A 112,955-nucleotide genomic window follows, 5' to 3' on the forward strand; every position below is an offset into this window, starting at 1 on the left:
GCGGAAGGCGTACTCGGTGTCATTGGAACGGGTCTTCAGATTGCCCGCCGGGATCACCAGGCGCTCGCCGGGAAAACGTGCCGACAGCGCGGCACGGCGGGCGGCGGTCTGCGAGGCCTGCGCGATGGGCTCCAGGTCGCGCAGCTCGGTGTCGGCCCAGCCCGTCGTCATGTTCTCGGCGAGCTCGTCGGACACGCCCGGGTACAGGCCGTTCTTACGCTGCTTGATCGGCTGCTCTTCTTCTTCCGGGGTCTCCGGGGGGAGCTCCTCGGCCACGTCTGCCTCCTGGGCCTGTCGGCCTTTCCTGATACGACACTGGACCTCCCCTGGCTTTGGCCGGGGGCGTCCTCACCATCGTATGTGTGAGCGGAAGACGGCCAGGTGTCCTGTGGAAAACGCGTGAGGAATCAGTCAAAACGGGCAGCGAGCAACACCACGTCCTCACCGGTGTCGGCCTCGTCGAGACCCTCGGGCAGCACGGTGCGCAGCACATGCTCGGCGATCGCTCCCGGGTCGTCGCGCAGCGACTTCGGCACGCTCGCGGCCGCCGCGTGCAGCCGGGCGAAAGCCCGGTCCATCGGGTCACCGGTACGCCGCAGCAGCCCGTCCGTGTAGAGCAGCACCGTTTCTCCGGGTTCGGGTGAGAGCTCCACGCTCGGCGCCTCCCAGCAGGCGAGCATCCCCAGCGGCGCGGACAGGGACGTCTCGACGAACTCGGTACGCCGCTCCCCGACCACCAGCGGCGGTGTGTGCCCGGCGCCGGCCAGCACGATCTTCCTGGCGGCAGGCTCCGCGTACGCGAAGAGCGCGGTCGCGGTACGGGCCGGTTCCGTCAGCCGCAGCAGCAGCTCCAGATCGGACAGTACGGCGACGGGGTCCTCGCCCTCCATCACCGCGTACGCCCGAAGGGAGGCCCGCAGCCTTCCCATGGCGGCCATCGCGCTGGGGCCGGAGCCGCTGACCGATCCGACCGCGAGGCCCAGCGCTCCCTCGGGCAGCGGCAGCGCGTCGTACCAGTCGCCGCCGCCCGCAGTGGTGCGGTGTCTGACGGCGAGCTGGACGCCGGGCACCCGGGGCAGCCGGCTGGGCAGCAGTTCCTCGGCGACGGTCGCGACCGTCGCGCGTGCCTGCTCCAGCTCGACGAGCCGGGCCAGATGCTCGGTGGCGTAGCGCATGTAGAGCCCGGCCAGATGGCACTGGCGCTCCACCGGGGTGGCGGGCTCGTCGTACATCCACACGGCGGCGCCGAGCGTTCCGGCCGCTTCGGAGGCGAGCGGCACGGTGTAACTGGCGGCGTAGCCGAGGCGGACGACCACTTCGCGGTGGCGGGAGTCGAGCGTCTCGTCGCCGAGCAGATCGGGCTGGGCGACAGCCTCGGGAGGTCCGTCCGGGCCGGGCCGTCCGTCCGGGAGGCGGCCGTCGAGGATCCGCCCGTAGACGGTCGCGGTGCGCGGCACCGTCTCGATGTGGCCAAGTTCGGCATGGGTGAACCCGAGGCCCTTGGTGAGGGCGGGACCGCGGTCCGGCTCGAAACAGTCGGCCCGTGAGGCGGCCGAGGCGGGTTCGAGGACGACCAGGCCGCGCCGGGCGCCGACGAGGGCGGCACCGGCGCGCAGCAGTTCATGGAGGGCGTCGTCGAGCGAAGCGGTCCGGACCAGGCGCTCGGTGAGTTCGTGGAGGGTGGTCAGGTCGGAGACCCAGCCTGCGAGCCGGTCCTGAATCACCGCTCCGGGAGGCGCCGGTGCGGCGGGGATGGCGGGCAGGGTGGCGGCAGTGTGCGTGGGGTTGGGAACCGTTGAATCGATTCCAGCCACTTTCGGCAGGTGAGAGGGGCTCATGGCAGCCGGCTTTCCGACTGGTGCGTTTTGCTCAATAGCATCGCAAACCCCCATGTCATTCTGCGCCGCTATCAATGCATCCACATGTACACGCACAAGTAAGGGGATGTCCAGCATTGGACCAGTGGGATCGGTGGTGTCTAGGTGACCTTGAACTTGGCCGAAAAATGCACCCCCTGGCGGTCAATTGAGGTCGACTGAGGGCTGTTCGGCAGGGGGGATCCTCCCAGGGCGAAGCCCGAGGGGGAGTCATTCCAAGCGGGATGGGTACCTAAACGGTGATGGCCAGGGGCAGTTGAGACCGCCCCGGAACCTGGCGACGGGCCCGGGCGTCATAACAGCCGGAGGCCGCGCCTCATCCCCGCGCGGCGGGGAAAAGTTCAGCGGGACTGCAAGCGCCAGGCGCGCGCCACCCCTCGCCACGCGTTTAATGGACTACAGCCCACGTTCGGCCCCCGGGCGGCGATCCTGCCGCAGGCGAAGCGGCGGGCCGCCCATGCCACCGGCAAGGGGCGGCGATGCGCCGACTTGTACGCACAGTGAAGAGCTGCACACAAGTTGTGTTGTGGTGGACCTCGGCGTTCAACGGAAAGGAACGAGCGCTCATGCGCGAGATCCTCGGAAGGCGACGCAGGCTCCGGTTCCGGCGCAAGAGGGGGCCTGTCCAGCTCGACGCGGCGCTCACCTGCGCCGCCGGGTGGCAATGGCCCGTACTCCCCGGTGTGGGACTGAAAGCGGCCGGAAGTCGCGGTGACCGCGGGCGCGGCTGCGCCTGCCCCGACCCCGAGTGCGTCGTACCCGGCGCGCACCCCTTCGACCCCGGAATCCTCGCGGCGACGACGGATGAGCGCATGGTGCGCTGGTGGTGGACCAACCGGCCCACCGCTCCGATCATGCTGGCCACCGGAGGGCGTGCGCCCTGCGCCGTCAGCCTGCCGGCAGTCGCCGGGGCGCGAGCCCTGTCGGCACTGGACCGGATGGGCATGCGGCTCGGCCCGGTCGTGGCCACGCCCACCCGCTGGTCGCTGCTTGTGGCTCCGTACACCCTCGAACGGCTCGGTGAACTTCTCTTCGTCAAGGACTGCGTGCCCAGTTCACTGCGCTTCCACGGAGAGGGCGGCTATCTCGTGCTGCCGCCTTCCGAGATCGGGACGGGGCAGGTGCGCTGGGAACGCGCGCCGCTGCCCGGCTCCGCGGCTCCGTGGCTGCCGGATGTGGAGGCGGTGGTGGACGCGCTGGTCGAGGCGAGCACCAGCGCACCGGACGGCGGCAGCCGTCTCGCTTACTGACCGACTCACTGACCGCGCGTGCTGCCAGCGCGCGTACTGACACCGTGCAGCAGTGACAACGTGCACTGATCCGGGCCGGCTCCGTCACTCGTACGGGTAGGAGCCGGCCCGAGTTGTACGGGCATTGGGCGCGCGGCGTCCCGGGCGCCCGCATTCCGTCGCTATCTTCGGCCCACCGTCAACAATTTCCCGCGTAGTCGGCAGGTGGACCCATGAATTTCCGCATGATCGGGCTCTGCGCTGTCGTGGTGTTCGCGGCGCTGCTGCCGCTTGCCGCGTTCGCCGGGCCGAGTGACGGAATCTGGCCGGGATCCGGCGCTGCGCCCCTGGACGAGGCGAAGCCGAAAACCGATGCCCGGCCCGGCCTGCTGCCCGGGCTCGGCTCCGCCGAAGGGCGCGGCGACGGGGCAGGCGCCTCCGGCCCCGCCGAGCCCTCGGGTGTGACCGGCGCCACTGCCCCGCAGACTTCGGCCCGATGTGGGCCGGAACTCACCTCTCCCGACGGGGTCGAGGCTCAGACCTGCGTACTGAGAGAGGGGCGCGACACCTGGGCGCGTACCTACTACCGCAATGCGACGGGCGAGGAATTGAGCTCCGTACTCACTCTGATGGGGCCCGGAGGGCGCACTTTGCAGACCAACTGTGAGGTCGAGGCGGGCGACGAACCGGATGTCTGTGATACGCCCCGTGAGCTCTCGCGAGGGCCTGTTGCGGATTATTCGGCGGTGGCGGAGTTCGCTACTGCGGACGAGGCGGGCGAAGGGCCGCTGCTGCTGCGATCCGGGAGCAACTCCGCTGCTCCGGCTGGCCGTTGAGGAATGAGCCATTCCGCGGAAATGGAAGCGCCCGGTCGCTGGCGACGGGGGATGCACCAGCGACCGGGCTTCTAGAACGGTAACAAGAGATCGGCGGTTCGCAAATTCGATCTCGGGTATTCGGACAGGGATTTACTTGCCCGTAGGGCGAGTTGTGACTGGAGTCACGCCCCCTGCCTTCGGCGGGGGGACCCCCAATCGGTTCGACGAAAGCGTCACTCTCAGCTCAGGGTGACTTGGCGGTTGGTGAGCCCGCCGCGCGCCCGGCGCTCCTCGGCGGTCAGCGGAGCGTCCGTCCGAAGAGCCTTGGCCAGCCGCTCGGCGAGCTCGGCCGCGGGCTTCTCGCACTCCTCGGCGCCCATCCCGCTCGGCAGGTCCCACACGGGGACCATCAGGCCGTGCGCGCGGAAGGAGCCGACCAGCCGCGTGCCCTCGCCGAGGGAGGAGGTGCCTGCGGCGTGCAGCCGGGCGAGCGCGTCGAGGAGCTGCTCCTCGGGGTGCGGCATGACCCAGCGCAGATGGTTCTTCTCCGGGGTCTCGCACCAGTAGGCGGCGTCGGCGGCGGAGAGCTTCACGGTCGGGATCGCCGCGGCGTTCGCGCGCTCCAGCGATGCGGCGACCTCGGGGGTGGCGTTCTCCGCGGAGTCCGGGACCCAGAACTCGAAGCCGGAGTGGACGACCGGCTCGAAGGGGGCGCTCTCGTCGAGGAGGTCCTGAAGGCGGGGCCCGTCGGCGGGCACCCGCTCGGCGGCGACCGGGGTGCCGGGCTCGGCGCTCAGCGCACGCCGGAGCGTGTCGGCCAGATCGCGGCTCAGATCGCCCGACGACGTGTCGTTCTGCAGGCCGAGCAGCACGGAGCCGTCGTCGCGGCGCAGCGCGGGCCAGGCCATCGGCAGTACGGTCGCGAGGGTCACCGAGGGCACGCCCTCGGGCCGTCCGCCCTTCAGGGTCAGCTCTACGGTCGCGGCGGGCACCAGCTCGCGCAGAGCTACCCAGTCGCACTCGCCGGGCAGGCCCTCGAAGGGACGCTGGACCAGCTCGGTCACGGCGTGCGCGGCGGCCCGGCCGTGACAGGCCTTGTAGCGGCGGCCCGATCCGCACGGGCAGGGCTCGCGGGCCCCGACGACCGGAATCTCCCCGCTTTCGATCTGGGGCTTGGCGGCCTTCGTCTGGGGGCGCTTCTTGGCCATGTGTGGCTCTCTCCCGACTGCGGTGGTGCTGTGTCGGGCGCGAGCCTAGTCCTCTGTCGCCGCCACGGGGGAGCAGCGGCTCACATGCGCGGCCTGGTGTGCCGAACCGGTGGTGCCGGTTCCGCTCCCCGTGTCCCACTCCCCGTTCCGGTCCTTCGCCCCGCTTTCCGCTCCCCGCTTCGGTCGGGCTTGGGCCGCGGCTTCAGTCGAGGTCGTCGTACGAGTCCGCGAAGTCGAAGCCGGGGCCGGCGACGCGCGTAGCGAAATCCTCGCGGCGGTGCCCTTCGGTGACGATGACCCACACGGTGACCTCACCGGCCGCGCTGTCCCGGACACCCCAGTCCTGGGCGAGCGCGCTGATGATGTTGAGCCCGCGGCCACCACGCGCCGTGACCGAAGGCGTGGCCGGAACCGGTCGGGTCGGACCGCCTCCGTCCGTCACTTCCACCGTGAGTCGGCCCACCGCGTCGACCCGCCATTCCGCGCGGATGTCGCTGTCGCCCACCTCGGCGTGGCCCAGCGGCCTGCCATGACGGCATGCGTTGCTGAGAAGCTCGGAAAGGATAAGAACTGCATCGTCGACGACCGTTTCGGACATACCGCTGCGTCGCAATTGCTCCCGCATACGGTGTCTCGCCTCACCCACGCCCGCAGGGCCATGGGATACGGCCATGCTCGACGACGTGGGCACCTCCTGTGCCACCACCAACGCCACCCCCGAGACCTCCTTTGCCCCACGCCACGGTGTGAATGCCCCAATGGACTGGACCGGAAACCGGCCAACGGCAGGCCAGTGACGCACTCGTAACGATCGAATACGGACCGAACGCGCCGGTGCACTCCCTGTCATCAGAGTGAGCGACGACCCAACTGGGACAGCACCTGTTTGGGGCGATTGGTGATGATTGCCTCGACGCCCAGCCGGGCACAGAGCTCCACGTCCTCCGGCTCATTGACCGTCCAGACATGGACGGGATGGCCCGCGCGGTGCAGCCGGTCGATGTAGCCGGGGTGGTTGCGTACGATCCGCATCCCCGGTCCCGCGATCCGCGCGCCGGCCGGCAGCCGTCCGTCGCGCAGCCGCGGGGTCACGAACTGCATCAGATAGACGGTGGGCAGATTCGGCGAGGCCGCGGAGACGCGGTGCAGCGAGCGGGCCGAGAAGCTCATGATCCGTACGGGGGAGTCGTCGGCCGTGGCCGGATCGGCCAGCCCGAAGCGGCCGAGCAGCTGGATCAGCCGCTCCTCCACCTGGTCCGCCCAGCGGGTGGGGTGCTTGGTCTCGATCGCCAGCTCGATACGACGCCCGGAGTCGGCCACCAGCTCCAGCAGCCGCTCCAGGGTCAGTACGGACGTGAAGGACGGGTCTCCCCAGTCGGGGCTCTCCTCGCTGTCCTTCCAGGACCCGAAGTCGAGGGCGGCGAGATCCGCGAGCTCCAGGGCGGAGACGGCGCCCCGGCCGTTGGACGTGCGGTTGATGCGCCGGTCGTGGACACAGACGAGATGGCCGTCCGCGGTGAGCCGTACATCGCACTCGAGGGCGTCCGCGCCGTCCTCGATGGCCTTCTTGTACGCGGCGAGGGTGTGCTCGGGCGCGTCCTCGGAGGCGCCTCGGTGGGCGACGACCTGGATGTTGTGCTGTCGTGCTTGAGTCACCGCGTCATGGTGTCACCGCAACGGGGTAGGCGGGTGTCGGGGGCCGTCATGTGTCACTCGCAGGTCCGTCCGAAGGGCGTGCGGTATCTGTCCGGCGGCCCTGGAGATGCGTCCGTTTTGCTGGACGTAAAGGATTACGTAGATACGCACAGGTCCCGCTTACAGTGGCCTGACGGGCTGTGGGAAAAGCTGTCCGCAGACACTTGCATGGCGCCGACGTGGAATCTGAGGAGAAACAGCTGTGAGCACCGAGAACGAGGGCAACGAGGGCACTGCGGTACCGGCCGCCCCGTCCGTACCTCCTGTGCCGGCCGCTGCTCCCGCGGGCATGCCCGCGTCCACCGAGGGAGCCGGGGCGGACCGGGCGCCTCACACGGACGGGGCCACCCGGACCATCGAGCCGGCAGCGGCCGCGGTCGAGGAGCCCGGGCACTCCCCCCAGCCCGAGCCCACCACCGCGCCGCTGCCCGGTCCCGTACCCGCCGCCGCACCGACCGGGGCCCAGCCGCAGGGAGCCGGCTGGCCGACGCCCCCGCCCGCACTGCCCTCGTACGGGGGCGGTTCCTACGGGGGCGGCTCCCACGGGGGCGGCGACAGCGGTGGCGGCCCGGTCTGGGGAGCCCCCGCGCAGGTCTCGGAGCCCCCGCGCAAGCGTTCCGGCGGCCTGGTCGCCGCGGTGCTCGTGGCCGCGCTCGTCGCGGGCGGTGTCGGCGGCGGCATCGGCTACTGGGCCGCCGAGCACAACGACGACGGCATCGACTCGACCACGGTCTCCGCGGCCGACACCCCCAAGGACTTCAAGCGCGAGCCGGGCACGGTCGCCGCGGTCGCGGCCAAGGCGCTGCCGAGCGTGGTCACCATCGAGGCGAAGGCAGGCGGCGCCGACGTCGGCGAGAGCAGTGAGACCGAGGGCGGCACGGGCACAGGCTTCGTGTATGACAAGGAAGGCCACATCCTCACCAACAACCATGTGGTGGCCTCCGCGGCCGACGGCGGCACACTGTCCGCGACGTTCTCCAACGGCAAGAAGTACGACGCCGAAGTGATCGGCCGGGCGCAGGGCTACGACGTCGCCGTACTGAAGCTGAAGAACGCGCCCTCGGGGCTGAACCCGCTGGCCCTCGGCGACTCCGAGCAGGTCGCCGTCGGCGACTCGACCATCGCGATCGGCGCGCCCTTCGGCCTGTCGAACACCGTCACCACCGGCATCATCAGCGCGAAGAACCGCCCGGTCGCCTCCGGCGACGGCTCCAGCGGCAAGAACTCGTACATGAGCGCCCTGCAGACCGACGCCTCGATCAACCCGGGCAACTCCGGCGGCCCACTGCTCGATGCGCGCGGCGCGGTCATCGGCATCAACTCCGCGATCCAGTCGGCGGGCAGCGGCCTCGGCCAGACGCAGGCGGGCTCGATCGGCCTCGGCTTCGCCATCCCGATCAACCAGGCGAAGAACGTCGCAGTACAGCTGATCAAGACGGGCAAGCCGGTCTACCCGGTGATCGGCGCCACGGTCGACATGTCGGGCAAGGACTCCGGCGCCAAGATCGCCACCCAGAGCACGGGCGGTACCCCGCCGGTCTCCCCGAACGGCCCGGCGGCGAAGGCGGGCCTCAAGGCGGGCGACGTCATCACCCAGTTCAACGGCAAGCCGGTGGAGAGCGGCCCGACGCTGATCAGCGAAATCTGGAACCACAAGCCGGGCGACAAGGTGACGCTCACGTACGAGCGCGACGGCAAGGAACACACGGCGGAGGTCGTCCTGGGCAAGCGCACGGGCGACAGCTGACCGGCGGCGCTCTTTCGGCACGGGAGAACTCTGTACGGAGAGAGCGCGGTGCGGGAGAACTCGTTACGGGAGAACACTGCTGCGACGCACGACGCGGGGCCGGTAGTCTGTAGCCCGCTCCGCCGCAGGTGGCCGGGGCGTGGGTGGGTTGCCCGAGCGGCCTAAGGGAACGGTCTTGAAAACCGTCGTGGCAGCGATGTCACCGTGGGTTCAAATCCCACACCCACCGCAGGTGAACGGCCCCTGACCAGGTAACTCGGTCAGGGGCCGTTCTCATGAGCTCTGCCCTCTAGCGACCACCGTTCCCCGCTGTTACCCGACCGAACGGGCACGGGAGGGGCACGGCACTCTAGGCGCGATCGCGCCGCGAACGTATCTGCCGGTAGACGTTCGCGGAGACGATCAGGCTCACATAGGGCATCGCCGGGCCGCCGGGCCTGAACGGGTTCTCCATGATCGCCTTCTCCGCCTCTGGGGACCGGAGCTGTACCGCACCGCCGGGGATGTCGCGCTCGCGCAGGATCTGGCGGCGAATCATGTCCCGCGCCAGGCAGGCGTCGCACCCGCCTTTCGCCATGCGCACGCCTCAACTCATCACCTCCACAAAGTAGTTGACAGGTGATCGAGGGCGACGCTTTGATCTAGCACTCGTAACGACCCGACACCTACAGGGGGAACGCTTGATGAAGCGCAGCACGGTAGCAAAGACCGGTATGGCTCTCGCGGCGAGCGTCATCATCGTCGGGGGCACGGCGGGCTCGGCCTCCGCAAGCGGAAGCAATGTGACTATCTCCCGGACCTGGGGCACGGCGACCTTTACGACCTACGGCGACGAGTTGAAGGTGAAGGACCAGTCCGCGGACGGCTACAGCGTGCAGGCCAAGATCCAGCGCTGGCAGAAGGTCAACATCGACGCGTGGAGCTGGGTGGACCACCGGACCGGCTGCTACGACACGACCACCAAGAACGACACAACCGACGGCTACTCGATCTGCGACTACGACCTGACCGAGAACGACACGGTCCGGGTCTGCATCGTCCGCTCGAAGGACGGCGTCCGCTACGGCGACTGGGTCTGCAGCGCCGAGACGCAGGCCTGATTCCTGCCGCCCTTCGCGCCCCCGGCCCGCCCTTGCCGCGTGCGGCCGCGGGCGCGCTGGGCGCGCAGGACACATGGCTCAACGGGCGCAGGAGCGGAGCAGACCGGCGAGGGTCAGGAACCAGGCTGCCACCGCGCTCCAGAGAAGGGCACGCCCGACCGTGTCGAGCCAGGGGATGTCCGTGGCGGTGGAGACCGAGAGGGTGGCGACGGCGGTAATGCCCATGGGAAAGACCGTGGACCAGCGACGGATGTCGTAGTGCAGGCGGGGGCGGGCCAGTTCGGCGGTGAGGAGGACGGCGTGCCAGGCGAGGGCGAGGGCGAGCAGGACCAGGGTGGTGGTGCGGAGCGCTTCGTGGGCGGACCCGGTCCAGAGTGGGGAGAGGATCAGCTTTGAGCCGGCCAGGGACGAGATCGCGAGCGCGCCGGATGCGATCCACTGGTCTCCGGCACCGCGCCAGGTCTGCCGGAAGTCGTAGCGGGTGAGGGCTTCGAGGTAGAGCGCGAGGCCCAGGCAGAAAAGGACGAGCGCCGCCCACGTCAGCCAGTCGCCCGCGCCGGCCAGGACGAGGGTGCCGGAGAGGACGGCGAGAGACTGCGTCGCGACGCACACCAGGAACACGGACCCGGGCATCGGGCGCTTCCAGTGCCGGGCGACGGCGGTCAGCAGACCGGGCCAGAGTGCGGAGGCCAGCGCGAGCAGAGCGGCGGCGAGATGATGAAGGCCGGCGAGTGAACTCCGGGTGCCGAGAAGGGCGGTGGCGGCGACGGCGGTCAGCGCGGGCGGTGTGTCTGCCTCGGCGAACCAGCGCGGCCGGTCCCGGACCAGTCGGAAGCCGACGTCGAGGGCGAGCACCAGCCAGAGCGCCCCGGCCAGCGCGAAGGCCACCGCCGACAGGACGGTGTAGCCGATCAGTAGCAGGCCGACCGACAGGGCGCCGGTGGCCAGGACCGCGCCCCCGGCCGCGGGGGGAACCACGGGCGGGGAGAAAGGAGATGTGCGGGGACGGGCGGTCACGTCTCGCAGTCTTCCGCCCGCACAGTTCCTCGCGCCCTTGGACACGCGTGCCTACCCTGCGGGGGAGCGACGACTGCTCGTATTGGGCGCGGATGACCCGCGTTGAGCTGACCTGCGCGCTCGCTGCCGAGGCGTTGCTGGAACAGTTTGGGGCCATAAGGCCCGAGTGCCCGCCGACGACCGGTGGTGTGCACGACTCCACCGACGAGCCGCGGGCCGGTGAGGACTGGGACTTCCCCGAGTTGCAGCGCGACCTCCGCGGCCTGGGTGTCACAGTCCCAGGGAAATGGCCCATCGGGTGAGTTCGGCGGTGCTGTTGATGTTGAGCTTGGCCCGGATACGGCGGAGATAGGTGTCGACCGTGTGCTTGGAGAGCCCCATCTGACGGGCCGCTTGCAGGTAGGTGCACCCTGAGGCGATATGGCGAAGGGTCTCCAGCTCACGCGGGGCCAGCACAGGTGCGGGGGCTTCCGTATGCAGCGTGGTGGGTGCGAAACGCATGGGATTTCCTCCGACGAATCGGCTCGGTCATCACTGCTCACACCCTCGGAAGCAGTGGATAAATGCCTAAATGCTGCATTTTGTCCGCTTTCGAAAAGGCTGACTGCGTGACTTCATGACCGTGTCCGCCGACTGTCACAGGGGTGTCACAGGCCACCTCCACAGGCGCGCCACCGGAGCGATCAGCGTGGTCCCGGCCGGCGGGGCCCGGCGGTGAAAGCCGCCGGGGCGGCACTGTTCCTGAGCGGCCCGTCGCGTCATGAGACAGGCAGGGGCAGGGCTCGTCGTGACGGCGCCGGGTTGGTACTCCGTGCCCCTGAGGATCATGCTTGTCAGGAGGGCCCGGCCGTGCATGTTCCCGAAGGCGAGATGAGCGCCGATGGAGCGAATTCCTACCCCTCCCGGTGACCAGGCGCAGGCGGACGCCCTGCCGGAGTCGGCCTACACGGCCACGGCCACCGTCGACGAGCAAGGCATCGTGACGGGGTGGAGTGAGGGAGCCCGGCGGCTGCTGGGCTACGCACCCTCGGAGATCGTGGGCCACCGGGCCGCGCGGCTGCTCTGCGATGACATCGATGATGGAGCGCTGCGGGATGCCGCTGGGCGGGAGAGGTGGAGCGGCACCGTGGCGCTGCGGCACCGGGACGGTCACCGGCTCGAGCGGCGACTGCTCGTGCACCGCCCCAGGCCGGACGGCCCGGTCGCCGAGTGGCTGGTGGTGTCCGCCGTGGCGGGCCGGCCGCGCACGCCCGGGGACGAGGCGCTGGGGGAATGGGCCTTTCGCCAGTCCCCCAGCCTCCTGGCGGTCTTCGATGCGGACCTGCGGCTGGTGCGGGCCAACGCCGGCATGGAGCGTGCGCTGTCCCTCACCGAGGACCAGATGCGCGGGCTGCGCCTGCCGGACCTCGCGCCGCATCCTGTGAGCGATCAGGCCGAGGCGAAGATGCGCCTGGCGCTGGACAGCGGCGAGGTGCAGCACGCAGAGGCCTCCATCCGCCCGACGGGTGTCAGCGCGGAGCACGGCTGGTCGACCACGCTGGCTCCGCTGAAAGACCCCGACGGCCGGGTGCGCGGCGTGTGCCTGTCGGCGTACGACACGCTGCAGGAGCACCTCGCCCGGCAGCGAATGCTCCTGCTGAACGAGGCCGGAGCCCGCATCGGCACCACCCCGGACGTTCAGCGCACCGCGCAGGAACTGGCCGACGTCGCCGTCCCCCGCCTCGCGGACTTCGCCGCCGTCGACCTGCTGGATGCCGTCCAGCGCGGTGGCGAGGTGCCCCCCGTCCCGGCGGCCGGTCCCCTCACCATGGACCGCACCGCTGTGCGGTCGGTCCTCGACGACGACGTCTCCCCCTTCGGGGCGGGAGAGCCCTCCCGCTACCCTGCGTCGTCACCGGTGGCCCAGTGCCTGGCCCAGGGCCATGGCGCCCTGTACGAAGTGAGCGACCCGGCCGTCGCCCGGTGGGCGGCCCAGGACCCCCGAGCCGCCGCCTGGATCCGCGAGGCGGGAACCCACTCGGTGATGGTGGTGCCGATGCGGGCGCACGGCAGCACGCTCGGCGTGGCCCTCTTCAGCCGTCACCAGCGCCCGGAGCCTTTCGAACCGGACGATCTGTGGCTGGCCGAGGAACTCACGGCCAGAGCGGCCGTCAGCATCCACAGCGTCCGCCACCGCCCCCGGGAACGCACCACGACCATGACCCTGCAGCGCAGCCTGCTCCCGCAGACGCTGCCCGATCAGGGGGCCTTGGATGTCGCCACCCGCTACCTGCCCGCCGACAGCCGGGCCGGCGTGGGCGGCGACTGGTTCGATGTGATCCCGCTGTCCGGTATGCGGGTGGCCCTCGTCGTGGGCGATGTGGTCGGCCACGGCATCCGTGCCTCCGCCACCATGGGCAGGCTGCGCACCGCGGTGCGCACCCTGGCCGACGTCGACCTGCCGCCCGACGAACTGCTCACCCATCTCGACGACCTCGTCATCCACCTGTCCGCCGACGAGGGCGGCACGGAAGGCGCCGCCGAGAGCGCCGGAGGCATCGGCACCACTTGCCTGTACGCGGTCTACGACCCGGTCTCCCGCCGCTGCACCCTCGCCCGGGCCGGCCACCCCCCGCCCGCGGTGGTCACCCCGGACGGCGCTGTCCGCTTCCTCGACGTCCCGGCCGGACCACCCCTGGGCCTGGGCGGCCTGCCGTTCGAGACCTTCGAGACCGAACTGCCCGAGGGCAGCCTGATCGCCCTCTACACCGACGGTGTGCTCGAAGTCCGCGACCACGACATCGATGACGCCCTGGACAAGATGTTCGCCGCCCTCGCCCGCCCCGCCAAGACGCTGGACATGGTCTGCGAGAGGATCCTCACCTCCATGCTGACCCACAGCCCCGACGACGACATCGCCCTGCTCATCGCCCGCACCCGGGCTCTTGACGCCGACCGGGTCGCCACCTGGGACCTGGCCTTCGACCCCGCCATCGTCGCCCAGGCACGTCAGTACGCCACCGACCAACTGACCACCTGGCAGCTGGACGACGCCGCGTTCATCACCGAACTCGTCGTCAGCGAACTCGTCACCAACGCCATCCGCTACGGCCTGCCGCCCATCCAACTGCGCCTGATCCACGAGAACAGCACCCTCATCTGTGAGGTGTTCGACTCCAGCAGCACCGCCCCGCACATGCGCCGCGCCCGGACCTTCGACGAAGGAGGACGAGGCCTCCTGCTGGTCGGCCAGCTCGCCCAACGCTGGGGCACGCGGCACGCCCCCACCGGAAAAACAGTCTGGGCCGAACAGTTCCTCACCAACGATTGAAGCCCCCGGGCCCCAGACCCTCGAGGCGACGGGGTGAAGGCTGTGAAGCCTCCACCCCGTCGCGTCTGGCGTCGCGGCCCGGGCGTCAGGAACCCGTCCGGTCCATCGGCGAGGGCTGGTCGACGGGCGTCACCGCCGTTACCGCCATCGCTACCCGTGCCCTACACGGCCGGGGCCGGGACCACCGGCACAGGGACAACCGGGGCCGGCTTGGCGGGGAGCTGCTGAACAGGCGGCTCCACCGGGGGCGGGGCCGGCTTCGCGGGATCCGGCTTGGCGGGGAGCTGCTGAACAGGCGGTTCCACCGGGGGCGGGGCCGGCTTGGCGGGGTCCGGCTTGGCGGGGTCCGGCTTCGCGGGGTCCGGCTTGGCAGGGTCCGGCTTCGCGGGGTCCGGCTTGGCAGGGTCCGGCTTCGCGGGGTCCGGCTTCGGCTTCGCGGGCTCCGGCTTGGTCTTCTCGACCTCGTGCTCGTCCTTCCAGTGATCCTTGTCCTTGGTATTCCAGTGGTCCTTGTGGTGCTTCTCCCAGTAGTCGTAGTCGTTGTAGGTGTCCCAGAAGTACCACTTGTGGTGGTACTTCACCACGTAGTAGCACTTGTAGTGCTCGTCCCAGTAGAACTTGTGGTGCTTGCTCCAGCAGAAGTGCTTCTTGTTCTTCTTGTGCTTGTTGTGCTTGTTGTGGTGCTTGCTCCAGCAGTAGTTCTTGTGGTGCTTGTCCTTATGCCCCGGGGTCATGGTCCCGACCGACGTGCCGGACGTCGGGGCCGCAGTTGCGGCGGTGGCCGGCAGGATGACGCCTCCGGCGACCACAACGGCAGACGCCACAGCCGTAGCGAAGCTGAGCCGACGCTTGGGATTGGTGCCCTTACGCTTGCGGATAATGCGAGTCACGATTCCTCCTGATGGTGAAAGGCACTTTCACGTGCCCCGGGGCCTCGTTTTCCTTCCGGTGTTTCCGGTGAGGCCCGCACTTCAAGTAGGCCCGCATCGTCCAAACGGGTCATGTTCCGAGGGCTCGGGACTTGACGGATTCAAAGACGCCAGGTAAAGGCGCAGAGGTAATACGCCGGCGCCGCCTCCGCTCCTGCAGAAAGCGACCTCTCGCCCGCAGCAGCACCGTCAGGCAAACCACCGCCGAAGTCCTACTCGCCGTGATTTCGCGATGTCGCGCGGGCTCAGCCCTGATTGAAAGCGCGGTTCTTGCGCAGCCCGGGCCGAGGCCTGGGGCGCAGCCAGGACAGGTGACGGACGGTCAACCAGCCCTGGTCGGCAAATGAACTGCCTTGTACCGCAGGCCAGATACGTGTTGAGACGGTCCCAGAGGCCCGCCGAGCTTCTGGTGTGCGACGACTCGCAGGGTCACGGCGCCGATGGCTCCGACCGCCGCCGCGGTCCTGACAGGTCATCCATTTCGCCCCGGCGGCGCAGGCGGCAAGGCAGTCGCCTGATCGGGCGGACAAGTCCCAGGGGGCGTGCCTCGGGCGTCGCCGTGGAGCTCGTCGTCGGGCTCCTCCTCCTGGTCGGTGGCCCGGTAGTGGAACGCGTCCGGCCACCAGTCGTCGTCCAGCCAGTCGTCGTCCTTACCCGCCGAGCAGCAGCTCGGCGGCGGCCGCCTCGGTCGCCCGGGACTCCATCGCGGCGGTGTGGTACGGCTCGAGGTCCAGGGCGGCGACCAGCCCGAGGATCTCGCGCCGGATCCGGGCCCGGCGCCGCCACCGGAGGCCGATGGCCCCGTACACGGCGGCGGCCACGGTGAACACCGATGCGGCAAGGACGAGTTGGAGCACGCCCCGAGGCTACGGCCGCGGGCGCCGGAGCCGACATGGGATTTTCGGCACGCCGGCATGATCCGCCGTACCTCTGGGGTCACGGTGTATCGAGACTTGCGAGTGCGTGCCGGATCGCCGCAAGAGCTTCCTCGTGGGTGGCGTTGAGCTGCTGGGCGGCAGCCGCGAAACTGCTTGCGTGTTCCGCGAGCTTCGCTTTGACGTCGGTGGTGGCCGCCGGGGCGACGACCTGGGTGCCGGAACCTCGGCGGCTCTTGACGAGGCCCGCAGTCTCCAATTCGCGGTACGCCCGCACAACGGTGTTGTTGGCGAGCCCGAGGTCGGAGGCGAGCTGGCGCACGGACGGCAGTTTTTCCCCCTGACGCAGTCGGCCGACTGAGATCAAATCGGCTAGCTGCGAGCGGAGTTGCTCGTACGGGGGGACAGGGGAAGCGTGGTTGACGCTGATGCTGATGCCGTTGAATGTCATGGCCGCGCCTTGCCGTAGGCCTGCGGCAGCAACAGGACGCACAGACAGTGACCCGCCGTCAGCGCAGAGGCGAGGGCAGTGGCTACCAGTCCCCACGAGGCCACCTGCATCATCCCTCCCGCACAGGGCGAGCTCAGCGCAACGACGCCCATCGTCGACGAGACAGCGAAAAGAGGGGCGGTCACCAGCACTCCCCATGCGCCGACTGCCGCCCGGACGCTCGTGCGGCGTTGGTCGTCGCTCCCGAAGCGCGCGGTGACACGGCGCAGGAACAGTGCGCAGGCGACGGTACCGAGGGCGAGACCGCCGAGGGCCGGCCAGGCGTAGTACGGGCCGGGCCAGGGCGAGAGCAGATGGGTGCCCGCCGGGCACGTGACGGACAGAGCATGACCTGAACGGCCGTCATTGTCCGCCGAAGCCGTTGTGGCGGCAACGATCTGGAGGACCAGCAAGACAACAGCCTGGGTGGCCAGTGCGGCAGTCAGGATTCGGGGCAGTTGGTCACGGATCCGGCGCGGAGCCACCTCGGCCACTCGCAGTCGGCCAGGACTCGGGCGCGCGATCACATCTGCCGTGAACGCGCCAGCCATGGCGCACAGGCCGAACACGGGGAATCCGTACAGCAGGTCCACATCAGGCTCGGGGCTGAAGGAGATCAGCGCGTTGACAGCCAGACCGGTTGCCGCACCGGCCCATCGCACGGGGGTATCGAGCCTCGCCCGCCACGTGCCTGCCGTTCCTGCGGCAGAAGACATGCCGCCCCCTTCCCTCCCGCAAGGTGTATTAACTACCTGACACAATTGCCTGCGGGCGGAAGTGTGTCAAGTGATTGACACACTTGGCTGCAGTGCCGGGGCGCGCGTGGTGGCCAACTCGGCGCGTATGTGCTGGACATCGCGACTGCCGCAGGCTCGCGACGGACGGGCTCCAGTGACGCGACCATGATCAGCTGGGGTGACGGGCGCCCCGGTGCCGGAGCTCGGCGCTGGGTCGTTGGTTCCGGCGAGGTTCAGGAACTCTCGACGAAGCGGACGGACCAGGCGTAGCCGCTCAAGCCGTCGTGCGGGACCCGCCGGACTTCTCTGACCTCGCAGCCGTCGTGGGCGTACTTGCGGGCGAACCGGTCGAGGCGCTGCTCGTCGGTGAGATCCTCCATGGACAGCGGTGCTCCGACGACGAGGTCTTCGTGAAGGACTGTCTGCGGCGAGGCATCGTCCGAGCAGGCCGGGCAGTGATGCGTTCTGGGTAGGGCCATGGGATCAGTGTCCTCCTCATCCGGACGCCAGGACGTGATCCCCGGCCGCCTTCGTGTATCCGGGCAGCTCGCCGCAGCTACCGGTGCGTGCCGCCTACGGAGGGTGGGAGCGAGCGCTGTACGTCGTCGACTACACCGTGGACTATGTGCCCCTCCGGTTCGTCTGCGAGACAAAGGCGGCGGAAGCTACGCCGCCGAGTCGGTTCCCGGCTACGTCAACCCGGCCGTGCTGGGCTCCGTGCTGGCCGCCGCCGGATGCGCCGGTGCCGCGGCCCTCGATTCGAAGCGCCGCGCCGGGGGAGACCGGGCCGTGTGATGCGGGAGGGCCTCGGCCCCCGGCTCGCCACGGTGCTCAACTGCCTCCCGCGCCGCTGTCGAAGTGCTGTCCCTTCTCACAGAGCCACCCTCGACAGGCAATCCGGGCGGAACGGACTTACGGTCGAGCAGTAGACGCTGCACCGGGATGCGGAGCACCACCTTCCGCCCGTTGATCCTCGTTCGACACCAACAGGAGACGACCCTGCCATGGCCACAGCATCTGAAACCCCGGTACTGGACACCCTCGCCGCGATGACGGTCGACTCGGTTGAGCGGTGCGGGCTGCCCCCGGACACGTTCATGCTCACCCGCATCGCGGCCCTCGCCGCCTCGGACGCTCCGCCGATTTCCTACGTCGCCAACATCGACCCCGCTCTCCAGGCGGGTATGACCGCCGACCAGCTGCAGGACGTACTGGTCGCCATCGCCCCCATCGTGGGTACAGCCCGTGTCATGACGGCAGCGGGCAACATCGCCCAAGCACTCGGTATCGCGATCGCCGTCGCCGACGCCGAGGCCCAGGGCTGAACGCACAAGACGTCGCCCGAAGTCTGGAGCACTCACCGCAGGTTGTGTGACGAATCGGCCCGGACCGGTCAACGAAGCCGGTCCGGGCCGTTCGCATGTCCCGTCCTGCCGCGATTCACGGCTGGTCCGGTTCGAAGCCGGCGAGCATCTGCTCGAGGCCTGCTGGTCCGGGCCGACGACAGGGTTCGCGCCCCCGGCGCACGCGGGAGCCCGGCGGCGGGACCCGCTCACGGGACCTGTTCAGCGGCGGCGCCCCGAGGTGAGCCGTTCCGCCGAGGCGATCGTCGCGCGGGCCTCCCGTTCGGACAGGCCCGCCTGGACCGCCGCCTCGGTGAGGGCGTCCGCGAGCTCGTCGCCGAAGCCGTTCTCGTAGGCGCGGCAGGCCGCCCAGAACAGGCGGGTGTTGCGCTGGCCCTCGTGCGCGGCGAGGACGAACTGGACCAGGCCGTTGCCCTGCGCCGGGCGGGCCGGGCCGGCCTGTGTGGCGTGGTGGGGGCGTGCGGGGGGTGTCACGAGGCGCAGGAGTGCGCGGGGGCAGGGCGCGGGGGACAGCTCGGCCGTGCCGGGGGCCAGGCGGTAGGCGCCGTGGGCGCTGACCGAGCCGGGACCGACGAGATAGCCGCCCGCGCCGCGTACGTCGATGCCGGGGGCGAGCCTGCTCGCGGAGTTCGGGACGACGATGTCGGGCGGGCCGGTCAGCCAGAGGTGGCGGCCGCCGCTCGGGGTCAGCACGGTGACCGTCTCGGGGATGGTGAAGAGGTGGCGCAGGGCCAGGTCCTGGAGCGCGGCGACGGAGTCGGTCGAGGACTTGGTGTCGAGGTCGATGCCGATCAGATGGTGCGGCGGGCGTCCGCAGGCGATGCCGTAGCCGGTGGCCCAGGGGGCGGCGGCGAAGAGGGCGCGGACGCCTGCGGGGTCGGTGGTGGCGTCGTGGACGCCGTGGCCGGGGAGGCCGCATTCGCCGCGGCAGAGGACCGGCTCGGCCTCGCCCCGGTGGGGGGAGCGCAGGGCGGGGAGCTTGCTGGGGGACAGGGGAATGACGGGGAGCCCGCGCTCCGCGGCGGAGAGAGCGTGGGCGAGGGCCAGGGTGGCGTTCTGCCGGTCGGTGGTGGCCATGCCTCTATGTTCGTACAGGTGTTCGAAGAAGGGAAGGGGGGACCGCCATGGCGGGCGCGGGGGAGATCGGCCGAAAATATGCCGTACCGCTCCCTCCCTGCCTTGCCCGGGTTTCGGAGTGCGCGCGGGCCTGAGCTGGGGTTCTGAGGGTGTGAAGGGGGTTTATCGACATATCCTCACGCTTGAGGGGGAATTGGGGTGTCCGGGGTGGTTCGCCGGGGATTCCGTGGGCAACTCTGATCTCGCGACGTCGTGATCACGATCCCGGGCGGTCGGCCAACTGCCCTGAACAAGCCGTAGTCAAGCCGTAGTTCCGCAGTTCCAGTTCATGGAGGAAATGACATGGCATGCATCCGTACCGCCCGAGCTGTCGCCGCCGTCGCTGCCCTGCCCCTCGCTGCCGCACTCTTCTCGGGTGTCGCCCAGGCCGACAACGGCACCTTCGCGGACGACGGATCGAACGCGGCAGTGGCCTCGGTCATCGGCAGCGGAGTCGCCGGCGACAACTGGGGAAATTCGACCACCACCCACCAGGTGGCGAACGGAGCCGGAGCGTCCAATCAGAACCACACAGCAAGCGTGAGCGGCTCCGGCTTCACGGCGATCGACCAGTCCCATGCGGTGGTGAACTTCACGGAACTGTGGTGGTGACCGGCCCGATGGGGGGTTCGACCAAGGGGTGAACGACAGCCTGCGCGGCGGTACTTCGGTGCCGTCGCGCAGGCTGCTGTGCGCACGGAGGCATTCGTGCCGGCGGCCGGGACTGCGGCTGACCTTGACAGGGCACACGTATCTGACGGACAGTCAGAAACCCTGATCCGTACGCCCGGGAGGCGGCCGCCGTGCACCTCGCCCCGACGGAGCGGCAGCAGCAGCTGCGCGCCGAACTTCGCTCGTACTTCCGAGAACTGATGCCGGACGGACCGCCGCCCGCCGCCGACGAACCGGGCCGCAGGCGGCTGCTGCGACGCATCGGGGCGGACGGGATGCTCGGTCTCGGCTGGCCCGTGGAGTACGGAGGCCAGGGGCGCGGCCCCGACGAGCAGTTCGTCTTCTTCGACGAGGCGTACCGCGCCGGTGCGCCCGTCTCCATGGTGACCCTGAACACCGTCGGTCCGACCCTGATGAAGTACGGAACCGAACAGCAGAAGTCCTTCTTCCTGCCGCGCATCCTCAGCGGCGATCTCGTCTTCGCGATCGGCTACAGCGAGCCGGAGGCCGGGACGGACCTTGCCTCGCTGCGTACGCGTGCCGTCCGGGACGGCGACTCCTGGGTCGTCGACGGACAGAAGGTCTTCACCAGCAACGCCCAGAACGCCGACTGGATCTGGCTCGCCTGCCGTACGGACCCGCAGGCGCCCAAGCACAAGGGCATCTCGATCATCCTGGTGCCGACCATCGCCCCGGGCTTCTCGTGGACGCCGATCGAGACGGTGGGCGGCCTGGCCACGACGTCGACGTACTACGACGGGATACGGGTACCCGCCGTGAACCTCGTCGGCGAGGAGAACGGCGGCTGGGGACTGATCACCAACCAGCTCAACCACGAGCGGGTGGCGCTCGCGGCGATCGGAATGCAGGCCGAGGATTTCTACGCGGCGGTGCTGGAGCGGGCCCGCACACCCGATCCAGTGACGGGCGAGCGCCGGATTGACGTGCCGTGGGTCCAATTCAGAGCGGCCGAGGTACATGCCAGGATCGCGGCAACGCGCCTGCTCAACTGGCGTTTGGTGGGGGATGTGGGGGCGGGCCGACTGGCCCCCGGCGACGCGAGTGGCGTGAAGTTCGCGGGAACTGAATCCGCGGTCGAGGCGTATCGCATGTGCCAGGAAATCACGGGGGAAGCGGGGATGATCCGGGCCGGATCGCCCGGCTCGCTCGACATCGGTGCCGGGGAGCGTCCGCTGGGCGACGGGGAGCTGGAGCGGATGAACAGGGCGGCGCAGATCAACACCTTCGGGGGCGGGGTGAGCGAGGTGCAGCGGGAGATCGTCGCCACGATGCGACTCGGCATGAGGAGGGGGAAGCGGTGACGGACCTGTATGAGCGGTTGAAGGCGTACGAGGGGCGGGCGGCCACCACCTCGGGCGTCGGCAAGGACCTGGTCAACGAACCGATGATCAGGCACTGGTGCGAGGCGATGGGGGACACCAACCCCGCCTACAGCGGTCCGGACGCCATAGCGCCGCCGACGATGCTGCAGGCCTGGACGATGGGCGGTCTCTCGGGCCACACGGACCGGTCGCCGGTGCACGACGAGCTGTTCGGACTGCTCGACGAGGCGGGCTACACCTCGGTCGTCGCGACCGACTGCGAGCAGGAGTATTTGCGGCCGCTCAGGCCCGGGGACCGGATCACCTTCGACGCGGTGATCGAGTCGGTCTCGGAGCTCAAGACGACGAAGCTGGGGGCGGGCCACTTCGTCACGACACGCATGGACGTGCGAGCTGACGGCGAACCGGCCGGGACGCATCGCTTCCGGATCCTCAAGTACGCACCGGCCCGGCGGAAACCGAAGCCCGCCACGGTCAGACGGCCGCGGCCGGTGATCAACCGGGACAACGCCGGATTCTGGGAGGGGGTGGCCGCACACAAACTGCTCATCCAGCGGTGCGGCGGGTGCGGGACGCTGCGCATGCCCTGGCTGCCGGGATGCGGGGCGTGCGGCTCGGCGGAATGGGACACGGTCGAGGCGGGCGGCGCCGGGACGGTCTACTCGTACGTGGTGATGCACCACCCGCCCTTCCCGGCCTTCGACCCGCCGTACGCGGTGGGGCTGATCGAGCTGGCCGAGGGCGTTCGCATGGTCAGCAATGTGGTCGGCGTGCCGTACGACAAGGTGCGGATCGGGATGCCGGTACGGCTCGAATTCCTGCGGGTGGACGAGGAGTTGGAGCTGCCGGTCTTCAGTGGCGCGCACGGGGGTGCGGGCTGATGGACTTCACGCCCACGCAGGATCAGAGCACCGCCCGGGACCTGGCGGCGCGGATATTCGGTGATCTCTCCACGCATGATCGGCTGGTCGCCGCCGGGACAGGTACGGACGCGGAGTTGTGGAAGGCGCTGTGCGCGGCAGGCCTTCCGGGGGCCGCCGAGGACATAGGTCTGCTCGGTCTTGTGCTGCTTCTGGAGGAGCAGGGACGGACCACCGCTCAGGTGCCGTTCGCCGCGACCTGCGTCTACGGAGTGCTGGCGGTGGCGGCGCACGGCACGGACGAGCAGCGGGCCCGGCTGCTGCCTGCGCTGGGCGAGGGCACGGCGGTGGCGACCGGGGCGTTCCCGGCACGCGGCGGCGTGCAGGTCCTGGCGCCGAACCGGCTGAGCGGCTCGGTGCCGCTCGTGCCCTGGCTGCGGGATGCCACGCACGTACTGGTTCCGGACGCCGGCCGGGCGCTGTGGCTCGTACGAACCGCGGATGCGCAGGTGACGGACGTGGAGACCACGGCGCCCTGGTCGGCGGGGCGGCTCGTGCTGTCCGGCGCCCCGGGCGAGCGGCTGGGCGGGCCGGGTGCGTACGAGTCCGTGCTCGCCCTGGGCCGTACCGCATTCGCGGGACTGCAGGCCGGGGTGTGCGCGGGCTCGCTCGCCCGGGCCGTCGAACACACCTCGGTCCGCGAGCAGTTCGGGCGTCCGCTCTCCACCAACCAGGGCGTGCTGCTGCGCGCCGCGGACGCGTACATGGACACCGAGGCGATACGGGTCACGGCCTACGAGGCCGCCTGGAGGCTGGACGAGGGGCTCGACGCGGCCGCCGAAGTGCTGACCGCCGCGTGGTGGGCCTCCGAGGCCGGCCGGCGCGTCGTCCACGCCGGGCAGCATCTGCACGGCGGGACCGGTGCCGACCTGGACCATCCGGTCCACCGCCACTTCCTGTGGGGCCGCCAGCTGGACGCCTACCTCGGCTGCGGTCCGGAACTCCTGGCCGAACTCGGCCAGTTGCTCGCGCAGGAGCCCGTAACCGCACAGGAGCCCGTGACAACCGCAGAGGAGCCCGTACTCACAAAGGAGCCCGTACGTGAAAGCCGGTGACGAACTCCCGCCGCTCACCATCCCCATCACCCGCACCCTGATCGTCGCCGGAGCCGTTGCCTCGCGCGACTACCAGGACGTGCATCACGACACGGAGCTCGCGAAGGAGAGGGGATCCCCGGACATCTTCATGAACATCCTGACGACCAACGGCCTGGTCGGGCGGTACATCACCGACTGCCTCGGGGAGCGTGCCGTGCTCCGCAAGGTCGCGATCCGCCTCGGCGCCCCCAACTACCCGGGAGACACGATGGTGTTGAGCGGCACGGTCACCTCCGTCGAGGGCGGCACCGCCGAAGTGCGGGTCGTCGGCGCCAACGGCATCGGCAACCACGTCACCGGCACGGTTACCGTGAGCCTCGCACCGAGCCCGGAGGGAGCCCTATGAGCATCCGCAGCCGGGACACGCTCGGGAGCAGGGCGGCCGTCGTGGGCATAGGGGCGACCGAGTTCTCCAAGGACTCCGGCCGCAGCGAACTGAAGCTGGCCGTCGAGGCGGTGCGTGCCGCACTCGACGACGCCGGCCTCTCCCCCGCCGACGTCGACGGCCTGGTGACCTTCACCATGGACACCAGCCCGGAGATCACCGTCGCACAGGCGGCGGGCATCGGCGAGCTGTCCTTCTTCTCCCGTATTCACTACGGAGGCGGCGCGGCCTGCGCCACCGTGCAGCAGGCGGCCCTCGCCGTCGCCTCCGGGATCGCCGAAGTCGTCGTCTGCTACCGGGCGTTCAACGAACGGTCCGGTCGGCGCTTCGGCTCGGGGGTGCAGCACCGCGAGCCGTCCGCCGAAGGCACGGCGCTCGGCTGGAACCTCCCCTTCGGGCTGCTCACCCCCGCCTCGTGGGTGGCCATGGCCGCGCAGCGCTATCTGCATACGTACGGGCTGACGCCCGACGCGTTCGGCCATGTCGCCGTCACCGACCGCCGTCACGCGGCGAACAACCCCGCCGCGTACTTCTACGGGAAGCCGATCACGCTCGCCGACCATGCAGCGTCGCGCTGGATCGTCGAGCCGTTGCGTCTCCTGGACTGCTGCCAGGAGACCGACGGCGGCCAGGCGATCGTCGTCACCAGCGCCGAGCGGGCCCGTGATCTGCGGCAGCCGCCGGCGGTGATCGTCGCGGCCGCGCAGGGTGCGGGACGTGCTCAGGAGCAGATGACCAGCTTCTCCCGCGACGATCTCACCGGGCTGCCCGAGATGGGAGTTGTGGCCCGGCAGCTGTGGGCGACGTCCGGGCTCGCCCCCGGCGATATCGACGTCGGTATCATCTATGACCATTTCACCCCATTTGTTCTGATGCAGTTGGAGGAGTTCGGGTTCTGCAAACCCGGCGAGGCAGCGGAGTTCGTGGCCGGGGACGCGCTGCCGCTCAACACCCATGGCGGGCAGCTCGGCGAGGCGTATCTGCACGGGATGAACGGCATCGCGGAGGCGGTCAGACAGCTGCGCGGCACGTCGGTGAACCAGATACCGGGCGCGGCGAGGGTGTTGGTCACCGCGGGCACCGGCGTACCCACATCCGGGCTCGTCCTGGGTGCGGACGGCTGACGGACGGCCGCGGGACGGCTTGCGGCGGCTCACTGCTGCTCACGGCGGCTTACGGACCCATGCGAAGCCGCAGCTGCCCGTATCCCACCGTCGGGGTGTCCTCCACCTTCAGGAGGTGGGGGCAGCACCCCCCGTACAACCTGAGGCGGACACCGCTTCGCGACCTGGGGCCGATCCGCGACCGTAGTGCCCGCTCCTAGCGTGGAGCTATGACCACGCCAGTCTGCACAAGCGCTTCGAAGGCCGCCGCACCGGCAGCCTCGTACACGCCGAACGCGCGCTATGCGACCTACTCATCGTTTTCGTCGTACGTACGGGCGCGGGGGCCCGTGCTGCTGCGAACAGCCCGCTCGCTCACCGCGAACCCGAGCGACGCCGAGGACCTGCTGCAGACCGCGCTCACGAAGACATATGTCGCGTGGGAGCGGATCGAGGACCACCGGGCGCTCGACGGCTATGTGCGCCGCGCACTGCTCAACACCCGCACCTCGCAGTGGCGCAAGCGCAAGGTCGACGAGTTCGCGTGCGACGAGCTGCCCGAGCCCGAGACCGTGCCCACGCCCGATCCCGCCGAGCAGCAGGTGCTGCACGACGCGATGTGGCGCGCCGTGATGAAGCTGCCGGACCGGCAGCGGGCGATGGTGGTGCTGCGGTACTACGAGGATCTCAGCGAGGCCCAGACGGCCGAGGTGCTCGGGGTTTCCGTCGGCACCGTCAAGAGCGCGGTGTCGCGGGCGCTCGGCAAGCTCCGAGAGGACCCGGAGCTGGCGCCCGTACGCTGACCGGCCGCTGTCCGGCTGCCGGCCCGGCTCCGCCCACGGACCCGTCCTGCCGACCCCTAACGCTTGCCGCGCCCGCACCCCTCCCGTCTCGCGTGTTTCCGCAGTCCCTGCTGTTTCCGCACTGATCTTCCGGCGCCGATTGATTACCTCCGGGTAGTGACATACCAATCGGTATGTGCGCAGAATCTTCCCACCCTTACTGCCACGTAGCGCTAGCGCCCACCGGGAGGACGCCGTGCTGAGCACCATGCAGGACGTACCGCTGACTGTGAGCCGCATCCTTCAGCATGGGATGACGATCCACGGAAAGTCACAGATCACCACCTGGACAGGAGAGGCCGAGCCGCAGCGCCGCAGCTTCGCGGAGGTCGGCGAGCGGGCGAGCCGCCTGGCCAACGCCCTGCGCGACGAGCTCGGAGTCGACGGCGACCAGCGCGTCGCCACCCTGATGTGGAACAACGCGGAGCATGTCGAGGCCTACTTCGCGATTCCCTCCATGGGCGCCGTACTGCACACCCTGAATCTCCGCCTGCCCGCGGAGCAGCTGGTGTGGATCGTCAACCACGCGGCCGACCGGGCCGTCATCGTCAACGGCTCCCTGCTGCCGCTCCTCGCGCCGCTTCTGCCGCACCTGCCGACGATCGAGCACATCGTCGTCTCCGGGCCCGGGGACCGTTCGCTGCTCGACGGAGTACAGGCGCGGGTGCACGAGTACGAGGAGCTGATCGCCGGCCGTCCGAGCACGTACGACTGGCCGCAGCTCGACGAGCGCACCGCCGCCGCCATGTGTTACACCTCGGGCACCACCGGCGACCCCAAGGGTGTCGTCTACTCCCACCGCTCCATCTACCTGCACTCCATGCAGGTCAACATGACCGAGTCGATGGGGCTGACGGACCGGGACACGACCCTCGTCGTGGTCCCGCAGTTCCACGTCAACGCCTGGGGCCTGCCGCACGCCACGTTCATGACCGGCATCAACATGCTGATGCCCGACCGTTTCCTGCAGCCCGCCCCGCTCGCCGAGATGATCGAGCGCGAGAAGCCCTCGCACGCCGCCGCCGTCCCCACCATCTGGCAGGGCCTGCTCGCCGAGGTCACCGCCAACCCGCGGGACCTGAGCTCGATGACGCAGGTCACCATCGGCGGCGCGGCCTGCCCGCCGTCCCTGATGGAGGCGTACGACAAGCTGGGTGTGCGGCTCTGCCACGCCTGGGGCATGACGGAGACCTCGCCGCTCGGCACGATGGCTCACCCCCCGGCCGGGCTCAGCGCGGAGGAGGAGTGGCCCTACCGCATCACCCAGGGCCGTTTCCCGGCGGGTGTCGAGGGGCGGCTGGTCGGTCCCGGCGGCGAGATCCTGGCCTGGGACGGCGAGTCGGCCGGTGAGCTGGAGGTGCGCGGCAGCTGGATCGCGGGCGCGTACTACGGCGGTGCGGGCGGCGAGGACTTCAGGCCCGAGGACAAGTTCAGCGAGGACGGCTGGCTGAAGACCGGCGATGTCGGTGTGATCAGCGCCGACGGCTTCCTGACGCTGACCGACCGGGCGAAGGACGTGATCAAGTCCGGCGGCGAGTGGATCTCCAGCGTCGATCTGGAGAACGCGCTGATGGCGCACCCGGAGGTCGCCGAGGCGGCCGTGGTCGCGGTCCCGGACGCCAAGTGGGGCGAGCGGCCGCTGGCGACCGTAGTGCTCAAGGAGGGTTCGACCGCGGACTACGAGTCGCTGAAGGCCTTCCTCGCCGAGAAGGTCGCGAAGTGGCAGGTGCCCGAGCGCTGGGCGGTGATCCCGGCCGTTCCGAAGACGAGCGTCGGCAAGTTCGACAAGAAGGTGATCCGCAAGCAGTACGCGGACGGCGAGCTGGACGTCACGGAGCTGTAGCCGGGCGGAGCCGCAGGAGCTGTAGTTGACGCACGAAGGGGCGGCGGACCACAACCGCCGCCCCTTTCGTGCTAGTTCGTACCGATCTTCGCCAGCAGATCGACGATGCGCGCCTGCACCTCGCTGCTCGTGGAGCGTTCGGCCAGGAAGAGCACCGTCTCTCCCGACGAGAGCCGTGGCAGCTCCGCGCGGTCGAGGCCCGCCGAGGTGTAGACGACCAGCGGGGTGCGGTTCAGCTGCCCGTTCGCCCGCAGCCAGTCGATGATCCCGGCCCTGCGGCGGCGTACCTGCATCAGGTCCATCACCACCAGGTTCGGCCGCATCTGGGAGGCGAGCGTGACCGCGTCCGTGTCCGCCCCGGCGCGCGCGACCTGCATACCGCGACGCTCCAGCGTCGCCGACAGCGCGAGCGCGATCTCCTCGTGCTCCTCGATCAACAGCACGCGCGGAGGGTGCTGTTCGCTGTCGCGCGGTGCCAGCGCCTTGAGCAGTACGGCAGGATCCGCGCCGTACGCGGCCTCCCGCGTCGCCTGCCCCAGCCCCGCCGTCACCAGCACCGGAACCTCCGCCGCCACCGCGGCCTGCCGCAGCGACTGCAGGGCCGTCCGGGTGATCGGGCCGGTCAGCGGGTCGACGAAGAGCGCCGCCGGGAAGGCCGCGATCTGCGCGTCGACCTCCTCGCGCGAGTGCACGACCACCGGGCGGTAGCCGCGGTCGCTCAGCGCCTGCTGGGTGGAGACGTCGGGCGCGGGCCAGACGAGGAGACGGCGCGGGTTGTCCAGCGGCTCCGGGGGCAGTTCGTCGTCGACGGGCTGCGGCTGCGGCCGGTTGGCCACCTCGACCGCGCCGCCCGGGCCGTCCAGCGGCTCGGGGCCCTCCGCGCCCTCGTCGGGGGCGCCGATCGCGTACGCACGGCCCTCGGTCCGCTCGGCCGGCATCAGCGAACCGGTCTGACCCGGGCCCTGCGGGTGCTGACGGGCGGATGATTCGGACCGCTCGCCGTCCGGAGGCGTGGCCAGTTTGCGGCGACGGCCGGAACCGAGTGTCTGGTTCTGCTTCTCGGCGATCTGCTGCGAGAACGGCACGCCCTGCCCCAGCGTGCGCACACTGAAGGCCCGTCCCTGTGAGGCGTCGGCGGGAACCGGAGCCGGAACCGGGGCCTCGGCGGGCAGCGGCTGCGCGGCGCGCAAGGCGGTGGGACCGTCGACGGACACGGGCAGCGGCATCGATACGGAACCGGCGGCCGTGACCGTCTGGCCAGGGCTCAGGGCCGGGCTTTGCGCGGGCGTCGGCGCGGACGGCTGCGCGGCCTCGTCGACGGCCGCCGCGTGGTGCCCGGTCGAGTCGTCGGAGACGAGGGCCGCGAGGCTGCTGCCCGCGGTGCCGTTCTCGGCCCAGTCCTGCTGTACGGCGGGCTGGGCGACGGGCTGCACCGCAGACGGCTCGGGTGTCTCCTCGGGCAGAGGCTGAGCCCCCTGGCGTGCCCGGCGCCGGCCCGTCGGCTCCGGATGCTGCTGCGGCGGCGTGTGGTGCTGGGTGCCCGGCTCGGTGCCCACCGCGTCGTGCCGGCCCGGCAGCGAGGCATCGGCCTCACCCGCCGACGGCGGAACCCGGTCGGCCTCGGCAGGCGGAAGCGCGAACGCCGTGCGCACCGCCTCCACCTCGGCCGGCGCGGCCGCCAGCGCCCGCCTGGCGCGTCGCCCGGCGGTCGGAGCAGGGGCGGCAGCGGGGGCCGCGGTCGCAGCCGCGGGCAGCTGGGGCATCCCGCCGTCGGGGCGCAGCGCGCGCCGCCCGGAGGGGCCCGTTCCCTGCGGGTCGACGGGCACGCCCTGGGGAGGCACCGTCTGGCCGAGCGCCGCGCGCCCGGTCGAGGCCGCGCCCTCCGCGGCCGTCACCACCGAACCCTCGGAGGGCCGGGGGGCCGCTCCCGCGGCGACCGCGACAGCCTGCTCGGCGGGGCTCGGCCGCCCGCGACGCCGCCCGGTACCTCCGCTCCCCGAGCCACTCCCCTCGCCCGATTCCTGGGCGGGGGTCTGCTCCTGCTGCGACTCTCCCGCATGCCCCCTGCGGCGGCCGGTCGGCTGCGTGACCGCCTGGTTCTCCGCGGCCACGGGGCTCTCCAGGAAGGCATCCGTGGAGGCCCGCCGCGCGCGCCGCCGCCCGCCCCCGCCGGTCGTGGCAGGCGGGGCCTTCTGTTCCGGCACGGCGAGCGCACCGGCCTCGTGATCCGGTGCCGGGGGAGCCTTCACCGTCCCCGAGCCCTCGCCCAGCGGCACCTCCAGGACGTACGCGCTGCCGCTCATCCCCGGCACCTCGTGCGTCTGCAGCACCCCGCCGTGGGCCCGTACGATCCCGCGCACCATCGGCTCGTGCACCGGGTCTCCCCCAGCGAACGGCCCGCGCACCTCGATCCGTACGACATCACCGCGCTGCGCCGCCGCCACGACGACCGTCGAGTCCACATAGCCGCCGCCCGGAACCACCCGGGCCTTGCCGGTCGAGTCGACCCCGGCCACGTCCGCGACGAGATGCGCGAGCGCCGTCGCCAGACGCCCCGCGTCCACCTCGGCCTCTATCGGCGGCGAGTGCACCGCGAACTGCGCCCGCCCCGGACCGATCAGCTCGATCGCGCCCTCGACACCGGCCGCAACGACGCCGTCGAGCAGCACCTTGGCCTTGTGCAGCTCTTCCGTGCCCGTGTCGAGCCGCTGATAGCTCAGGACATTGTCGACAAGCGTCGTCATCCGGGCATATCCGGCGGCCAGATGATGCAGGATCTGGTTGGCCTCGGGCCACAGCTGCCCGGCCGGATCGGCGGCCAGCGTGCCCAGTTGGGCGCGCAGTTCCTCCAGCGGCCCGCGCAGCGACTCACCCAGTACGGCGGTCAGCTGGGCATGCCGGGCGGCCAGCTCCTCGAACCGGTCGCTCCGCTCCTCGATCTCGGCGGCGTAGCGCTCCGCCTTGTCCGCGAGTTCCGCAGTCAGCCGCTCGGTCGTCTCCGCGACCTCGGCCGTCAGTCGCTCGGTCGTCTGTGCCAGCTCCGCGGCGTGCTGCTCCGCCTGCTCCTCGTAGGGGCGCCGGTCGGTGAAGGTCATCACCGCACCGACGAGCTGGTCCCCGTCCCGTACCGGCGCGGTCGTCAGATCGACCGACACCTTCGAACCGTTCTTCGTCCACAGCACCTGCCCGCGCACTCGGTGCTTGCGACCGGACTTGAGGGTGTCCGCGAGCGGCGACCCCTCGTACGGGAAGGGCTCGCCGTCCGCGCGCGAGTGCAGGATCAGCGGATGCAGCTCCTGGCCGCCGAGATCGCTCGCCCGGAACCCGAGGATCTGCGCGGCGGCCGGATTGACCAGGACGACGCGCCCATCCGTGTCCGTACCGACGACACCCTCGGACGCGGCCCGCAGGATCATCTCGGTCTGCCGCTGCGAACGCGCGAGCTCCGCCTCGGTGTCCATGGTCCCCGACAGATCACGCACGACGAGCATCAGCAGCTCGTCACCGGTGTAGCCGCCGCCGTACGAGTCGTACGCCTCGCGCCCGTCCTCGAGGCTCGCGCTGGTGACCTCGACCGGGAACTCACTGCCGTCCGTACGCCGCGCGATCATCCGGGCGGGCTTGGTGCGGCCCCGCTCGTCGGCCGCCTCGGGCCGGCGCATGGAGCCCGGAATCAGCCGGGAGTCGAAGGAGGGCAGCAGATCGAGCAGCCCGCGCCCGACGAGTGCGGTGCCCGCGCTCTCGAAGAGTTCGAGGGCGATGGTGTTGGCGTTGACGACTGTGCCATTGCAGTTGACGAGCACGAGCCCGTCCGGGAGCGCGTCGAGTATGGCTGCGAGGCGAGCAGCGCCTCGGGATGGCCTGCTGCTCACGACGACGGTTCCTCCCTGACCTACTGCATGGTGCGGACGGCCGGTCCCATCCTGCCCCTCGGGCTTCAGCCTGTCACTGGTGGGAGTCTAAAGGCAGCGGAAGTGCGGGAGGCGGCGGATGAGGGGGAGCTCTCACCAAGGTTGTGTGCACACGGCCTACGCCCTGGGCCTATGACCTGGTGTTCGGCAGTACGGGCTCCATGGTGTGCCATCGCGAGATTTCGCAGCCGTTGGTCCGGCTGAAGGTGGCGTCCACCTGCCGGCCCTGCCAGGTGCCGGTGATGCGCGCGGTCTCGTCACCACCCATCTGCTCCGTACACATCTGGTCCTGCGGCACCGGCGCGAACGGGTCCTTCCCCTCCAGCGCCAACTCGTCCAGCCGGTCGCAGGCGTCCTGCGCCGCCGGGTGGTCCCCGCCCGTGGGCCCGCACCGAAGTTCGTACATCCCGTCGGTCCGCGCGGTGTCGGACACGGTCACGGTCAGCACGTCCTCGGCCGGCGCGGACAGCAGCGGCAACGGCAGCCGAAGGGACGAGGCCCCGGCGGCGGGGACGGCGGCGGCCAGCGCGGCGGCGGAGGCGGTTGCGATGAGGAGGATGCGGCGCAGCATGAAAACTCCTGGAGCTCGAGAGTCACGGTTCCGTCCGGGGCGGAGCCCCGGCATCTTTAACGCTCCGTGGGCCGCGGCGTTGCGCAACCGGAGAAGCGCTTTGCTCTGTGGCCCGCGTGCCTAGTACCGTGGACAGCGATTGGTGACACCCCACCGGGCTGTGTCATCATCTGCACGCACCACTCGCGCCCGCGCGGGTGAGCTGGAGGCGTCGCCTAGTCCGGTCTATGGCGCCGCACTGCTAATGCGGTTTGGGTTTTAAAGCCCATCGAGGGTTCAAATCCCTCCGCCTCCGCCAGTTGATCACCGAAGCCCCGTCCTGATGGCCGGGGCTTCGGTCGTTCACGGCCGCTTCGCGGGGGTGCTTGAGAGGCGTTTCTGCAGCGTTTTCGCAGGTCAGGTGGGGTGTGCTTAACGGATTTCACCTGGCGGCGCGGGTCATGTAATGTTGTTCCCGCAACGCCGACCGGGCAGAAAAGCCCGGGACGCACAAGCACTCGTAGCTTAACGGATAGAGCATCTGACTACGGATCAGAAGGTTGCAGGTTCGAATCCTGCCGAGTGCACATCAGGCCAGAGGCCCTGTCGAGAGATCGACAGGGCCTCTGGTTTTTGCGTTGACGGCGGTGGTTGACGGCAACCGCCTCCAGATCGCGGCGATTACTCCGATCGTGCCGTCATCGTCGTCCGGCCGGTTGCCGTCCATGCCTGCCGGCGCATCACTCACGCGGTCGAAGGCAGCCCGTTGGGTGTCCAGCCGGACGAAGATATAGACGTCCATGGTCACGCGGATCGATGCGCTCGGAGCCCTCGTGACCGACCTGATCGCCGGGCCAGGGATCGGCGCCTACGACAACAGCCACTTCTGGCCGCTCCTGCCGTGCTTCATCCTGATCACCGCCGCCGTCTCCCTCGCAGCCGCAGCCTTCCAGCGCCTCGTCGGCCCCGTGGGCACTCTCCTGGTGGCGATCCTGTTCATCATCGTGGGCGGGGCCGCGGCCGGCGGGGTCGGGCTCTTCCTACTGCCCTCCTACTGGCAGCACATCGGCGCCCTCTTCCCGCCCCAGCACGCCGTCACACTGCTGCGCAACGTCATCTACTTCGACGGCAACAACATCACCACGCCGCTCATCGTCCTCGGCCTGTACGCGCTGGTGGGGGGCTTCATCATCGGCTACCTGGGCCGGTGGCGACCGGTCAAGACGGTCGGCGGGACAGCCCCCTCCCACAGGGCGGGTTCCACTACCGAACCATCCTCCGGGCCGAGACCCGTCGTGCGGGCCCTCGCCGCCTTGGCGATCGCCGGAGTGATGCAGTGCCTGTTCACCGCGAACTACATCAGCTCCGGGCACGAGCCCGTTGCGACCGACCTCCCGATCGGTGCCACAGGCCACTCCCCGATCCTGACCGCGGCCCAGAAGAACCTGTCCCTCAAGGTCAGCCTGTATCCCGACGAATCCGCCGTGAAAGACGCGATCGACCAGGCCAAGATCTATGGCGCACTCATCCCCGGACCGACGTCGACCACTCTGCTCGTCGTCCCCACCCTCAGTGACGTCGCGCCTCTCGACCTGGCGGGGAACTTCGAGGTCGCCGCCAAGAAGCTCGGACAACCGCTCCACGTCCAGCAGTACGCGCCCCATCCGCTGGCGAAGAAGGACCCCTTCGGCCTCGTCGAGTCGCTGATGCTGATCCCGCTGCTCGTCGGCGGATACATGGGCGCGACGATGCTCAGAGCAACGACCGGGACCTCGGTCGGACGCTGGCGCCTGCCCGCACTCGCAGGGTTCGCCATCGTCGCCGGCCTGCTGGTCAACGTCGTCGTCTGCTTCTGGCTGAAGGGCTACCCCGCCGAGAAGTTCTGGCTCGTCTGGCCGATCCTGTCCCTGGTCATCGCCGCGGTCGCCGTCGTCGCCGCCGTCCTGCAAAAGCTCCTCGGAGCCGCCGGAACCCTCGTGACCGTCATCGTGGTCATGCTCTTCGGCAACCCCTCATCCGGCGGAGCGAACGGGGTTCCTTACCTACCGGCGTTCTGGCGCGCCATCGGACCGTACTTGCCACCCCGCAACGCCTACATCCTGCTCCGCAACTCGATCTACTTCGACGGTCACGGAACCACGCAGGCCCTCATCGTCCTGCTGCTCTACCTGGTCATCCCCGCAGCAGCCCTCCTCCTGCTCTACAGGTTCCGTACACCGGACACCCACGTGACCCCGGAGACCGAGGCCGAAGCGACCGCATTGACTGTCCCTGTCGGCGGCCTGCCGTAGTCCAGCCGGTCAAACAAACGCGAGTGGACCAGCTACAGCACCGATCGTGCCCGCGTCGAGGGGGCAACCCGTAGTTCGCTGCCTCACGGCCGAGCGCCTCGGAGTTCGGTCTCCCGGTAGTGGTTGCCGGGTGCCGGGTCCACCCGCCAGAAGCATTCCGTCGCCGCCTTGAACTGACGATGCGTCGGATGTAGCCCCGTGTGCTTCAGCGCCCATACCTCCACCGGCAACCGCTCGCCGCGCCAAGCAGCACGCGCTGCTGCAACTAGTCTGACCGGGTCGAGCCAGAGGCCGAGGGAGGCGTGCGGAGTGCGGGAACTCGCGATCATCGAGGCGCCCTCCGTCCTCGGGCTGCGGCCGACCGGGGTCGAGGAGCTGCCGCGGGCGCTGCTCGGGGCCGGGCTGGTGGAGGGGCTGGGGGCCGTGCGGGGTGGGCGGGTTGAGGCGCCGGCGTACGAGGCGGGGCGCGATCCCGAGAGCGGGGTGCTCAATTCGGGTGGTATCGCGCGGTACTCCAGCGCCCTCGCCGACACCGTGGGCGGCGTCCTTGACCGTGGGCTGTTTCCTGTCGTCCTCGGCGGGGACTGCAGCATCCTGCTCGGCAATCTCCTCGCGCTCCGGCGACGGGGGCGGTACGGACTGCTGTTCCTCGACGGGCACACCGACTTCTATCAGCCGTCCGCGGAGCCGGCCGGCGAGGTGGCGTCGATGGAGCTCGCGCTGGCGACGGGCCGCGGACCGCGGGTCCTTGCCGACCTTGAAGGGCTGGGGCCGTTGGTGCGGGACGAGGATGTCGTCGCTCTCGGGTTCCGGGATGCCGGCGAGTCCGCGGAGGCCGGGATGCAGGCGCTGCCGCCGCAGTTGGGCGCGGTGGATCTCGACGGTGTGCGGGCTGTCGGGGCCGCGGCGGCGGCGCGGGGGGCCGTCGGGCGGCTCGGGGAGTACTGGGTGCACCTCGATGTGGATGTGCTGGACGACGCGGTCATGCCCGCCGTCGACTACCGGCTTCCCGGCGGGCTGAGCTGGGCCGAGCTGGAGAGCGTGCTGCGCACCGCGCTCGGGGACGAGCGGGCCGTCGGCTTCGATGTCACGATCTTCAATCCCCGTCTCGATCCCGACGGGAGCATCGCCGTGAGGCTCGTCGAGTGCCTGCGCCGGGGGCTGTCCGCGCGCTCCGGCCGGGGCTGAGCCGGGCCGTGCCGGGGCCGTGCCAGGTCTGGGACGGGGCCGGGCCCAGGGCCGCGCAGGCCTGAGCCGATTGCGGGCGATGTCCGTGGGCTCGGGTAACGTCCCCGTTTTCGGCCGGAGGTGTGTGTATGGCGTGGCGCTGCGCGGGGCTCAGCTGGCCGCGGGGGACGCGGATTCCCGTGCTCGCGTGGGAAGGCGGGCGGGTCAGTCCGCTGACCGTCGGGAAGGAGCTCGGCTTCCGTGCCGAGGGCGAGCGATCCTGCGTAGGAGCGCGGGGCAATCCCTGTCCGCTCGGGGCCGTCGTGGCGGGCCGGGCCACCCAGGCGCGGTGTGCTGAATGCGCGCGGCTGGACCGGGCGCACTCGGTGGCCGCCGACACCATCGCGGACGACCCCCGGACCTACCGCGTGTATCTCGCCTGGTTCGGTCCCCAGATGGTCAAGGTCGGCATCACCGCCGAGGAGCGCGGGCCCGCGCGGCTGCTGGAGCAGGGGGCCGTCGTCTTCAGCTGGCTGGGGCGCGGGCCGCTGATGGCCGCGCGCAGGACCGAGGAGCTGCTGCGCAGTGCGCTGGGGGTGCCGGACCGGATTCCGTACGCCGCCAAGCGCGCCGTGCGGGCCGCCATGCCCGGGGCGGCCGAGCGGGCCGCGGAGATCGGGGAGCTGCACCGCCGCGCGGTGGCGCTCGCCGGGTGGGCCGAGTCGCTGGAGCGGCTGGACTTCGAGGCGGTCGACCATGCCGAGGTGTTCGGGCTCGATGCTCTGCCCGCCGCGACCGCGGTGGTGCGCGAGCTGGCCGACGGAGGGGTCGTCGCCGGGCGCGTGGTGGCGGCGGCCGGGCCCGATCTGCATCTGGGGACCGCGGACGACGGGCTTGTCGTGCTCGATACCCGGCTGATGACGGGCTGGTCGCTCCTCGGCGCCGGGCCGGGGGAGGGCGTGACGGTGCCCGTCCTGGACGTCGCCGGCGGGGCCGTTCAGGACGGGCTCTTCTGACCGGATGGTCAAGTCTTGGATCCCCTTTGGATCCCTTACAGCAATGAGGCTGGACACCTCCCCGACCCGGAACGGAGGCTGGGCGTCATGAGCATGGAGAACATCAGACCTGTCGCAGGGCATGAACCGCCTTATTACACAGTGGTCTTCACCTCCGTCCGTACCGACCGCCCCGAGGGATACGGCGAGACCGCCGAGCGGATGAACGAACTGGTGCGGGAGGTGCCCGGGTTTCTCGGGTACGAGTCGGCCAGGACTCCCGGCGGGCTCGCGATCACCGTCGGCTACTTCAGGGACGAGGAAGCCATCGCCGCCTGGCAGCGGAATCTGGAGCACCAGGCCGCGCAGAAGCGCGGACGCGCCCAGTGGTACGAGAGCTACAGCGTGCATATCGGCAAGGTGGAGCGGAGTTACGGCTTTGAGCGAGAGTGACGACGTCCGGATGTTCTGGCAGCGGCTCGGGCTGCCCGGACTCGTGGACGTACACACCCACTTCATGCCCGAACAGGTCCTCAGGAAGGTGTGGGCGTACTTCGATGCCGTCGGCCCGCTGACCGGCATGGAATGGCCCATCACCTACCGGCACGAGGAAGAGGAACGCGTCGCGCTGCTGCGGGAGTTCGGGGTGCGCTCGTTCACCTCGATGCTCTATCCGCACAAGGCGGGCATGGCCGCGTGGCTGAACGGCTGGGCCGCGGACTTCGCCGAGCGCACCCCCGGCTGTCTGCACACCGCCACCCTCTTCCCGGAGGAGGGCGTCGAGCGGTACGTGCGCGAGGCGGTCGAGCGCGGGGCGCGGGTCTTCAAGGCGCACCTCCAGGTGGGGGCGTACGACCCCAACGACTCGCTGCTCGAGCCCGTCTGGGGACTGCTCGCCGAGGCCGGAATCCCGGTGGTGACGCACTGCGGCTCCGGGCCCGTGCCCGGCAAGCACACCGGGCCCGAGCCGATGGGACGCCTGCTCGCGCGACATCCGCGGCTGCGGCTGGTCGTCGCCCACATGGGGATGCCGGAGTACACCGACTTCCTCGATCTCGCGGAGCGCTACCGGGAGGTGCGGCTGGACACGACGATGGCGTTCACGGACTTCAGTGAGCGCCTCAGCCCCTTCCCGGCAGGGGAGCGGGCCCGGCTGGCGGCGCTGGCGGACCGGGTGCTGCTCGGGACCGACTTCCCCAACATTCCGTATCCGTACGTCCATCAACTGCGGGCGCTGGAACGGCTGGATCTCGGGGACGACTGGTTGCGCGCGGTGTGCCACGACAACGGCGCGGCTCTCTTCGGCCTCACCTAGGCCATGTTTTAGAACTCCCGCCTGGCCCGCGACGCCTGGCACGCACACTCGCTGCGTTGTCGGAGTCATCCAAGTACGTCCAGTACGAGGATGATCCTCCGCCTTGCGATTGCACGCACCAGACGCCGCGAGCCCCGCCCTACGGGCGGACGGCGCTAGTTCTAAAACACGGCCTAGGCCCCGCCCAGCGTTTTCTCAGGGAATTCACAGCCAGGTGCAAGGACCCTCTCAGGGCGGGGCCGCAGGGTGACCAGCATGACCGCGACCTCGCCCCAGGGGCGTACCGAAATGCTCAGGCCGGACGGCAGCCCCGTCCGGGTGCTCGTCGTGGACGACGAGGCGGCGCTGAGCGAGCTGCTGTCGATGGCCCTGCGCTACGAGGGCTGGGAGGTGCGCAGCGCCGGGGACGGCGCGGGCGCTGTGCGTTCCGCGCGCGACTTCCGGCCCGACGCGGTGGTGCTTGACGTGATGCTGCCCGACATGGACGGGCTCGCCGTCCTGGGGCGGCTGCGGCGAGAACTGCCCGAGGTGCCGGTGCTCTTCCTCACCGCCAGGGACGCGGTCGAGGACCGGATCGCGGGACTGACGGCGGGCGGCGACGACTATGTGACCAAGCCCTTCTCGCTGGAGGAGGTGGTGGCCAGGCTGCGCGGTCTGATCCGCAGGTCCGGGGCAGCGACCGTGCGCAGTGAGTCGCTGCTCGCGGTCGGGGATCTGACCCTCGACGAGGACAGCCACGAGGTCAGCCGGGGCGGCGCGTCGATCCATCTGACGGCGACCGAGTTCGAGCTGCTGCGCTTTTTGATGCGCAATCCGCGGCGGGTGCTCAGCAAGGCGCAGATCCTGGACCGGGTGTGGTCGTACGACTTCGGCGGGCAGGCCAATGTCGTCGAGCTGTATGTCTCGTACTTGCGCAAGAAGATCGACGCGGGACGTCCGCCGATGATCCACACCCGGCGCGGGGCCGGATATCTGATCAAGCCGGGCGAATAGTGCGCGGCGCACGTGGACGGCGGCGCAGATGGTCGCTGCGGACCCGGCTCGTGGTCTCGGCGGTGGCGCTGATCGCGGTGGTGTCGGCGGTGATCGGTACGGTCACGACGATCGCCTACCGCACGTATCTGTACGGGCAGTTGGACACCCAGCTGGACACCGTCGGCATGCGTGCCGCCGGCCCGCCGGGCCCGGTCGAGGACCGGCCCTTCTCCGGACTTCCGGACAGGGATCCGCTCGACTTCGTCACCGGCGGCGGTACGCCGGTGGGCACCGTCGGCGCACAGCTCACCCCGAGCGGCACGGTTCTCGACGCCGCGGCGAGCACCGAGCGGGCGACGGACGCGCTGGGGCCGAGCCGGAGCCCGCTCACCGCGGCACAGTCCAAGACTCTGGCCAAGGTCCCGCGCGACGGCCGTCCGCACACCCTGGAACTGCCCGGCCGGGGCGACTACCGGGTCGAGTACCGCACCGGGGTCCGCGGCTCCTACCTCGTCGGGATCCCGACGAAAGACGTACAGGACGCGCTCGGCACGCTGGTCCTGGTCGAGGTCTCCGTCACCGGCGCCGGGCTGATCGCCGCAGGTATCGCGGGCGCCGCCCTGGTCGGGGTCGCGCTGCAGCCGCTGCGGCGGGTCGCCGCGACCGCGACCCGCGTCTCCGAACTGCCGCTCCACAGCGGCGAGGTGGCCCTGCACGAGCGCGTCCCGGACGCCGAGGCCGATCCGCAGACCGAGGTCGGTCAGGTGGGAGCGGCGCTCAACCGGATGCTGGGGCACGTCGGTTCGGCGCTCGCGGTGCGGCAGGAGAGCGAGACGCGGGTGCGGCAGTTCGTCGCGGATGCCAGCCATGAACTGCGGACGCCGCTGGCGTCGATCCGCGGCTACGCCGAGCTGACCCGGCGCGGACGCGAGGACGTCGGCGCGGACACCCGGCACGCGCTGGGGCGCATCGAGGCCGAGGCGACGCGGATGACGGGCCTGGTGGAGGATCTGCTGCTGCTGGCACGTCTCGACGCCGGACGCCCGCTCTCCTGCGAGAGCACTGATCTCTCGCCGCTGGTCGTGGACGCGGTGGGTGATGCGCAGGCGGCGGGACACGACCACAAGTGGCGTCTGGAGCTCCCGGTGGAACCGGCGACGGTCCTGGGCGACAGCGCCCGCCTGCACCAGGTGCTGGTCAATCTCCTCGCGAACGCCCGTACCCACACACCACCCGGTACGACGGTCACCGCACGCGTGCGACGCGAGGGCAGCCAGGCCGTCGTGCTGGAGGTCGAGGACGACGGCCCCGGAGTTCCGCCCGACCTGCTGCCGCACATCTTCGAACGGTTCGCGCGCGGCGACGCCTCCAGATCCCGGCACGCCGGATCCACCGGCCTCGGCCTGGCGATCGTGCAGGCGGTCGTCACCGCACACGGCGGCACGGTCAGCGTGCGCTCCGAAGCGGGGCGCACGGTCTTCGCCGTGGCAATGCCCGCAGCGCACGACTCACAGACGAGCCACAGGCACATCACACAGGCGTGACAGCGCGGCCGCCGAGTGTCGTGCCATGCGAACCGATACCCCAAGGGGGACTCTTCCGGCCCGGGAGCATCTGCTCGCCCACACCGCGGGCCGGCCCGTACTCGACGTCGTGATCCCGGTCCACAACGAGGAGAAAGACCTCGAACGGTGCGTGCGCAGACTGCACGACCACCTCGTTCGGACCTTCCCGTACAGCTTCAGGATCACCGTCGCCGACAACGCGAGCACCGACGCCACGCCCCAGGTGGCGACCTGGCTCGCCCACTCCATCCCCGAGGTGGAGGCCTGCCGGCTGGAGGAGAAGGGCCGGGGCCGGGCACTGCGCACCGTGTGGTCGCACTCCGACGCCCCCGTACTCGCCTATATGGACGTCGATCTGTCCACCGACCTCAACGCCCTGCTGCCGCTGGTCGCACCGCTGATCTCCGGGCACTCGGACCTCGCGATCGGGTCCCGGCTCGCGCGCTCGTCGCGCGTGGTGCGCGGGCCGAAGCGGGAGTTCATCTCGCGCGCCTACAACCTGATTCTGCGCGGATCGCTCGCGGCGCGGTTCTCGGACGCCCAGTGCGGATTCAAGGCGATACGGCGCGAGGTCGCCGAGCGGCTGCTGCCGATGGTCGAGGACACCGGCTGGTTCTTCGACACAGAGCTGCTGGTGCTGGCCGAGCGGGCCGGGCTGCGGATTCACGAGGTGCCGGTGGACTGGGTCGACGACCCGGACTCGACGGTGCACATCGTGAGCACGGCGACCGAGGACCTCAAGGGCGTCTGGCGCGTGGGGCGTGCGCTGGCGGTCGGCGGGCTGCCGCTGGACCGCCTCGCGCGGCCCTTCGGCGACGATCCGCGCGACCGGCAGCTGAGCGGGGTTCCGGGTGGTCTCGCCCGGCAGCTGGTCGGTTTCTGTGTGGTCGGCGCGCTGTCCACGCTGCTGTATCTGCTGCTGTATTCGCTCTTCAGGGCGGGGGTCGGGCCCCAGGTCTCCAATGCGGGCGCGCTGTTGCTCTCGGCCGTCGCGAACACGGCCGCCAACCGGCGGCTCACCTTCGGGATCCAGGGCCGGGAGCGGGCCGTACGCCATCAGGCGCAGGGTCTGGTCGTGTTCGGCATCGGGCTCGCGCTGACCAGCGGCTCGCTGGCCGCGCTGGACGCGGCCGCCACAAAGCCGTCCCACGGCACCGAGCTCGCGGTCCTGATCGCGGCGAACCTCGCGGCCACGATGCTGCGCTTCCTGCTCTTCCGGGCGTGGGTCTTCCCGGACCGGCGCGACGACCACGCCCCGGCCGACCGCCACGTCCCTGCCGACGACGAGCGGCCCGCCTCCGAACTTCCGTACACCGTAAGGAACTCACGATGACGACGACTCTTCCCCACGACGGGCTCGCGGTGGCGCAGGGCCCCGGGCACGCCCCCAGCGCGCCGGGCGCCCGTATCTGGCGCGGTCGCGCCGACGACGCCGCCTGGGTGCGCCCCGCCTTTCTTGGACTTCTGCTGCTCACCGCACTGCTCTACCTCTACAACCTGAGCGCGTCCGGCTACGCCAACTCCTTCTACTCCGCCGCCGTCCAGGCGGGCAGCGAGAGCTGGAAGGCCTTCTTCTTCGGCTCGTCCGACGCCGCGAACTCCATCACCGTCGACAAGCCCCCGGCCGCGCTCTGGCCGATGGCCCTGTCCGTACGGCTCTTCGGGCTCGGCTCCTGGCAGATCCTCGTCCCCGAGGTGCTGATGGGGGTCGCGACGGTCGGTGTGCTGTACGGCGCCGTACGCAGGCGCTTCTCCCCCGCCGCGGGTCTGATCGCGGGCGCCGCGATGGCCGTGACACCCGTCGCCGCGCTGATGTTCCGCTTCAACAACCCGGACGCGCTGCTCGCGCTGCTGATGACGGTGACGGTGTACTGCGTGCTGCGTGCCCTCGAAGGCGCGCGCACGAAGTGGCTGGTCTGGGCGGGTGTGGCGGTCGGCTTCGCCTTCCTGACGAAGACGCTGCAGGCCTTCTTGATCCTGCCGCCGCTGGCCCTGATCTACGCCGTGTGCGCACCGACGACCCTGCGGCGGCGGCTCGGCCAACTGGCGCTGGCCGGACTCGCGATGGTTGTCTCGGCCGGCTGGTGGGTGGCGATCGTCGAGCTGTGGCCCGCGTCCTCGCGTCCGTACATCGGCGGCTCGCAGAACAACAGCTTCCTGGAGGTGACCTTCGGCTACAACGGCCTCGGCCGGATCAACGGCAACGAGACCGGAAGCGTCGGTGGCGGCGGCGGGGGCCGTGGCGGCGGCTGGGGCGAGACGGGCATCGACCGGATGTTCGCCGGGAACATCGGCGGCCAGATCTCCTGGCTGCTGCCCGCCGCGCTGCTGCTGCTCGTTGCGGGACTCGTTGTCACTTGGCGGGCCAAGCGCACGGACGCCGCCCGCGGCGCGTTCCTGGTCTGGGGGAGTTCGCTGCTGATGACCGCGGGGATCTTCAGCTTCATGGCCGGGATCTTCCACGAGTACTACACGGTGGCGCTGGCGCCGTACATCGCCGCGCTCGTCGGCATGGGCGCGACGGTCCTGTGGGAGGAGCGGCGTTCGTACGCGGCCTCGGCGGCGCTGGGCGGCGCGGTCGCGGTGACGGCGTACTGGTCGTACACACTGCTCGGCCGGAGCACGGACTATCTGCCGTGGCTGCGGTGGGCTGTGCTGATCGGTGGTCTGGTGGCCGCGGCCGGGCTGCTGCTCGCCGGCAGGATCGGCCGCCAACTCGTGCTCGGCGCTGCGGCTTTGGGTCTTGCGGCCTCGCTGGCCGGGCCCGTCGCGTACTCCCTCACGACGGTGAGCGAGGCCCACGCGGGCTCGATCGTGACGGCGGGACCTGCGGTGGCCGGTGGCCGCGGCGGTCCGGGTGGCCCGGGCGGTGGCGGTCCCGGTGGGCGGCTCGGCGGTGACGGCGCGCGGATGCAGCCGCCCGGGCAGCTGGGTCAGGGTCAGGGGCAGGGCCAGGGTGCCGGGCAGCAGGGTGGCGGCATGCCGGGCGCCGGTATGGGCCAGCCCCCGACGGGCGGGCAGATGGGCCAGGGCCAAGCCCCTCAAGGTCAGGGGCAGATGCCCGGCGGCTTCCCCGGCGTCGGGCAGGGCGAGCGCGGCGCCGGTGGCGGTGGCATGGGCGGTCTCCTCAACGGCGCGAACGTCAACGCCGAGGTCGAGGCCAAGCTGAAGGAGAACGCCGGCGACTACACCTGGATCGCCGCGGCCATCGGCTCCCAGAACGCCGCCAGCTATCAACTCGCCACCGAGAAGCCGGTGATGGCGATCGGCGGCTTCAACGGAAGCGACCCGTCGCCGAGCCTCGCGCAGTTCAAGCAGTACGTCGCGGACGGGAAGATCCACTACTTCATCTCCGGCGGCCAGGGCGGCGGGCCCGGCGGCAGCGGCAGCTCCGGGATCACGACGTGGGTGGAGGCGACGTTCACCAAGGTCACCGTGGACGGCACGACGCTCTACGACCTGACCGACGAGAAATAGCGCTATACAGCGTATGAGGATCTTTGTACGGTGTACGACGAATCTCGTACACCGTACAAGGAGCGTGTATGACGGCAACGACCGCCGAGACCGACCTGGCCCCCGCCGGCCGCCATCCGCAGCGCTGGCTGATCCTCGGCGTCATCTGCCTCGCCCAGCTCACCGTGCTGCTCGACAACACCGTCCTCAGCGTCGCCATCCCCTCCCTCACCCGGGAGCTCGACGCCTCCACGGCCGACATCCAATGGATGATCAACGCGTACTCGCTCGTCCAGTCGGGGCTCCTGCTCACCGCGGGCAACGCCTCCGACCGCTACGGCCGCAAGAAAATGCTGGTCGCGGGGCTCGCGCTGTTCGGCCTCGGCTCGCTCGCCGCCGGACTCGCGCAGACCGCGACCGGGCTGATTGCCGCGCGTGCGGGCATGGGCGTCGGCGGCGCGCTGCTGATGACCACCACCCTCGCGGTCGTCGTCCAGATCTTCGACGACACCGAGCGCGTCAAAGCCATCGGCCTCTGGTCCACCGTCAATTCCCTCGGTTTCGCGGCCGGTCCGCTCATCGGCGGGGTCATGCTCGACCACTTCTGGTGGGGCGCGATCTTCCTGGTCAACATCCCGGTGGCGGCGATCGGGCTGGTCGCGGTCCTCGCACTCGTACCGGAGTCCAAGGCTGTGTTTTCCCGGGGGACAACCCCCGGACCCCCGGTGCAGGGCGACCGGCCGGACCTGCTCGGTGCGCTGCTGTCCACCATCGGCATGACGGCCGTGGTGTACGCGATCATCTCCGGGCCCGAGCACGGCTGGACGTCCACGCAGGTCCTCGCCTCCGCGGCGGGCGGAGTTCTCGTCCTGGCCGTCTTCGTCCTCTGGGAGCTGCGGATCCCGTATCCGATGCTGGACATGCACTTCTTCCGCAACCAGCGCTTCATCGGCGCGGTCGCGGGCGCGATCCTTGTGGCCTTCGGCATGGGCGGCTCGTTGTTCCTGCTCACCCAGCACCTCCAGTTCGTGCTGGGGTACGGGCCGCTGGACGCGGGTCTGCGTACGGCGCCGCTCGCACTGACCGTCATCGCCCTCAACCTGACCGGCGTAGGCGCCCGGCTGCTGCCGAAGCTCGGCACCCCCGGGACCATCGCCACCGGGATGACCCTGGTCGCCGCCGGGCTCGCGGCGATCGCGGTACTCGGTGGCGACGGATACGGCGGCACGCTCCTCGGGCTCGTCGTCATGGGCGCGGGCGTCGCGCTCTCCATGCCCGCCATGGCGAACGCCATCATGAGCGCGATTCCGCCCGAGAAGGCGGGGGTGGGGGCCGGCGTGAACGGCACCCTCGCCGAGTTCGGCAACGGCCTCGGGGTCGCCGTCCTGGGTGCCGTGCTGAACTCCCGCTTCGCCGCGCTCGCAGCGACCGTCGCGGGCGCGGCCTCCCTCCCGGCAGCCCTCGCCGCGGCTGACGGCCCCGCCGAACGCGGCCGCATCTCCGACGCCTTCGCCTCGGGCCTCCAGACGAGTCAGCTGGTCGGCGCGGTCGCCGTACTCGCCGGCGGGCTGCTCGCCGCGATGCTGCTGCGGCGGGCCGGGCGGGAAGACTCACCCAGGCCAGCGGCATAGCATCGGAGTCGGGGGGCGAACCGAGGAGGATGCGCGATGGTGAGTGCGGCCGACCGCGCCAAGGGGCCCGCGCGGACCAGCGTGTGGCTGGACGGCAAGACGGACCGGGACCGTGGCCGCAAACCGGGCACCCGCGACCAGCCTGCCGGTCTCGACCGCGACAAGATCATCGAAGCGACGGTCCGGCTCCTCGACACCGAGGGCGCGTCCAAGTTCTCGATGCGCCGCCTGGCCGCGGAGCTGAACGTCACGGCGATGTCGGTCTACTGGTACGTCGACACCAAGGACGACCTGCTGGAGCTGGCACTCGACTCGGTCTTCGGCACGCTGCGACTGCCGGAGGTGACCGCGACGGGGGACTGGCGCGAGCGCTTGCGCGAACTGGCCACCGGCTACCGCGCGTTGCTGGTCCGCCACCCCTGGGTGTCACCGCTGATCGGTACGTTCCTGAACATCGGCCCGAACGCGATGGCGTTCTCACTGGCGGTCCAGCAGGTGATGCGCAACACGGGCCTGCCGCCGCACGGGCAGATGGGAGCGCTCGCGGCGGTGTTCCAGTTCGTGTACGGGTTCGGCACGGTCGAGGGGCACTTCATTCAGAGGTGCGCGACGGCGGGGATGAGCCAGGACGAGTACTTCCGCCAGGCGATGGGGACGGTGAGCGAACAGCCGGAGTTCAGGGAGATGGTGGAGAGGGCGTCGGAGCTGATGGAGGCGCGGGGCGGGGACACGGTGGAGGAAATGAGGGAGAGGGACTTCGGGTTCGCGCTGGAGCTTCTGATGGCGGGCATCGAAGCGATGGTTGCTCGCGCGTAGGGGTTCGGCGCGGGGTGCCGTGGCTCGGGCCTTGGCGTCCGCGGTGCGGGCCGGCGCGGGGTGCGGGTTCCGGGTCCCCTCCGGGATCGACTCCTCGGCGTCGGCGGCGATGAGGGTTCGTCAGGGCACCCGGTGTTGGCCGCCAATCGGGGGGTTCGCCCGCGAGACCCCCCACCGGCCGCAACCACCAACGCCCCTGGCCCAGGGTGCCCACGACCCCTGGAAACGCGGGGACGACCCTGCACGGCCCCTCCCCACTGGACGGGCTGCGGTGCGCGGGGGTTCGCCCGCGGGACCACCACCGGCCGCAACCACCAACGCCCCCTGGCCCACGCTCACCACGACCGCTGGAAACGCGGGGACGACCCTGCACCGCCCCTCCCCACCGGAAGGGCTGCGGGTTCGCCCGCGAAGCCACCCACCGGGCTGCAACCACCAACGCCCCTGGCCCACCCTACGGACGGGCCGATTGGTCGCGGCGGCGCGAAGCTGCCGCAACGGGGTGCGGGGCGTGAGCCCCGCGTCTATTGTTCCGCGGCGGAGCCGCTGGAGCACCGGGGTGTGGGGGCGTCAGCTCCCACGTACCCCCGGGGTCCGGGGCGGAGCCCCGCTTACGGGAAGGGGCGGGGTGGGGGCACCCCCCGCACCGTCAGCCCCCGCTGAGCCTCGCCGGAAACCCGCCCCTCGCCACCGGCCCCCACCGCTCCACCGTCACCCGGATGATCGACTTGCCCTGCTTCACCATCGCCTCCCGGTACTCGTCCCAGTCCGGGTGCTCCCCCGCGATGTTCCGGTAGTACTCCACCAGCGGTTCCACCGAGTCCGGTGCGTCCAGTACCTCCGCCGTGCCATCGATCTGGACCCAGGGGCCGTTCCAGTCGTCCGACAGGACGATCACGCTGACCCGCGGGTCGCGCCGCGCGTTGCGGGTCTTGGCGCGTTCCGGATACGTGGAGATGACGAGACGGCCCGCATCGTCGACCCCGCACGTCAGCGGGGACCCCTGCGGCGTGCCGTCCGCGCGGGTTGTGAGGAGGATGGCCCGGTGCCTGGGGCGTACGAAGTCCAGCAACTCGTCCAGTTCCACCGCGGTGTTGGTGGCGATGTTGGGTGCCATGCGCCGCAGCCTATTCCCGTACGGAGGTCCCGGCGACGACCGTCGCGACAGGGGACTCGGCCGCCACCGCCGACTCCTTCGCGTGACTCTTCAGTGCGACCTCCTTGATGAACAGCGTCACCAGGAAGGCCAGCAGCGCGAACGGCGCCGCGTAGAGGAAGACATCGGCGACACCGTGTCCGTACGCGCTCTCCATCACCGTGCGGATCGGCGCGGGCAGCCTGTCCAGGTCGGGAATGCCGCCGCCCGCCGTGCCCCCGTGGCCCAGCGCCGCGCCCTGCGGGCCGAGTTCGGCCAGTCCGTCCTTGACGTAGCGCGTGACCCGGTTGGCCATGACCGCGCCCAGCGCGGAGACCCCGACCGCACCGCCCAGCGAACGGAAGAAGGTGACGACCGAGCTCGCCGCGCCGAGGTCTTCCGGGGAGACCTGGTTCTGCGTGCAGAGCACCAGGTTCTGCATCATCATGCCGAGGCCGAGACCCAGCACCGCCATGAAGATCGCGATGTGCCAGTACTCGGTGTCGTACCGCATGGTGCCGAGCAGTCCGAGGCCCGCCGTCACCAGCACCGCGCCGCTGACCAGCCAGGCCTTCCAGCGGCCCGTCTTGGTGATGACCTGGCCCGAGACCGTCGACGAGAGGAACAGGCCGCCGATCATCGGGATGGTCATGACGCCGGACATGGTCGGCGACTTGTCGCGCGCCAGCTGGAAGTACTGGCTGAAGAAGACGGTGCCCGCGAACATCGCGACGCCGACGAAGAGCGAGGCCAGCGAGGCCAGCGTGATGGTGCGGTTGCGGAACAGCCGCAGCGGGATGATCGGCTCGCTCGCCCTCGACTCCACCAGGAGGAAGATCGCGCCGAGCGCGACCGAGCCGCCGACCATCGCGTACGTCTGCCAGGAGACCCAGTCGTACCTGTCACCCGCGAAGGTCACCCAGACCAGCAGCAGCGAGACCGCCGCGCTGATGAAGAACGCTCCGGACCAGTCGACCTTGACCTGACGCTTCACGACCGGGAGCTTCAGGGTCTTCTGCAGGACGATCAGCGCGATGACCGCGAACGGCACACCGACGTAGAAGCACCAGCGCCAGCCGAGCCAGTCGGTGTCGGTGATGACACCGCCGAGCAGCGGGCCGCCGACGGTGGCGACGGCGAAGGTCGCGCCGAGGTAGCCGCTGTAACGCCCGCGCTCGCGCGGGGAGATCATCGCGGCCATCACGATCTGCGCGAGGGCGGAGAGACCGCCGACGCCGATGCCCTGGACGACCCGGCAGGCGATGAGCATCCCGGCACTCTGGGAGAGTCCGGCGACCACCGAGCCCAGGACATAGATGACCAGGGCTATCTGGACCAGCAGCTTCTTGGAGAAGAGGTCGGCGAGCTTGCCCCACAGCGGGGTCGTCGCGGTCATCGCGAGCAGCGAGGCCGTGACCACCCAGGTGTAGGCGCTCTGGCCGCCGCCGAGGTCGGTGATGATCTCCGGCAGGGCGTTGGAGACGATCGTGGACGACAGGATGGCGACGAACATGCCGAGCAGCAGCCCGGACAGCGCCTCCATGATCTGCCGGTGGGTCATCGGCGCGCCCTCGGAGACCTGACCTCCGCGATTGGCGTCGCCGCCCCGCACACCGGCCGGCGTGGTTGTAGCCATGAACTTCCTTACGTCTCAAGCGGGTGTACGGGTGGGGTGGTGGGCCCGGCAGTCGGCGAAGCTGTCGCGGAGCCGGGCGAGCATGACGATCAGCTGTCCGACGTCTTCGCCGGACCAGTCCTTGAGGTTCTGGGCGAACATCTCGGTCGTCCGCCGGGCGAGCTCGTCGAGCATGACCAGTCCCGCGGGGGTGAGCCGCAGGATCCGGGAGCGCTTGTCCCCCGGGTCGGTGAGCCGTTCGATCCAGTCGCGCTCCGCCGCGTGGGCGACATGGCGGCTGGTGACCGACATGTCGACGGCGAGCAGCTCGGCCAGCCGGCTCATCCGCATCTCGCCGTGCCGGTCCAGCAGGGTGAGCACGGCGGCCGAACCGGACGGGCACTCGGCGGGCAGCATCCGCGCGAGGCCGCGTTTCACGGCGCCGATGGCGCTGAGCTGACGGGCCAGTTCCGCGTACTGACTCTGTGCGGCCATGGCCGTCCCTCCCCGCGCCTTGTTGCTTAGGGCAACCATAAAAGCTGTTGGTTGCCGCAGGCAAACTAAATCGGGCGTCCGGGAGTAAAGGAACACCAAAGGCTTCGCATACCGCCGGTCATGGCCCTCAGGGGGAGGTATCCGCCACCTGCCCGGGGTTGGGCGGCGCACCCGGGTTCGCTAGGGTCCTGCCCCATGGCACACAACCCCCATGCTCCCCAAGGTCAGGGCCCCGAGGGCAACTACGACCCGGCGGGCAGCACCCAGATGTTCCGCGCCTTCGTCGACGAGGGCGTGCCGCAGGGCCGCCAGGCGGCGCCCGCCGCCCAGTCGTCCTCGCGTATCGGGCTGATCGTCGGCGTCATCGCGGCCGTCGCGATCCTCGGCGCGGTGGCCTGGCTCGCTCTCGGCTGAACCCCCTGGCGCAGCGTCACTTCCATACGGCGGTGACGTCCTGGGTCTCGACATGCATGCCCAGCGGCACCCGCCAGGCGTCCACGCACACGGTGTACGCCTGTTTTCTCACCGCTCCCGCGGCGATCGGCGCGGGCAGCGGCTGAGCCGACTCGACGGTCGCCCAGTCGATCCCGAGTGCGCCGATGATGTGCGTCGCGAAGGTGACGGTGCCCGAGGTCACCGGCGAGCGGCCGGTGTTGCGGAACTCCACGGTCACCTGCTCGCACCAGCGCTCGTCCAGCGCGGCACGCACCGGTTCGCCGAGTGCGAGCACCGCGGGTCCGGCCGGGGGCGGTGTCGGCGTCGGGCCGGGTGGCGGGGTGGTGCCGCCGGTGCTGCTGCCCGTACCGCCCGATCCGCCGCTGCCGCCGGAAGTCCCCGAGCCGCCTGCGCTGCCCGTGCTTCCTGGGCCGCCGCCCGTACCGCTTGAGGCGCCTCCCGGGCCGCCCCGGCCCCCGGAACCGCCGGTGCTGCCGCCCGTACCGCTCGACGTGCCGCCGCTGCCGGGCACCGCGGGCAGTCCCGTCCCGTTCGCGGCCTGATCGCCCGGCGGCCTCCCCGCCTCGCCGCCGGACGGTGTGGTGCCGTCCAGCGGCACCAGAACGACCTTGCCCTTCGGCGGCACGGCCGCGGTGGGCGCCTCGTCGGGCCCGGACCCCGCGGCCCCGAGGGCCACGTAACCGTCGCCGCCGCCGCTCCCGCACGCGGTCAGCGCCCCGCCGAAGCAGAGCGCGACCGCCGCGAGAGCGGCCCCATGACGTCGTCGCATCGCGCCAGTGTGTCTGACGCACCGTCAATAAGGAACCCCGCCCACTGGGCTTCGGCCGGCTCAGTCGGCGATCAGGCCCTCCCGCAGCTGCGCGAGCGTACGGGTCAGCAGTCGCGAGACATGCATCTGCGAGATGCCGACCTCCTCGCCGATCTGCGACTGGGTCATGTTCGCGAAGAAGCGGAGCATGATGATCTGCCGCTCGCGGGGCGGGAGTTTGGCCAGCAGGGGCTTGAGCGACTCGCGGTATTCCACACCCTCCAGTGCCGAGTCCTCGTAGCCCAGACGGTCCGCCAGCGAGCCCTCGCCGCCGTCGTCCTCGGGCGAGGGCGAGTCCAGCGAGGAGGCGGTGTAGGCATTGCCGACGGCGAGACCGTCGACCACGTCCTCCTCCGACACCCCCAGCACCGCGGCGAGTTCGGGAACGGTCGGGGAGCGGTCCAGCTTCTGCGCCAGCTCGTCGCTGGCCTTGGTGAGCGCGAGCCGCAGCTCCTGGAGCCGGCGCGGCACCCGCACCGACCACGAGGTGTCGCGGAAGAAGCGCTTGATCTCGCCGACGACCGTCGGCATCGCGAACGTGGGGAATTCCACGCCGCGTTCGCAGTCGAACCGGTCGATCGCCTTGATCAGGCCGATGGTGCCGACCTGGACGATGTCCTCCATCGGTTCGTTGCGGCTGCGGAAACGGGCCGCCGCGTACCGCACGAGGGGGAGATTGAGCTCGATGAGGGTGTCGCGCACATAGGTGCGCTCCGGGGTGTCCGCTCCGCCCGCGGCGTTTTCCGTGTCCAGCGCGCGCAGCCGCAGGAACAGGGAGCGGGACAGAGTGCGGGTGTTGATGGCCTCGGAGCTGTCGGGTACGACAGGTGCGGGCGCGCTCTTCGTGAGCGTGAGCACCTTGGAGCTGCCCTGTTCTACGGACATGCCACCCCCTTGAGGTCGCGGACGGTCGCGGCGGCCACGACCATCGGAGGAACGCAGCCTCCACCTGAATACCGGAGGCGGAGCTGCGGCAAACGCGGTTCCCGCAGAATGTCACATGTCGGCAACACGCTGAAGTGACATGTCGACAAGTAACCGGCGAATCTGTGCAGGAAGCAGGGGGTGCGGGGTTGTTGGGTCGCTGGAACCGGCGCGCAAACGGTCTACCCGTTTCAGCTACGCCTCGATCCTGTTTGCGGATCGCAGTCGGGCAAAACTTCGGGCAAGCAGCCTTGACACATGCATCTGTGAAACGCCGAGTTCCTGGCTGATCTGGGACTGCGTCAGATTGCTGTAGTAGCGCAGCATCAGGATGCGCTGTTCGCGCTCGGGCAGTTGTACGAGGAGATGGCGGACCAGATCGCGGTGTTCTACGCCGGCCAGCGCGGGGTCCTCGTACCCGAGCCGGTCGAGCAGTCCTGGCAGCCCGTCACCTTCCTGGGCGGCCTCCAGTGAGGTCGCGTGGTACGAGCGCCCGGCCTCGATACAGGCCAGCACCTCGTCCTCGCCGATCTTGAGGCGCTCGGCGATCTCGGCGGTCGTGGGCGAGCGGCCGTGAGCCGTCGTCAGGTCCTCGGTGGCGCCGTTGACCTGGACCCACAGCTCGTGCAGCCGGCGGGGTACATGGACGGTCCGTACGTTGTCGCGGAAGTACCGCTTGATCTCGCCGACGACCGTGGGCATCGCGAAGGTCGGGAACTGCACCCCGCGGTCGGGGTCGAAGCGGTCGATGGCGTTGATGAGCCCGATGGTGCCGACCTGGACGACGTCCTCCATCGGCTCGTTGCGGCTGCGGAAGCGGGCCGCGGCGTACCGCACGAGCGGCAGATTCGCCTCGATCAGCGCGCCACGCACGCGGGAGTGTTCCGGGGTGCCCGGCTCAAGCTCTTTGAGCTCGCCGAAGAGCACCTGGGTGAGCGCCCGGGTGTCCGCGCCCCTGCTCTGCGGTTTCGCGGCGGCAGAGGGATCGTCCGGCCGCTCGTTCTGGGGTGGGACTTGAGGCGCAGTACTGGCCGGCACGGTCACGCCACCCCTTTGCGGTCAACTAAGGTCAACTCATCCGTCAAAAGCGGTCATAGCATCACAAGACATGTCCACTGTGTGCAAGCACCGCATAACTACGTGTTGAAGGTAAGTTGGCTTTTAAACCTCAAAAGCCCCCCGCCGCAGTGGCGAGGGGCCTGGAAAGGCGGGGGTTCAGAATGGGTAGTCCGCGATCACCCACGTGGCGAACTCGCGCCACTGACCGGCGGCCGCCTGATGGGCCGGATGCTCGAGGTACCGCTTGAGCGCATCACGGTCGGCCACCGCGGAGTTGATCGCGAAGTCATAGGCGATGGGCCGGTCGGTGATGTTCCAGGCGCACTCCCAGAACTCCAGCTCGGGCACCTGCCCGTCCAGTTCCCGGAAGGCCTGCACCCCGGCGGCGACGCGCGGCTCGTCGCGCTCGACGCCCTCGTTGAGCTTGAAGAGGACCAGATGGCGGATCACGGGGCTCTCCTAGTTCACGAGCTCGGTCATGAAGTTTCCGACGCCCTGCGCGGCGCTCGATATGCCCTCGAACCCTATCTGCACCAGATCGGCTGCCCTGGCCGGCGAGGTGATGATCGTGTACAGCGCGAAGACGATGACGGCGTAGAGAGCGATCTTCTTCGTTTGCACCATCAGCCCCTGCCTCCCCTGTGAATCCCTGGCGCCCCTGCAGCCCCCTGGCCGTGCGTCGCGTGAGTCTAACCGAGCACGGCAAAGGACCCCGGCGCAGTGCACCGGGGTCCTTCGACAAGAGCGGTAGCGGAGGGATTTGAACCCTCGGTGAGTTTCCCCACACTCGCTTTCGAGGCGAGCTCCTTCGGCCGCTCGGACACGCTACCGGGAGAGAGCTTAGCCCAAGGTGGGCCGTGCTCTGAAATCCGTATCAGGACCCCGTCGGTCAGCGCTCGCGGAAGAAGTCCGTCAGCTGCTGGGCGCACTCCCGCTCGAGCACGCCGGTGATCACTTCGGGCCGGTGGTTCAGCCGTCGGTCCCGTACGACGTCCCAGAGCGAACCCGCAGCGCCCGCCTTCTCGTCGCGTGCGCCGTAGACCACCCGGTCGACCCGGGACTGCACGATCGCGCCCGCGCACATCGTGCACGGCTCCAGCGTCACCACGAGCGTGCACCCGCCGAGCCGCCACTGCCCGAGCAGAGCCGCGGCCCTGCGGATCGCCAGCACCTCGGCGTGCGCCGTCGGATCGCCGGTCGCCTCGCGTTCGTTGTGCCCGGCGGCGAGCAGCGTGCCGTCGGCGGACAGCACGACGGCGCCGACCGGCACATCGCCGGACAGCGCCGCGCGCTGCGCCTCCTCGATGGCGAGACGCATCGGCGCCTTCCACGGGTCGCGTACCGGATCGACTGCGGGTCCGGATGCGGGATCAGGTACGCCCCCGGTCACTAGCGGACGGTCTCCAGCACCTCGGCTGCGCCCAAGGCGTCCGCGATCTCCAGCAGGGCGTCCGTGTCCAGTGCCAGCAGCTCCTTCTCCGACAGCCCCAGGTCCATGAGGATGTCGCGATCACCGACGGGTCCCGCGGGCACCAGCTCGGCGGCCGAACCCGACTCGCCGACCTCGTCGTCGGCGTCGTCGTCTTCCGGCTCTGGGTCCTCGGTGCCGTCGAGATCCAGCGTGTCCAGGTCGTCGGCCGGGTCGTCATCGTCCCCGCCGAGCAGTTCATTGGTGAGGATTTCCCCGTACGAGGAGCGTGCGGCCGCGGCCGCGTCCGAGACGAAGATACGAGGGTCCTCCTCGCCCTCCACCCGCAGAACGCCGAACCAGGCGTCCTCCTGCTCGATGTAGACGAGCACCGTGTCCTCGTCCACCGAGGCCTCACGGGCCAGGTCGGTCAGATCCGACAGGGTCTCCACATCGTCGAGCTCTGTGTCGCTCGCTTCCCACCCGTCTTGAGTGCGCGCGAGCAGTGCGGCGAAGTACACCGTGACTCTCCCACTGATCAGAGGTGTGACGACCGGCGGCGCGGTTGTTCGTGCCCCGCCCACTCGGAATCGTGGCAGAAACCTGCGCGATGCGAGAGGTCTTCCGTCGTTGCGTCGGCCATCAGTTCTGCCAGGACTGTTACCAGCGGAACGTCCGCATACGCATTTGCTGGCGCATCCGGGCCGCTCTTGCCCTCCGGGGCTGGACGCGGTCGCGCAGTGCTTTGGCCTCTCCCAGTTCGCGGAGGAACTGGGCGCGTCGCCGTCTGCGCTCGGCGTCCGCCGCTATCTCCTGCTCTTCGGGTTCGCGCTCCCGCATCGGCCACACACCACCCCACGGCTGGGTCCGTGACCCCTCTTGGCCCGCGGCCCGGGGGACTCCCACCACCTTCCCTCCGTACCCACCGTTGATGCCAGCCCGGGCTACTGTTGGGCGCATGCGGATCCATGTCGTCGACCACCCGTTGGTGGCGCACAAACTCACCACGCTGCGCGACAAGCGCACCGACTCCCCGACCTTCCGGCGCCTGGCCGACGAGCTGGTCACCCTCCTCGCGTACGAGGCCACCAGAGATGTGCGCACCGAGCAGGTGGACATCGAGACCCCGGTCACCGGGACGACGGGCGTGAAGCTCTCGCACCCGCGCCCGCTGGTCGTGCCGATCCTGCGGGCCGGCCTGGGCATGCTGGACGGGATGGTGCGGCTCCTGCCGACCGCCGAGGTGGGCTTCCTCGGGATGATCCGCAACGAGGAGACCCTGGAGGCGTCGACGTACGCGACCCGGATGCCCGAGGACCTCTCGGGCCGCCAGGTGTACGTCCTCGACCCGATGCTGGCCACCGGCGGCACCCTCGTGGCCGCCATCCGGGAACTGATCAAGCGCGGCGCGGACGATGTGACCGCGGTCGTGCTGCTGGCGGCGCCCGAGGGCGTCGAGGTGATGGAACGCGAGCTGGCGGGCACGCCGGTCACCGTCGTCACCGGGTCCGTGGACGAGCGGCTCAACGAGCACGGCTACATCGTGCCGGGGCTGGGCGACGCGGGCGACCGGATGTACGGCATGGCGGAGTAGCCCTCACTCCGGATTTCGGCTCAGCACGCGCCGGAGGGCGCCGGTGCGGGCCTGGCCAGGGTGGCCAGCGCCGCGTCGGCGTCCTTCTTCGTGTCCAGCGTCTTGAAGGCCGTGCCAAGGATCAGGTCGACGTCGGCCGTCCGGCGCGCGTCGGTCTGCGGCCGGCCGCTCTTCAGCTGGGTCGCCAGCACCCGGAACGCGCCCTGTTGCGCCTCGGAACCGCCCAGCAGTATCGCCGTGCCGGGCACCTTCTTGTCGTACGCCTCCGGGGCATTGCCGACCTTGCCGATCGCGAAGCCGCGTTTCTTCAGCTCGTCGGCGGCCGCCTTGGCGAGGCCGCCGCGCGGGGTCGCGTTGTAGACGTTCACCGTGATCTGGCCCGGCTTGAGGGCCAGAGGGGGCGCGGCGGAGGGTTGCGGTGCGCTCTTGCAGTCCTTCGTCCGGGCCGCCGACGCCGTCTTGCCGTCGTCGCCCGTGAAGACGTCGATGAGCTGCAGTGTTCCCCAGCCGGCGAGGCCGAGGGCGACCACCGCGGCGAGGGCCACCACAACGATCCTGCCGCGGTTGCGAGGGCGTCGCATTCGTGGGTACTTGTCGCCCGTGATGCGGTACTTTCCGCCCATGCCTGGGGGAGTGAGCATGCTCATGGGCGCAGCGTAGTGCCGCCTGGTGCCGATGCCTACTAAACGATCAACCGATTGCGTCCGTACGGTCCGTAAAAGGCCCGAAAGGCTCAGTCGCCCAAGCGGCCGCTGAGGTGGCCCGGAACCCCGGCCGGGCGGCTCAGCCCAGCTCGAGAACGCGGGCGTGCAGGACCTGGCGCTGCTGCAGCGCGGCGCGCACGGCGCGGTGCAGACCGTCCTCCAGATAGAGGTCGCCCTGCCACTTCACGACATGGGCGAAGAGGTCGCCGTAGAACGTGGAGTCCTCCGCGAGCAGCGTTTCGAGATCCAACTGGCCTTTGGTGGTCACGAGCTGATCGAGGCGGACCGGGCGCGGCGCCACGTCCGCCCACTGCCGGGTGCTTTCCCGGCCGTGGTCGGGATACGGCCGCCCGTTACCGATGCGCTTGAAGATCACACGGAAAGCCTACCGGTCAAGAGGCTCCGGGCGCAGCCACGGTGGCGGAGTGCGATCCCGGGCAAAATTGCGCAAACCCGGAAACAGTCCCGGAGTGGATCACGCAGACAGTGCGGCCGATTCGCTCGAAAGGGGTCGGAGTCTGCTCCGTGACACAGACCCGGAGACATGTGAAGCCCGGGTTCCGGGGCAGAGTCCCGGGCCGGACGGCACGGCGCCGTTCAGGACTTTTTCGCTGCCTTCGCCGCGCGCTTCATCTCCTGCTTGTGCTCCCGCACCTTAGCCAGCGAGTCCGGTCCGGTGATGTCCGCCGCCGAGCGGTAGCAGCCCTTCTCGCCGTACGCTCCGGCCGCCTCGCGCCAGCCCGTGGGCTGTACGTCGAACTGCTTGCCCAGCAGCGCCAGAAAGATCTTCGCCTTCTGCTCTCCGAAGCCGGGCAGTGCCTTCAGCCGCGCGAGCAGCTCGTCGCCGCTCGCCGCATCGCGCCAGATGGCGCTCGCATCGCCGTCGTACTCGTCGACGAGGTACTGGCACAGCAGCTGCACCCGCTTGGCCATGTTGCCCGGGTAGCGGTGGACGGCGGGCTTCTCCTTCAGCAGTTCGGCGAAGGCGTCCGGGTCGTACGCTGCGATCTCGGCGGCGTCCAGATCTTCGCCGCCGAGTCGCCGGGCGATGGTGTACGGGCCTGAGAACGCCCACTCCATGGGGACCTGCTGGTCGAGCAGCATGCCCACCAGGGCGGCGAGCGGGCTGCGGCCGAGCAGTTCGTCGGCCTCGGGCTGCTGGGCGAGATGAATCGTGGGGCTCATGTCCCGAGGATCACGCAGCCGATGGGCGCCCGCCAGTCGCGCAAGGGGTCCTCCGGGTTCCCGTCCCGAGGGCTGTTCTTCCTCACAGCCCCTGGGGGTTCGCCTCGCGCTCATACCCCCGTACGGTATGGACGCATGAGGACTTCGCGGATGCCCGTTCCCACGGCCCTGGTGGGGTTCGTGCTCCTGGTGCTCGCCCTGACGGCCCTCTCGTACGCCGTGGGGCGCGCCGTCGGCCCGGTGGCGCCCGGGCTGCACCGTGTCGACGAGCCGAACAGTCCCGGTGGCGAGGAGCACGGCGGGATGCCCGGGATGCATGACATGGGGGCGGGCCGGTGACGGATCTGCTGATCAGCGGCATGACCTGCGCGGCGTGCGTGGCCCGGGTCGAGAAGAAGCTGAACCGGGTCGACGGGGTGAGCGCCACGGTCAATCTGGCCACCGGTCTTGCCCGGATCACACATCCGCCCGAGGTGGGTGTGGATCTGCTGATCTCCACGGTGGAACGGGCGGGCTACACCGCCCGGTTGCCGTCGCCTCCGCTCGCCACGGGGGACGAGGACGAGGGCGGGGACGACGACGGGGACGACGACGGGCGGGAACGGCTGGTGATCACCGCCGTGCTCGCGGTGCCGGTCCTCGTTCTGTCGATGGTTCCCGCCGTGCAGTTCGACTACTGGCAGTGGCTCTGCTTCACGCTCGCGGGACCGGTCGTCGTCTGGAGCTCCGCGCCCTTCCACGCCCGGGCGCTCAGCGGGCTTCGCCATGCGACGGCCGGCATGGACACCCTGGTCTCGCTCGGTGTGATCGCGTCCTACCTGTGGTCGGTGTACGCCCTCTACCTCGGCGGGGCGGGTGATCCGGGCATGCGCATGCCGTTCAGCTGGCTGCCGAGTGCCGAGGGGGGCACCGCGCATCTGTATCTGGAGGCCGCGGTCGGCGTACCCCTCTTCGTCCTTGCCGGGCGGCACTTGGAGGCGCGCGCCAAGCGCGGCACCGGGTCGGCGCTGCGGGCACTCGCCGAACTGGGCGCGAAGGACGTGGAGTTGAAGGGGAGCGGTGAGCGCATCCCCGTTTCCGCGCTGCGGACCGGGCAGGAGTTCATGGTCCGGCCGGGCGAGAAGGTCGCCACCGACGGCGTGGTGACCGAGGGCAGTTCGGCGCTGGATCTGTCCCTGGTCACCGGTGAGTCGACTCCTGTCGAGGTGGGGCCCGGCTTCCGCGTCGTGGGGGGTGCCGTGAACTCCGGCGGGCTGCTCGTCGTCCGCGCGACCGCCGTCGGAGCCGACACCCAACTCGCCCGCATCACCAGGCTGGTGACCGACGCGCAGGCGGGCAAGGCGAGGATTCAGCGGCTCGCCGACGCCGTCGCGGGCGTGTTCGTCCCGGCCATCGTGACGGTCGCGGCGTGCGTGCTCGGCTTCTGGCTCGGGGCCGGTGCCGACCCGGAGGCGGCGGTCACCGCGGCGGTCGCCGTCCTGGTCGTCGCCTGCCCGTGCGCGCTGGGGCTTGCTACGCCCACCGCGTTCCTGGCGGCGACGGGACACGGTGCGCGGCTCGGCGTGTTGATCAAGGATCCGGGCGCCCTGGAGCGGCTGCGCCGGGTCGACACCGCCGTCTTCGACAAGACCGGAACGCTCACCGCGGGCCGTATGACCCTCGTCGAGACCGTGGTGGCCGAAGGCCGCGACGCCGCTGATGTGCTGCGACTCGTGGGCGCGGTGGAGTACGGCTCCGAACATCCCGTCGGCCGCGCCCTGGTGGCGGCCGCGCGCAGGCAGGCGGGCGGTGAACCGCTGCCCGAGACGGCAGGCTTCAGGGCCGTACGGGGCGAAGGGGTGCACGGCCGGGTCGAGGGCCGGGAGATCTCCGTACGCAGTCCACGAGCCGCCGGCCCGCTCCCGGACACGCTCCACGAGGGCCTGCTGCGTGCCGAGGAGGCCGGGCTCACGGCGGTCGTCGTCGAGATCGACTCCCGGCCCGCCGCCCTGCTCGCCGTCGGTGACACCCTGCGGCCCTCCAGCGGCGCGGCGGTGACCAAGCTGAAGCGCCTGGGCATCGAACCGATCCTGGTGACCGGAGACGGGTCCGCCGCGGCGCAGGCCGTCGCGCGGGAGCTGGGCATCAGCGCCGTGCACGCGGGCGTCAGCCCCGAGGGCAAGTCGGAACTGGTCGCCTCCTTGCGCGCCGAAGGACGGCACGTCGCGGTAATCGGCGACGGGGTCAACGACGCGGCCGCCCTGGCCGGCGCCGACCTCGGTATCGCCATGAGCAGCGGAACGGACGCGGCGATCGGGGCCGCGGACATCACTCTCGTACGGGAGGACATGGCGGCGGTCGTCGACGCGGTGCTCCTCACCCGCCGCACGCTCGCCACGATCCGGGTCAACCTCGTCTGGGCCTTCGGCTACAACGTGGTCACCGTGCCGCTGGCCGCGACCGGGTGGCTCAACCCGATGTTCGCGGCGCTGGCGATGTCCGCGAGCTCGGTGCTGGTCGTCGGGAACAGTCTGCGGCTGCGCGCCGACGGACCGCGGCCCCGCAGACGGCCGCAGGCCGCCGGGCGCGTCCCCGGCCGTTCCGCCGTACGGAGGGGCTCCGATGACCTCAGCCTCCGCTGACCCCGCCGGGCGCCGGGCAGCCGTGACGGCCGCGATCCTCGTGCCGGTGGCCGCCTGCGCCGTGACGCTCGCCCTGCTCACCGCCTACGTCTCCAGCGGCGCGGCCGGCGAGCCCCCGGCCAAGATCACGATCACCCGCGCCCGGGTCGTCCAGCCGCTCGCGGGCCGCGACACCGTGGCCTACTTCGACCTGCGCAACACGGGAGGCGCCGACGCGTCCCTGGTCTCCGTCGAGGCCCCGCTGCTCGGCTCGCCGACGATGCTCGCGCGCGACGTCGAGTCGGACGGGGCGGGCCGGATGGAGGCGCTGCGGGAGCTGAAGGTGCCGGCGGGCGGGGAGGTGCGGATGTCCCCGGCGGTGGGTGACGTGATGGTCGAGGATCCACCGGCTCTGCGGCTGGGTGAGCGGGTCGATTTCGTGCTGAGGTTCCGGGGCGGGGATGAGATACGGGCGGTGGCGGTGGTGGTGCGGGCGGGGGGTTGAGGGGGCGGGGTTCCGCTGCGTGGGCCTGCCTGCCGTCCCCCTACGGCCTGGCGGCCGTGGGAGGTACCCCCATCCCGAACTGGGGGCAAGCCCCCAGACCCGTATGCGACCTTCGGCCGCATGTCCTCAGACGCCGGACGGGCTGAGATGTGCGGCCGAGCCGCTATCCCCCGTGCCAGGACCGCCACAGCGCCGCATACGCACCCCCACCCCCCACCAGTTCCTCATGCGTCCCCAGTTCCGCGAGTCGCCCCTCCGCCAGGACCGCCACCCGGTCCGCGTCGTGGGCCGTATGCAGACGGTGCGCGATGGCGATGACCGTGCGGCCCTTGAGGACCGCGGCGAGCGCCCGTTCCGTATGGCGTGCCGTCGTCGCGTCCAGGAGGGCCGTCGCCTCGTCGAGTATCAGCGTGTGCGGGTCGGCCAGGACGACGCGGGCCAGGGCGAGTTGCTGGGCTTGGGCCCCGTCGAGGCGGTGGGCGCCCGCGCCCAGCTCGGTGTCGAGGCCGTCAGGGAGCTCGGACACCCAGTCGGCGCCGACGGCGGCGAGAGCCGCGGACAGTTCGGTGCGGGTGGCTAAGGGGGCCGCGATCAGCAGGTTGTCCCGGATCGTGCCGAGGAAGACATGGTGTTCCTGGGTGACGAGGACGACCTGGCGGCGCAATTGTGCGGCGTCGAGCGCGGCAAGCGGTATGCCGCCGACGCTGACCGTGCCCGTGTGCGGGGCGTCGATGCCGGCGAGCAGTCTGCCCAGGGTTGACTTGCCCGCGCCGGAAGGGCCCACGACAGCGAGCCGTTCGCCGGGGCGGACGGTGAGGTCGACGCCGTGCAGGACGTCGCGTCCGCCGTCGTAGGCGTACCGCGCGCCGGCGACCTCGATCAGGTCGTCGGCGGGAGCGGCCTCTGCGGCCGGCGGCGCTGCCGGGGCCCGCCCGAGACCTTCGACCCGGGCGAACGCCGCGGAGCTGCTCTGCAGTTGGTCGAGCCACAGGAGAACGGTGTCGAGCGGCTCGGACAACTGCCGTAGATACAGGGCCGATGCGACCACGGCTCCGAGGGTGACCGTGCCGTGCGCCTGCAGTACGCCGCCGAGCAGCAGTACGCCGACGACCGGCAGGACGTACGAGACGTCCACGGCCGGGAAGAGCACACTGCGCAGGAACAGCGTCCGCATCCGGGTCCGCCGGCACTCCTCGACGGCGTCACGGCAGGCCGCGATACGCCGCTCCTGGAGCCCGAGTGCCTCGACGGTGCGGGCGCCGGACGCCGTGGCGGAAAGCACCTCGGCGAGCGCGGAGTTGGCGGCGCCCTCGGCGAGATAGTCGGCGTGCGCGCGGCGCAGGTACCAGCGTGCGGCGAACCAGATGCCGATCAGGCCGAGCAGCCCGCAGGCACCGAGCAGCGGGTCGAGGGCGAACACCGCGCCGATGATGAACAGGGCCTGGGCCATCGCGATGGAGACCTCGGGCCCGGCGTCGCGCAGCGTGGTGCCCACGGCCGCGACATCGGCGGTGCCACGCGCGGTGAGATCACCGGTCCCGGCCCGTTCCACGACGGATGCGGGCAGGGAGAGCGCCCGCTCGACGAACTGTTCACGGATCCGGGCGGACGTCCGCTCTCCGAAGCGGTGTCCCACGTACCGGGCGAAGCGGGTGAGCAGCAGCTGGGCGACGGCGAAGCAGAGGATGGCGAGGGCCAGCCGGTCCACGGTGGCGACACCCGCGCCGTCGCCGATCCGGTCGATGACACGTCCGACCAGCCAGGGCCCGGCGAGCCCGGCCCCGGCGGCCAGCGCGTTGAGCGCGATCACGGCGGCGAAGGCGCGTGAGTCCAGCCGGACGAGCCGCAGGGCGGCGCGGCGTACGTGGTGCGGCTCGGCGACCGGGAGGTGGCGGTTCACCGCTGACCCTCCTGCTCGCCCGCGCTGCGGGAGACCAGCGCGCGGTACCTGGGCTCGGCCGCGAGCAGTTCACGGTGGCTGCCGGTCGCGGCCGTGGTCCCGTCGACCAGGAAGTACACGGTGTCCGCCTGCTCAAGAAGCAGCGGCGAGGTGCTGGTGACCACGGTGGTGCGCCCGGCCCGGGCGGCACGCAGCCGGGAGGCGAGCGCCGCCTCCGTATGGGCGTCGACAGCGGATGTGGGCTCGACCGCCATCAGTACCTCGGGTTCGGCGAGCAGAGCCCGTACGAGCCGTATGCGCTGGCGCTGGCCGCCGGAGAGATTGCGGCCCTGCGCGTCGACCGCCGAGTCGAGGCCGTCGGGCAGCCCGTCGACGATGTCCTGTGCGACGGCCGCGTGCACCGCCGCTGCGACGGCGTCCTCGTCCCGGTCCGACCGCCCGGCGACCACCTCCCGCAGAGGCCCTGAGAACAGATCGGCTTCGTTGTCGGCGACCAGGATCCGCTCCCGTATCCGTGCCGATGCCATCGCGTCGAGGCGTATTCCGCCCCAGGTCGCGGCCGACCCGGTGAATCTTGCGAGCCGGTCCACCACCTCCGCGCACTGCGCGGGCCGCGCGCTGACCAGCGCGGTCAGCCGCCCGGGCGTCACCTCCACACCGGATTCCGGATCGTGCAGTACGGCAGGGGACGCCGGCGGATCGACCGGATGGGCGACGTCCGCGTCCGAGGGGTCCAGATTCAGGAAGCGCACCACCTGTCGGGCCGCGACCAGGCCGCGCCCCAGGTCGTAGCCGCCCTCGATGAAGAACGCCACCGGTACGACGAGGACCGCGACATAGCCGTAAACCGCCACCAACTCGCCTACGGTGATGGCCCCTTGAGCCGCCATCCTCGCCGCCAGCCACGTCACGACGGCGAGGAAGACCGCGGGCAGCCCGACCCCGAGCGCCTGGATCCAGCTGGTCACGACGCCGACCCGGTAGCCCTCGGCCCGTAGCATCTGCGATCCGCGGCGGTAGTGGTCGGCGTACAGCCCTTTGCCGCCCAGGCCGTTGAGCACGCGCAGCCCGCCCACGAGATCCCCGATCCGACCCGCCAGCGTGCCCTGCCTCTCGCGGTAGGTCGACTCCGCGCCCTGGAGCCGTCCGAGCAGCGGACCCACCAGCACGGCGAGCACCGGCACACCGAGCAGGACCACGGCGGTGAGCAGCGGGGAGACGGTGAGCAGCAGGACGGCCACTGCGAGATAGGCGAAGACCGCCCCGACGCCGGGCCCGGTGATAGTGAGCGTCTGGCTGATGGTCCTCACGTCGCTGATGCCGATCGTGACCACCTCGCCGGCGGTGAGCAGCCGCGGCAGTGCCGCGCCCAGGCGCGTCGACTGCCGGACGACGACCTCGACGGTACGGAACACGGCGTCCATCCGGATCCGGGTCATGGTGCGATGGCGCATGATCGCCAGCCAGGCGTTGAGCACCCCGACGCCGAGCAGTGCGGTGACCCAACCGGTCAGCGCGCCGAAGTCGCCCGGCCGGAGTCCTTCGTCGATGGCCCGCGACAGGAGATACGGCGGGAGCGTCAGGCACACCATCCACAGACTCCCGAGCAGAGCGCCCGCGGCGACGCGGCGCCGCTGGCTGGTGATCAGCCACCATAAATACCGCCCGGCGCTCCGGCTGTCCGGTCCCGTATCCGCGACTGTCACGGTGCAACTTTAGTGACCCGGTTCGCTCATCCGTGCGGTCAGGTCCGCGAGTTGATCGATGCCGCCGATCGAGCCCGGGAACTCATCGGCACCGCCGTCCGACTCCTCTCCCGTACCTGGGTGACTGAACGGGAGGTGGAATGGGCGGGCTTGACGTGCGGATGCGCCGGGTCGGCTGCCGGCACGGCCGTATCGAAGCCGTACGCGCCGTGGATCTCGACATCGCGCCCGGCGAGCGGGTGGCGCTGACCGGCACCAACGGCTCCGGCAAGACCACACTGCTACGGGCCCTGCTCGGCCTGCACCGGACCGCGGACGGCGAGGTTCTCGTCGGCGGGCGTCCGGCCCGCACGCCGGCCGAGTGGGCCTGGCGGCGGCGGGCCTGTGCGTGGATTCCGCAGAAGCCCGCGGCCGGGCGCTTTCCGCTGCTGGCCGGGGAGTTGCTGACCAGCGGCGGCGCGGCGGCCGAGGCTGAGGAAGCGGCGGAGAAACTGGGCGTCGGCCACCTGACCGGGCGGCCGCTGCACACGCTGTCCGGCGGCCAGCTGCAGCGTATGTATCTGGCCCGGGCCGCCGGTGCCGTCGCCGCCGGGGCCGGGGTGCTGCTCGCCGACGAGCCCACCGCCGCGCTCGACTTCGCCGGGCAGGAGGAGGCCGCCGACGTCCTGCTGTCCCTGCCCGCGACCTTGGTCGTGGTGACCCACGACCGTGCCCTGGCCGACCGCTGCGAGCGCGTCCTGGAGATGGCCGCCGGCCGGCTGCGGGAGGTCGTATGACGCTCGCCGCCGCCGACATCGGCGCGCTGTTGCAGCTCGTCCCCGTTCAACGCGCGGGCTTCGCCCTGCTGCTGGCCGCCGTCGGGCTTCCGGTCGTCGGCGTCGTGATCGTCGGTCTCGACATCATGCCGGTGCGGTTCGCGATGATGCATGTGGCCCTGCTGGGGATCGCCGTCGGGCTGCTCACCGGCCTTGACCCCATGCTGTGCGCGCTGCTCGCCTGCGCTCTCGCGGGCGCCGGAGTCGCGCCGCTCGCCCGCACACCCGACGGGCTCTCCGGCGCGATGGGCCTGCTGATGAGCCTGGCCATCGCAGCCGCGCTGCTGGTGCTCTCGGTCTCGGGAGTCAACGCCGCAGGCGCGTTCGCCCTGCTGTGGGGGTCGATCCTCTCGGTGGGCACCGCCGATCTGTGGGTGCTGGGCGCGCTCGCCGTCGTGGTGCCCGGACTGTTCTGGTGGCGGCGGCGCGACATCGCCCTGCTGCTGTACGACCGCGAACTCGCCCTCTGCTCCGGCGTACGGGTCGAACGCCTCACCCTCGTCCTGCTCGTCCTGGTCGCGGTGGCCGTCGCCGGTGCGATCAAGCTGACCGGCGCGCTCCTCGTCGACGCGCTGACCCTGCTGCCCGCACTCGCCGCGCGCCGTCTGGGCTCCTCGCTGAGGTCGATCACGGCCTGGGCCGTCGGCATCGGCGTCGCCGTCAACGCGACGGGCTTTCTGATCGCCCTCCGGCTGGATCTGCCGCCCGGTCCCGTCCTTGTCCTGACCGCCGGGGCCGTTGCCCTCGGCGTCCATCTCGTCCCCGAACGGAGAATCCGCCCATGGCGCGCACCCGCGTCCGCATCGCTTCCCTCCTCGCACTGACCACCGCCCTCGCCCTGACCGCGGGCTGCGGCGGCAGCTCGGACGCCTCGTCCAAAGACGACGGGCACCCGCACGACGAGGCCCCGGTGGTCGTCGCGACCACGACCTGGGAAGGCGCCTTCGCCAAGGCCGCGGGCGCGAAGGACGTCAAGGTGATCGTCCCCCAGTCGGTGCAGCACGCCCCCGACTACGACCCCAAGCCGTCCGACCTCGCGGCGGTGGCCGACGCCGACTTCGTGCTCTACGCGCCCTTCGAGCCGTACGCGGAGAAGATCAAGGCCGCCGCGGGCTCCGACGCGAAGCTGGTCGAGGTGAACCTCGACAACGACGCGGGCAAGGTGACGGGCGAGGTCGCCCGGCTGGGCAAGCTGTTCGGGACCGAGTCCGCCGCGACGACGTGGCAGAAGGGCTTCGGGGCCCAGTACGCCGGTCTGCAGCGGGAGTTGAAGGCGGCCTGGCCGGGCGGAAAGGCTCCGGCTGTGGTCACGCAGGTGTTCACCGCGTGGTCGGCGAAGATGGCGGGCGCGCAGGTGGTGGGGACGTACGGGCCCGAGGCGGTGAGCGCGAAGCAGCTGTCGGATCTGTCGGCGAAGAAGCCGGCGCTCGTGCTGGACAACGCGCACATGTCGACGGGGACGGTGCTGCCCGACTCGGGTGCGGAGCAGGTGAAGATCGTCAACTTCCCCGGGAAGGACCTGGATCTGCTGCCGGTGTACCGCGATGCGGCTTCCGCGTTGAAGGCGGCGCTGGCCAAGCCCTGACCCAGGTGCCCGAATGTGCCGGACGGGCCGGGAAATCCAGCCCGTCCGGCGGTTGCGCGCACAGACCCCGGGTCAGACCGCCTCGACCAGCCCCGCACCGGCGAACCGTTCCCGCAGCGCCCCACGGTCCGGCTTTCCCGCGGGGGTCAGCGGCACCGAGGCCACGACCAGCAGCCGCTCCGGGTGCTTACGGCGCTCCACGCCCCGCGCGTCCAGATACGCGCCCAGCTCGTCCAGTGTCACCGCGGCCTGTCCGTCCCTCGTGACCACGCACGCCGCGAGCCGCTCGCCCATCAGCGGGTCGGGCACGCCGACGCACACCACGTCCCGTACCGCCGGATGCGCGGCCAGTTCGATCTCGACCTCCGCGGGGCTGATGTTGGCCCCGCCGCGGATCACCACATCCTTGAGACGGCCGACGATCCGCAGCGCCCCGTCCTCCTCCAGGAGTCCCAGGTCTCCGGTGCGGACCCACCCGTCGGCCGTGCGGTAGCGCGCGTCGAGCTCGGGCGCGCCGACGTAGCACAGCGGCGTCATCGGACCGCGGGCGACGATCTCACCCACGGCGCCGGCGGGTGCCTCCTCCATCTCGCGTGTGCCGGGAACGGCGACACGGATGTCGGCGACACGGGGATCGGGATGCCCGGCGAGCACGCCGGGTCCCGGCGCGGACGCGGGCCAGTCCCCCAGTCCCGTATGGCAGTTGACGCCGTCCGCCGACCCGTACAGATTGACGACCGGGCAGCGAAAGACGTGGCGCGCCTCATCGGCCGTGGCCGCGTCGAGCACGGACCCGCCGAGCACCAGTGCGGTGGGCGCCGGGAGTTCGCGCGGCCGCTCGGCGAGTTCGTCGAGCATCATGCGGATCATCGTCGGCACGCCCAGCACATGCGTCGGCTCGTGCTCGGCGATGGCGTCCAGGGCGGCCTCGGGCGTGAAGTGGTCGAGCAGGACCAGGGTTCCGCCGTGCCGGGCGAGGGCGACCGCGGTGGCGTTGCTGCCGAAGGCGGAGGCGAGCGGGACGAGGAAGAGACAGCGCGGCGGCTGCCCGTCCTTCATCAGGGATGCCAGGAAGTTGCCGCGGCCGCCGGCCAGGGCGTTGTGCGAGTAGGCGATCATCTTCGGCTCGGCCTCGGAGCCGGACGAGACCAGGATGCGTACGGCCGAGTCGGGGTCGGGGCGGGCGGGGACGAAGGCGCTCGCGTCGGTGCGCAGCAGCTGCGACAGCGCTACGGACCCTTCGGGCGCCTCGCCCGGTCCGGCGGCGATCACCGTGCGCAGGGCGGGCAGTTCGGCGGCCAGGGCGAGCAGATCGGCGGCGTGCGCGCGGCCGCGGTGTTCGATGGCGGCGATCACGGCGACCGCCTCGGATCTGCTCAGCAGCGAGGCCGCCTCGCGCCCGCCCCGGCCGACCGGGAACGGCAGCGCGACCGCGCCGATCGCGGCCAGCGCGAGATCGGCGATGACGGCGTTGCGGGTGCCGGGGAGCTGGACGCCGACCACGTCGCCGGGGCGTATGCCCAGAGCGGTGAGGCCGGCGGCCAGACATCGCACCTTGCGGTCCAGCGCGGTGTAACAGAGCTTCCCCTTGGCGTCGATCACCGCCGTGCGATGCAGATCGGCGATCTGGCGGGCCCGGTAGAGGCTGTAGACGTCGAGGTCGGGGCAGGTGCCGTCGACGGTCCAGGAGCGGCGCAGCTCGGGGGGCAGCAGATCGTGCAGGGCGACGGTCACAGGAAGCTCCAGGGGTCGGGAACGGCAGGTGCACCGTGCGCGTCCCGGCTGATCGAGCCGGAGAAGCGCGGGTCGTGGTGCAGCGCGGCCAGGTCGGTGGTGACCGCGGTCGCGGCCAGACCGTGCGTGCGCAGCTGCGCGAGGGCGTCCGCGGTGGGCAGTGCGCCCAGGTCGTACCCGGCGGCAGCGGCCGCGCAGGAGTCGGTGGGTGCGATCCAGCCGTCGGCGGTGGGCAGCGGACGGCGGAATCCGGCCGGACGGCGCGGGGCCAGACCCTGCGCTGCCCGTCGGCGGGCGGGCGCGGTCAGGACATCGGCCGCGCCCAGGAGGGAGGAGTCCACCCGCACGCCGTGACCGGTACGCTCCCGCAGCAGCAGCCCGGCCAGGACGGCTTCCGCGCCGAGCAGCCCGCCGAGCACATCGAGCAGGGTCATCAGCGAGGGCGCGGGCGGTTCACCGTCCGGCCGGACGGCCTCGCCGACGCCGGTACGGGCCTGGACCATGAAGTCGGTGCCCATGGGGGCGCCGGGCAGCCGGTCGGCCCAGCCGCTGGTGTACGCGTAGACGAGCGCGGGGTTGGCCGCGGCCAGCCGATGGTGGTCGAGGCCGAGTTCGGCGGCCTTGCCGGGCGCCCAGTTGTGCAGGAAGACGTCCGCCCCGGCAGCCATTTCGCGCAGCCGCCGCCGGTCGTCTTCCGCCTTGATGTCGATCTCGACGGCCTGCTTGCCCCGGTTGAGCGCGAGCCAGCGCGCGGAGATTCTGGAGCAGGCGGGCGGCATGCCGCGCAGCGGGTCGCCGCCGGGCGGTTCGATACGGACGACATCGGCGCCGAGCAGTCCCAACAGATGTGCGGCGAGCGGCGCCTGGATACGGCGGCCCGCCTCCAGGACAGTCAGCCCGGCGAGCGGCAGCCCGCCCGGAGCGCCGCCCGTGGTGTACGCGGCGTCGTGCGGGGCCAGCGTCCACGGGGGAGCGTCCTCGATACCCCGGTCGGCCAGGGAACGCAGCGGGCACACTTCCGCGCCGGAGGCCTCGGCCGCGTACCGGATCCGCTCCCAGTCGCTGTCACGGACCGTCGAATGCAGTGCGCCGTGGAACGGCGCGCAGGCCGTGGCGTAACGGAACTGGAAGGGCCGCCAGCCCGCCCGTATGGCATCCTCCGGAGCGCCGAGCGCACGCCAGAAGACCGCCCACGCCCCCGGATCCAGGGTCTCCAGCTCGAAGACGATCCCGTCGGCCGAGGTGAAGGGCGGCCCGCCCGGGGCGAGTTCGGCCGCCTCGCCCTCGTCGGCACCGGCCGCGGCCAGATACTGCGAGACGGCCAGCAGCCCCGCCCGGTCCGCGCTCGTCGACACCTCGGCGATCCGGCCGCCGCGTGCCTGGGCCAGCAGCCCCGCGAGCACTCCCTGGACGGTCAGTACGGCGGAGGCGGTGGCGGCGTAGTCGGCCGCGATCCCGCGCGGGCCGCCGTCGCGCCGTCCGTGCACCGCCATGATCCCCGTGGCGGCCTGCACGGTCGCCTCGTCGGTCACGTCGCGCGCCGTGTCCGCCCAGGCGGTGCGGGCGGTGAGAGCCCCGAACCCGGCGCCCCCGACGACGACCTCGGACCCCTCGGCGTCATCCGCCCCGGCACCCAGCAGCCGCAGATGCTCCGCGACGAGCCCGGCGCCGGGACCCGGCGGCCCCGAGGCCCGCGTGCGAAGGCCGTCCAGCGGCCGGACGGTCCGCGTGGTGGCAGGTGATGCCATGCCTCTCCTCTCCCGAAGCGGTGGGAACCAGGGGACTGTCGCGCCCGACCTGTTCCGTGTGAGAGGCAGTCGGACAGTAGTTCCCATGGGTTCCCGGAAGGCCGGAGGAAAGTGGTGCAGCCAGAGGTGCCGGTGACGGCGGGACTTCCCGAATGTCCCTCAGACGTACGGGAGTTGAGGGACCGGGTGGCCGACTTCGTAGGTCGGCGGGTCATGCCGCAGGAGCCCGTCCTCGACGGCGGCGGGCCGGACGCTGCCGCCGTTCTGCGCGGGCTGCGGCAGGAGGCCAAGAAGCAGGGCCTGTGGGCGCTGCCCCTGCCCGCCGAACTCGGCGGCCAAGGACTTCCCCTCCGCTCGTACGCGCACATCGCCGAGGCGGAGGGCGCCAGCGACCACGGGCCCGCGGCGCTCGGCTCGGCCTCCCTGCTGGATGTGCGGATGCTGCGGCGGCACGGCAGCGCCCGGGTACGCGAGGACTATCCGCGGCGGCTGGTCGCCGGGGAGCTGCGCAGCTCGTACGCGATGACAGAACCCGAAGTCCCCGGCACCGACCCTTTCCTGACCGAGACCCGCGCCGAGTCCGCTCCGGACGGCGGCTGGAGGGTGACCGGCCGCAAGTGGTTCGCGAGCGGCGCCGGCGAAGCCGACCTCGTGACCGTCCTCGCCCGCACCGGCGGCGCGCCGCCGGACCGCGACGGGCTGTCCCTGCTCCTGGTCCCCACGGACGCACCCGGCTTCCGGGTGGTACGCGAACTGCCCGTCCTGGGCGCGGGCGGCCAGTGGGAGATCGCCCTCGACGAGGTCCCGGTGCCCGCGGACCATCTGCTCGGCGAACCCGGCAAAGCCCTGGCCGTCGCGGGCGAACGACTGCAACTCGGCCGCACCCTGCGCTGCCTGCGCTGGCTCGGCCAGGCTCGCCGCGCCTTCGACCTGATGCGCGAACGGGCCCTCACCCGGACCCGGTCACGGGGCCCGCTCGGCGACCTCCAGCTCGTCCAGCACCATCTCTTCGACGCGCTGCTCGCACTGCGCACGACACGCCCGCTGGTGTACGAGGCCGTGGCGCACCTCGACGCGGGGCGCGACGCCCATGTGGAGGTGGGCCTGGCGAAGGTCGCGGCGGCGAGGATGCTCCAGCAGGTCGCGGACGCGGCGATCCAGATCCACGGCGCGGCGGGCCTGGGCCCGGACACGGCGCTGCCGGGGCTGTTCCGGATGGGGAGGATGGCGCGGATCCTGGACGGTCCGGACGAGCTTCACGTGGTGTCGGTGGCGCGGCGGGTGCTGCGTTCGCCTTGACCGGGGGCTCCGCGCCGGACCACCGCGCCCCGCACCCGCACCGCACGCCCTAGACCTCCCCCACCCCCAGCAACCCCACCAACACCCCCACCCCCACTGCCAGAAAGAAGTCCCCCCACACCAGCTCGTGCCGCACCGCCACATCCCCGCCCAGGTCGTAGCACCCCTCCCGCAGCCCCCCGTCCTCCCCCAGGTACACCCGCACGAGCTCGTCCAGCACCGCCACCGCCTGCTCGCGGCGGCCCAGTTTGAGCAGGGCCACCGCCGTGATCGCGGCGGCGGAGGTGTCGAGGGGGCCGCCGGGACGGGCGTCGTCCGCCGGGGGGACCAGCCGGGTGTCGGTCAACTCGTCGGTGAGGTCGCGCAGATCGGCCGCATCAAGCCGCCCCGCCGCGTCCGCCGCCGCGAGCAGCAGCCACGCCCGCCCCCGGCTCCAGCCGGGTGTCGGTTCGGGGTGCGGAACCCACTCGCCCGCCGCGGAGTCGAAGCGCGACGCCCCGTTTCCCCGGCACAGTTCGAGGTGCGTCCACAGGTGGCTCTCGGCCGCCCCCGCGTCCGCCGCCGCGAGCAGCGGCACCATTCCGGGCACCGCGTCGGCGCGGGCCAGCAGCCGGGGGCCGCCGAAGGCCGAACCCCAGGGGACGAGGCCCAGTTCGGGGTCGAAGGACTTCAGGCAGGCGCGGGCGGCCCGTCCGCGCAGCCGTACAGACGCCTCGTCATCGGCGAGCGCGGTCCCGTACCAGAGGATCAGCCCGCGCGTGGCGGTGTCGGCGTCCACCCAGTCGGCGAGGCGCGCCGTGCACGCCGCCGCGGCCCGCCGGTCGGAGGCCTCACCGGTGTGGCGGGCGCGCAGCCACAGCAGCCCGGCCCAGAACCCGCCGGTCCAGGAACCGCGCCCGGTGGTCCTCCATCGCCCGCTGTTGGGGTCCGCGAACAGCGGGAAGCGGTCGCCGACTTCGGCCCGCGTGACGGCGACCCGGTCGAGGATCCTGGCAAGCGCGGGCGCGGCCCACTCCGGTGCCTCCACGGCGCTCACGGTTTCACCCCGCCCCGGTCCCGTACCGCCCACCACACCGCCACCGCACCCGCCCCCGCGAACTCTCCGGCGACCAGCAGCCACCCCGTCCCGTACCGCCCCGACTCCGCCAGCAGTCCGAACAGCGGTGGCCCGACGGCGAATCCGGCGAAGAAGCCCGCCGAGACCAGCGCCGAGTCCTGCCCCGCCCGCCCCGGCGTCGCGCGCTGCATGACGAGCACCATCGACACCGCGTTGGCGGCGACCGCGAAGACACCGACGGCGACCGCCGCGACCCATGCCAGAGGGTGGGCGAAGGACGCGCCGGCCAACAGCAGGGCGGCTCCCACCGCCCCCGCGGCCAGCCCGCCGGGCAGCCATACGGCGCGTGTGGGCTGCCCGGCCACTTTCGACCAGCCCACGCGGCCCGCGACGCCCGCGACCCCGAGGACGGCGACGAGCGCACCGGCCGCCGTGGGCCCGAGGCCGAGCCGTTGTGTGCCGTACAGCGCGAGATACGTATTGACCGACGCGATCCCGCAGCCGAGCAGCAGCGAGAACGCCGCGAGCCAGGCGATCGCACCCCGCGGTACGAGCGAGGAACGCGCCCCCGGCGTACTGCCGCCAACCCGGGGCACATCCCGGGGCAGTGTCCGCGCCGCCCAGCCTGCCGCCACCACCGCGGCCCCCGCCGCCGTCCACACCGCGCCCCGCCAGCCCGCGACCCCGGCGAGCGCCGTGAGCGGCAGCCCCGCGGCGAAGGCCCCGAGCTGTACGCCCGACTGCTTCATCCCGGTCACCGAGCCGCGCCGCTCGGGCGGGACGGTGGCCAGGATCGCCTTGTTGGTGGCCGGGTTGGCCAGTGCCTGCGGGAGCCCGCCGAGCGCGACCGCCGCCAGCAGCAGACCCGCGCCGGGCGCCGATCCGATGAGGGCAAGCGCCACGGCGGAGACGAGAAGCAGCGCGACCAGACAGCGGCGCGGCCCCACGCGGTCCACCACGCGGCCGCCGACCGGCGAGAGCACGGCCGCCGCGCCGAAGCCGACGGTCGTCGTCAGACCCAGCAGGGTCGGTGAGACGTCCAGTTCGTCCACGAGCCGCGGACCCAGCGCCCCGAGCAGGAACAACTGCATCATCGAGAACGCCATCGCGCAGGTCAGCAACGCGGTCGGCGCACGCGCCGGACGGGCCGCATCCGTGGCCGTGGCCGCTTGTTTGTGCTCCGTCCCCTGCTCCGTCCCCACCCCTGTCTCCGTCCCTCCGCCGCCCGGGACGTCACCCGGGTCGTGGCAATGAGTCGTACGGAAAGGGCCTCAAGTTCCCTCGATTTTCTGTGGCTTGAATCACGCGCCGGAGCTTGAGCGTGGCTCGGGAACTTCCGTACCCACCCTTGATGAACGCGAGTCGGATGCGAGGATGAGCCCCGCCATGACTGTCGGACGGGGTGTGCGCGCGGTACGGGCTGCGGTGTTCGCGGCCGTCTGCGTGCTGCTCGCGGTCATCGGCCACGTGCTGATGTCACAGACCGGCGTCCCCTGGTGGACGGTGGGCGCCGGAGCGGTGATCACCGGTTCCGCGGCCTGGTGCCTGGCCGAGCGGGAACGCACCCTGCTCCCGGTCGTCTTGTTCGCCGTCGCCGCGCAGACCGCACTGCACACCGCGTTCTCGCTCGCCCAGTCGACTGCTCCGCACATGCCGCCGATGCATCACCAACACCCTGCGTCCGCCATGGAGTCGATGCAGTCGATGGAGTCCATGGCATCGACGGCGCACGACATGACCGGCATGAGTGGCGGCGGCATGGCGTCATCGACCGGAATGCTCGCGGCCCACCTGCTGGCCGCACTGCTGAGCGGCCTCTGGCTCGCGTACGGCGAACGCGCGGCATTCCGGATCCTGCGCGCACTCGCCGACCGGCTCGTCGCCCCGCTCCGTCTGCCGGTCCGCGTCCCCGCACTGCCGCACCGTCCGCCGCGTATCCGCGTCCGGCGCAGCCGCCGAGCGCGTACGCCACGGCAGTTGCTGCTCGCGCACGCCCTCACCACTCGGGGTCCGCCCACGGGAACCGCTGTCAGCTGACAGCCGGTTCCCCGATGCCGCCCTGGGGCTCGCTCCAGGCGCTCGGGCATCGGCCGCGCTCTGTGCGCGCGGCCGTACGACTCACCGGACCCGCCCTCGCGCGGCTCCGGATTCCCGGATTCCGAGAAGGACATCAGGCAATGAACTCTGCCCTGACCTCGACCGTGCCCCGTACGACGCGATGTACGACCGACGACGCGATCACCGCATGGGCGCTCGACGCACGCGGCGGTGATCCCCTGGCCGTCGAGCGATTCGTACGCGCCCTGCACCGCGACGTACGCCGGTACGTCGCCTACCTCAGCGCCGACCCGCAGGCCGCCGACGATCTGACCCAGGACACCTTCCTGCGGGCGCTCGGCAGCCTGCACCGCTTCGAGGGCCGCTCGTCGGCCCGTACCTGGCTGCTCTCCATAGCCCGGCGCGCGGTGATCGACAGCCTCAGGCACACCGCGGCCCGCCCCCGGCTCGCGGACACGGACGACTGGCAGTCCGCCGCGGAGCGCGCCCAGTCCCGTAACCTGCCCGGCTTCGACGACGGCATTGCCCTCGGCGAACTCCTGGCCACGCTGCCCGACGAGCGCCGGGAGGCCTTTGTCCTCACGCAGTTGCTGGGACTGCCATACGCCGAAGCCGCCCTCGTCAGCGGCTGCCCGGTGGGCACCGTCCGCTCGCGCGTTGCCCGCGCACGCCATTCGCTGGTCGGCCTGCTGCACGAGGCGGAACAGCCGCTCGCCGTCTGACTCATGGAGGCCGTCGGACCCCGCGCGTCCGACGGCCTCACCGCCGAGAGCCGTACGGGTATCCACTCGTACTGAGCGGGAGTCTGGATCTTGGAGCGCGCTCCAAGTCAAGGCTCCATTGATCGCGAGGTGGCCGGCTCGTGCCTCGCTGGTGCCTTGCTGGCGCCGGGCGCCTGGCGCAAGCTTGTGGCATGGGTGCTCAGGACGGCCCCACGCTCATCAGATCCGTGCAGCGTGCCTTCCGCTTGATGGAAGCCGCAGGGGCCCACGAGGGCGGCGCCCCGGCGAAGCAGCTGGCACGTGAGGCGGGGCTGCCCCTGGCCACCACGTACCACCTGCTGCGGACCCTGACCCACGACGGCTATCTGCGGAAACTGGACGACGGCGCGTTCGTCATCGGGGACAGGCTGCACTCGCTGCACACCGGAAGCCGCGGGCAGGGGCTGCTCACCCGTGTCCGTCCCGCGCTTGCCGCTCTGCGGGACGAACTGTCGGCCCCCACGTATCTGACCTTCTACGAGGAGGGCGAGATCCGGGTCGCCGACATCGTCGACGGCCCCCGGACACCACGGGTCGACCTCTGGGTGGGATTCGAGGACGCCGGGCACGCCACCGCGCTGGGCAAGTCCGTGCTGCGCGAGCTGGACGACGCCTCTCGCAACGACTACCTCTCCCGGCACACGCTCGCCGACCTCACGCCGCGCACCATCACCAGCCGCTCCGAACTGCTCCGGCGACTCGACACATCGCCCATCGCCCCCGGCGCCATGGACATGGAGGAGTACTCCCTCGGTACGGTCTGCGTCGCGGTGCCCGTGTACAGCGGGAACACCCTCGGCTCGCTCGGCGTCTCCCTCCGGGCCGACCGGCTCTCCCGTGCCGAGGAGGCCCGGGCGCGGCTCGAAGAGGTCAGAGCCCGACTACTCCCTACTGCGAGCCGCGTGACCAGGGGTCTTTCGCTCACTATCTGAAAATCCCGTCCTTGCGGCGAGGCCTCGGCTACCTGTTCCCTGGAGGAAACGGACATTCAGGCGTGCGCGCCGTGAATCAGGAGAGTTGCTGCAGAGGATATGAGCCACGACCGGGATCATCAGCGTGACCGCCGGCCGATCTGGCGGGTCACGCAAAGGCTCACGCAGCGGCTCACTCAACGGCTCACGAAGCGCCCGGCCGATTCGAGGACGGCGACGCCGGGGCACACAGGTGCCGCCGCGCACCTCGCCGCCGTCGCGCCCGTACTGATCGTCTGTGCCGTCGCTCTGGTCGGCCTCATCGGCGTAGCCGGACTGAGCTGGCTGCCGCTGCTCGCCGTCGGGCCCGCGCTGGCCGCCGCCACCAGCAGGCCGCGGGGAGTCCTGCGGATCGGCATCCTCGCCGTGGCGCTGGGCGCCGCACTCGGCGCCAGGGGCGGTGCGCCGGGCCGCGAGCAGGCGATCGTGCTGTCCTCCCTGGCCGCCGTGACGCTGGCGAGTGCCCTGGCCAGTGCTTTGCGCGTACGCCGCGAACGGGTACTGGCGGCCGTCCGCTCGGTCGCCGAGGCCGCCCAGCACGCGCTCCTCAAGCCCATACCGGCGACGGTCGGCGAGTTCCAGGTGGCCGTCCGCTACAGCGCCGCCGCGGCGGAGGCCCGCATCGGCGGGGACCTCTACGCGCTGGTGCCCACCGAATACGGGGTCAGGATGATCGTCGGCGACGTGCGCGGCAAGGGCCTGCCCGCGGTGAGCACCGCCGCGCTGGTCCTCGGTGTCTTCCGCGAGGCCGCCTACGACGAGCCGGACCTCCTCGACGTCGTCGGCAGGATCGAGCGGAGCCTGGCGCGCAACCTCGGTGCGGACGACTTCGTCACAGCGGTCGTCGTCGGATACCCCGAGTCCGGGCGCATGGAAGTGGTCAACTGCGGACACGCCCCGCCGCTGCTGGTCCGCGATTCCGCAGTCCTGCCCGTCGAGCCAACGCATCCGGCTCCGCCGCTCGGGCTGCGCGCCCTCTCCGGCGAGACCCCGAGTCTCCAGGTGCTGCCCTTCGCCGAGGGCGACCAACTGCTCCTCTATACCGACGGCGTCACCGAGGCCCGCAACCACAGCCGTGAGTTCTACCCGCTCGCCGAGCGGGTGGCGCATCACCTGTCGGACGAGCCCTCCTGCACCCTCGCCGGGCTCCACGACGAACTGCAGGCCCACGTCGGCGGCCACCTTCACGACGACGCGGCGCTGCTCCTGCTACGCAAGCCGGTCGCTGTCGACGGGCACGTATGTGCCCAGCCGAAGGGTCCGAGCGCGGCTGTGGAAGGTGCGCGGTGCTGACGGAGGACTACAACAAACTGGGCCCAGCGCGTCGGGTCATACCTTCCTGACGACGATCGAGTCCGGGACCAGCTTCTCCAGGTCGTCCACGTCCGAGGTGAAGACGGTGACCTGCCCCTTCTGTTGTCGCGCGATGACGGCGAGCACCGCGTCGATGGCGTACTTGTGGCCGTGCAGCTCGGTATCGGCCAGTAGTCGGCGGGCCTGACGGGCCTCGTCCTTCCCGATGTCGGCGACTTTGAGCCGTGAGAGCACCCAGTCCCAGCGTTGCTCGGTGGTCCTGCCGTCGTACGCCTCGACCAGCGTCATCGGGGACGTCACCACCTCGGCCTCGCCCCGGGCCGCGATGTCGAGCCAGGCGATCATCTTCCGGTCGCCGCGCACGGCCAGGGACAGCGCTTCGCAGTCGAGTACGAAGATGCGCAGGGGCGGCTGCTTGTGCTCAGCGGCCCGCTTTTTCACGCGGCTTGTCCGGCGTTGCGCTTTCCGGCGGCGCTGCGGCGCTCGTGCTCGGCGTCGAGATCCTCCAGTTCCTCGAATGCTGCCGCGCGCTCGTCCTCGGTGACCGGACCGTGTTCCTCCTGCAGCCAGTCCACCAGCTCCCGCAGCCGGTCCCGGTCGCGCCTGAGTCGCAGCGCCTCGGCGACATACGCCGACAGGCCCCGCTCTGCTGCCTCCGCGCGGATCTCGTCAAGGAGATCCTCGGGGATCGTCACCGTCACCTTTTTTGTCGCCATACAAGAGACCATACTCCGGGTATCGATGTCCTTACCAGGCCACCGTGCTCGGAATAGCGGCCTGGGCCTCGGCCTCCTGTACGGAGTCGGGGCGGCGGACCGTACCCATACTGCGATAGCCGGCGGCGGACCGGTGAGGGATCCCACAAACGGGTCGACCAGTGGCGCGTGGACGCCAAGGGGGTTATCGTCGAGAGGTAGAACGACCGGTCTTCCTACCTCTTGGGGGATGGCCTCTCGGCCTTCCAGTGCGGGACTGGCCTCCGGGCAGAGAACCGCCAGTGGGTCACCGGTGCCCGTCGAAGAGAGATCAAGAAGTTCTATGAAAGCAACCCGCGCCCCGGCCTGGCCGGGGCCCCGCAGAGGGCCGCTGATTCGCGCGGCCCCTAGGGCATCAGCCGTCGGATCGGATGAGCCGGACCGCGTTCACCAGAGTCCTGTAGGCGGCCGTCGAGTCGTCCAGGTAGCCGGCGGCCATCGCGCCGTCGTACAGCATCAGCAGCGCACCGGCTGCCGACTCCGCATCGGCGTGGCCGAGCCGGGTGAGCAGATCCTGGAAGAGGGTGCGGATCCAGTCCCGATGGGACGTCACCAGGCCACGGACAGGATGGCCGGCGTCCGGGTACTCGGCGGCCGCGTTCAGGAACGGCGATCCGCGAAAGCCGCGCTCGCGGGCGTGCTCGGCGATGGCCCCGAAGATCAGGTCGATCGCCTCCGCGGGCGGGTGCCCGGCGGCCAGCGGTTCGGCCACCGCCTTGTAGTAGGCGTCCTTGGTCAGCAGGTAGGCCACGACCAGGTCGTCCTTGGAGGCGAAGTGCCGGTAGAAGGTCGCCTTCGTCACCCCGGCCTCGGCGATCAGCCGCTCCACGCCGATCGCGCGGACGCCCTCGTAATAGAACAGCCGCGACGCGGCCCGGACCAGGCGTTCGCGAGGCGGTAGTTCTCCCTCGGTCCCTGTCTCTCGACGCGTGCTGTCGGTGGTCTTCTGCCCAGTGCTGCTCACTTACCCATTGTGCCCTCGGCCCCGCCTTGAGCGGCCTCTACCCCCGTACGGCCCCCACCCATAGGGCCGTCCTCCCCCTGTCCCGTACGGCCCGAAGTGGCCGTTCATCGAAAGGCTTGGACCCATGAATCGTCGTCTTGAAGGAACCGTCGCCCTGGTCACCGGAGCATCCAGCGGCATCGGCCACGCCACCGCGTTGGAGCTTGCCCGCGAGGGCGCTTCGGTGGCCCTGGTCGGCCGGCGAGAGGACCGCCTCACCGACCTCGCCGCGGAAATCACCGGTGCCGGTGGCAAGGCCCTGGTCGTGCCCGCCGACATCACCACCGCCCAGGCCGCCGCGGAAGCGGTCGAGCGGACCGTCGAGGGCCTGGGCCACCTGGACACTCTGGTCAACAACGCCGGCCTCATGCTGCTCGGGCCCGCCCCCGGTGCGGACCTGGACGACTGGCGGCGCATGATCGACATCAACCTCATGGGCCTGATGTACACCTCCCACGCGGCCGTCCCCCACCTGGTCAAGGCCGCCGCCGAACAGCCGCGTCAGGTCGCCGACATCGTCAACATCGGCTCGCTCGCCGGCCGCAACGCCTACGCCATGTCCGCCGTGTACAGCGCCACCAAGTTCGGCGTCGGTGCCTTCAGCGAGGCATTGCGCCAGGAACTGGCCCGGCAGCACGTCCGCGTGTCCGTCATCGAGCCGGGCAGCGTCGACACCGAGCTGCGCACGCACAACCCCGACGTCATCCAGCAGCACATCGTCGCCGCCCTGGGCGACATCGAGCGGCTGCAGAGCCAGGACATCGCCGATACCGTCGGTTACATCGTCACCCGCCCCCGGCACGTGGCCGTCGCCGAGCTGCTCGTACGCCCCACCGAGCAGGCCTGAACACCAAGGCCGTGGCCAACTCCGCGGCACATAAGGAGTCGTGATGGCGATGAGCAGGATCCTCGCAGTGGTAACCAACCAGGCGACCTACGGGACGAACCCCCATCGGACCGGACTGTGGATCGGCGAGCTGGTTCACTTCCACGCCGGGGTCCGTCAGGCCGGCTTCGAGGTCGACATTGTCAGTCCAGAAGGGGGACCGGTGCCGCTGGATCCCCGCAGCACCAAATGGGCCGACAAGGGGGTGCGCGAGTACATGAATGATCGCGCGTTCATGTCGAGCCTGGATCACACGGGCAAGGCGGCCGACGTCGACCCGGCCCGGTATGCCGCGATCTTCTACACCGGCGGGCACGGCGTTATGTGGGATTTCCCCTCGAACGCAGCGCTCCAGCAGGCCGCGCGGGAGATCTACGAGAACGGCGGCGTGGTCTCCTCGGTCTGCCATGGTGCCTGCGGACTGCTGAACATCACGCTCTCCGACGGCTCCCTGCTCGTTGACGGCCGCACAGTCACCGGGTTCTCCACCGTGGAGGAGCGAGTCGCCATGGTGAAGAAGCGGGTGCCGTTCCTGCTGGAGGACGAACTCCGCAAGCGGGGCGCGCACTACGTCGGTAACACCATCCCGATGACCCCCTTCGCCACCGCTGACGGCAGGCTGGTGACGGGACAGAACCCCTACTCCACCAAGGCCGTCACCGCCAAGATCATCGAGACGCTGCACCACCTTTGACCGGTAGAGGCACCGCCGCGCGAGCGACGGACGCACGCTCCTCCAACTCGTGGGCGGTCGCCGTCAACCACCGCCGTCAAGACAAGGTCAGTGGCCTCTGTGGAGGCAACGACGAAGGGCCCCACCGCGAACGGTGGGGCCCTTCGACATCGTGCCCGGTGAGGCACTGGCGGAGGATACGAGATTCGAACTCGTGAGGGGTTGCCCCCAACACGCTTTCCAAGCGTGCGCCCTAGGCCACTAGGCGAATCCTCCGCCGCAAACAATACAAGACGTTGAGGAGTGCTAGCGAACTCGTTCCCACCCCCTGCCATCAGGTACCCTGTGCGGAGCCCCTCACGTGGCGCTATCTGACTGAACTCCCCCAGGGCCGGAAGGCAGCAAGGGTAGGTCGGCTCTGGCGGGTGCGTGGGGGGCGCTTGCGTTTGCGGACGGACGGGGCGGACGCGGCGTACGGACCGAGGGGCCGACCGCCCGCACGGCGGACGGGCTGGACGACGGCGCCGCTTGTCGGTGGGCCCCGATAACCTCGTAGGCGTGTCGTCCCTTGCGCTGTACCGCCGCTATCGCCCCGAGTCCTTCGCCGAGGTCATCGGGCAGGAGCATGTCACCGACCCGCTGCAGCAGGCCCTGCGGAACAACCGGGTCAATCACGCGTACCTGTTCAGCGGGCCGCGTGGATGCGGCAAGACGACCAGTGCGCGCATCCTCGCCCGCTGTCTGAACTGCGAGCAGGGGCCCACACCCACGCCCTGCGGTGAGTGCCAGTCCTGCCGCGACCTCGCGAGGAACGGGCCGGGGTCGATCGACGTCATCGAGATCGACGCCGCGTCCCACGGTGGTGTGGACGATGCGCGTGATCTTCGGGAGAAGGCCTTCTTCGGCCCGGCGAGCAGCCGGTACAAGATCTACATCATCGACGAGGCGCACATGGTCACCCCGCAGGGTTTCAACGCTCTGCTGAAGGTGGTCGAGGAGCCCCCGGAGCATCTCAAGTTCATCTTCGCGACCACCGAGCCGGAGAAGGTCATCGGCACCATCCGGTCGCGTACGCACCACTACCCCTTCCGGCTGGTGCCCCCCGGGACTCTGCGCGACTACCTGGGCGAGGTGTGCGGCAAGGAGAACATCCCGGTCGCCGACGGTGTGCTGCCGCTCGTCGTACGGGCGGGCGGGGGGTCCGTGCGTGACTCCATGTCCGTCATGGACCAGTTGCTCGCGGGTGCCGCCGAGGAGGGTGTGACGTATGCCATGGCCACCGCCCTCCTCGGGTACACGGACGGGTCGTTGCTCGACTCGATCGTGGACGCCTTCGCGTCGGGCGACGGGGCCGCGGCCTTCCAGGTCGTCAACACGGTCATCGAAGGCGGCAACGACCCGCGGCGCTTTGTGGCCGATCTCCTCGAGCGGCTGCGGGACCTGGTGATCCTGGCGGCCGTGCCCGACGCGGGGACGACCGGGCTCATCGACGCCCCCGCCGATGTGGTCGAGCGGATGCAGGCGCAAGCCTCCGTCTTCGGCGCGGCCGAGCTGAGCCGGGCCGCGGATCTCGTCAACACGGGGCTTACGGAAATGCGTGGCGCCACCTCGCCACGGCTGCAGCTGGAGCTGATCTGCGCGCGGGTCCTGCTGCCCGCCGCCTTCGACGACGAGCGCTCCACGCAGGCCAGGCTGGACAAGCTGGAGCGGGGTGTGACGTTCTCGACCGGCGGTCCCGGGCCCGCGATGGGGTACGTCCCGGGGCCGGCCGCCCAGGCACACGCACCGGTGCCGCCCGCACCCCCCGCGCCGACGCCCGCCGAAGCTCCCGCCCCTGTGCCCGAGGCGCCCGCCCCCGCTCCAGCCGCTTCCCCTGCCGAGCAGCAGCAGCCCGCCGGGCAGCGCCCCGGTGCCTGGCCCGCCGCGACCGCGCCCGAGGCCGGGCGGCGTCCCGGCGGATGGCCCACCGCGTCGGCCCCGGGACAGGGCGGCCAGCAGCCGGGGCCCGCGGCTCCCGCTGCCGCTGCGCCCACGCCCGCCGCATCTGCCCCCGCTCCCGGCATGGTCCAAGGCGCCGGTCAGGTACGGAACATGTGGCCGGACATCCTGGAGGCGGTGAAGAACCGCCGCCGCTTCACCTGGATCCTGCTCAGCCAGAACGCCCAGGTGGCGGGCTTCGACGGCACCACCCTCCAGCTCGGCTTCATCAATGCCGGCGCTCGGGACAACTTCGCCAGCAGCGGCAGCGAGGAGGTGCTGAAGCAGGCGCTGGCCGAGCAGTTCCATGTGCAGTGGAAGGTCGAGGCGATCATCGACCCGTCGGGCGGCACAGCCGGCCCTGGCGGAGGTGCCCAGCCCCCGTCCGCCGGCGGAGGCGGCTTCGGCACGGGCGGCCCAGGCACAGGTGGCTTCGGCGGTGGCGGCAGCGGATACGGAGGCGGTGGCGCCGGATACGGCGGCGGCCGCGGCCCGTCCGCCCCCGCCCCCCAGGCCACGGTCCCCCAGAACTCCGCTCCCGCCCCGGCCCCCACGGCTCCGGCACCCCGGCCCGCCCAGGCAGCTCCCCAGTCGGCGGCCCCGCAGGCCTCCGCGGCCGAGCCCCCGCGCCCCGCCCCCGTGCACAGCCCGCCCCCGGTCGCCCCCGAGGACGACGTGCCGGAGGAGGATGACCCGGACCTCGTCGACTCCGCGCTCTCCGGCATCGACGTGATCGTCCGCGAGCTCGGCGCCACTGTCGTGGAGGAATACACAAACGAGTAGGGGAGAAGGTCTCGGAGGCCCGTACAGGAGCAGCCGGCCCCGGCGGCTAGGCTGGCTGCCGTGAAGGTCCTCGTCATCGGCGGCGGCGCCCGCGAACATGCCCTGTGCCGCTCTCTCTCCCTCGACCCCGACGTCACCGCTCTGTACTGCGCGCCCGGAAACGCAGGCATCGGTGAGGTCGCCGAGCTGTACCCGGTCGACGCGCTGGACGGTGAGGCCGTGGCGCGGCTCGCCACCGAGCTGGGGGCCGGGCTCGTCGTCGTCGGCCCGGAGGCACCGCTCGTCGCAGGGGTCGCCGACGCCGTACGAGCCGTGGGCATCCCGTGCTTCGGCCCCTCCCGCGAGGCGGCCGAGCTGGAGGGCTCCAAGGCCTTCGCCAAGGACGTGATGGCGGCGGCCGGTGTGCCCACGGGCCGCAGCTATGTGTGTACGACGCCCGAGGAGATCGACGAGGCCCTCGACGCCTTCGGCGCTCCGTACGTCGTCAAGGACGACGGCCTCGCGGCCGGCAAGGGCGTCGTCGTGACGAGCGACCTCGACAAGGCCCGCGAGCACGCCCTGGCCTGCGGCGGCCGCGTGGTCATCGAGGAGTTCCTCGACGGCCCCGAGGTGTCCCTCTTCGCGATCACCGACGGCGAGACGGTCGTCCCGCTCACCCCGGCCCAGGACTTCAAGCGTGCGCTCGACGGCGACGAGGGCCCCAACACCGGCGGCATGGGCGCGTACTCCCCGCTCCCGTGGGCCGACCCGAAGCTGGTCGACGACGTCATGGCGACCGTCCTCCAGCCCACCGTCGACGAACTGCACCGCCGCGGCACGCCCTTCGCCGGGCTGCTGTACGCGGGCCTGGCGATCACCTCGCGCGGCGTACGCGTCATCGAGTTCAACGCCCGTTTCGGCGACCCGGAGACACAGGTCGTCCTGGCCCGTCTGAAGACCCCGCTCGCGGGCCTGCTGCTCCACGCCGCGCAGGGCACCCTCGACCTGGAGCCGCCGCTGCGGTGGCGAGATGACGCCGCCGTGACCGTGGTCGTCGCCTCGCACAACTACCCGGACACCCCACGCACCGGCGACCCGATCGAGGGCCTGGACGAGGTCGCGGCCCAAGATGCGCCCCACGCGTACGTTCTGCACGCCGGGACGAAGCGGGACGGCGACGCGGTCGTGAGCGCCGGCGGCCGCGTCCTTTCGGTCACGGCGACAGGGCAGGACCTGGCGCAGGCCCGTGAGCGCGCGTACCGTGCGGTGGCCCGGATCCGTCTTGACGGCTCGCAGCACCGTACGGACATCGCACGCGAGGCCGCCGGGGAGTGAACCTCTAGGCCCGCAGGACCGTCATCACCTTTGCCCAACGCCATTCCATCGAGTGACGGCTGAGCCATCCGGATGACGCCCGCCGAAGCCCCAACTAGGGTGCGGCGCAAGCGTTCCGGCACTTGGCCCACCGGCATTGCGATGTCAGTTGTGGGTGCCACAGTGGGGGAGTGAGCAACACCGTCGCAGGGCAGAGGGGGTGAGGTCGGACCGTGTCCGGTACCGGTTTCGGTGAGTCGCTGGGTGCGCACGCCGCGCGCTCGCGAGCCCTCGCCGTGCTGCGGGTGCGCAGCAGGGCGCTGGCCGTGGCGCTACTGCCCGCGGCCGTGGCCGTCGTGCTCTTCGCGGGCGATGCCGCGGGGCATATGAGTGGCGGAAGTTGGGACCTGGCGCGCTGGGCCGTGTCGGTCTTCGCGGTGATCGTGCTGCTGCTCGCCGCGGCGGTCGCGGCCGTGATAGTCCGGGCCAGTCCCGCGCTCAGCCCCACCGTCGAGCTGCCGGAGCGCGCGGCCCCGGATCTGTACCGGCTGGTGCGGGACCTGGCCGAGCGCCTGGAGGTCCCCGCGCCCTCCGCGCTGGCGCTCACCCCCGACTGCGACAGCTGGCTCGAGGACCGTACGCACCCGGCCCATGCGATAGGCGGCGCAAGCAGGCGCCGCGGCACCGAAGCGCCGGTGCTGGTGATCGGCTCGCCCTTCCTGTGGTGGATGCGGGTCGCCGAGCTGCGGGCCGTGCTGGCTCCGGTCGTCGCGGGCACGGCACCCTCCGCGCACCCCGACATAGCTGCGGCCCGCCGTTTCGTACGGGGCCTGGACGCGGCGGTCGCGGTGGCGTCCGCCCCGGGGCAGGGACCGATACGCAAGGCGGCGCTCAGCTTCGTCGGCGGGAGCACCCGGCTGCTGCTGCGCAGCTGTCAGGCGCCGGCCTCCGAGATGGAGCGTGGCGTCGCGGCGGCCGCCTCCGAGCGTGCACAGGCTGTGGACTACGGCCTGAGGATCGTCGCCCAGGAGCAGGTCGGTCTCGCCTATGCGGGCTGGGACCGGCTGCTGACCCGGGTCGCGCTGCCCGCCTGGCGCATGGGCCGCTGGCCCTCGCGCCTCGACGCGGGCGTCGTCTCCGCCCTGACCGAGCTCTCCCGGCGCGACCGACTCGCCGAGGGCTTCGCCTCCCGGCTCGGCGAGCGCCCCGCCTGCGACCTGCTCGAAGAGCCCGGCGCGATAGACGAGGCCGCATCCCTGCTGGCCGCCCGCCTCTTCCACGGCGGTCCGGCCGAGGCGGGCCCCGACTGGTCGCCGGTGGACTGGCAGCAGTATCCGGAAGAGGTGGTCGACCGTAAGTGGCGTACGGAAGCGGCCCGCCTCCACAGGGTGCTCGACGACCTTGGCGTACCGCCGTCGACGGGCCCGCACGGGCCGACGCTGACCCGGGTCATGGACCATCTGTCCGGCCGGGGCGCCGAGGCCGGCGAACTGCTGGCCGCCGGGATCAGCGCGGAGGTCGCCCGCGAGGAGGCCGCGGTCCCCCCGCCCCCCAAGAGCCCCGGTGACGCGCTGAACGGCTGGGGAGCCGACCCGCTCCCGCTCTTCCCGCTGCAGCCGCCTCGTACGGGCCGTGAGCTGCTCGCCGACCATGTGACCGCGATGGTCTGCTGCGCCGCCGTCGACACGGCGGGTGCGGCCCCCGGTCTGGACTGGCTCGACGGCCCGGCGCTGATGATCAATGGTGAACGCCGTGCGGATCTGGCCACCCGCGTGCTGAGCCTGACCGAGGACGGCGACGCGGCCCCGCTGCGCAGCTGGCTCTCCACCCTCGGCGTCCGCCCGGAAAAGCCGGTCCGCCTGGTCTGACAGCGTCGCATGACGCGGACGCCGACGGACGACGGCGGACAGCGACGCACCCCCGCGCGGGCGATACACCCATCTCGCCCGGAACATCCCCTTCCGTTCACGTCGATTAGCGACGAACGGTGACGGAGTGCGTGCGTTATGTGATGTGCTGGAGACCGGCACTGAACACTGGTGGCTCATCACAGATGAGCCGGGGACCTCGAGGGAGGGCGCAGCATGGGGGCGGACCAGATCCGGCGCTGGGAATCGGGCGCCCTCGCCCACGCCGTCACGGACCCCTTCGGCCAGGGCCCCCTGCCCTGGCTGCGCGGCAGCGAGCACTACTTCGACGACACCGGCCAGGTCGTCCCCTGGTACGCCGACCCCGACCGCGGCAGGAGCGCCCGCGGACCCCGCACCGCCGACGATGTTCACCGGCAGATCAAGGGCTTCTCGTCCACGGGCGCGGCCGCCCCCGGCGAGGCGATCGATTTCCACATCACCGTGGACCCGCCCCAGCAGTTTTCGGTCGACGTCTATCGCATCGGGCACTACGGGGGCGACGGAGCGGCCAAGATCACCACCAGCCCGCGCCTCTCCGGCATCGTCCAGCCGCCACCGCTCGCCGCCGACCGGACCGTCTCCTGCCATCACTGGTGGCTCTCCTGGCGGCTGCAGATCCCGTCCTACTGGGCGATCGGCGCGTATGTCGCCGTGCTCACCACCGCCGACGGCTACCGCTCCCACATCCCCTTCACCGTCCGCGACGACCAGCCCGCCGACCTCCTGCTCCTCCTCCCGGACATCACCTGGCAGGCGTACAACCTCTATCCGGAGGACGGCCGCACGGGCGCCAGCCTCTACCACGCCTGGGACGAGACGGGCCGACTCCTCGGCGAGGAGGACGCCGCCACCACGGTCTCCTTCGACCGTCCCTACGCGGGCGCGGGCCTTCCCCTCCATGTCGGCCACGCCTATGACTTCATCCGCTGGGCCGAGCGATACGGCTACGACCTCGCCTACGCGGAGACCCGCGACCTCCACGCCGGCCGCGTCGACCCGGCCCGCTACCGGGGGCTGGTCTTCCCTGGCCACGACGAGTACTGGTCGGCCTCGATGCGCCGCACCGCCGAGCGCGCCCGCGACCGCGGCACCTCACTCGTCTTCCTCTCCGCCAACACCATGTACTGGCAGGTCGAGCTCGGCCCGTCGCCCTCCGGCGTCCCCGACCGCCTGCTGACCTGCCGCAAACGCCGCAGCCCCGGAAAACCGGCCCTGTGGCGCGAGATCGACCGGGCCGAGCAGCAACTGCTGGGCATCCAGTACGCGGGACGGGTCCCCGAGCCACACCCCCTGGTCGTACGGAACGCGGATCACTGGCTCTGGGAGGCGACCGGCGCCGACGAGGGCGACAAGCTCCCAGGCCTGGTCGCGGGCGAGGCCGACCGGTACTTCCCGCGCACGTCGCTGCCCGAGCACCAGGGCCGGATCCTGCTCTCCCACTCCCCCTACCGGGACGGCGAGGGCGTCACCCGCCACCAGGAGACTTCCCTGTACCGCGCACCCTCGGGCGCGCTCGTCTTCGCCGCCGGCACCTTCGCCTGGTCCCCGGCGCTGGATCGCCCCGGCCATGTCGACACCCGTGTCCAGCGGGCGACGGCGAACCTGCTCGACCGCATCTGCAAACGCGACTGACCCCCTACGAGCCGGTCCACCCCGCGTACGGGACAATCGGACAGGTTAGACGTCACCACGGGGAGGAACCGTGTCCGGATTCGTCGAAAAGCCCGAACCGCTTCAGGTGCCGGGCCTGGTACATCTGCACACCGGCAAGGTGCGCGACCTGTACCAGAACGAGGCGGGCGACCTCGTGATGGTCGCCAGCGACCGCATGTCCGCGTACGACTGGGTGCTGCCCACCGAGATCCCCGACAAGGGGCGGGTGCTCACCCAGCTCTCGCTGTGGTGGTTCGAGCGCCTGGAGGACCTGGTCCCCCACCATGTTCTGAGCACGGACCTTCCCGAGGGCGCCCCCGCCGACTGGGCGGGCCGCACCCTCATCTGCAAGTCCCTGCGCATGGTCCCGGTCGAGTGCGTGGCCCGCGGCTATCTCACCGGCTCCGGCCTCGCCGAGTACCAGGAGTCCCGTACGGTCTGCGGCCTCGCTCTGCCCGAGGGCCTGAGCGACGGCTCCGAGCTCCCGGCCCCAATCTTCACGCCCGCCACGAAGGCGGCCGTGGGCGATCACGACGAGAACGTCAGCTACGAGGAAGTGGCCCGCCAGGTCGGCGCCGAGACCGCCGCCCTGCTGCGCCAGACGACCCTCGCCGTCTACGGCCGGGCCCGTGACATCGCCCGCGACCGCGGCATCATCCTGGCGGACACCAAGTTCGAGTTCGGCTTCGAGGGCGACGAGCTCGTCATCGCCGACGAGGTGCTGACCCCCGACTCCTCCCGCTTCTGGCCGGCGGCCTCCTGGGAGCCGGGCCGCGCCCAGCCCTCGTACGACAAGCAGTACGTCCGCGACTGGCTGACCTCGCCCGCCTCCGGCTGGGACCGCAAGAGCGAGCAGCCGCCGCCGGCCCTCCCCCAGGAGATCGTCGAGGCGACCCGCGCCAAGTACATCGAGGCGTACGAGCTGCTGACGGGCACGAGCTGGTCGTAGACACGAAGAAGGCCCCGGTCGTGATGACCGGGGCCTTCTCCACTCTGAGCGGACGACCAGGTTCGAACTGGCGACCTCAACCTTGGCAAGGTTGCGCTCTACCAACTGAGCTACGTCCGCATGCGCTGTCGCGCGGAGACCACTATACCCAACCTCGCTCGCGAGCGAGACGCACTGCGGTATGCCGGTTCTCCGCCCCCAGTTTGGAGGCGGCCGACGAAAGGTAGTTCCGCACGGTGCCCTGCGAGAGCGAGGCCCGCTCCGCGATCTCCGCGATCGGTGCCCCGTCCGCCGCCAGCTCCAGCACCTCGGCCTCCCGGACGGTCAGCGCAGAGTCCCCCGCGGAGATCGCGTCGGCCGCCAACTCGGGGTCCACATAGCGGTTTCCGGCGTGCACGGTACGGATGATCTCCGCCAGCCGCCGGGCGCTGAGCGTCTTCGGCACGAAGCCCCGCACGCCCGCGGCCAGCGCTCTTTTGAGATGTCCGGGGCGTCCGTGGCTCGTCACGATCATCGTCCTGCACCCGGGCAGTTCGGCTCGCAGGGATGTGGCCACGCTCACACCGTCCGGGGCGGGCATCTGAAGATCGAGGACCGCGACATCGGGCCGGTGCGCCCGCGCCATGGCCAGGGCCTCGGTCCCGGACGCGGCCTCGGCGACGACCACCAGATCGTCTTCGAGGGCGAGCAGCGCGGCGAGCGCGCCCCGGATGAGATGTTCGTCGTCGGCGAGCAGGACCCGTACGGGCGATGTCGTCATCGTTCCTCCTGGGGAAGCGGCACCTTCGCCGTGAGCTGGAAGCGGCCCTCGCCGGCCGGGCCCGCGTCGAGCGAGCCGTCCAGTGCGGTGAGCCGCTCCCGCAGCCCGGCGAGTCCGGAGCCGCCGGCGCCGGTGCGGGGCTCGGGCGCGCCGTCGTTCTCCACGACCAGCACCGCATGATCCCCGGCTTCCTCCAGCCGGATCACACAGCGCGCCGCGTCCCCGTGCCGCAGCACGTTGGTCGTCGCCTCCCGTACGACCCAGCCGAGCGCCGACTGGATCCGGGCCGGCAGCTCCCCGCCCACGCCGCCCTCGATCCGGCAGTCGATCCCGGCCGCCGCCAACACCCCCTGCGCGCCCTGGAGTTCGATGCTGAGATCGACCTCGCGATAGCCGCGCACCAGCTCCCGTATCTCCTGCTGCGCCTCACGGGCCATCCGCTGCACCTCGACCATCTGGTCCGCCGCCTCGGCCCTGCCGCGGCGGGACAGCTGCACAGCGAGCTCGCTCTTGAGCGCGATCACGGCGAGATTCCGGCCGAGGACGTCGTGCATGTCCCGTCCGAACCGCAGCCGCTCCTCCGCGACGGCCAGCCGTGCCTGGACATCACGGGCCTCCCGCAGTTCCCACATCACCGCCAGCACCCACAGGGACACGCGGGCCGTGAAGGTCAGCCACCCGTTCGTGAAGCCGACACTCACCACGGTGATCAGCACCTCGTCGGCCGTGCGGCCCGTCAGCGGGACAAGACCGCAGATCACGGCCAGCACCGCCAGCTGGATCAGGGCCGTGGTGCGGTTGCGTACGAGCAGACAGTGGACGGTGAGGAACGGCGCGAGCGCCGCCGCCAGCGCCGTCGGCAGCAGCCCGGTCAGATCGGCCGTCGCCGCCAGCACCACCACGGCGGCCGTCGTCGCGGCCGTCGCGGCCGCGGCCCACAGGACCAGTCTCCGGGGCACCTGCCCCTGGCCCAGACAGGCGTCCATCGCGCGGCGGGCCATCCGTCCGCAGAACACCCCTTCGGCCAGCGCGAGCAGAATGGCGGTCGCGACCAGCACGAGCTGCCCGTCCGTGCTCACCGGCCGGGCCAGCAGCAGCAACGGCAGCCCGAGAACCCCCGCCCACACGATCAGATACACCGTGCCGCGCGTGTACAGGTCCACCTTGGCCAGCCCGCTGCGAGCGCTCCACCCCTTCACCCGCACCCCCCGGTCAGCGTCTCGGCTCCCAGCGGAACCACCGCTGCACAGCAAACACCGCGAGCACCATCCAGACCAGTGCGTTCAGCGTGGCAATGAGGAGGTCGGACGCCCCCGCCCCGCCCAGCCAGCCGGCCCGCACCAGCTGCATCACCCCCGTCAGCGGCAGCAGTTCGCATACGGAGGCCACCTTCTGCGGCAGCGCCTCCAGCGGTACGAACGGCCCCGAGCCGATCATCGAGACCAGGAACACCGGAAGGGTGGTGATCTGTGCGCTCTCCACGGTCCTGGTGTACGCGGACGTCGCCGCGGCCAGCGCGGTCATCAGCACCATCCCCGACAGCACGCCCGCCAGGAGCAGTTCGGGCCGCTCGGGTGCCTTCACCCCGAGCAGCACGGCTCCGGCGACGACCATCAGCGCGCACTGCGCGAGCGTGAGGACGGCCGCGGGCAGCGCGATCCCGGTGAGGATCTCCGGATCCGTGGCCTCGCCGGTACGCAGCCGCTTGAGCACGAGCGCCTCGCGCCGGGCCGTGTACGCCGAGACGAGGTTGGAGTAGACGACCAAGATCAGCGTCATCCCGATGCCGCCGGTCATCGCGGCCTCGGCCACACTCATCCCGGTCTCCCCGGGATCCCACGGGTCGAGCGAAACCTTGATCGCCCCGATCATCGCCACGGGCACGAACAGCGCGACGAACAGCGCCGAGCGATTGCGTACGAGCAGGGTCAACTCGGCCCGTCCGAGCGCCTTCAGCCGTCCGGAGGCGCCCACCTCTTTGGTCCTCATCGGGCGTCCACCAGCCCTTCCTGCCGCTGGGCGATGTCGAGGAAGGTCTCTTCGAGCGTGGCCGAGCGCGCGTCAAGCGCTTCCAGCCGTACGTCCGACTCCCGTGCCCACTGCAGCAGTTCACCGAGCGCCTGCTGCAGCCGGTGTGTACGGATCTCGATGCGCCGGCCGTCCGCCGCCGCCCGCAGCGAGAGCGGCAGCCGTCCCGCCGCCACCCCCTCGGGCAGGACGAACCGGATGCGCGCCGGCCGGGCCGCCGTCACCTCGGCCGGGGTACCCGTGCTCACGATCCGCCCCCGGTGCATGATCGCCAGCCGGTCGGCCAGGGACTCGGCCTCCTCCAGATAGTGCGTCGTCATCAGCACGGTCGTGCCACCGTCGCGCAGCGCCCGCACCAACTCCCAGGTGTCGTGGCGCCCTTCCGCGTCCAGGCCGGTCGTCGGCTCGTCGAGAAAGAGCACCTCGGGCCGCCCGAGCAGTGCCAGCGCCAGATCCAGCCGCCGCCGCTCGCCGCCCGACAGCTGCTTGACCCGTACGCCGGATCGCTCGCCGAGCCTCACCAGCTCCAGCGCTTCGGAGACCGGCCGGGCCCCGCTCGTGCACCCCGCCCACATCCGGGCCGTCTCGGCCACCGTCAGGTCGGAGGGGAAGCCGCCCTCCTGCAGCATCACGCCGATCCTGGGCCGGACGGCGGCTCGCTCGCGGTGCGGATCGTGACCGAGGACCCGCACCCGTCCGCCGTCGGGCGCGGCAAGGCCCTCCAGCAGCTCGACCGTGGAGGTCTTGCCCGCGCCGTTGGTCCCGAGCAGGGCGAAGACCTCGCCGCGCGTCACGCAGAAGGAGATGCCGGTCACTGCCTCGAAGCCGCCGGCGTAGGTCCGCCGCAGCTCCTCGGCCTCGATGACGTACTGGTCTGTGGTCATGACTCAAGGCTCGGGCCGGCCGGGTCCGCCCGGCAGTGCGGGCTGTCACCGCTGTCCATGACAAATGTCATCGGGGCCGGTGCATACGACGGCGCATAGGAAGGGAACACGAACACGAAGAAGGCCCCGGTCATTTCGACCAGGGCCTTCACTCTGAGCGGACGACGAGATTCGAACTCGCGACCCTCACCTTGGCAAGGTGATGCTCTACCAACTGAGCCACGTCCGCATTGCTGCCGCTCAGCTCTCACTGGGCGGTGCGTCCACCACTCTACCTGATCCACAACCGTGGCCGGTAAAGCGATGCAGAGCGGGTGACAGGAATTGCACACTGCGCCTTCCCCCTGGAAGGGGGATGTTCTGCTACTGAACTACACCCGCACGCTGCGTGAGGTCGGGCCGTATGGCCTCGCCCCTCGGCGTGCTCCAGACTCTAGCCGAACAGCGGGGGTGCAGTGCAACTCGGATCTGCGAGCGCTCTCGGCCTGCCTCTCAACTGGCCTCGCGGAAGGCCGCGTAGACCGCCTTGGGGATCCGTCCGCGGGCCGGCACGTCCATCTTGTTGGACTGCGCCCACGCCCGCACGGCCGCCGGGGCGGGCTCGAGGGAGGTGTGCCGGTAGGAGATGCGGGACTTGTCACGCTTAGGAGCGTTTGTCTGCTTTCGGCCTGCCGCCATGTAGGGGGCCAGTGCCTTGCGCAGTTTCTTTGCATTGGAGGGATTGAGGTCGATCTCGTACGACTTCCCGTCCAGTGCGAACGCGACCGTTTCCGCCGCTTCTCCGCCGTCGATGTCGTCGGAGAGCGTGACCACTACTCGCTGAGCCACGGATATCGGTCCTTTCCCTGCGGTATCACCGGTTCTGACATGCCTACCGACACGCGGTGATACCGGCTTTCCGGCTGGTGAGGGGCAATGGTGCTTTCCTCTGTATTCCTTTGTACAGCGGTTCGCACTGCATTGTGAAGCCCAGCCAATTACATGCGCGTGTCCGATGCAATGGCGTGCGGGAATTTTTCCCGGGATTTTCCCTGGGCGTTCTCTGGATATCTACCCGCGTAGATTTTTGGGACGGGTACGCTGAGGGAACCGCCCTCGCAACACACCACCGGGAGTGCCCGTGGCACGCGTCGTAGTCGACGTCATGCTCAAGCCCGAGATCCTCGACCCCCAGGGACAGGCAGTACAGCGTGCACTGCCGCGTCTCGGATTCGACGGAATCGCGGACGTACGTCAGGGAAAGCGCTTCGAGCTGGAGGTGGAGGGGCCGGTCGACGAGGCCGCCCTCGCCCGCATCCATGAGATGGCCGAAACGTTCCTCGCCAACACCGTCATCGAGGACTTCGTCGTAAAGGTGGAATCGTGACCGCTCGTATCGGAGTCGTCACTTTCCCCGGCACGCTCGACGACCAGGACAGCCTGCGCGCCGTCCGCCTCGCGGGCGCCGAGCCCGTCTCGCTCTGGCACCGCGACAAGGACCTCAAGCAGGTCGACGCCGTGGTCCTCGCCGGAGGTTTCTCCTACGGCGACTATCTGCGCGCCGGAGCCATCTCCCGGTTCTCGCCGGTGATGGAGACGATCATCGACCAGGCCAGGGCGGGCATGCCGGTTCTCGGTATCTGCAACGGCTTCCAGATCCTCACCGAATCGCATCTGCTGCCGGGCGCCATGCTCCGCAACAACCATCTGCACTTCATCTGCCGTGAGCAGAAGCTGCGGGTGGAGACGAGCGGGACGGCCTGGACCGCGGACTACACCGATGGTCAGGAGATCCTGATCCCGCTCAAGAACATGGATGGGCGGTACGTCGCCGACGAGCGGGTGCTCGACGAGCTGGAGGCCGAGGGCCGGGTCGCCTTCCGCTACCTGGACTTCAACCCGAACGGCTCGCTGCGTGACATCGCCGGCATCACCAACGCCGCGGGCAATGTCGTCGGCCTGATGCCGCACCCGGAGCACGCCGTCGAGCCCCTCATCGGCACGGGCCGCACCGACGGCCTCGGATTCTTTACCTCGATCCTCAAGAAGCTGGTCAACGCATGAGCCTGGATACGGTCAAGCACGCGGCCGGGACCCCGGACGTCGAGCAGCCCTGGAAGGAACTCGGCCTCAAGCAGGACGAGTACGAGCGCGTCCGCGAGATCCTCGGCCGCCGGCCCACCGGCGCCGAGCTCGCCATGTACTCCGTCATGTGGTCCGAGCACTGCTCGTACAAGAGCAGCAAGGTCCACCTGAAGCAGTTCAGCGAGAAGAAGCCCGAGAGCGACGCGATGCTCGTCGGGATCGGCGAGAACGCCGGTGTCGTCGACGTCGGCCAGGGCTACGCGGTCACCTTCAAGGTCGAGTCGCACAACCACCCCAGCTACATCGAGCCCTACCAGGGCGCGGCCACCGGCGTCGGTGGCATCGTCCGCGACATCCTCGCGATGGGCGCCCGCCCGGTCGCGGTCGTCGACCCGCTGCGCTTCGGCGCCGCCGACCACCCCGACACCAAGCGCGTCCTGCCGGGCGTCGTCGCGGGCATCGGCGGCTACGGCAACTGCCTTGGCCTGCCGAACATCGGCGGCGAGGTCGTCTTCGACGAGTGCTACCAGGGCAACCCGCTGGTCAACGCGGGCTGCATCGGCGTGATGAAGCACGAGGACATCCACCTCGCGCAGGCGTCGGGCCCCGGCAACAAGGTCATCCTGTACGGCGCCCGCACGGGCGGCGACGGCATCGGCGGCGTGTCCGTGCTGGCGTCGGAGACCTTCGAGTCGACCGGTCCCGCCAAGCGCCCCGCCGTGCAGGTCGGCGACCCCTTCCAGGAGAAGCTCCTGATCGAGTGCACGCTCGAGATCTTCAAGGAGCAGCTGGTCGCGGGCATCCAGGACCTCGGCGGCGCCGGTCTGTCCTGCGCCACCTCCGAGCTGGCGAGCGCCGGTTCCGGCGGTATGCGCGTCGAGCTCGACACCGTCCCGCTGCGTGATGCGACCCTCTCGCCCGAGGAGATCCTCATGAGCGAGTCGCAGGAGCGCATGTGCGCGATCGTCGAGCCCGGCAAGGTCGACCGGTTCATGGAGATCTGCGAGAAGTGGGACGTCATCGCCACCGTCATCGGTGAGGTGACCGAGGGCGAGCGGCTGGAGATCTTCTGGCACGGCGAGCAGATCGTCGACGTACCGCCGCGGTCCGTCGCGCACGAGGGCCCGACGTACCACCGTCCGTACGCCCGTCCGCAGTGGCAGGACGCGCTGCAGGCCGACGACGCGAACAAGCTGCCCCGGCCGGCGAGCTCCGAGGAACTGCGTGCGCAGGTCCTCGCCCTGGTCTCCTCGCCGAACCAGGCGTCGAAGTCCTGGATCACCGATCAGTACGACCGTTTCGTGCAGGGCAACACCGTGCTGGCCCAGCCCGAGGACGCGGGCATGATCCGCATCGACGAGGAGTCGAACCTGGGTGTGGCCATGGCGACCGACGGCAACGGCCGGTACGCCAAGCTCGACCCGTACACGGGCGCGCAGCTCGCACTGGCGGAGGCGTACCGCAATGTCGCCGCCTCCGGTGCCAGGCCGCTCGCCATCTCGGACTGCCTGAACTTCGGCTCGCCAGAGGACCCGGACGTCATGTGGCAGTTCGCCGAGGTCACCCGCGGACTCGCGGACGGCTGCCTGCAGCTCGGCACCCCGGTCACCGGCGGCAATGTCTCCCTCTACAACCAGACCGGCGAGGTCGCGATCCATCCGACGCCCGTCGTGGCCGTCCTCGGTGTCATCGACGACGTCAACCGCCGCACCCCGATCGCCTTCGCCGAAGAGGGCCAGCTCCTCTACCTGCTCGGCGACACGCGTGAGGAATTCGGCGGCTCCGCCTGGTCCCAGGTGATCCACGACCACCTCGGCGGAATGCCGCCGGCCGTGGACCTGGACCGCGAGAAGCTGCTCGGCGAGATCCTGATCTCGGCCTCCCGTGACGGCATGATCGACGCGGCGCACGATCTGTCGGACGGCGGCCTCATCCAGGCGGTCGTCGAGTCGTGCCTGCGCGGCGGCACGGGCGCGCGGCTGATCGTCCCGGACGGGCTCGACGCCTTCACCTTGCTGTTCAGTGAGTCGGCCGGCCGTGCGGTCGTGTCCGTCCCGCGCAGCGAGGAGCTCCGCTTCAACGACATGTGCGGCGCGCGGGGTCTGCCCGTGACGCGTATCGGTGTCGTGGACGGAGACGAGGTGGATGTGCAGGGCGAGTTCAGCATCGCGCTGAGCGAGCTCCGTACGGCTCACGAGGAGACCATCCCGGGTCTGCTGGTCTGACGCACGACTGCTGTGGAGCCCCCGACCGGACCCTTCCGGGCGGGGGCTTTCGCGGCCTGGGCGGCTGTCGTACCCACCCCTTACTGTCGGTCTCATGCCACCGGCCAAGAAGCGCACCCGCAGCTACGACTCCGCCAAGATCCGCGGCGCCGTTCTCGCCCAGTTCGAGCACGTACGCGAGGCGGTCGGCACTCTCACGCCCGAGCAGCTCGCGCTGCCCACCCGGCTCGGGGACTGGACGGTGCGGGACCTGGCGGGGCACATCGCCATGGCACTGGATACGGTCGTGCGGACCTACGCGAACCCCGCGCCCGCCGCGGTGGAAGTCGAGCTGCTGGACTGGCCGTTCGCGACGGTCAAGCACGCCGGAAGTGTCTCCGAGGACACCAAGAAGATCGCGGCGATCGCCGAGCTCCCGGAGCTGTACGCCCGGACCGCGGCCCGGCTCGCCCAGCTGCTGGCCGTCGCCTCCGACGACCGGCTGCTCGCCGCCCGCGTCGGCGCGATGCGGTTCGGTGACTACCTGGTCACCCGTACCGTCGAACTCATCGTCCACACCGACGACTTGAACGACGCCACCGGTCTTGGCATCCCCTGCGACCGCCAGGCGCTCGCCACCTGCACCCGGCTGCTCGCCGACGCGCTCGCGGTGAAGGCACCGGGCGCATCCACCGAGGTACGGGTGCCGCCGTTCGCCGTCGTGCAGTGCGTCGAGGGCCCCCGGCACACCCGGGGCACCCCGCCCAATGTCGTCGAGACCGATCCGCTGACCTGGATCCGTCTCGCCACCGGGCGTACGGGATGGGCCGAGGCGCTCGACGCGGCGAAGGTCAGCGCGAGCGGCGAGCGTGCCGATCTCTCAGGGCTGCTCCCGATCCTGGGCTGAACGCGGCAGGGGGAAGGCGAGGGGGGAACCAGAGCCACTGCAGCCCCGTCAGATCGGTATGCGCAACCAGCTGAGCATTCCTGTCACCGCACTGGCGCTGCTCGCCCTCGCGGCCTGCGGCACGGAAACGGGCTCTGGATCCGCCACCGGCGACGGCGGCGGCTCGGTCTCGACCGATGTGCCCCTCACCGGCGTCCACTGGTCCGTCGACAGCGTGACCGTCGGCGGGAAGAAGTCCGCTGCCCCCGAGGGCGCGCATGTGGAGATCACTTCCAAGGGCCGCGCCCAGGGCAACTACGGCTGCAACGGCTTCGGCGCCGACGTGAAGGTCGTCGGCGACACGATCACCGTGGGCAACGCCGTACAGACCGAGATGGCCTGCGACAAGAGCCGCATGGCCTTCGAAGACGCGCTGCGCGCCGCCTTCTCCGGCAAGCTCAAGGCGAAGATCACCGACGGGAAGCTGACCTTGACCACCGACAAGGGCGACTCCATCGCCCTCAGCTCCCAGAAACCGGCTCCGCTGGTGGGCACCAAGTGGACCGTGAACTCCCTGGTGACCGGCGACACGGCGTCCTCGATGCCCGCCGGAACGGAGAAGAACGCGTACATGACCTTCGCCAAGGACGGTTCCGTACGCGGCAGCCTCGGCTGCAACACCTTCACCAGTACCGCGAAGGTCTCCGGCTCCACGATCACCTTCGACCGGCTGGCCACCACCCGGAAGATGTGCACCGGCACGGCGGCGATGGTGGAGAGCCATCTGCTGAAGGTCCTCAAGGGCAAGGTGACGTACAAGATCGACTACCGCACCCTGTCCCTGACAGCGGAGAACGGCAAGGGAGTGGCCGCGACGTCGACGCCCGCCCTGCCGGAGAAGTGATCAGCCTCAGTACGGGAGCGCGCCAGGTGTGACATGGGCAACCCCGACGTTGCCCCTGGCTCCCGCACAGCGGGTTCCCCGCAGACGAATCCCGGCCTTCCCGGTCCCGAGGAGCGGGGGCTGGCGGGCTCGGCGACAGGTCGCGCCCACGACGCGGGCCAGGTCAACGCGTCGGTGCTCCAGCAGCGTGACGGTCCGGTCACCAAGAGGCCGCATGGTCGAACAGCGCCGCGGACCATCCTCCGTGCGAGTCCCCCGCGTATCCCCAATTCGGACCAGTGGTCGATCTCGCCTACACTCGGTGCCGTGCCACGTGGTGACGGACGACTCAACCACGACCTGCTCCCCGGTGAGAAAGGCCCCCAGGACGCTTGCGGCGTCTTCGGTGTCTGGGCCCCGGGTGAAGAGGTCGCGAAGCTCACTTACTTCGGGCTCTACGCCCTCCAACATCGAGGCCAGGAATCCGCGGGAATCGCGGTGAGCAACGGCTCCCAGATCCTCGTCTTCAAGGACATGGGCCTGGTCTCCCAGGTCTTCGACGAGACCTCTCTTGGCTCCCTCAAGGGTCATATCGCGGTCGGTCACGCCCGCTACTCGACCACGGGCGCCTCCGTGTGGGAGAACGCCCAGCCGACCTTCCGGGCCACCGCCAACGGCTCGATCGCACTCGGCCACAACGGAAACCTCGTCAACACCGCCCAGCTCGCCGAGATGGTCGCGGCTCTCCCCAAGGAGAACGGCCGGTCCACCCAGGTCGCCGCGACCAACGACACCGATCTGGTCACCGCGCTCCTCGCGGGCCAGGTCGACGACGACGGCAAGCCGCTCACCATCGAGGCGGCGGCCGCCAAGGTGCTGCCGGAGGTGCTGGGCGCGTTCTCGCTGGTCTTCATGGACGAGAGCACCCTGTACGCCGCCCGCGACCCGCAGGGCATCCGCCCGCTCGTCCTCGGCCGCCTGGACCGCGGCTGGGTCGTCGCGAGCGAGTCCGCCGCCCTCGACATCTGCGGCGCCAGCTATGTCCGCGAGATCGAGCCGGGCGAGCTCATCGCCATCGACGAGAACGGCATCCGCACCTCCCGCTTCGCAGAAGCGAAGCCCAAGGGCTGTGTCTTCGAGTACGTCTACCTGGCTCGCCCCGACACCGACATCGCCGGCCGGAACGTCTATCTCTCCCGTGTGGAGATGGGCCGCAGGCTCGCCAAGGAAGCCCCGGTCGAGGCCGATCTGGTGATAGCGACACCCGAGTCCGGCACCCCCGCCGCCATCGGTTACGCCGAGGCCAGCGGCATCCCCTACGGCTCCGGCCTGGTGAAGAACGCCTACGTCGGCCGCACCTTCATCCAGCCGTCCCAGACCATCCGCCAGCTCGGCATCCGCCTCAAGCTGAATCCCCTCAAGGAAGTCATCCGGGGCAAGCGCCTGGTCGTCGTCGACGACTCGATCGTCCGCGGCAACACCCAGCGCGCCCTGGTCAAGATGCTCCGCGAGGCCGGCGCCGCCGAGGTCCACATCCGGATCTCGTCCCCGCCGGTGAAGTGGCCCTGCTTCTTCGGCATCGATTTCGCCACCCGCGCCGAGCTGATCGCCAACGGCATGACGATCGAGGAGATCGGCACGTCGCTGGGCGCGGACTCGCTCTCGTACATCTCCATCGACGGCATGATCGAGGCGACCACCATCGCCAAGCCGAATCTGTGCCGCGCCTGCTTCGACGGCGAGTACCCGATGGATCTTCCCGATCCCGAGCTGCTCGGTAAGCAGCTTCTGGAGACCGAGCTGGCGGGCGGTTCCGATGCCGCCGACGCGCTCCGTCGTCCGTAACCCCCGCAGTACGACACGAAAGCTCCCAGCAATGACCGCTGAATCTTCCGAGCGTGCTGAGCACGCGGGCACCGGTGCCAGCTACGCGGCCGCGGGCGTCGACATCGAAGCGGGCGACCGCGCCGTCGAGCTGATGAAGGAGTGGGTGAAGAAGACCCGGCGTCCCGAGGTCCTCGGCGGCCTCGGCGGTTTCGCCGGTCTCTTCGACGCCTCCGCCCTCAAGCGGTACGAGCGCCCGCTGCTCGCCTCCGCCACCGACGGCGTCGGCACGAAGGTCGATCTCGCCCGCAGGATGGGCGTGTACGACACGATCGGCCACGACCTCGTCGGCATGGTCGTCGACGACCTGGTCGTCTGCGGCGCCGAGCCGCTCTTCATGACCGACTACATCTGCGTCGGCAAGGTCCACCCCGAGCGGGTCGCCGCCATCGTCAAGGGCATCGCCGAAGGCTGTGTGCTGGCGGGCTGCGCTCTGGTCGGCGGCGAGACGGCCGAGCACCCCGGCCTTCTCGGCGAGGACGACTTCGATGTCGCGGGCGCCGGTACGGGCGTGGTCGAGGCCGACCGCCTGCTGGGCGCGGATCGTATCCGTACGGGTGACACGGTCATCGCGATGGCGTCTTCCGGCCTTCACTCCAACGGGTACTCGCTGGTCCGCCATGTCCTGTTCGAGCGGGCGAAGATGTCCCTGGACCAGCAGGTCGAGGAGTTCGGCCGGACGCTGGGCGAGGAACTGCTCGAGCCCACCAAGATCTACTCGCTGGACTGCCTGGCGCTCACCCGGACCACCGAGGTGCACGCTTTCAGCCATGTCACCGGCGGCGGTCTTGCCAACAACCTCGCCCGGGTGATTCCGGACAATCTGCACGCGGTCGTCGACCGGTCGACCTGGACCCCCGGCGCCGTCTTCGATCTCGTCGGCACGGCCGGCGATGTCGAGCGACTGGAGCTGGAGAAGACGCTCAACATGGGCGTGGGCATGATCGCCGTCGTCCCCGAGGAGTCGGTGGACGCGGCGCTGACCACGCTCGCGGATCGGGGCGTCGACGCCTGGATCGCCGGAGAGATCACCGACCGCGGCGAGCACACCACCGGTGCGACCCTGACCGGGGACTACGCGAACTGAGCCCACAGGGGCAGCGCGAAACCCGGTCCGGGGCGAACACCCCTGACCGGGTCACGTGGCAGTGCTATTTGAGGTGTACGTACGTCAAGCGCCGCGGCGCTGCGACGACGGACCGGACTCTTCGTCCTCGTCATCGTCGTCGTTGTACAGATCCGCGTACTGTGCGTACGGGTCATCTTCCTCGTCGTCATCCTCGAACGGCTCAGCGTTCGGTGGTTGACTCGAAGGCGATGCGCCCAGCTCGTTGGCCAGACGCGACAGGTCAGTCCCGCCGCTGTTGTACTTCAGCTGGCGGGCGACCTTTGTCTGCTTGGCCTTGGCCCGGCCGCGCCCCATGGCTCGACCCCCTCGGTGACGGGGCTCGACGGCCCCAGAGTCTTGACACGCGTTCATGATTCGGAACGGGCTCTCCGTGGAGAGACCGGTCCGTAGGGCTTCAACGGTACCTGCTTCCGCGGCCATACGGTACGCCGCCCGCATGACGCGCCACTTCGCAGAACCCGCGAGGAGCCCCGTCCTCGCTGGTCAACTGCGATTTTAACCTCTTCTTGGCAGTCGACCCGCCGACCGGGGTGAGTCTTCTCTCCCGGGGCGGCGGGCCGAGGTCCGGCGAGGATCAGCGGCGGCGGGCTTCCGCCATGCGCTGTTCGGCGATCCGGTCGGCCGCAGCGGCCGGCGGAATGCCGTCTTCCTTCGCACGTGCGAATATTGCGAGCGTGGTGTCGAAGATCTTCGCGGCCTTCGCCTTGCAGCGGTCGAAGTCGAAGCCGTGCAGCTCGTCGGCGACCTGGATCACGCCACCGGCGTTCACCACGTAGTCGGGGGCGTAGAGGATCCCGCGGTCCGCGATGTCCTTCTCCACGCCCGGGTGCGCGAGCTGGTTGTTCGCCGCGCCGCAGACGACCTTCGCGGTGAGCGCGGGCACGGACTCGTCGTTCAGGGCCCCGCCGAGCGCGCAGGGGGCGTAGACGTCCAGGCCCGCCGTGCGGATCAGGGCGTCCGTGTCCGCGACCGCCATGACCTGCGGGTGCTTGTCGAGGATCCGGCGTACGGACTCCTCACGCACATCCGTGATCACGACCTCGGCGCCGTCCTTGAGCAGATGCTCGACCAGGTGGTGGCCGACCTTGCCGACGCCCGCGATGCCGACCTTGCGGCCGTGCAGCGTCGGGTCGCCCCACAGGTGCTGGGCCGAGGCCCGCATGCCCTGGAAGACGCCGTAGGCGGTCAGCACGGAGGAGTCGCCGGCGCCGCCGTTCTCGGGCGAGCGCCCGGTGGCCCAGCGCGTCTCGCGGGCCACGACGTCCATGTCCGCGACATACGTGCCGACGTCGCAGGCGGTGACATAACGGCCACCGAGAGAGTCCACGAACCGGCCATAAGCCAGCAGCAGCTCATCCGTCTTGATCGTTTCGGGGTCACCGATGATCACGGCCTTGCCGCCGCCGTGGTCGAGCCCGGCCATGGCGTTCTTGTACGACATCCCCCGGGAGAGGTTCAGCGCGTCGGCGACGGCCTCTTCCTCGGACGCGTACGGATAGAAACGGGTGCCGCCGAGGGCAGGGCCCAGGGCGGTCGAGTGGATGGCGATGACGGCCTTCAGCCCGGAGGCGCGGTCCTGGCACAGCACGACTTGCTCGTGGCCGCCCTGGTCCGATCGGAACAGGGTGTGCAGGACGCCGTCGGTCACATCGGTCACGGTGGTGACTCCCAAGTACGAAGCGGCGGATGCGGACCTTCCTGTGGGTGGGGAAGGCCCAGTTGGGACAGAGGGTAAGTCCTACGCGCGCGTAGATCCGACCCAGTGCTGAGGATCACCCCCTGGCGGAGTACCGGCGTGGAAGGATTTGCCCCATGCCAGCGCTGTCCTCGGTCCTTGTCCCGTATGCGGCCTACCTGCGGGTGTACGAGCCGCTGGCGGCCTTTCCCGAGCCGGAGCGGAGCCACTGGGCCCGCTACGCCCGCCGGGAGCGCACCCCCACTGCGCAGGACGAACTACGGCGATCGCTCGCCGACTTGCTGCCCACACCGCCGGTCCCGGTGCCGGTCCACGAGAGCGGCGACGCCTTCGTCACGGAGGTGGACGGGGTGGTCTGCGTCTGCCCGTGGCGGACCCGGCTGCGCGGCTGGCTGGCGCTGGAGGATCTGGCCGAGCAGCTGCCCGCGCCGCTGCTCGACGCGGTGCTGCCGCCGGTGGTGCGCGGGCAGGCGGCCGCGGACTACGAGCAATGGCGCGAGCGCAACCCCGACGCGCGGCCGTGGATCAGGACGGCGGTCTGGCAGGTGCCGGTGCGCTGGTTCGCGCTCTTCTCGGACGAAGAGCGCCAGTACGAGCCGGCCGGGCCCGCGGCGGCCGTGCTGCGCTACCGGACGCCGATGGTGCAGGCCAGGCGTCGGGTGGCACGGGCGCTGAAGACACTGCGGGAGACGATCGACGAGGGCCGGCTGACAGAGGGCCTGGTAGATGTGGGGCGGTGGCTGGAGGAATTCCATCCGCGTTCCCTGGTCGAGCTGGACTACGGCGGCCTGGTCCACGCGCTGACAGGACCGCAGCTCGCGGAAGACCGGTCGGCAGCGGATCTGGCCGAGGGGATCGCCGCGCTGAGGGCCGGGGACGGCGAGGGCGCGGGCGAGGCGTACGCGCGCCTCGTGGATCGCTGGCGGGCCGTGAGGGACCTTCAGTTCGCCAACTGAGGGTTTCTGGGGACCATTGAGCCCCACGGAAGCCATCGGTCCAGGACGTAGGTCCCGATCCGGGCCTTTGTCTCAAGCGTGACGGACGGCACTTACTGGGCTCTTGCGCCCATCACCTACCCTCGTGTCAAAATAGGACAAGGAGTCCGGGGAGGGCTCCTTCCGTCCAACTATGGGCGGAATACTCGGCATTGCACTCTACGGGGGGTCTGACGACTCCTGATCGCTCTGTGACTGATCGTCACTGTGACGTGACTGTCCGCTATGGCACGGTCCATCGGCCTTCCGCCGCTGTTGGACACTCAGAGGGCAATTCCGTCGGTTTGGCCGACGTGGCTGGACAGATGGTGTAGTTGTAGTGCCGAGGACAAGCCGTTCGTCCTATAACCGACTCGGCCCGCGTCCGCCATTTCGGGCAACGCGGGTCAAGGTGCAGAATTTAGAGGAAAGAACCGAGAAGGTTCGGTTCTCCCGAGGAGGCCGCTCATGACCGCTCGCACCCCTGATGCCGAGCCGCTGCTGACCCCGGCTGAGGTTGCCACGATGTTCCGCGTGGACCCGAAGACGGTGACCCGCTGGGCGAAGGCAGGCAAGCTCACGTCCATCCGCACGCTCGGTGGACATCGTCGGTATCGCGAGGCTGAGGTCCGCGCACTGCTTGCGGGTATTCCGCAGCAGCGTAGCGAGGCCTGAACACCCCATTTGATCGGGCATTTCCGGGACCCCCATCCCGGCAAGCCCCCCTATAGCTCCACATGACGGGCGTCCGCCCCAACGGACATCTTCGTCATTGATCGCGCTGGACTCCGCCGGGTCCAGCGCGATTTTTTTGTGCCCGGGGAGGTGTGGTGGCCGGCCGGCATGTGGCCCTGGGGGCGGGATGGCCGGAAGGGGTGGGGCGGTGCTCGAAAGGTGGTGCAATTGCACATATTAAATTGGTCGGTTGTAGGCAGGGGGTAAATTCCCCCCTTCGGGAAACCCGTTCGGTGACACCCGTCACACTGCACGCCTCTTGCCAAAGACGAGCGTGCCGCGGGCGAACTCGCGTGCTAGGGCGCTTTCCAGGGCGCGTTGGTCACTCCGGGGCGGACCCTTCGGCCTCAGGCTGGGGGGTGTCCGCGGAGGGCTCCATGGCGAGCCTCAAGAGGCGATGACAGATCGGGCAGTGCCGAGTGCGGTGCCGATAGCCGGACGCGGCCTTCAGATGGGCGCGCAGAAGCGCCTTGGTCTCGTGCTGCCTCGCTGCGGACGCCGCCATGCACGTCACCTCCGGTGTGTGCCGTCCTCTATGCACTGGGTACCGGTGGCAGATGACGCCGTCAAGACGACGGGGGCACGGCTGGGGCGGGTGTGGCGCCAGCGCCACGTGAGTCGACGGACGGGCCTGTCGGGGCCGCTGCGGTGCCGCTGCGCGGGGCTGTTCCCCTACCCGCCCCTTCCCGAACTGGGGGCAAGCCCCCAGACCCCCGGGCGGGGCTTCGCCCCGGACCCCGTATGCGACCTTCGGCCGCATGTCCTCAAACGCCGGACGGGCTGAATGTGCGGCAGGGCCGGCACATCCAGCCCCGCCGGCGATTGAGGCGTGATCCCGGACGCGAAATTCAGCCCCTCCGGCGTTTGAGGAGCGGGAGGTTGGGGGTCCCCCTGGACGGAGTCTGGGGGAGGGCGGGGTGGGGGAAATCCCCCGGACACGACGAAGGCCCGCACCAAATGGCGCGGGCCTTCGTATCACTGCGGTCCTGACGGGATTTGAACCCGCGGCCTCCACCTTGACAGGGTGGCGAGCACTCCAAACTGCTCCACAGGACCAGGTTTCGCAGCCGGTGCCACGCGGCGGAGCCGCAAATTGCTGCTGTCGTTGGCTGCGAGAGAGACTGTACAGCAGGTCAGTGGGTGCGGTCGAACTCGATGCAAGCCGCCCCGCCGCGTCACGGCGCCGCCGCGTCGATCGCCTTGACGATGCGCTTGTCGGAGACCGGATACGCCGTGCCCAGCGCGTGCGCGAAGTAGCTGACCCGCAGCTCCTCGATCATCCAGCGGATGTCCAGGACCTCCTGCGGGACCGGTCGGCCCTGCGGCATCTGCTCCAGCAGCCAGGCGTACTCGTCCTGCATCTCGTGGACCTTCTCCATGCGCGTCGTGTCGCGCTGGACGGTCGTCGGCATCTGCTGGAGGCGGCGGTCCACGGCCACCAGATAGCGCATCAGGTCCGGCAGCCTGCGCAGGCCGGTCCTGGTGACGAAACCGGCCGGCATGAGGGCCGCCAGCTGTTCCCGGACGTCCTGGACGTTGTTGACCAGCGTCAGACTGTTCGTCGCCTTCAGGCGGCGCTCACAGGCCTGCCAGGCGGCCAGGATCTGCTGGACCTGTCCCACCGTCCGTACGGTCGCGTCCACGAGGTCGGCCCGCACCTTGTCGTACAGCTTGCGGTACGACTCCTCGTCCCAGGCCGGGCCCCCGTGGTCGGCGATCAGTTTGTCCGCCGCCGCCATGGCGCAGTCGTCGAAGAGCGCCTGGATCGAGCCGTGCGGATTGCGTGACAGCGCGAGCTTGTGCTGGTTGGTCAGCTTGTCGGACGCGAACTTGGCAGGGTTCACCGGGATGTTGAGCAGGATCAGCTTGCGCGTGCCCTGCCACATCGCCTGCTTCTGCTCCGCCTCGGTGTCGAAGAGGCGTACGGAGACGCTTTCACCGGCGTCGACCAGGGCCGGGTAGGCCTTGACCGGCTGGCCGGCGCGCCGGGTCTCGAAGACGCGGGTGAGCGTGCCGATCGTCCAGTCGGTGAGGCCCGAGCGTTCGATGGACTCGCCCGAAGGGCCCGCGGTCGCCGCCGCGGCCTGGGACAGGGCCTGGCGTGCCTTCGGCTTCAGCTGGAGCTTCAGGGCGTCCAGGTCCTTGCTCTCGGCGAGCTTCCTGCGGCGCTCGTCGATGATCCGGAACGTGATCTTCAGGTGGTCCGGCATCCGGGTCGGATCGAAGTCGTCCGCCGTGACGGGCACGCCGACCATGCGCTGCAGCTCCCGCGCCAGCGTGGTGAGCAGCGGCTCCTGGAGCGGTACGGAGCGCTCCAGAAAGGCCTTCGCGTAGTTCGGCGCCGGGACGTAGTGCCGCCGGATCGGCTTCGGCAGGGAGCGGATCAGCTCCATGACGACGTCCTCGCGCAGCCCCGGGATCTGCCAGTCGAAGCCCTCGCTCGTGACCTGGTTCAGCACCTGGAGCGGGATGTGGACGGTCACACCGTCCGCGTCCGCGCCGGGCTCGAACTGGTAGGTCACCCGGAACTTCAGCGGACCCTGGCGCCAGGAGTCGGGGTAGTCGTCCTTGGTGACCTGCCCGGCCTTCTCGGTCATGAGCATCTCGCGCTCGAAGTCGAGGAGTTCGGGCTCGTCCTGGTGCTTGTGCTTCCACCAGGAGTCGAAGTGCGCGCCGGAGACGACATGTTCGGGCACACGCTGGTCGTAGAAGTCGAAGAGCGTCTCGTCGTCCACCAGGATGTCGCGGCGGCGGGCGCGGTGCTCCAACTCCTCGACCTCGGTGAGGAGTTTGCGGTTGTCGGCGAAGAACTTGTGGTGCGTACGCCAGTCGCCCTCGACCAGCGCGTTGCGGATGAAGAGATCGCGCGAGGTCTCGGGGTCGATGCGCCCGTAGTTCACCTTGCGCTGGGCGACGATCGGCACGCCGTACAGGGTGACGCGCTCGTACGCCATCACGGCGGCCGCGTCCTTCTCCCAGTGCGGCTCGCTGTAGGTGCGCTTGATCAGATGCTGCGCGAGCGGCTCGATCCACTCGGGCTCGACCCGGGCGTTGACCCGGGCCCACAGCCGGGACGTCTCGACGAGCTCGGCCGACATGATGAAGCGCGGGGGCTTCTTGAAGAGCGCCGAGCCGGGGAAGACGGCGAACTTGGCGCTGCGGGCGCCCAGATACTCGTTCTTGTCGGTGTCCTTCAGCCCGATGTGCGAGAGCAGACCGGCCAGCAGCGAGGTGTGGACGGACTGCTCCGGGGCGTCCTCCTCGTTGAGATGAATTCCCATCTGTTTGGCGACCGTACGCAGCTGTGCGTAGATGTCCTGCCACTCCCGGATGCGCAGGAAGTTCAGATACTCCTGCTTGCACATCCGGCGGAAGCTGGAGGAGCCGCGCTCCTTCTGCTGCTCGCGGATGTAGCGCCAGAGGTTGAGGTAGGCGAGGAAGTCGGAGGTCTCGTCCTTGAAGCGGGTGTGCTGCTGGTCGGCCTGCGTCTGCTTGTCGGCGGGACGCTCGCGCGGGTCCTGGATGGAGAGCGCGGCCGCGATCACCATGACCTCGCGTACGCAGCCGTTCTTGTCGGCCTCGATGACCATACGGGCCAGGCGCGGGTCGACCGGGAGCTGGGAGAGCTTGCGGCCGAGCTGGGTGAGCTTCTTCTTGGGGTCCTTCTGCGCCGGGTCGAACGCGCCCAGTTCCTGGAGGAGTTGGACACCGTCGCGGATATTGCGGTGGTCCGGCGGGTCGATGAAGGGGAACTTCTCGATGTCGCCGAGGCCGGCCGCGGTCATCTGGAGGATGACGGACGCCAGGTTCGTACGCAGGATCTCGGGGTCCGTGAACTCCGGGCGGGACAGGAAGTCGTCCTCGTCGTACAGCCGGATGCAGATGCCGTCCGACGTACGGCCGCAGCGGCCCTTGCGCTGATTGGCGCTGGCCTGGCTGATCCGCTCGATGGGCAGACGCTGGACCTTGGTGCGGTGGCTGTAGCGGGAGATACGGGCGGTGCCCGGATCGATCACGTACTTGATGCCGGGGACCGTGAGGGAGGTCTCGGCGACGTTCGTCGCGAGAACGATCCTGCGCCCGGTGTGCGGCTGGAAGACGCGGTGCTGCTCGGCGTGCGAGAGGCGCGCGTACAGCGGCAGCACCTCGGTGAAGCGGTACTGCTTCTTGTTGAGGGCGTCCGCGGTGTCGCGGATCTCGCGCTCGCCGGAGAGGAAGACGAGGATGTCGCCCTTGCCCTCGCCGTGGAGTTCCTCGACGGCGTCGCAGATCGCGGTGATCTGGTCGCGGTCGGACTCCTCGCTCTCGTCCTCCAGCAGGGGCCGGTAACGGACCTCGACGGGGTACGTACGGCCGCTGACCTCGACGATCGGGGCCGATGAGAAGTGGCGGGAGAAGCGCTCCGGGTCGATCGTCGCGGAGGTGATGATCACCTTGAGGTCGGGGCGCTTGGGCAGCAGCTGGGCGAGATAGCCGAGCAGGAAGTCGATGTTGAGAGACCGCTCGTGGGCCTCGTCGATGATGATCGTGTCGTACGCGCGCAGCTCGCGGTCCGTCTGGATCTCGGCGAGCAGGATGCCGTCCGTCATCAGCTTGACGAAGGTGTCGCCGCCGACCTGGTCGGTGAAGCGGACCTTCCAGCCGACCGCCTCGCCCAGGGGGGTGCGCAGTTCTTCGGCGACCCGCTCGGCGACCGTGCGGGCGGCGATTCTTCGTGGCTGCGTATGGCCGATCATGCCGCGTACGCCCCGGCCCAGCTCCAGACAGATCTTCGGGATCTGCGTCGTCTTTCCCGAGCCGGTCTCGCCCGCGACGATCACGACCTGGTGGTCCCGTATCGCCTCCAGGATCACGTCCTTCTTCTGGCTGACCGGAAGCTGCTCGGGGTAGGTGACCTCGGGGACCCGGGTGGCGCGCAGGGCCGTGCGGGCCGAGGACCGCTCGGCCTCGGTGGCGATCTCGTCCAGCACGGCCTGCCGCGCCTCGGGCTTGCGGATGCGGCGGGCGCCTTCGAGACGACGGCCGAGCCGGTGGGCATCGCGGAGTGACGCCCCGGCCAGCAGGGTCTGAAGGTCTGCGAAGGAAGTAGACATACGGAGACCAGGATCGCACCCCCGGGAAAGCGCTGGCGAACGCATTTCCCCCACGAGCCGGTGCAGAACGGAGCAGATTCGTCCAGATCCGAAACCAGGGGAGCACGGCGTTCGCGTGGGTCCGGGCGGGGCGTACTGGGTGCGGAGACGGGGAAAGCCCCGGTCCGCACAGGATCGGGGCTTTCGGGTTGTGGCTGGGGCCGGGGTCGAACCGGCGACCTATCGCTTTTCAGGCGATCGCTCGTACCAACTGAGCTACCCAGCCACGCAGCTCTTACGAGCCGCAGCGGTCCTGACGGGATTTGAACCCGCGGCCTCCACCTTGACAGGGTGGCGAGCACTCCAAACTGCTCCACAGGACCAAGCAATGTGCGAGCACAAGTCTCGCACACAGTGATGCGTGCCCCCAACGGGATTCGAACCCGTGCTACCGCCTTGAAAGGGCGGCGTCCTGGGCCACTAGACGATGAGGGCTAAGGGCCCACCTGGGCGCTTTGCAGCGCGTCGGGGACGTGAGAAGCATATGGGATGCGGGGAGCTATCGCCAAAACGGTTTACGAGGCCCGGCCCGCGGGGGAGCCGCCGGTGTCAGCGTCTCCCCGGGGACGACGCGGTCGGGGACGGCGAGAGGACGCTCGGGGACGGGGTCGCGCCCGGGTGCCCGCGGCGCAGCCGCTATGGATGGGGGCCCTCAGGGAGATGGCGGCTGACCTCGGCCGTCGCCAGGCCGAGGCCGCCCAGCGTGATCTCGTCCCACGCCTGCAGTCGTCTGGTCGTACGGTCCACATAGAGGACGGACGCGCGCACCTCCTCCGGCTCTTGGTTCTGTACGGCGCGCAGACCGCCACCGCCCGTCGAGCCTTCGATCTTCAGGCGGGTGCCGTGCGGGAGTACCACCGTCTCGCGGTGGTGGACATGGCCTGCCAGCGCCAGCGGGACCACGCCGTCGGTCTCGCGGGCGGCGACCGGGTTGTGGGTGACCGCGATGTCGACAGGGGTGCCCGCGCGGGACTGGTCGCGCAGGGCGGAGGCCAGGCGAATGCCCGTCATCCGTTCGGCCGGGTCGCCCTCGGCGACGACCGAGCGGTCCGGGGTGAACTGGGGGTCGCCGATGCCCGCGATGCGCAGGCCCGCGACCGTGACAGCCCGGCCGTCGTCGAGGACGTGCACGTTCTTCAGGTGGGAGAGATACGTCTGCGTGGTGCCGGAGTCGTGGTTGCCGCGGACCCAGACATAGGGCGCGCCGAGGTCGGGGATCGGGTCGAGAAAGCCGTTCTCGGCGGCGGTGCCGTGGTCCATGGTGTCGCCGGAGTCGATGATCACGTCGATGCCGTACTGCTCGACGAGCGAGCCGATGATGTGCCACGCTGCCGGGTTGAGGTGGATGTCCGAGACGTGCAGCACCCGCATCGTGCTGGGATCCGGCTGGTAGGCCGGCAGGGTGGAGGTCGCGTCGTACAGCTTGGTGACATTGGTGACCAGGCGCGCCAACTCCTGCTGGTAGACGTCGAATTCGGTGACGATGGAGCGGGCGTTGCCGACGACGGAGGGGGCGCTGGACAGGAGCCCGGAGAACTTCGGCTCCAGGACGGACTTCGGGTTCCAGGTGGCGTACGCGCAGACGCCGGACCCGGCCAGCAGGGCGAGCGCGAGGCCGCCGGCGGCGAGGGCGCGGCGCGGGCGGCGGTAGACCGCGAGGCCGAGCGCCATCGCGCCGGAGACGACGGCGACGACGGAACGGACGGCCAGCTCGGTGGTGCCGTCGGTCACGTCGTGGACGACCTCGTCCTGGAGGCCGGAGAGGCGCTCGGGGTGTTCGACAAGGGCCTGGGAGCGGACCGGGTCGAGCCGGTCGACATCGACGTCGAGGCGGACGGGGGCGACATGCGAGTCGAGCTCCAGCGCCCCCAGCGGCGAGACGTTGATCTTCGTTCCGCCGGAGAGGGACGGGCGCAGGGTCATGGTCGTGTCCATCGGGCCGACCGGTGTGCGGACGCTGCCGACGATCAGGAGGCCGAGCCAGGCGCC

General features: G+C 70.6%; 102 protein-coding genes, 12 tRNA genes, 1 other RNA gene and 2 pseudogenes (2 of these 117 only partly in view). 58 read left to right on the top strand and 59 right to left on the bottom strand.

The features are described 5' to 3' along the window. Positions 1–276, bottom strand: the beginning of a protein-coding gene (locus OHA61_RS19525; RefSeq protein WP_406304094.1) for an aminopeptidase P family protein. It extends 1,182 nt beyond the left edge of the window; only the first 276 of its 1,458 coding nucleotides appear in the window; the start codon lies at positions 274–276; the stop codon falls past the left edge of the window. 131 nt (positions 277–407) lie between these two features. Continuing rightward, the gene (locus tag OHA61_RS19530) at positions 408–1,955 is read right to left on the bottom strand and encodes a PP2C family protein-serine/threonine phosphatase (protein ID WP_406304096.1); all 1,548 of its coding nucleotides are present in this window, start codon (positions 1,953–1,955) and stop codon (positions 408–410) included. 488 nt (positions 1,956–2,443) lie between these two features. Here OHA61_RS19530 and OHA61_RS19535 point away from each other — a divergent pair, with 488 nt between their 5' ends. Next, positions 2,444–3,127, top strand: coding sequence for a bifunctional DNA primase/polymerase (locus OHA61_RS19535; protein WP_361901915.1), 684 nt, complete (start codon positions 2,444–2,446; stop codon positions 3,125–3,127). A gap of 212 nt (positions 3,128–3,339) precedes the next feature. Then, positions 3,340–3,942, top strand: a complete 603-nt coding sequence (locus OHA61_RS19540) for a hypothetical protein (RefSeq protein ID WP_406304097.1) — start codon at positions 3,340–3,342, stop codon at positions 3,940–3,942. A 221-nt stretch (positions 3,943–4,163) separates the two neighbouring features. On the opposite strand, the gene OHA61_RS19545 is transcribed toward OHA61_RS19540, so the two are convergent. From OHA61_RS19545 to OHA61_RS19555, 3 genes are all read right to left on the bottom strand, one after another. Beyond that, a complete protein-coding gene (locus OHA61_RS19545; RefSeq protein ID WP_406304098.1) occupies positions 4,164–5,132 on the bottom strand; it encodes a DUF5926 family protein in 969 nt (322 codons plus the stop codon). Between the two features lie 202 nt (positions 5,133–5,334). Beyond that, the gene (locus OHA61_RS19550; protein WP_406304099.1) at positions 5,335–5,982 is read right to left on the bottom strand and encodes an ATP-binding protein; all 648 of its coding nucleotides are present in this window, start codon (positions 5,980–5,982) and stop codon (positions 5,335–5,337) included. Further along, the gene (locus OHA61_RS19555; protein WP_406304100.1) at positions 5,982–6,788 is read right to left on the bottom strand and encodes a glycerophosphodiester phosphodiesterase; all 807 of its coding nucleotides are present in this window, start codon (positions 6,786–6,788) and stop codon (positions 5,982–5,984) included. The genes OHA61_RS19550 and OHA61_RS19555 overlap by 1 nt, the downstream gene beginning before the upstream one ends. 241 nt (positions 6,789–7,029) lie before the next feature. Here OHA61_RS19555 and OHA61_RS19560 point away from each other — a divergent pair, with 241 nt between their 5' ends. Together OHA61_RS19560 and OHA61_RS19565 are read left to right on the top strand one after the other, a co-directional pair. Continuing rightward, positions 7,030–8,574 (top strand): trypsin-like peptidase domain-containing protein, encoded by a 1,545-nt coding sequence (locus tag OHA61_RS19560; RefSeq protein ID WP_406304101.1) that lies wholly within the window; start codon positions 7,030–7,032, stop codon positions 8,572–8,574. 142 nt (positions 8,575–8,716) lie between these two features. Then, a tRNA-Ser gene (locus OHA61_RS19565) sits at positions 8,717–8,803 on the top strand. 120 nt (positions 8,804–8,923) lie between these two features. On the opposite strand, the gene OHA61_RS19570 is transcribed toward OHA61_RS19565, so the two are convergent. Next, positions 8,924–9,151 carry a hypothetical protein gene (locus tag OHA61_RS19570; protein WP_406304102.1) on the bottom strand — a complete coding sequence of 76 codons (228 nt, stop codon included), beginning with the start codon at positions 9,149–9,151 and terminating at the stop codon, positions 8,924–8,926. Positions 9,152–9,257: 106 nt separating this feature from the next. On the opposite strand from OHA61_RS19570, the gene OHA61_RS19575 reads away from it, so the two are divergent. Beyond that, positions 9,258–9,674 (top strand): hypothetical protein, encoded by a 417-nt coding sequence (locus OHA61_RS19575; protein ID WP_406304103.1) that lies wholly within the window; start codon positions 9,258–9,260, stop codon positions 9,672–9,674. A gap of 78 nt (positions 9,675–9,752) precedes the next feature. On the opposite strand, the gene OHA61_RS19580 is transcribed toward OHA61_RS19575, so the two are convergent. Then, complete coding sequence (locus OHA61_RS19580) at positions 9,753–10,691, bottom strand: tellurite resistance/C4-dicarboxylate transporter family protein (protein ID WP_406304104.1); 939 nt, start codon at positions 10,689–10,691, stop codon at positions 9,753–9,755. 270 nt (positions 10,692–10,961) lie between these two features. Beyond that, positions 10,962–11,192, bottom strand: coding sequence for a LuxR C-terminal-related transcriptional regulator (locus OHA61_RS19585; RefSeq protein WP_361901894.1), 231 nt, complete (start codon positions 11,190–11,192; stop codon positions 10,962–10,964). 379 nt (positions 11,193–11,571) lie between these two features. Between OHA61_RS19585 and OHA61_RS19590 the strand changes: the two genes are divergently transcribed. Continuing rightward, positions 11,572–14,001: a SpoIIE family protein phosphatase gene (locus OHA61_RS19590; protein WP_406304105.1), complete on the top strand. Its 2,430-nt coding sequence runs from the start codon at positions 11,572–11,574 to the stop codon at positions 13,999–14,001. A gap of 161 nt (positions 14,002–14,162) precedes the next feature. Here OHA61_RS19590 and OHA61_RS19595 read toward each other — a convergent pair whose 3' ends face one another. The 5 genes from OHA61_RS19595 to OHA61_RS19615 form a co-directional block, all read right to left on the bottom strand. Then, on the bottom strand, positions 14,163–14,891 hold the full coding sequence (locus OHA61_RS19595) for a hypothetical protein (protein ID WP_406304106.1): 729 nt from the start codon (positions 14,889–14,891) through the stop codon (positions 14,163–14,165). Positions 14,892–15,580: 689 nt separating this feature from the next. After that, the gene (locus OHA61_RS19600) at positions 15,581–15,787 is read right to left on the bottom strand and encodes a hypothetical protein (RefSeq protein ID WP_406304107.1); all 207 of its coding nucleotides are present in this window, start codon (positions 15,785–15,787) and stop codon (positions 15,581–15,583) included. 79 nt (positions 15,788–15,866) lie between these two features. Next, entirely contained in the window at positions 15,867–16,256 is a 390-nt protein-coding gene (locus tag OHA61_RS19605; RefSeq protein WP_406304108.1) for a GntR family transcriptional regulator, read from the bottom strand. Further along, complete coding sequence (locus OHA61_RS19610; RefSeq protein WP_406304109.1) at positions 16,253–17,011, bottom strand: hypothetical protein; 759 nt, start codon at positions 17,009–17,011, stop codon at positions 16,253–16,255. The genes OHA61_RS19605 and OHA61_RS19610 overlap by 4 nt, the downstream gene beginning before the upstream one ends. 254 nt (positions 17,012–17,265) lie before the next feature. Further along, complete coding sequence (locus OHA61_RS19615; RefSeq protein WP_324975633.1) at positions 17,266–17,511, bottom strand: hypothetical protein; 246 nt, start codon at positions 17,509–17,511, stop codon at positions 17,266–17,268. A gap of 525 nt (positions 17,512–18,036) precedes the next feature. Here OHA61_RS19615 and OHA61_RS19620 point away from each other — a divergent pair. After that, the gene (locus OHA61_RS19620) at positions 18,037–18,357 is read left to right on the top strand and encodes a carboxymuconolactone decarboxylase family protein (RefSeq protein ID WP_406304110.1); all 321 of its coding nucleotides are present in this window, start codon (positions 18,037–18,039) and stop codon (positions 18,355–18,357) included. Positions 18,358–18,597: 240 nt separating this feature from the next. Here the strand turns inward: OHA61_RS19620 and OHA61_RS19625 are convergent, their stop codons facing one another. Beyond that, positions 18,598–19,473 (bottom strand): bifunctional DNA primase/polymerase, encoded by an 876-nt coding sequence (locus OHA61_RS19625; RefSeq protein ID WP_406304111.1) that lies wholly within the window; start codon positions 19,471–19,473, stop codon positions 18,598–18,600. Positions 19,474–19,815: 342 nt separating this feature from the next. On the opposite strand from OHA61_RS19625, the gene OHA61_RS19630 reads away from it, so the two are divergent. The 8 genes from OHA61_RS19630 to OHA61_RS19665 all read left to right on the top strand — a co-directional run bounded on the left by OHA61_RS19630 (position 19,816) and on the right by OHA61_RS19665 (position 27,717). Beyond that, positions 19,816–20,124: a hypothetical protein gene (locus OHA61_RS19630; RefSeq protein WP_406304112.1), complete on the top strand. Its 309-nt coding sequence runs from the start codon at positions 19,816–19,818 to the stop codon at positions 20,122–20,124. Between the two features lie 191 nt (positions 20,125–20,315). Next, on the top strand, positions 20,316–21,506 hold the full coding sequence (locus OHA61_RS19635) for an acyl-CoA dehydrogenase family protein (protein WP_406304113.1): 1,191 nt from the start codon (positions 20,316–20,318) through the stop codon (positions 21,504–21,506). After that, on the top strand, positions 21,503–22,408 hold the full coding sequence (locus tag OHA61_RS19640) for a bifunctional MaoC family dehydratase N-terminal/OB-fold nucleic acid binding domain-containing protein (protein WP_406304114.1): 906 nt from the start codon (positions 21,503–21,505) through the stop codon (positions 22,406–22,408). Before OHA61_RS19635 ends, OHA61_RS19640 begins: the two co-directional genes overlap by 4 nt. Continuing rightward, a complete protein-coding gene (locus OHA61_RS19645; RefSeq protein WP_406304115.1) occupies positions 22,408–23,502 on the top strand; it encodes an acyl-CoA dehydrogenase family protein in 1,095 nt (364 codons plus the stop codon). Before OHA61_RS19640 ends, OHA61_RS19645 begins: the two co-directional genes overlap by 1 nt. Then, a complete protein-coding gene (locus OHA61_RS19650; RefSeq protein ID WP_389368738.1) occupies positions 23,489–23,890 on the top strand; it encodes a MaoC family dehydratase in 402 nt (133 codons plus the stop codon). The genes OHA61_RS19645 and OHA61_RS19650 overlap by 14 nt, the downstream gene beginning before the upstream one ends. Then, complete coding sequence (locus tag OHA61_RS19655; RefSeq protein WP_406304116.1) at positions 23,887–25,053, top strand: lipid-transfer protein; 1,167 nt, start codon at positions 23,887–23,889, stop codon at positions 25,051–25,053. The genes OHA61_RS19650 and OHA61_RS19655 overlap by 4 nt, the downstream gene beginning before the upstream one ends. Before the next feature lie 209 nt (positions 25,054–25,262). Beyond that, positions 25,263–25,835 (top strand): SigE family RNA polymerase sigma factor, encoded by a 573-nt coding sequence (locus OHA61_RS19660; protein WP_266480768.1) that lies wholly within the window; start codon positions 25,263–25,265, stop codon positions 25,833–25,835. 235 nt (positions 25,836–26,070) lie between these two features. Continuing rightward, the gene (locus tag OHA61_RS19665) at positions 26,071–27,717 is read left to right on the top strand and encodes a long-chain fatty acid--CoA ligase (protein ID WP_406304117.1); all 1,647 of its coding nucleotides are present in this window, start codon (positions 26,071–26,073) and stop codon (positions 27,715–27,717) included. A 71-nt stretch (positions 27,718–27,788) separates the two neighbouring features. Here OHA61_RS19665 and OHA61_RS19670 read toward each other — a convergent pair whose 3' ends face one another. Continuing rightward, a complete protein-coding gene (locus OHA61_RS19670) occupies positions 27,789–31,589 on the bottom strand; it encodes a PAS domain-containing protein (RefSeq protein WP_406304118.1) in 3,801 nt (1,266 codons plus the stop codon). A gap of 169 nt (positions 31,590–31,758) precedes the next feature. Next, positions 31,759–32,199, bottom strand: coding sequence for an SSI family serine proteinase inhibitor (locus OHA61_RS19675; protein ID WP_406304119.1), 441 nt, complete (start codon positions 32,197–32,199; stop codon positions 31,759–31,761). 204 nt (positions 32,200–32,403) lie between these two features. On the opposite strand from OHA61_RS19675, the gene OHA61_RS19680 reads away from it, so the two are divergent. Next, a tRNA-Ser gene (locus OHA61_RS19680) sits at positions 32,404–32,497 on the top strand. Between the two features lie 195 nt (positions 32,498–32,692). Continuing rightward, positions 32,693–32,765: transfer RNA gene (locus OHA61_RS19685), tRNA-Arg, on the top strand. A 2-nt stretch (positions 32,766–32,767) separates the two neighbouring features. On the opposite strand, the gene OHA61_RS19690 is transcribed toward OHA61_RS19685, so the two are convergent. Then, positions 32,768–32,980 (bottom strand): hypothetical protein, encoded by a 213-nt coding sequence (locus tag OHA61_RS19690; RefSeq protein WP_406304120.1) that lies wholly within the window; start codon positions 32,978–32,980, stop codon positions 32,768–32,770. Between OHA61_RS19690 and OHA61_RS19695 the strand changes: the two genes are divergently transcribed. From OHA61_RS19695 to OHA61_RS19745, 11 genes are all read left to right on the top strand, one after another. Further along, the gene (locus tag OHA61_RS19695) at positions 32,979–34,469 is read left to right on the top strand and encodes a hypothetical protein (RefSeq protein WP_406304121.1); all 1,491 of its coding nucleotides are present in this window, start codon (positions 32,979–32,981) and stop codon (positions 34,467–34,469) included. The genes OHA61_RS19690 and OHA61_RS19695 overlap by 2 nt on opposite strands. 309 nt (positions 34,470–34,778) lie before the next feature. Beyond that, on the top strand, positions 34,779–35,657 hold the full coding sequence (locus OHA61_RS19700; protein ID WP_406304123.1) for an arginase family protein: 879 nt from the start codon (positions 34,779–34,781) through the stop codon (positions 35,655–35,657). A gap of 128 nt (positions 35,658–35,785) precedes the next feature. Next, the gene (locus OHA61_RS19705) at positions 35,786–36,652 is read left to right on the top strand and encodes a DUF2797 domain-containing protein (RefSeq protein WP_406304124.1); all 867 of its coding nucleotides are present in this window, start codon (positions 35,786–35,788) and stop codon (positions 36,650–36,652) included. An 87-nt stretch (positions 36,653–36,739) separates the two neighbouring features. After that, complete coding sequence (locus OHA61_RS19710; protein WP_406304125.1) at positions 36,740–37,084, top strand: antibiotic biosynthesis monooxygenase family protein; 345 nt, start codon at positions 36,740–36,742, stop codon at positions 37,082–37,084. A 10-nt stretch (positions 37,085–37,094) separates the two neighbouring features. Beyond that, positions 37,095–37,946, top strand: coding sequence for an amidohydrolase family protein (locus OHA61_RS19715; RefSeq protein WP_406307400.1), 852 nt, complete (start codon positions 37,095–37,097; stop codon positions 37,944–37,946). A 255-nt stretch (positions 37,947–38,201) separates the two neighbouring features. After that, positions 38,202–38,939, top strand: coding sequence for a response regulator transcription factor (locus tag OHA61_RS19720; RefSeq protein ID WP_323136063.1), 738 nt, complete (start codon positions 38,202–38,204; stop codon positions 38,937–38,939). Beyond that, positions 38,939–40,465, top strand: coding sequence for an ATP-binding protein (locus OHA61_RS19725; RefSeq protein WP_406304126.1), 1,527 nt, complete (start codon positions 38,939–38,941; stop codon positions 40,463–40,465). The genes OHA61_RS19720 and OHA61_RS19725 overlap by 1 nt, the downstream gene beginning before the upstream one ends. 25 nt (positions 40,466–40,490) lie before the next feature. Beyond that, the gene (locus tag OHA61_RS19730) at positions 40,491–41,819 is read left to right on the top strand and encodes a glycosyltransferase (protein ID WP_406304127.1); all 1,329 of its coding nucleotides are present in this window, start codon (positions 40,491–40,493) and stop codon (positions 41,817–41,819) included. Continuing rightward, positions 41,816–43,963, top strand: coding sequence for an ArnT family glycosyltransferase (locus OHA61_RS19735; RefSeq protein WP_406304128.1), 2,148 nt, complete (start codon positions 41,816–41,818; stop codon positions 43,961–43,963). The genes OHA61_RS19730 and OHA61_RS19735 overlap by 4 nt, the downstream gene beginning before the upstream one ends. 68 nt (positions 43,964–44,031) lie before the next feature. Further along, entirely contained in the window at positions 44,032–45,573 is a 1,542-nt protein-coding gene (locus tag OHA61_RS19740; protein WP_406304129.1) for an MFS transporter, read from the top strand. A gap of 36 nt (positions 45,574–45,609) precedes the next feature. Then, positions 45,610–46,389: a TetR/AcrR family transcriptional regulator gene (locus OHA61_RS19745; RefSeq protein WP_406304130.1), complete on the top strand. Its 780-nt coding sequence runs from the start codon at positions 45,610–45,612 to the stop codon at positions 46,387–46,389. 649 nt (positions 46,390–47,038) lie between these two features. On the opposite strand, the gene OHA61_RS19750 is transcribed toward OHA61_RS19745, so the two are convergent. The 3 genes and pseudogenes from OHA61_RS19750 to OHA61_RS19760 form a co-directional block, all read right to left on the bottom strand. Then, the gene (locus tag OHA61_RS19750; RefSeq protein WP_406304131.1) at positions 47,039–47,506 is read right to left on the bottom strand and encodes a PPOX class F420-dependent oxidoreductase; all 468 of its coding nucleotides are present in this window, start codon (positions 47,504–47,506) and stop codon (positions 47,039–47,041) included. 40 nt (positions 47,507–47,546) lie between these two features. Beyond that, positions 47,547–49,160 (bottom strand): annotated as a pseudogene (locus OHA61_RS19755) (MDR family MFS transporter); the annotation flags it as partial. A gap of 15 nt (positions 49,161–49,175) precedes the next feature. After that, a complete protein-coding gene (locus tag OHA61_RS19760) occupies positions 49,176–49,634 on the bottom strand; it encodes a MarR family winged helix-turn-helix transcriptional regulator (RefSeq protein ID WP_406304132.1) in 459 nt (152 codons plus the stop codon). A gap of 195 nt (positions 49,635–49,829) precedes the next feature. Here OHA61_RS19760 and OHA61_RS19765 point away from each other — a divergent pair, with 195 nt between their 5' ends. Next, entirely contained in the window at positions 49,830–50,048 is a 219-nt protein-coding gene (locus OHA61_RS19765; RefSeq protein ID WP_324985269.1) for a hypothetical protein, read from the top strand. 16 nt (positions 50,049–50,064) lie between these two features. Here the strand turns inward: OHA61_RS19765 and OHA61_RS19770 are convergent, their stop codons facing one another. From OHA61_RS19770 to OHA61_RS19810, 9 genes are all read right to left on the bottom strand, one after another. Continuing rightward, positions 50,065–50,859: a hypothetical protein gene (locus OHA61_RS19770; protein ID WP_406304134.1), complete on the bottom strand. Its 795-nt coding sequence runs from the start codon at positions 50,857–50,859 to the stop codon at positions 50,065–50,067. A gap of 60 nt (positions 50,860–50,919) precedes the next feature. Next, positions 50,920–51,783 carry an RNA polymerase sigma factor SigF gene (locus tag OHA61_RS19775; RefSeq protein ID WP_406304135.1) on the bottom strand — a complete coding sequence of 288 codons (864 nt, stop codon included), beginning with the start codon at positions 51,781–51,783 and terminating at the stop codon, positions 50,920–50,922. A 234-nt stretch (positions 51,784–52,017) separates the two neighbouring features. Then, a complete protein-coding gene (locus tag OHA61_RS19780) occupies positions 52,018–52,860 on the bottom strand; it encodes an RNA polymerase sigma factor SigF (protein WP_266480814.1) in 843 nt (280 codons plus the stop codon). A 177-nt stretch (positions 52,861–53,037) separates the two neighbouring features. Further along, entirely contained in the window at positions 53,038–53,331 is a 294-nt protein-coding gene (locus tag OHA61_RS19785) for a Dabb family protein (protein ID WP_406304136.1), read from the bottom strand. Between the two features lie 9 nt (positions 53,332–53,340). Continuing rightward, entirely contained in the window at positions 53,341–53,505 is a 165-nt protein-coding gene (locus OHA61_RS19790) for a hypothetical protein (protein WP_324985257.1), read from the bottom strand. Between the two features lie 121 nt (positions 53,506–53,626). Next, a tRNA-Ser gene (locus OHA61_RS19795) sits at positions 53,627–53,711 on the bottom strand. 59 nt (positions 53,712–53,770) lie between these two features. Next, complete coding sequence (tadA, locus tag OHA61_RS19800) at positions 53,771–54,199, bottom strand: tRNA adenosine(34) deaminase TadA (RefSeq protein ID WP_406304137.1); 429 nt, start codon at positions 54,197–54,199, stop codon at positions 53,771–53,773. A 71-nt stretch (positions 54,200–54,270) separates the two neighbouring features. Beyond that, entirely contained in the window at positions 54,271–54,810 is a 540-nt protein-coding gene (locus OHA61_RS19805) for a hypothetical protein (RefSeq protein WP_406304138.1), read from the bottom strand. Between the two features lie 139 nt (positions 54,811–54,949). Further along, complete coding sequence (locus OHA61_RS19810; RefSeq protein ID WP_361908457.1) at positions 54,950–55,129, bottom strand: hypothetical protein; 180 nt, start codon at positions 55,127–55,129, stop codon at positions 54,950–54,952. A 118-nt stretch (positions 55,130–55,247) separates the two neighbouring features. Here OHA61_RS19810 and upp point away from each other — a divergent pair, with 118 nt between their 5' ends. Continuing rightward, the gene (gene upp / locus OHA61_RS19815; RefSeq protein WP_266480827.1) at positions 55,248–55,883 is read left to right on the top strand and encodes a uracil phosphoribosyltransferase; all 636 of its coding nucleotides are present in this window, start codon (positions 55,248–55,250) and stop codon (positions 55,881–55,883) included. Positions 55,884–55,903: 20 nt separating this feature from the next. Here upp and OHA61_RS19820 read toward each other — a convergent pair whose 3' ends face one another. The 3 genes from OHA61_RS19820 to OHA61_RS19830 form a co-directional block, all read right to left on the bottom strand. After that, a complete protein-coding gene (locus OHA61_RS19820; protein WP_406304140.1) occupies positions 55,904–56,530 on the bottom strand; it encodes a LytR C-terminal domain-containing protein in 627 nt (208 codons plus the stop codon). Positions 56,531–56,666: 136 nt separating this feature from the next. Then, a complete protein-coding gene (locus OHA61_RS19825) occupies positions 56,667–56,963 on the bottom strand; it encodes a type II toxin-antitoxin system VapB family antitoxin (RefSeq protein WP_003955420.1) in 297 nt (98 codons plus the stop codon). Positions 56,964–57,184: 221 nt separating this feature from the next. After that, positions 57,185–57,772 (bottom strand): HhH-GPD-type base excision DNA repair protein, encoded by a 588-nt coding sequence (locus OHA61_RS19830; protein WP_406304141.1) that lies wholly within the window; start codon positions 57,770–57,772, stop codon positions 57,185–57,187. A 150-nt stretch (positions 57,773–57,922) separates the two neighbouring features. Between OHA61_RS19830 and OHA61_RS19835 the strand changes: the two genes are divergently transcribed. Genes OHA61_RS19835 through OHA61_RS19845 form a run of 3 tightly spaced genes read left to right on the top strand, consistent with a single transcriptional unit; the run spans position 57,923 to position 60,877 of the window. After that, positions 57,923–58,111 (top strand): hypothetical protein, encoded by a 189-nt coding sequence (locus tag OHA61_RS19835; protein ID WP_406304142.1) that lies wholly within the window; start codon positions 57,923–57,925, stop codon positions 58,109–58,111. 20 nt (positions 58,112–58,131) lie between these two features. Continuing rightward, positions 58,132–60,393, top strand: a complete 2,262-nt coding sequence (locus OHA61_RS19840; protein ID WP_406307401.1) for a heavy metal translocating P-type ATPase — start codon at positions 58,132–58,134, stop codon at positions 60,391–60,393. Continuing rightward, the gene (locus OHA61_RS19845; RefSeq protein WP_406304143.1) at positions 60,374–60,877 is read left to right on the top strand and encodes a copper chaperone PCu(A)C; all 504 of its coding nucleotides are present in this window, start codon (positions 60,374–60,376) and stop codon (positions 60,875–60,877) included. Before OHA61_RS19840 ends, OHA61_RS19845 begins: the two co-directional genes overlap by 20 nt. Before the next feature lie 163 nt (positions 60,878–61,040). Here OHA61_RS19845 and OHA61_RS19850 read toward each other — a convergent pair whose 3' ends face one another. Further along, entirely contained in the window at positions 61,041–62,777 is a 1,737-nt protein-coding gene (locus OHA61_RS19850; protein ID WP_406304144.1) for an ABC transporter ATP-binding protein, read from the bottom strand. Continuing rightward, positions 62,774–64,369 (bottom strand): ABC transporter transmembrane domain-containing protein, encoded by a 1,596-nt coding sequence (locus tag OHA61_RS19855; protein ID WP_406304145.1) that lies wholly within the window; start codon positions 64,367–64,369, stop codon positions 62,774–62,776. Before OHA61_RS19855 ends, OHA61_RS19850 begins: the two co-directional genes overlap by 4 nt. 254 nt (positions 64,370–64,623) lie before the next feature. Between OHA61_RS19855 and OHA61_RS19860 the strand changes: the two genes are divergently transcribed. The 3 genes from OHA61_RS19860 to OHA61_RS19870 are packed head-to-tail and all read left to right on the top strand — an operon-like array spanning position 64,624 to position 66,883. After that, positions 64,624–65,259 carry an ATP-binding cassette domain-containing protein gene (locus OHA61_RS19860; protein WP_406304146.1) on the top strand — a complete coding sequence of 212 codons (636 nt, stop codon included), beginning with the start codon at positions 64,624–64,626 and terminating at the stop codon, positions 65,257–65,259. Then, complete coding sequence (locus OHA61_RS19865) at positions 65,256–66,122, top strand: metal ABC transporter permease (protein ID WP_361908474.1); 867 nt, start codon at positions 65,256–65,258, stop codon at positions 66,120–66,122. Before OHA61_RS19860 ends, OHA61_RS19865 begins: the two co-directional genes overlap by 4 nt. After that, the gene (locus OHA61_RS19870; protein WP_406304147.1) at positions 66,080–66,883 is read left to right on the top strand and encodes a metal ABC transporter solute-binding protein, Zn/Mn family; all 804 of its coding nucleotides are present in this window, start codon (positions 66,080–66,082) and stop codon (positions 66,881–66,883) included. Before OHA61_RS19865 ends, OHA61_RS19870 begins: the two co-directional genes overlap by 43 nt. 72 nt (positions 66,884–66,955) lie before the next feature. Here the strand turns inward: OHA61_RS19870 and OHA61_RS19875 are convergent, their stop codons facing one another. Further along, entirely contained in the window at positions 66,956–68,617 is a 1,662-nt protein-coding gene (locus OHA61_RS19875) for a class I adenylate-forming enzyme family protein (protein ID WP_406304148.1), read from the bottom strand. Continuing rightward, positions 68,614–70,365 carry a CoA transferase gene (locus tag OHA61_RS19880; protein WP_406304149.1) on the bottom strand — a complete coding sequence of 584 codons (1,752 nt, stop codon included), beginning with the start codon at positions 70,363–70,365 and terminating at the stop codon, positions 68,614–68,616. The genes OHA61_RS19875 and OHA61_RS19880 overlap by 4 nt, the downstream gene beginning before the upstream one ends. Positions 70,366–70,479: 114 nt before the next feature. Between OHA61_RS19880 and OHA61_RS19885 the strand changes: the two genes are divergently transcribed. Further along, a complete protein-coding gene (locus OHA61_RS19885; protein ID WP_406307402.1) occupies positions 70,480–71,664 on the top strand; it encodes an acyl-CoA dehydrogenase family protein in 1,185 nt (394 codons plus the stop codon). Between the two features lie 49 nt (positions 71,665–71,713). Here OHA61_RS19885 and OHA61_RS19890 read toward each other — a convergent pair whose 3' ends face one another. Both OHA61_RS19890 and OHA61_RS19895 read right to left on the bottom strand, forming a co-directional pair. Next, positions 71,714–72,700, bottom strand: a complete 987-nt coding sequence (locus OHA61_RS19890) for a sugar ABC transporter permease (RefSeq protein ID WP_406304150.1) — start codon at positions 72,698–72,700, stop codon at positions 71,714–71,716. Beyond that, positions 72,697–73,827, bottom strand: coding sequence for an MFS transporter (locus OHA61_RS19895; protein ID WP_406307403.1), 1,131 nt, complete (start codon positions 73,825–73,827; stop codon positions 72,697–72,699). Before OHA61_RS19895 ends, OHA61_RS19890 begins: the two co-directional genes overlap by 4 nt. A gap of 280 nt (positions 73,828–74,107) precedes the next feature. Here OHA61_RS19895 and OHA61_RS19900 point away from each other — a divergent pair, with 280 nt between their 5' ends. From OHA61_RS19900 to OHA61_RS19915, 4 genes are all read left to right on the top strand, one after another. Further along, on the top strand, positions 74,108–74,758 hold the full coding sequence (locus OHA61_RS19900; protein ID WP_406304151.1) for a hypothetical protein: 651 nt from the start codon (positions 74,108–74,110) through the stop codon (positions 74,756–74,758). A 140-nt stretch (positions 74,759–74,898) separates the two neighbouring features. After that, the gene (locus OHA61_RS19905; RefSeq protein ID WP_389368771.1) at positions 74,899–75,501 is read left to right on the top strand and encodes a sigma-70 family RNA polymerase sigma factor; all 603 of its coding nucleotides are present in this window, start codon (positions 74,899–74,901) and stop codon (positions 75,499–75,501) included. A gap of 191 nt (positions 75,502–75,692) precedes the next feature. Next, entirely contained in the window at positions 75,693–76,472 is a 780-nt protein-coding gene (locus OHA61_RS19910) for an IclR family transcriptional regulator (protein ID WP_406304152.1), read from the top strand. 99 nt (positions 76,473–76,571) lie between these two features. Beyond that, entirely contained in the window at positions 76,572–77,804 is a 1,233-nt protein-coding gene (locus OHA61_RS19915; RefSeq protein ID WP_406304153.1) for a PP2C family protein-serine/threonine phosphatase, read from the top strand. A gap of 36 nt (positions 77,805–77,840) precedes the next feature. Here the strand turns inward: OHA61_RS19915 and OHA61_RS19920 are convergent, their stop codons facing one another. The 3 genes from OHA61_RS19920 to OHA61_RS19930 all read right to left on the bottom strand — a co-directional run bounded on the left by OHA61_RS19920 (position 77,841) and on the right by OHA61_RS19930 (position 79,544). After that, positions 77,841–78,266 (bottom strand): PIN domain-containing protein, encoded by a 426-nt coding sequence (locus tag OHA61_RS19920; RefSeq protein ID WP_406304154.1) that lies wholly within the window; start codon positions 78,264–78,266, stop codon positions 77,841–77,843. Further along, entirely contained in the window at positions 78,263–78,541 is a 279-nt protein-coding gene (locus OHA61_RS19925) for a CopG family transcriptional regulator (protein ID WP_406304155.1), read from the bottom strand. The genes OHA61_RS19920 and OHA61_RS19925 overlap by 4 nt, the downstream gene beginning before the upstream one ends. Positions 78,542–78,935: 394 nt before the next feature. Next, a complete protein-coding gene (locus OHA61_RS19930) occupies positions 78,936–79,544 on the bottom strand; it encodes a TetR/AcrR family transcriptional regulator (protein ID WP_406304156.1) in 609 nt (202 codons plus the stop codon). Between the two features lie 124 nt (positions 79,545–79,668). Here OHA61_RS19930 and OHA61_RS19935 point away from each other — a divergent pair, with 124 nt between their 5' ends. Further along, positions 79,669–80,430 (top strand): SDR family NAD(P)-dependent oxidoreductase, encoded by a 762-nt coding sequence (locus tag OHA61_RS19935; RefSeq protein ID WP_406304157.1) that lies wholly within the window; start codon positions 79,669–79,671, stop codon positions 80,428–80,430. 43 nt (positions 80,431–80,473) lie between these two features. Then, positions 80,474–81,163 (top strand): type 1 glutamine amidotransferase domain-containing protein, encoded by a 690-nt coding sequence (locus tag OHA61_RS19940; protein ID WP_406304158.1) that lies wholly within the window; start codon positions 80,474–80,476, stop codon positions 81,161–81,163. 167 nt (positions 81,164–81,330) lie between these two features. On the opposite strand, the gene OHA61_RS19945 is transcribed toward OHA61_RS19940, so the two are convergent. Next, positions 81,331–81,418, bottom strand: a tRNA-Ser gene (locus tag OHA61_RS19945). Positions 81,419–81,490: 72 nt separating this feature from the next. Here OHA61_RS19945 and ffs point away from each other — a divergent pair. The 6 genes from ffs to OHA61_RS19975 all read left to right on the top strand — a co-directional run bounded on the left by ffs (position 81,491) and on the right by OHA61_RS19975 (position 89,707). Beyond that, positions 81,491–81,589: signal recognition particle sRNA small type (gene ffs, locus OHA61_RS19950), an RNA gene on the top strand. Positions 81,590–81,700: 111 nt separating this feature from the next. Beyond that, entirely contained in the window at positions 81,701–83,902 is a 2,202-nt protein-coding gene (locus tag OHA61_RS19955; protein WP_406304159.1) for a DNA polymerase III subunit gamma and tau, read from the top strand. Positions 83,903–83,962: 60 nt separating this feature from the next. Continuing rightward, the gene (gene purD / locus OHA61_RS19960) at positions 83,963–85,216 is read left to right on the top strand and encodes a phosphoribosylamine--glycine ligase (RefSeq protein WP_406304160.1); all 1,254 of its coding nucleotides are present in this window, start codon (positions 83,963–83,965) and stop codon (positions 85,214–85,216) included. Between the two features lie 212 nt (positions 85,217–85,428). Further along, positions 85,429–87,063, top strand: coding sequence for a hypothetical protein (locus tag OHA61_RS19965; protein WP_406304161.1), 1,635 nt, complete (start codon positions 85,429–85,431; stop codon positions 87,061–87,063). A gap of 216 nt (positions 87,064–87,279) precedes the next feature. Beyond that, on the top strand, positions 87,280–88,737 hold the full coding sequence (locus OHA61_RS19970) for a N,N-dimethylformamidase beta subunit family domain-containing protein (RefSeq protein ID WP_406304162.1): 1,458 nt from the start codon (positions 87,280–87,282) through the stop codon (positions 88,735–88,737). A 70-nt stretch (positions 88,738–88,807) separates the two neighbouring features. Beyond that, positions 88,808–89,707, top strand: a complete 900-nt coding sequence (locus OHA61_RS19975) for a phosphoribosylaminoimidazolesuccinocarboxamide synthase (protein WP_406304163.1) — start codon at positions 88,808–88,810, stop codon at positions 89,705–89,707. A gap of 47 nt (positions 89,708–89,754) precedes the next feature. Here the strand turns inward: OHA61_RS19975 and OHA61_RS19980 are convergent. The 8 genes from OHA61_RS19980 to OHA61_RS20015 all read right to left on the bottom strand — a co-directional run bounded on the left by OHA61_RS19980 (position 89,755) and on the right by OHA61_RS20015 (position 94,207). Continuing rightward, positions 89,755–89,827, bottom strand: a tRNA-Gly gene (locus OHA61_RS19980). Positions 89,828–89,849: 22 nt separating this feature from the next. Beyond that, complete coding sequence (locus OHA61_RS19985) at positions 89,850–90,467, bottom strand: response regulator (RefSeq protein ID WP_406304164.1); 618 nt, start codon at positions 90,465–90,467, stop codon at positions 89,850–89,852. Further along, positions 90,464–91,630 carry a sensor histidine kinase gene (locus OHA61_RS19990; protein WP_406304165.1) on the bottom strand — a complete coding sequence of 389 codons (1,167 nt, stop codon included), beginning with the start codon at positions 91,628–91,630 and terminating at the stop codon, positions 90,464–90,466. Before OHA61_RS19990 ends, OHA61_RS19985 begins: the two co-directional genes overlap by 4 nt. Before the next feature lie 49 nt (positions 91,631–91,679). Continuing rightward, positions 91,680–92,456: an ABC transporter permease gene (locus tag OHA61_RS19995; protein WP_406304166.1), complete on the bottom strand. Its 777-nt coding sequence runs from the start codon at positions 92,454–92,456 to the stop codon at positions 91,680–91,682. Further along, positions 92,453–93,379 carry an ABC transporter ATP-binding protein gene (locus tag OHA61_RS20000; protein WP_406304167.1) on the bottom strand — a complete coding sequence of 309 codons (927 nt, stop codon included), beginning with the start codon at positions 93,377–93,379 and terminating at the stop codon, positions 92,453–92,455. The genes OHA61_RS19995 and OHA61_RS20000 overlap by 4 nt, the downstream gene beginning before the upstream one ends. A 156-nt stretch (positions 93,380–93,535) precedes the next feature. After that, positions 93,536–93,608 (bottom strand) — tRNA-Gly (locus OHA61_RS20005). Between the two features lie 80 nt (positions 93,609–93,688). Further along, a tRNA-Gly gene (locus tag OHA61_RS20010) sits at positions 93,689–93,760 on the bottom strand. A gap of 111 nt (positions 93,761–93,871) precedes the next feature. Continuing rightward, positions 93,872–94,207, bottom strand: coding sequence for an Lsr2 family protein (locus OHA61_RS20015; RefSeq protein WP_406304168.1), 336 nt, complete (start codon positions 94,205–94,207; stop codon positions 93,872–93,874). Between the two features lie 292 nt (positions 94,208–94,499). On the opposite strand from OHA61_RS20015, the gene purS reads away from it, so the two are divergent. The 7 genes from purS (at position 94,500) to purM (ending at position 102,387) form a co-directional block, all read left to right on the top strand. Continuing rightward, on the top strand, positions 94,500–94,745 hold the full coding sequence (gene purS, locus OHA61_RS20020; RefSeq protein ID WP_078076409.1) for a phosphoribosylformylglycinamidine synthase subunit PurS: 246 nt from the start codon (positions 94,500–94,502) through the stop codon (positions 94,743–94,745). Beyond that, a complete protein-coding gene (purQ, locus tag OHA61_RS20025; protein WP_324988836.1) occupies positions 94,742–95,422 on the top strand; it encodes a phosphoribosylformylglycinamidine synthase subunit PurQ in 681 nt (226 codons plus the stop codon). The genes purS and purQ overlap by 4 nt, the downstream gene beginning before the upstream one ends. Continuing rightward, the gene (gene purL / locus OHA61_RS20030) at positions 95,419–97,668 is read left to right on the top strand and encodes a phosphoribosylformylglycinamidine synthase subunit PurL (RefSeq protein ID WP_406304169.1); all 2,250 of its coding nucleotides are present in this window, start codon (positions 95,419–95,421) and stop codon (positions 97,666–97,668) included. Before purQ ends, purL begins: the two co-directional genes overlap by 4 nt. Positions 97,669–97,762: 94 nt before the next feature. Continuing rightward, positions 97,763–98,554 (top strand): sterol carrier family protein, encoded by a 792-nt coding sequence (locus OHA61_RS20035; protein WP_406304170.1) that lies wholly within the window; start codon positions 97,763–97,765, stop codon positions 98,552–98,554. Positions 98,555–98,612: 58 nt separating this feature from the next. After that, positions 98,613–99,437 carry an META domain-containing protein gene (locus OHA61_RS20040; RefSeq protein WP_406304171.1) on the top strand — a complete coding sequence of 275 codons (825 nt, stop codon included), beginning with the start codon at positions 98,613–98,615 and terminating at the stop codon, positions 99,435–99,437. A gap of 306 nt (positions 99,438–99,743) precedes the next feature. Further along, the gene (gene purF, locus OHA61_RS20045; protein ID WP_406304173.1) at positions 99,744–101,261 is read left to right on the top strand and encodes an amidophosphoribosyltransferase; all 1,518 of its coding nucleotides are present in this window, start codon (positions 99,744–99,746) and stop codon (positions 101,259–101,261) included. Positions 101,262–101,292: 31 nt separating this feature from the next. Then, positions 101,293–102,387, top strand: a complete 1,095-nt coding sequence (gene purM / locus OHA61_RS20050; protein WP_406304174.1) for a phosphoribosylformylglycinamidine cyclo-ligase — start codon at positions 101,293–101,295, stop codon at positions 102,385–102,387. 84 nt (positions 102,388–102,471) lie between these two features. Here the strand turns inward: purM and OHA61_RS20055 are convergent, their stop codons facing one another. Together OHA61_RS20055 and OHA61_RS20060 are read right to left on the bottom strand one after the other, a co-directional pair. Then, positions 102,472–102,723, bottom strand: coding sequence for a DUF3073 domain-containing protein (locus OHA61_RS20055; protein ID WP_405599592.1), 252 nt, complete (start codon positions 102,721–102,723; stop codon positions 102,472–102,474). A 280-nt stretch (positions 102,724–103,003) separates the two neighbouring features. Beyond that, complete coding sequence (locus OHA61_RS20060) at positions 103,004–104,086, bottom strand: Leu/Phe/Val dehydrogenase (protein WP_389368792.1); 1,083 nt, start codon at positions 104,084–104,086, stop codon at positions 103,004–103,006. 155 nt (positions 104,087–104,241) lie between these two features. Between OHA61_RS20060 and OHA61_RS20065 the strand changes: the two genes are divergently transcribed. Together OHA61_RS20065 and bldC are read left to right on the top strand one after the other, a co-directional pair. After that, on the top strand, positions 104,242–105,081 hold the full coding sequence (locus OHA61_RS20065) for a hypothetical protein (RefSeq protein WP_324988821.1): 840 nt from the start codon (positions 104,242–104,244) through the stop codon (positions 105,079–105,081). 486 nt (positions 105,082–105,567) lie between these two features. Then, positions 105,568–105,774, top strand: a complete 207-nt coding sequence (gene bldC / locus OHA61_RS20070) for a developmental transcriptional regulator BldC (protein WP_003949541.1) — start codon at positions 105,568–105,570, stop codon at positions 105,772–105,774. Between the two features lie 382 nt (positions 105,775–106,156). On the opposite strand, the gene OHA61_RS20075 is transcribed toward bldC, so the two are convergent. From OHA61_RS20075 to OHA61_RS20105, 7 genes and pseudogenes are all read right to left on the bottom strand, one after another. After that, positions 106,157–106,339 (bottom strand): DUF6274 family protein, encoded by a 183-nt coding sequence (locus OHA61_RS20075; protein WP_266480908.1) that lies wholly within the window; start codon positions 106,337–106,339, stop codon positions 106,157–106,159. A gap of 476 nt (positions 106,340–106,815) precedes the next feature. Next, positions 106,816–106,890: transfer RNA gene (locus OHA61_RS20080), tRNA-Asp, on the bottom strand. A gap of 119 nt (positions 106,891–107,009) precedes the next feature. Continuing rightward, a complete protein-coding gene (hrpA, locus tag OHA61_RS20085; protein WP_406304175.1) occupies positions 107,010–110,927 on the bottom strand; it encodes an ATP-dependent RNA helicase HrpA in 3,918 nt (1,305 codons plus the stop codon). Positions 110,928–111,118: 191 nt separating this feature from the next. After that, positions 111,119–111,192, bottom strand: a tRNA-Phe gene (locus tag OHA61_RS20090). Positions 111,193–111,214: 22 nt separating this feature from the next. Further along, a tRNA-Asp gene (locus OHA61_RS20095) sits at positions 111,215–111,289 on the bottom strand. Positions 111,290–111,328: 39 nt separating this feature from the next. Continuing rightward, a tRNA-Glu gene (locus OHA61_RS20100) sits at positions 111,329–111,401 on the bottom strand. A gap of 204 nt (positions 111,402–111,605) precedes the next feature. Beyond that, positions 111,606–112,955: pseudogene (locus OHA61_RS20105) on the bottom strand (metallophosphoesterase); its annotated part runs 180 nt beyond the window's last position; the annotation flags it as partial.

This window comes from Streptomyces sp. NBC_00885, from assembly GCF_045207475.1.
Classification (GTDB): domain Bacteria; phylum Actinomycetota; class Actinomycetes; order Streptomycetales; family Streptomycetaceae; genus Streptomyces.

Coding starts and splice junctions, on each gene's coding strand:
- purM (WP_406304174.1), top strand. CDS start 101,293: ATGACCGCTGAATCTTCCGAGCGTGCTGAGCACGCGGGCACCGGTGCC.
- OHA61_RS19570 (WP_406304102.1), bottom strand. CDS start 9,151: ATGGCGAAAGGCGGGTGCGACGCCTGCCTGGCGCGGGACATGATTCGC.
- OHA61_RS19585 (WP_361901894.1), bottom strand. CDS start 11,192: ATGCGTTTCGCACCCACCACGCTGCATACGGAAGCCCCCGCACCTGTG.
- OHA61_RS20075 (WP_266480908.1), bottom strand. CDS start 106,339: ATGGCGGCGTCCGCAGCGAGGCAGCACGAGACCAAGGCGCTTCTGCGC.
- OHA61_RS19915 (WP_406304153.1), top strand. CDS start 76,572: ATGAGCCACGACCGGGATCATCAGCGTGACCGCCGGCCGATCTGGCGG.
- OHA61_RS20065 (WP_324988821.1), top strand. CDS start 104,242: ATGCCAGCGCTGTCCTCGGTCCTTGTCCCGTATGCGGCCTACCTGCGG.
- OHA61_RS19900 (WP_406304151.1), top strand. CDS start 74,108: ATGACTGTCGGACGGGGTGTGCGCGCGGTACGGGCTGCGGTGTTCGCG.
- OHA61_RS19675 (WP_406304119.1), bottom strand. CDS start 32,199: ATGCTGCGCCGCATCCTCCTCATCGCAACCGCCTCCGCCGCCGCGCTG.
- OHA61_RS19550 (WP_406304099.1), bottom strand. CDS start 5,982: ATGACAGGGAGTGCACCGGCGCGTTCGGTCCGTATTCGATCGTTACGA.
- OHA61_RS19995 (WP_406304166.1), bottom strand. CDS start 92,456: ATGAGGACCAAAGAGGTGGGCGCCTCCGGACGGCTGAAGGCGCTCGGA.
- OHA61_RS19630 (WP_406304112.1), top strand. CDS start 19,816: ATGGCATGCATCCGTACCGCCCGAGCTGTCGCCGCCGTCGCTGCCCTG.
- OHA61_RS19820 (WP_406304140.1), bottom strand. CDS start 56,530: ATGAGCATGCTCACTCCCCCAGGCATGGGCGGAAAGTACCGCATCACG.
- OHA61_RS20055 (WP_405599592.1), bottom strand. CDS start 102,723: ATGGGGCGCGGCCGGGCCAAGGCCAAGCAGACAAAGGTCGCCCGCCAG.
- OHA61_RS19740 (WP_406304129.1), top strand. CDS start 44,032: ATGACGGCAACGACCGCCGAGACCGACCTGGCCCCCGCCGGCCGCCAT.
- OHA61_RS19925 (WP_406304155.1), bottom strand. CDS start 78,541: ATGGCGACAAAAAAGGTGACGGTGACGATCCCCGAGGATCTCCTTGAC.
- OHA61_RS20035 (WP_406304170.1), top strand. CDS start 97,763: ATGCCACCGGCCAAGAAGCGCACCCGCAGCTACGACTCCGCCAAGATC.
- OHA61_RS19590 (WP_406304105.1), top strand. CDS start 11,572: ATGGAGCGAATTCCTACCCCTCCCGGTGACCAGGCGCAGGCGGACGCC.
- OHA61_RS19910 (WP_406304152.1), top strand. CDS start 75,693: ATGGGTGCTCAGGACGGCCCCACGCTCATCAGATCCGTGCAGCGTGCC.
- OHA61_RS19790 (WP_324985257.1), bottom strand. CDS start 53,505: ATGGTGCAAACGAAGAAGATCGCTCTCTACGCCGTCATCGTCTTCGCG.
- OHA61_RS19940 (WP_406304158.1), top strand. CDS start 80,474: ATGGCGATGAGCAGGATCCTCGCAGTGGTAACCAACCAGGCGACCTAC.
- OHA61_RS19695 (WP_406304121.1), top strand. CDS start 32,979: ATGGTCACGCGGATCGATGCGCTCGGAGCCCTCGTGACCGACCTGATC.
- OHA61_RS19535 (WP_361901915.1), top strand. CDS start 2,444: ATGCGCGAGATCCTCGGAAGGCGACGCAGGCTCCGGTTCCGGCGCAAG.
- OHA61_RS19690 (WP_406304120.1), bottom strand. CDS start 32,980: ATGGACGTCTATATCTTCGTCCGGCTGGACACCCAACGGGCTGCCTTC.
- purL (WP_406304169.1), top strand. CDS start 95,419: ATGAGCCTGGATACGGTCAAGCACGCGGCCGGGACCCCGGACGTCGAG.
- OHA61_RS20000 (WP_406304167.1), bottom strand. CDS start 93,379: ATGACCACAGACCAGTACGTCATCGAGGCCGAGGAGCTGCGGCGGACC.
- OHA61_RS19715 (WP_406307400.1), top strand. CDS start 37,095: ATGTTCTGGCAGCGGCTCGGGCTGCCCGGACTCGTGGACGTACACACC.
- OHA61_RS19845 (WP_406304143.1), top strand. CDS start 60,374: ATGACCTCAGCCTCCGCTGACCCCGCCGGGCGCCGGGCAGCCGTGACG.
- OHA61_RS19610 (WP_406304109.1), bottom strand. CDS start 17,011: ATGTCTTCTGCCGCAGGAACGGCAGGCACGTGGCGGGCGAGGCTCGAT.
- OHA61_RS19810 (WP_361908457.1), bottom strand. CDS start 55,129: ATGCGGGAGCGCGAACCCGAAGAGCAGGAGATAGCGGCGGACGCCGAG.
- OHA61_RS19865 (WP_361908474.1), top strand. CDS start 65,256: ATGACGCTCGCCGCCGCCGACATCGGCGCGCTGTTGCAGCTCGTCCCC.
- OHA61_RS19705 (WP_406304124.1), top strand. CDS start 35,786: ATGGCGTGGCGCTGCGCGGGGCTCAGCTGGCCGCGGGGGACGCGGATT.
- OHA61_RS19855 (WP_406304145.1), bottom strand. CDS start 64,369: ATGGTGTGCCTGACGCTCCCGCCGTATCTCCTGTCGCGGGCCATCGAC.
- OHA61_RS19770 (WP_406304134.1), bottom strand. CDS start 50,859: ATGCGACGACGTCATGGGGCCGCTCTCGCGGCGGTCGCGCTCTGCTTC.
- OHA61_RS19750 (WP_406304131.1), bottom strand. CDS start 47,506: ATGGCACCCAACATCGCCACCAACACCGCGGTGGAACTGGACGAGTTG.
- OHA61_RS19645 (WP_406304115.1), top strand. CDS start 22,408: ATGGACTTCACGCCCACGCAGGATCAGAGCACCGCCCGGGACCTGGCG.
- OHA61_RS19615 (WP_324975633.1), bottom strand. CDS start 17,511: ATGGCCCTACCCAGAACGCATCACTGCCCGGCCTGCTCGGACGATGCC.
- OHA61_RS19895 (WP_406307403.1), bottom strand. CDS start 73,827: ATGGCGTTCTCGATGATGCAGTTGTTCCTGCTCGGGGCGCTGGGTCCG.
- OHA61_RS19575 (WP_406304103.1), top strand. CDS start 9,258: ATGAAGCGCAGCACGGTAGCAAAGACCGGTATGGCTCTCGCGGCGAGC.
- OHA61_RS19860 (WP_406304146.1), top strand. CDS start 64,624: ATGGGCGGGCTTGACGTGCGGATGCGCCGGGTCGGCTGCCGGCACGGC.
- OHA61_RS19545 (WP_406304098.1), bottom strand. CDS start 5,132: ATGGCCAAGAAGCGCCCCCAGACGAAGGCCGCCAAGCCCCAGATCGAA.
- OHA61_RS19530 (WP_406304096.1), bottom strand. CDS start 1,955: ATGCTGGACATCCCCTTACTTGTGCGTGTACATGTGGATGCATTGATA.
- OHA61_RS19745 (WP_406304130.1), top strand. CDS start 45,610: ATGGTGAGTGCGGCCGACCGCGCCAAGGGGCCCGCGCGGACCAGCGTG.
- OHA61_RS19625 (WP_406304111.1), bottom strand. CDS start 19,473: ATGGCCACCACCGACCGGCAGAACGCCACCCTGGCCCTCGCCCACGCT.
- OHA61_RS19935 (WP_406304157.1), top strand. CDS start 79,669: ATGAATCGTCGTCTTGAAGGAACCGTCGCCCTGGTCACCGGAGCATCC.
- OHA61_RS19760 (WP_406304132.1), bottom strand. CDS start 49,634: ATGGCCGCACAGAGTCAGTACGCGGAACTGGCCCGTCAGCTCAGCGCC.
- OHA61_RS19655 (WP_406304116.1), top strand. CDS start 23,887: ATGAGCATCCGCAGCCGGGACACGCTCGGGAGCAGGGCGGCCGTCGTG.
- OHA61_RS20040 (WP_406304171.1), top strand. CDS start 98,613: ATGCGCAACCAGCTGAGCATTCCTGTCACCGCACTGGCGCTGCTCGCC.
- OHA61_RS19540 (WP_406304097.1), top strand. CDS start 3,340: ATGAATTTCCGCATGATCGGGCTCTGCGCTGTCGTGGTGTTCGCGGCG.
- OHA61_RS19905 (WP_389368771.1), top strand. CDS start 74,899: ATGAACTCTGCCCTGACCTCGACCGTGCCCCGTACGACGCGATGTACG.
- upp (WP_266480827.1), top strand. CDS start 55,248: ATGCGGATCCATGTCGTCGACCACCCGTTGGTGGCGCACAAACTCACC.
- OHA61_RS19620 (WP_406304110.1), top strand. CDS start 18,037: ATGGCCACAGCATCTGAAACCCCGGTACTGGACACCCTCGCCGCGATG.
- OHA61_RS19720 (WP_323136063.1), top strand. CDS start 38,202: ATGACCGCGACCTCGCCCCAGGGGCGTACCGAAATGCTCAGGCCGGAC.
- OHA61_RS19840 (WP_406307401.1), top strand. CDS start 58,132: ATGACCTGCGCGGCGTGCGTGGCCCGGGTCGAGAAGAAGCTGAACCGG.
- OHA61_RS19710 (WP_406304125.1), top strand. CDS start 36,740: ATGAGCATGGAGAACATCAGACCTGTCGCAGGGCATGAACCGCCTTAT.
- OHA61_RS19730 (WP_406304127.1), top strand. CDS start 40,491: ATGCGAACCGATACCCCAAGGGGGACTCTTCCGGCCCGGGAGCATCTG.
- OHA61_RS19870 (WP_406304147.1), top strand. CDS start 66,080: ATGGCGCGCACCCGCGTCCGCATCGCTTCCCTCCTCGCACTGACCACC.
- hrpA (WP_406304175.1), bottom strand. CDS start 110,927: ATGTCTACTTCCTTCGCAGACCTTCAGACCCTGCTGGCCGGGGCGTCA.
- bldC (WP_003949541.1), top strand. CDS start 105,568: ATGACCGCTCGCACCCCTGATGCCGAGCCGCTGCTGACCCCGGCTGAG.
- OHA61_RS19735 (WP_406304128.1), top strand. CDS start 41,816: ATGACGACGACTCTTCCCCACGACGGGCTCGCGGTGGCGCAGGGCCCC.
- tadA (WP_406304137.1), bottom strand. CDS start 54,199: ATGCGTCTCGCCATCGAGGAGGCGCAGCGCGCGGCGCTGTCCGGCGAT.
- OHA61_RS19970 (WP_406304162.1), top strand. CDS start 87,280: ATGGGGGCGGACCAGATCCGGCGCTGGGAATCGGGCGCCCTCGCCCAC.
- OHA61_RS19775 (WP_406304135.1), bottom strand. CDS start 51,783: ATGTCCGTAGAACAGGGCAGCTCCAAGGTGCTCACGCTCACGAAGAGC.
- OHA61_RS19660 (WP_266480768.1), top strand. CDS start 25,263: ATGACCACGCCAGTCTGCACAAGCGCTTCGAAGGCCGCCGCACCGGCA.
- OHA61_RS19830 (WP_406304141.1), bottom strand. CDS start 57,772: ATGAGCCCCACGATTCATCTCGCCCAGCAGCCCGAGGCCGACGAACTG.
- OHA61_RS19880 (WP_406304149.1), bottom strand. CDS start 70,365: ATGGCATCACCTGCCACCACGCGGACCGTCCGGCCGCTGGACGGCCTT.
- OHA61_RS19985 (WP_406304164.1), bottom strand. CDS start 90,467: ATGACGACATCGCCCGTACGGGTCCTGCTCGCCGACGACGAACATCTC.
- OHA61_RS19765 (WP_324985269.1), top strand. CDS start 49,830: ATGGCACACAACCCCCATGCTCCCCAAGGTCAGGGCCCCGAGGGCAAC.
- OHA61_RS19605 (WP_406304108.1), bottom strand. CDS start 16,256: ATGACATTCAACGGCATCAGCATCAGCGTCAACCACGCTTCCCCTGTC.
- OHA61_RS19835 (WP_406304142.1), top strand. CDS start 57,923: ATGCCCGTTCCCACGGCCCTGGTGGGGTTCGTGCTCCTGGTGCTCGCC.